The organism is Photorhabdus sp. RM322S, from assembly GCF_042879395.1.
In the GTDB taxonomy this organism is placed as follows: domain Bacteria; phylum Pseudomonadota; class Gammaproteobacteria; order Enterobacterales; family Enterobacteriaceae; genus Photorhabdus; species Photorhabdus khanii.
Genome location: NZ_JBHFKW010000003.1, coordinates 1 through 115,343 on the forward strand (window position 1 = coordinate 1; position 115,343 = coordinate 115,343).

General features: G+C 42.5%; 103 protein-coding genes, 1 pseudogene and 1 riboswitch (1 of these 105 running past the window's edge). Of the genes and pseudogenes, 57 read left to right on the plus strand and 47 right to left on the minus strand.

Annotated features, from left to right (window positions below; translation table 11 throughout):
- Window positions 1-303 (plus strand): RNA-guided endonuclease InsQ/TnpB family protein (locus ACGF63_RS02370; protein WP_387628602.1); only part of this gene is annotated, 303 nt, incomplete at its 5' end.
- A gap of 43 nt (window positions 304-346) precedes the next feature.
- Here the strand turns inward: ACGF63_RS02370 and ACGF63_RS02375 are convergent.
- Together ACGF63_RS02375 and rne are read right to left on the minus strand one after the other, a co-directional pair.
- Entirely contained in the window at window positions 347-979 is a 633-nt protein-coding gene (locus tag ACGF63_RS02375) for an NAD(P)-binding oxidoreductase (protein WP_132356009.1), read from the minus strand.
- Between the two features lie 166 nt (window positions 980-1,145).
- Window positions 1,146-4,202: a ribonuclease E gene (gene rne, locus ACGF63_RS02380; RefSeq protein ID WP_387628605.1), complete on the minus strand. Its 3,057-nt coding sequence runs from the start codon at window positions 4,200-4,202 to the stop codon at window positions 1,146-1,148.
- Between the two features lie 559 nt (window positions 4,203-4,761).
- Here rne and rluC point away from each other — a divergent pair.
- Window positions 4,762-5,721, plus strand: a complete 960-nt coding sequence (gene rluC, locus ACGF63_RS02385; protein WP_036849594.1) for a 23S rRNA pseudouridine(955/2504/2580) synthase RluC — start codon at window positions 4,762-4,764, stop codon at window positions 5,719-5,721.
- On the opposite strand, the gene ACGF63_RS02390 is transcribed toward rluC, so the two are convergent.
- Window positions 5,718-6,308, minus strand: coding sequence for a nucleoside triphosphate pyrophosphatase (locus ACGF63_RS02390; protein WP_036849226.1), 591 nt, complete (start codon window positions 6,306-6,308; stop codon window positions 5,718-5,720). The two genes, rluC and ACGF63_RS02390, sit on opposite strands and share 4 nt — an antisense overlap.
- 142 nt (window positions 6,309-6,450) lie before the next feature.
- Here ACGF63_RS02390 and yceD point away from each other — a divergent pair, with 142 nt between their 5' ends.
- The 18 genes from yceD to ACGF63_RS02480 all read left to right on the plus strand — a co-directional run bounded on the left by yceD (window position 6,451) and on the right by ACGF63_RS02480 (window position 21,924).
- Entirely contained in the window at window positions 6,451-6,975 is a 525-nt protein-coding gene (gene yceD / locus ACGF63_RS02395) for a 23S rRNA accumulation protein YceD (protein WP_036849227.1), read from the plus strand.
- 12 nt (window positions 6,976-6,987) lie between these two features.
- Complete coding sequence (gene rpmF / locus ACGF63_RS02400; RefSeq protein WP_011147057.1) at window positions 6,988-7,158, plus strand: 50S ribosomal protein L32; 171 nt, start codon at window positions 6,988-6,990, stop codon at window positions 7,156-7,158.
- 29 nt (window positions 7,159-7,187) lie between these two features.
- On the plus strand, window positions 7,188-8,225 hold the full coding sequence (gene plsX / locus ACGF63_RS02405) for a phosphate acyltransferase PlsX (RefSeq protein ID WP_071992999.1): 1,038 nt from the start codon (window positions 7,188-7,190) through the stop codon (window positions 8,223-8,225).
- 6 nt (window positions 8,226-8,231) lie between these two features.
- Window positions 8,232-9,185, plus strand: coding sequence for a beta-ketoacyl-ACP synthase III (locus ACGF63_RS02410; RefSeq protein ID WP_036849229.1), 954 nt, complete (start codon window positions 8,232-8,234; stop codon window positions 9,183-9,185).
- Between the two features lie 18 nt (window positions 9,186-9,203).
- On the plus strand, window positions 9,204-10,136 hold the full coding sequence (gene fabD / locus ACGF63_RS02415; protein WP_036849230.1) for an ACP S-malonyltransferase: 933 nt from the start codon (window positions 9,204-9,206) through the stop codon (window positions 10,134-10,136).
- Between the two features lie 9 nt (window positions 10,137-10,145).
- The gene (fabG, locus tag ACGF63_RS02420) at window positions 10,146-10,880 is read left to right on the plus strand and encodes a 3-oxoacyl-ACP reductase FabG (protein WP_036849231.1); all 735 of its coding nucleotides are present in this window, start codon (window positions 10,146-10,148) and stop codon (window positions 10,878-10,880) included.
- 153 nt (window positions 10,881-11,033) lie between these two features.
- Window positions 11,034-11,270: an acyl carrier protein gene (acpP, locus tag ACGF63_RS02425; protein ID WP_011147052.1), complete on the plus strand. Its 237-nt coding sequence runs from the start codon at window positions 11,034-11,036 to the stop codon at window positions 11,268-11,270.
- Window positions 11,271-11,343: 73 nt separating this feature from the next.
- A complete protein-coding gene (gene fabF, locus ACGF63_RS02430) occupies window positions 11,344-12,585 on the plus strand; it encodes a beta-ketoacyl-ACP synthase II (RefSeq protein ID WP_036849232.1) in 1,242 nt (413 codons plus the stop codon).
- A 222-nt stretch (window positions 12,586-12,807) separates the two neighbouring features.
- Window positions 12,808-13,632, plus strand: a complete 825-nt coding sequence (pabC, locus tag ACGF63_RS02435) for an aminodeoxychorismate lyase (protein ID WP_036849233.1) — start codon at window positions 12,808-12,810, stop codon at window positions 13,630-13,632.
- 27 nt (window positions 13,633-13,659) lie between these two features.
- On the plus strand, window positions 13,660-14,685 hold the full coding sequence (gene mltG / locus ACGF63_RS02440) for an endolytic transglycosylase MltG (RefSeq protein ID WP_387628612.1): 1,026 nt from the start codon (window positions 13,660-13,662) through the stop codon (window positions 14,683-14,685).
- On the plus strand, window positions 14,682-15,320 hold the full coding sequence (gene tmk, locus ACGF63_RS02445; protein ID WP_036849235.1) for a dTMP kinase: 639 nt from the start codon (window positions 14,682-14,684) through the stop codon (window positions 15,318-15,320). The genes mltG and tmk overlap by 4 nt, the downstream gene beginning before the upstream one ends.
- Entirely contained in the window at window positions 15,320-16,309 is a 990-nt protein-coding gene (gene holB, locus ACGF63_RS02450) for a DNA polymerase III subunit delta' (RefSeq protein ID WP_152961757.1), read from the plus strand. The genes tmk and holB overlap by 1 nt, the downstream gene beginning before the upstream one ends.
- A 25-nt stretch (window positions 16,310-16,334) precedes the next feature.
- Window positions 16,335-17,120 (plus strand): metal-dependent hydrolase, encoded by a 786-nt coding sequence (locus ACGF63_RS02455; protein WP_152961758.1) that lies wholly within the window; start codon window positions 16,335-16,337, stop codon window positions 17,118-17,120.
- A gap of 70 nt (window positions 17,121-17,190) precedes the next feature.
- The gene (gene hinT, locus ACGF63_RS02460; RefSeq protein ID WP_152961759.1) at window positions 17,191-17,541 is read left to right on the plus strand and encodes a purine nucleoside phosphoramidase; all 351 of its coding nucleotides are present in this window, start codon (window positions 17,191-17,193) and stop codon (window positions 17,539-17,541) included.
- A 320-nt stretch (window positions 17,542-17,861) separates the two neighbouring features.
- Window positions 17,862-18,428 (plus strand): penicillin-binding protein activator LpoB, encoded by a 567-nt coding sequence (gene lpoB, locus ACGF63_RS02465; protein ID WP_036849239.1) that lies wholly within the window; start codon window positions 17,862-17,864, stop codon window positions 18,426-18,428.
- Entirely contained in the window at window positions 18,415-19,278 is an 864-nt protein-coding gene (gene thiK, locus ACGF63_RS02470) for a thiamine kinase (RefSeq protein ID WP_387628618.1), read from the plus strand. Before lpoB ends, thiK begins: the two co-directional genes overlap by 14 nt.
- 50 nt (window positions 19,279-19,328) lie before the next feature.
- Entirely contained in the window at window positions 19,329-20,375 is a 1,047-nt protein-coding gene (nagZ, locus tag ACGF63_RS02475; RefSeq protein WP_387628621.1) for a beta-N-acetylhexosaminidase, read from the plus strand.
- Between the two features lie 244 nt (window positions 20,376-20,619).
- Complete coding sequence (locus ACGF63_RS02480; RefSeq protein WP_036849243.1) at window positions 20,620-21,924, plus strand: NAD(P)/FAD-dependent oxidoreductase; 1,305 nt, start codon at window positions 20,620-20,622, stop codon at window positions 21,922-21,924.
- Between the two features lie 87 nt (window positions 21,925-22,011).
- On the opposite strand, the gene ACGF63_RS02485 is transcribed toward ACGF63_RS02480, so the two are convergent.
- The 5 genes from ACGF63_RS02485 to mfd all read right to left on the minus strand — a co-directional run bounded on the left by ACGF63_RS02485 (window position 22,012) and on the right by mfd (window position 30,270).
- On the minus strand, window positions 22,012-23,679 hold the full coding sequence (locus ACGF63_RS02485; RefSeq protein WP_036849244.1) for a S8 family peptidase: 1,668 nt from the start codon (window positions 23,677-23,679) through the stop codon (window positions 22,012-22,014).
- 211 nt (window positions 23,680-23,890) lie between these two features.
- Window positions 23,891-24,154: an N-acetyltransferase gene (locus tag ACGF63_RS02490; RefSeq protein WP_152961764.1), complete on the minus strand. Its 264-nt coding sequence runs from the start codon at window positions 24,152-24,154 to the stop codon at window positions 23,891-23,893.
- Between the two features lie 135 nt (window positions 24,155-24,289).
- Window positions 24,290-25,135: a TauD/TfdA family dioxygenase gene (locus ACGF63_RS02495; protein ID WP_081738259.1), complete on the minus strand. Its 846-nt coding sequence runs from the start codon at window positions 25,133-25,135 to the stop codon at window positions 24,290-24,292.
- Window positions 25,136-25,147: 12 nt separating this feature from the next.
- Window positions 25,148-26,125, minus strand: a complete 978-nt coding sequence (gene pvcA, locus ACGF63_RS02500; protein ID WP_036849246.1) for an L-tyrosine isonitrile synthase — start codon at window positions 26,123-26,125, stop codon at window positions 25,148-25,150.
- Between the two features lie 698 nt (window positions 26,126-26,823).
- Window positions 26,824-30,270 carry a transcription-repair coupling factor gene (mfd, locus tag ACGF63_RS02505; RefSeq protein WP_387628626.1) on the minus strand — a complete coding sequence of 1,149 codons (3,447 nt, stop codon included), beginning with the start codon at window positions 30,268-30,270 and terminating at the stop codon, window positions 26,824-26,826.
- Window positions 30,271-30,467: 197 nt separating this feature from the next.
- Between mfd and lolC the strand changes: the two genes are divergently transcribed.
- The 5 genes from lolC (at window position 30,468) to pepT (ending at window position 35,863) form a co-directional block, all read left to right on the plus strand.
- The gene (gene lolC / locus ACGF63_RS02510) at window positions 30,468-31,670 is read left to right on the plus strand and encodes a lipoprotein-releasing ABC transporter permease subunit LolC (RefSeq protein ID WP_387628629.1); all 1,203 of its coding nucleotides are present in this window, start codon (window positions 30,468-30,470) and stop codon (window positions 31,668-31,670) included.
- The gene (lolD, locus tag ACGF63_RS02515) at window positions 31,663-32,367 is read left to right on the plus strand and encodes a lipoprotein-releasing ABC transporter ATP-binding protein LolD (RefSeq protein ID WP_152961767.1); all 705 of its coding nucleotides are present in this window, start codon (window positions 31,663-31,665) and stop codon (window positions 32,365-32,367) included. The genes lolC and lolD overlap by 8 nt, the downstream gene beginning before the upstream one ends.
- On the plus strand, window positions 32,367-33,614 hold the full coding sequence (lolE, locus tag ACGF63_RS02520) for a lipoprotein-releasing ABC transporter permease subunit LolE (RefSeq protein ID WP_152961768.1): 1,248 nt from the start codon (window positions 32,367-32,369) through the stop codon (window positions 33,612-33,614). The genes lolD and lolE overlap by 1 nt, the downstream gene beginning before the upstream one ends.
- 91 nt (window positions 33,615-33,705) lie before the next feature.
- Window positions 33,706-34,548, plus strand: a complete 843-nt coding sequence (gene cobB, locus ACGF63_RS02525; protein WP_036849257.1) for a Sir2 family NAD+-dependent deacetylase — start codon at window positions 33,706-33,708, stop codon at window positions 34,546-34,548.
- A 55-nt stretch (window positions 34,549-34,603) separates the two neighbouring features.
- Window positions 34,604-35,863 (plus strand): peptidase T, encoded by a 1,260-nt coding sequence (gene pepT, locus ACGF63_RS02530; RefSeq protein WP_036849259.1) that lies wholly within the window; start codon window positions 34,604-34,606, stop codon window positions 35,861-35,863.
- A 206-nt stretch (window positions 35,864-36,069) separates the two neighbouring features.
- Here the strand turns inward: pepT and ACGF63_RS02535 are convergent, their stop codons facing one another.
- The 3 genes from ACGF63_RS02535 to phoP form a co-directional block, all read right to left on the minus strand.
- Entirely contained in the window at window positions 36,070-37,191 is a 1,122-nt protein-coding gene (locus ACGF63_RS02535) for a cupin domain-containing protein (protein WP_036849261.1), read from the minus strand.
- A 145-nt stretch (window positions 37,192-37,336) separates the two neighbouring features.
- Complete coding sequence (gene phoQ, locus ACGF63_RS02540) at window positions 37,337-38,800, minus strand: two-component system sensor histidine kinase PhoQ (protein ID WP_036849596.1); 1,464 nt, start codon at window positions 38,798-38,800, stop codon at window positions 37,337-37,339.
- Window positions 38,801-38,819: 19 nt separating this feature from the next.
- The gene (gene phoP, locus ACGF63_RS02545) at window positions 38,820-39,488 is read right to left on the minus strand and encodes a two-component system response regulator PhoP (RefSeq protein ID WP_036849263.1); all 669 of its coding nucleotides are present in this window, start codon (window positions 39,486-39,488) and stop codon (window positions 38,820-38,822) included.
- A 731-nt stretch (window positions 39,489-40,219) separates the two neighbouring features.
- On the opposite strand from phoP, the pseudogene ACGF63_RS02550 reads away from it, so the two are divergent.
- From ACGF63_RS02550 to ACGF63_RS02560, 3 genes and pseudogenes are all read left to right on the plus strand, one after another.
- Window positions 40,220-40,519 (plus strand): annotated as a pseudogene (locus tag ACGF63_RS02550) (tail assembly protein); the annotation flags it as partial.
- 193 nt (window positions 40,520-40,712) lie between these two features.
- Window positions 40,713-41,015, plus strand: coding sequence for a hypothetical protein (locus ACGF63_RS02555; RefSeq protein ID WP_036849265.1), 303 nt, complete (start codon window positions 40,713-40,715; stop codon window positions 41,013-41,015).
- Complete coding sequence (locus tag ACGF63_RS02560; protein WP_036849267.1) at window positions 41,012-41,365, plus strand: hypothetical protein; 354 nt, start codon at window positions 41,012-41,014, stop codon at window positions 41,363-41,365. Before ACGF63_RS02555 ends, ACGF63_RS02560 begins: the two co-directional genes overlap by 4 nt.
- Before the next feature lie 283 nt (window positions 41,366-41,648).
- Here the strand turns inward: ACGF63_RS02560 and purB are convergent, their stop codons facing one another.
- From purB to rluE, 5 genes are all read right to left on the minus strand, one after another.
- The gene (gene purB, locus ACGF63_RS02565) at window positions 41,649-43,019 is read right to left on the minus strand and encodes an adenylosuccinate lyase (RefSeq protein WP_036849269.1); all 1,371 of its coding nucleotides are present in this window, start codon (window positions 43,017-43,019) and stop codon (window positions 41,649-41,651) included.
- 23 nt (window positions 43,020-43,042) lie between these two features.
- Window positions 43,043-43,669 (minus strand): high frequency lysogenization protein HflD, encoded by a 627-nt coding sequence (gene hflD, locus ACGF63_RS02570; protein ID WP_162524065.1) that lies wholly within the window; start codon window positions 43,667-43,669, stop codon window positions 43,043-43,045.
- A 2-nt stretch (window positions 43,670-43,671) separates the two neighbouring features.
- Window positions 43,672-44,775, minus strand: a complete 1,104-nt coding sequence (gene mnmA, locus ACGF63_RS02575) for a tRNA 2-thiouridine(34) synthase MnmA (protein WP_152961769.1) — start codon at window positions 44,773-44,775, stop codon at window positions 43,672-43,674.
- Window positions 44,776-44,859: 84 nt separating this feature from the next.
- Window positions 44,860-45,309, minus strand: a complete 450-nt coding sequence (locus tag ACGF63_RS02580) for an NUDIX hydrolase (RefSeq protein WP_152961770.1) — start codon at window positions 45,307-45,309, stop codon at window positions 44,860-44,862.
- Window positions 45,302-45,931, minus strand: a complete 630-nt coding sequence (rluE, locus tag ACGF63_RS02585) for a 23S rRNA pseudouridine(2457) synthase RluE (RefSeq protein ID WP_387628770.1) — start codon at window positions 45,929-45,931, stop codon at window positions 45,302-45,304. Before rluE ends, ACGF63_RS02580 begins: the two co-directional genes overlap by 8 nt.
- 139 nt (window positions 45,932-46,070) lie before the next feature.
- On the opposite strand from rluE, the gene icd reads away from it, so the two are divergent.
- From icd to ACGF63_RS02605, 4 genes are all read left to right on the plus strand, one after another.
- Window positions 46,071-47,324, plus strand: coding sequence for an NADP-dependent isocitrate dehydrogenase (gene icd, locus ACGF63_RS02590; protein ID WP_387628636.1), 1,254 nt, complete (start codon window positions 46,071-46,073; stop codon window positions 47,322-47,324).
- A 320-nt stretch (window positions 47,325-47,644) separates the two neighbouring features.
- A complete protein-coding gene (locus ACGF63_RS02595; RefSeq protein ID WP_152961771.1) occupies window positions 47,645-48,046 on the plus strand; it encodes a hypothetical protein in 402 nt (133 codons plus the stop codon).
- A 2,142-nt stretch (window positions 48,047-50,188) separates the two neighbouring features.
- Window positions 50,189-51,652 (plus strand): sodium:alanine symporter family protein, encoded by a 1,464-nt coding sequence (locus tag ACGF63_RS02600; protein ID WP_152961772.1) that lies wholly within the window; start codon window positions 50,189-50,191, stop codon window positions 51,650-51,652.
- A gap of 253 nt (window positions 51,653-51,905) precedes the next feature.
- Window positions 51,906-52,733: an N-acetylmuramoyl-L-alanine amidase gene (locus ACGF63_RS02605; protein WP_036849279.1), complete on the plus strand. Its 828-nt coding sequence runs from the start codon at window positions 51,906-51,908 to the stop codon at window positions 52,731-52,733.
- A 393-nt stretch (window positions 52,734-53,126) separates the two neighbouring features.
- On the opposite strand, the gene ACGF63_RS02610 is transcribed toward ACGF63_RS02605, so the two are convergent.
- The gene (locus ACGF63_RS02610) at window positions 53,127-53,555 is read right to left on the minus strand and encodes a DUF805 domain-containing protein (RefSeq protein ID WP_036849280.1); all 429 of its coding nucleotides are present in this window, start codon (window positions 53,553-53,555) and stop codon (window positions 53,127-53,129) included.
- Between the two features lie 340 nt (window positions 53,556-53,895).
- On the opposite strand from ACGF63_RS02610, the gene ACGF63_RS02615 reads away from it, so the two are divergent.
- Complete coding sequence (locus ACGF63_RS02615) at window positions 53,896-54,396, plus strand: DUF2165 family protein (RefSeq protein WP_036849281.1); 501 nt, start codon at window positions 53,896-53,898, stop codon at window positions 54,394-54,396.
- Window positions 54,397-54,398: 2 nt separating this feature from the next.
- Complete coding sequence (yddG, locus tag ACGF63_RS02620) at window positions 54,399-55,304, plus strand: aromatic amino acid DMT transporter YddG (RefSeq protein ID WP_387628640.1); 906 nt, start codon at window positions 54,399-54,401, stop codon at window positions 55,302-55,304.
- A 50-nt stretch (window positions 55,305-55,354) separates the two neighbouring features.
- On the opposite strand, the gene yidA is transcribed toward yddG, so the two are convergent.
- A complete protein-coding gene (gene yidA, locus ACGF63_RS02625) occupies window positions 55,355-56,161 on the minus strand; it encodes a sugar-phosphatase (RefSeq protein WP_387628642.1) in 807 nt (268 codons plus the stop codon).
- 91 nt (window positions 56,162-56,252) lie between these two features.
- Window positions 56,253-56,636, minus strand: a complete 384-nt coding sequence (locus ACGF63_RS02630) for a helix-turn-helix domain-containing protein (protein WP_036849283.1) — start codon at window positions 56,634-56,636, stop codon at window positions 56,253-56,255.
- 395 nt (window positions 56,637-57,031) lie between these two features.
- Between ACGF63_RS02630 and mgrB the strand changes: the two genes are divergently transcribed.
- On the plus strand, window positions 57,032-57,106 hold the full coding sequence (gene mgrB, locus ACGF63_RS02635; RefSeq protein ID WP_331251335.1) for a PhoP/PhoQ regulator MgrB: 75 nt from the start codon (window positions 57,032-57,034) through the stop codon (window positions 57,104-57,106).
- Window positions 57,107-57,276: 170 nt separating this feature from the next.
- Window positions 57,277-58,656, plus strand: a complete 1,380-nt coding sequence (locus tag ACGF63_RS02640) for an amino acid permease (protein WP_036849286.1) — start codon at window positions 57,277-57,279, stop codon at window positions 58,654-58,656.
- A 73-nt stretch (window positions 58,657-58,729) separates the two neighbouring features.
- On the opposite strand, the gene pagP is transcribed toward ACGF63_RS02640, so the two are convergent.
- Window positions 58,730-59,353, minus strand: a complete 624-nt coding sequence (gene pagP, locus ACGF63_RS02645) for a lipid IV(A) palmitoyltransferase PagP (RefSeq protein ID WP_152961775.1) — start codon at window positions 59,351-59,353, stop codon at window positions 58,730-58,732.
- Window positions 59,354-59,941: 588 nt separating this feature from the next.
- Here pagP and cspE point away from each other — a divergent pair.
- A complete protein-coding gene (cspE, locus tag ACGF63_RS02650; RefSeq protein ID WP_011147003.1) occupies window positions 59,942-60,151 on the plus strand; it encodes a transcription antiterminator/RNA stability regulator CspE in 210 nt (69 codons plus the stop codon).
- A gap of 115 nt (window positions 60,152-60,266) precedes the next feature.
- Window positions 60,267-60,359, plus strand: a riboswitch (TPP riboswitch).
- Window positions 60,360-60,400: 41 nt separating this feature from the next.
- Entirely contained in the window at window positions 60,401-61,201 is an 801-nt protein-coding gene (gene thiD, locus ACGF63_RS02655) for a bifunctional hydroxymethylpyrimidine kinase/phosphomethylpyrimidine kinase (protein ID WP_036849289.1), read from the plus strand.
- 116 nt (window positions 61,202-61,317) lie between these two features.
- On the opposite strand, the gene fbaB is transcribed toward thiD, so the two are convergent.
- Window positions 61,318-62,367 (minus strand): class I fructose-bisphosphate aldolase, encoded by a 1,050-nt coding sequence (gene fbaB / locus ACGF63_RS02660; RefSeq protein ID WP_387628646.1) that lies wholly within the window; start codon window positions 62,365-62,367, stop codon window positions 61,318-61,320.
- A gap of 597 nt (window positions 62,368-62,964) precedes the next feature.
- Here fbaB and ACGF63_RS02665 point away from each other — a divergent pair.
- The gene (locus tag ACGF63_RS02665; protein WP_331251336.1) at window positions 62,965-63,018 is read left to right on the plus strand and encodes a DUF1240 domain-containing protein; all 54 of its coding nucleotides are present in this window, start codon (window positions 62,965-62,967) and stop codon (window positions 63,016-63,018) included.
- 1,421 nt (window positions 63,019-64,439) lie between these two features.
- Here ACGF63_RS02665 and yegQ read toward each other — a convergent pair.
- The 7 genes from yegQ to ACGF63_RS02700 all read right to left on the minus strand — a co-directional run bounded on the left by yegQ (window position 64,440) and on the right by ACGF63_RS02700 (window position 75,987).
- Window positions 64,440-65,816: a tRNA 5-hydroxyuridine modification protein YegQ gene (gene yegQ, locus ACGF63_RS02670; RefSeq protein ID WP_036849293.1), complete on the minus strand. Its 1,377-nt coding sequence runs from the start codon at window positions 65,814-65,816 to the stop codon at window positions 64,440-64,442.
- 199 nt (window positions 65,817-66,015) lie between these two features.
- A complete protein-coding gene (locus tag ACGF63_RS02675; RefSeq protein WP_036849295.1) occupies window positions 66,016-66,360 on the minus strand; it encodes a YegP family protein in 345 nt (114 codons plus the stop codon).
- A gap of 97 nt (window positions 66,361-66,457) precedes the next feature.
- A complete protein-coding gene (gene baeR / locus ACGF63_RS02680; protein ID WP_036849297.1) occupies window positions 66,458-67,162 on the minus strand; it encodes a two-component system response regulator BaeR in 705 nt (234 codons plus the stop codon).
- Window positions 67,159-68,547 carry a two-component system sensor histidine kinase BaeS gene (gene baeS, locus ACGF63_RS02685; RefSeq protein WP_387628775.1) on the minus strand — a complete coding sequence of 463 codons (1,389 nt, stop codon included), beginning with the start codon at window positions 68,545-68,547 and terminating at the stop codon, window positions 67,159-67,161. Before baeS ends, baeR begins: the two co-directional genes overlap by 4 nt.
- Entirely contained in the window at window positions 68,544-71,630 is a 3,087-nt protein-coding gene (mdtC, locus tag ACGF63_RS02690) for a multidrug efflux RND transporter permease subunit MdtC (RefSeq protein WP_387628650.1), read from the minus strand. The genes baeS and mdtC overlap by 4 nt, the downstream gene beginning before the upstream one ends.
- Window positions 71,627-74,773, minus strand: coding sequence for an MdtB/MuxB family multidrug efflux RND transporter permease subunit (locus ACGF63_RS02695; RefSeq protein ID WP_152961777.1), 3,147 nt, complete (start codon window positions 74,771-74,773; stop codon window positions 71,627-71,629). Before ACGF63_RS02695 ends, mdtC begins: the two co-directional genes overlap by 4 nt.
- On the minus strand, window positions 74,773-75,987 hold the full coding sequence (locus tag ACGF63_RS02700) for an MdtA/MuxA family multidrug efflux RND transporter periplasmic adaptor subunit (RefSeq protein ID WP_152961778.1): 1,215 nt from the start codon (window positions 75,985-75,987) through the stop codon (window positions 74,773-74,775). Before ACGF63_RS02700 ends, ACGF63_RS02695 begins: the two co-directional genes overlap by 1 nt.
- A 386-nt stretch (window positions 75,988-76,373) precedes the next feature.
- Between ACGF63_RS02700 and ACGF63_RS02705 the strand changes: the two genes are divergently transcribed.
- From ACGF63_RS02705 to ACGF63_RS02715, 3 genes are all read left to right on the plus strand, one after another.
- Window positions 76,374-77,303, plus strand: coding sequence for a nucleoside hydrolase (locus ACGF63_RS02705; protein ID WP_387628653.1), 930 nt, complete (start codon window positions 76,374-76,376; stop codon window positions 77,301-77,303).
- A gap of 26 nt (window positions 77,304-77,329) precedes the next feature.
- Entirely contained in the window at window positions 77,330-78,322 is a 993-nt protein-coding gene (gene add, locus ACGF63_RS02710) for an adenosine deaminase (RefSeq protein WP_152961780.1), read from the plus strand.
- 85 nt (window positions 78,323-78,407) lie between these two features.
- A complete protein-coding gene (locus ACGF63_RS02715; protein ID WP_387628655.1) occupies window positions 78,408-79,079 on the plus strand; it encodes a Crp/Fnr family transcriptional regulator in 672 nt (223 codons plus the stop codon).
- Window positions 79,080-79,168: 89 nt separating this feature from the next.
- On the opposite strand, the gene ACGF63_RS02720 is transcribed toward ACGF63_RS02715, so the two are convergent.
- The 4 genes from ACGF63_RS02720 to ACGF63_RS02735 are packed head-to-tail and all read right to left on the minus strand — an operon-like array spanning window position 79,169 to window position 83,873.
- The gene (locus ACGF63_RS02720) at window positions 79,169-80,701 is read right to left on the minus strand and encodes an asparagine synthetase B (RefSeq protein ID WP_152961781.1); all 1,533 of its coding nucleotides are present in this window, start codon (window positions 80,699-80,701) and stop codon (window positions 79,169-79,171) included.
- A gap of 35 nt (window positions 80,702-80,736) precedes the next feature.
- Entirely contained in the window at window positions 80,737-82,092 is a 1,356-nt protein-coding gene (gene aroA, locus ACGF63_RS02725) for a 3-phosphoshikimate 1-carboxyvinyltransferase (RefSeq protein WP_036849315.1), read from the minus strand.
- A gap of 27 nt (window positions 82,093-82,119) precedes the next feature.
- A complete protein-coding gene (locus ACGF63_RS02730; RefSeq protein WP_036849317.1) occupies window positions 82,120-83,424 on the minus strand; it encodes a 3-phosphoshikimate 1-carboxyvinyltransferase in 1,305 nt (434 codons plus the stop codon).
- A 50-nt stretch (window positions 83,425-83,474) separates the two neighbouring features.
- Window positions 83,475-83,873 carry a RidA family protein gene (locus ACGF63_RS02735; RefSeq protein ID WP_036849319.1) on the minus strand — a complete coding sequence of 133 codons (399 nt, stop codon included), beginning with the start codon at window positions 83,871-83,873 and terminating at the stop codon, window positions 83,475-83,477.
- A 426-nt stretch (window positions 83,874-84,299) separates the two neighbouring features.
- Between ACGF63_RS02735 and ACGF63_RS02740 the strand changes: the two genes are divergently transcribed.
- On the plus strand, window positions 84,300-85,523 hold the full coding sequence (locus tag ACGF63_RS02740; RefSeq protein ID WP_070974548.1) for an acetyl-CoA carboxylase biotin carboxylase subunit family protein: 1,224 nt from the start codon (window positions 84,300-84,302) through the stop codon (window positions 85,521-85,523).
- Window positions 85,524-85,538: 15 nt separating this feature from the next.
- Entirely contained in the window at window positions 85,539-86,384 is an 846-nt protein-coding gene (locus ACGF63_RS02745) for a DMT family transporter (RefSeq protein ID WP_036849323.1), read from the plus strand.
- A 136-nt stretch (window positions 86,385-86,520) separates the two neighbouring features.
- Here ACGF63_RS02745 and ppx read toward each other — a convergent pair whose 3' ends face one another.
- The 5 genes from ppx to purM form a co-directional block, all read right to left on the minus strand.
- A complete protein-coding gene (gene ppx, locus ACGF63_RS02750; RefSeq protein WP_152961783.1) occupies window positions 86,521-88,053 on the minus strand; it encodes an exopolyphosphatase in 1,533 nt (510 codons plus the stop codon).
- A 3-nt stretch (window positions 88,054-88,056) separates the two neighbouring features.
- Window positions 88,057-90,126, minus strand: coding sequence for a polyphosphate kinase 1 (ppk1, locus tag ACGF63_RS02755; protein WP_036849328.1), 2,070 nt, complete (start codon window positions 90,124-90,126; stop codon window positions 88,057-88,059).
- Between the two features lie 89 nt (window positions 90,127-90,215).
- Window positions 90,216-90,761 carry a spermidine N1-acetyltransferase gene (gene speG, locus ACGF63_RS02760; RefSeq protein ID WP_036849330.1) on the minus strand — a complete coding sequence of 182 codons (546 nt, stop codon included), beginning with the start codon at window positions 90,759-90,761 and terminating at the stop codon, window positions 90,216-90,218.
- A gap of 102 nt (window positions 90,762-90,863) precedes the next feature.
- Window positions 90,864-91,502, minus strand: coding sequence for a phosphoribosylglycinamide formyltransferase (purN, locus tag ACGF63_RS02765; RefSeq protein ID WP_036849332.1), 639 nt, complete (start codon window positions 91,500-91,502; stop codon window positions 90,864-90,866).
- Window positions 91,499-92,539, minus strand: coding sequence for a phosphoribosylformylglycinamidine cyclo-ligase (gene purM / locus ACGF63_RS02770; RefSeq protein WP_036849333.1), 1,041 nt, complete (start codon window positions 92,537-92,539; stop codon window positions 91,499-91,501). Before purM ends, purN begins: the two co-directional genes overlap by 4 nt.
- Window positions 92,540-92,765: 226 nt before the next feature.
- Between purM and upp the strand changes: the two genes are divergently transcribed.
- Together upp and uraA are read left to right on the plus strand one after the other, a co-directional pair.
- Complete coding sequence (upp, locus tag ACGF63_RS02775; protein WP_036849335.1) at window positions 92,766-93,392, plus strand: uracil phosphoribosyltransferase; 627 nt, start codon at window positions 92,766-92,768, stop codon at window positions 93,390-93,392.
- A 68-nt stretch (window positions 93,393-93,460) separates the two neighbouring features.
- The gene (uraA, locus tag ACGF63_RS02780; protein WP_036849337.1) at window positions 93,461-94,762 is read left to right on the plus strand and encodes a uracil permease; all 1,302 of its coding nucleotides are present in this window, start codon (window positions 93,461-93,463) and stop codon (window positions 94,760-94,762) included.
- Between the two features lie 182 nt (window positions 94,763-94,944).
- Here uraA and ACGF63_RS02785 read toward each other — a convergent pair whose 3' ends face one another.
- The 6 genes from ACGF63_RS02785 to ACGF63_RS02810 form a co-directional block, all read right to left on the minus strand.
- A complete protein-coding gene (locus ACGF63_RS02785; protein WP_152961785.1) occupies window positions 94,945-95,118 on the minus strand; it encodes a hypothetical protein in 174 nt (57 codons plus the stop codon).
- Entirely contained in the window at window positions 95,102-95,599 is a 498-nt protein-coding gene (locus ACGF63_RS02790; protein ID WP_131601541.1) for a hypothetical protein, read from the minus strand. The genes ACGF63_RS02785 and ACGF63_RS02790 overlap by 17 nt, the downstream gene beginning before the upstream one ends.
- A gap of 212 nt (window positions 95,600-95,811) precedes the next feature.
- Window positions 95,812-97,116, minus strand: a complete 1,305-nt coding sequence (locus ACGF63_RS02795; protein WP_036849339.1) for a 6-phospho-beta-glucosidase — start codon at window positions 97,114-97,116, stop codon at window positions 95,812-95,814.
- A complete protein-coding gene (locus tag ACGF63_RS02800) occupies window positions 97,113-97,436 on the minus strand; it encodes a PTS lactose/cellobiose transporter subunit IIA (protein WP_036849340.1) in 324 nt (107 codons plus the stop codon). The genes ACGF63_RS02795 and ACGF63_RS02800 overlap by 4 nt, the downstream gene beginning before the upstream one ends.
- Window positions 97,437-97,460: 24 nt before the next feature.
- On the minus strand, window positions 97,461-98,783 hold the full coding sequence (locus tag ACGF63_RS02805; protein ID WP_036849342.1) for a PTS sugar transporter subunit IIC: 1,323 nt from the start codon (window positions 98,781-98,783) through the stop codon (window positions 97,461-97,463).
- Window positions 98,784-98,811: 28 nt separating this feature from the next.
- Window positions 98,812-99,117: a PTS sugar transporter subunit IIB gene (locus tag ACGF63_RS02810; RefSeq protein ID WP_021325670.1), complete on the minus strand. Its 306-nt coding sequence runs from the start codon at window positions 99,115-99,117 to the stop codon at window positions 98,812-98,814.
- Between the two features lie 710 nt (window positions 99,118-99,827).
- Between ACGF63_RS02810 and hda the strand changes: the two genes are divergently transcribed.
- Window positions 99,828-100,535, plus strand: coding sequence for a DnaA inactivator Hda (gene hda / locus ACGF63_RS02815; protein WP_036849598.1), 708 nt, complete (start codon window positions 99,828-99,830; stop codon window positions 100,533-100,535).
- 37 nt (window positions 100,536-100,572) lie between these two features.
- Here hda and arsC read toward each other — a convergent pair whose 3' ends face one another.
- Together arsC and ACGF63_RS02825 are read right to left on the minus strand one after the other, a co-directional pair.
- Complete coding sequence (gene arsC, locus ACGF63_RS02820) at window positions 100,573-100,929, minus strand: arsenate reductase (glutaredoxin) (RefSeq protein WP_152961788.1); 357 nt, start codon at window positions 100,927-100,929, stop codon at window positions 100,573-100,575.
- 9 nt (window positions 100,930-100,938) lie between these two features.
- Window positions 100,939-102,402 (minus strand): M48 family metallopeptidase, encoded by a 1,464-nt coding sequence (locus tag ACGF63_RS02825; RefSeq protein WP_036849346.1) that lies wholly within the window; start codon window positions 102,400-102,402, stop codon window positions 100,939-100,941.
- Between the two features lie 136 nt (window positions 102,403-102,538).
- Here ACGF63_RS02825 and ACGF63_RS02830 point away from each other — a divergent pair, with 136 nt between their 5' ends.
- A complete protein-coding gene (locus ACGF63_RS02830; protein ID WP_036849348.1) occupies window positions 102,539-103,618 on the plus strand; it encodes an AI-2E family transporter in 1,080 nt (359 codons plus the stop codon).
- A gap of 159 nt (window positions 103,619-103,777) precedes the next feature.
- Here ACGF63_RS02830 and bcp read toward each other — a convergent pair whose 3' ends face one another.
- Window positions 103,778-104,248: a thioredoxin-dependent thiol peroxidase gene (gene bcp, locus ACGF63_RS02835; RefSeq protein WP_036849350.1), complete on the minus strand. Its 471-nt coding sequence runs from the start codon at window positions 104,246-104,248 to the stop codon at window positions 103,778-103,780.
- 26 nt (window positions 104,249-104,274) lie between these two features.
- Entirely contained in the window at window positions 104,275-104,820 is a 546-nt protein-coding gene (locus tag ACGF63_RS02840; protein WP_152961791.1) for a glycine cleavage system transcriptional repressor, read from the minus strand.
- Window positions 104,821-105,075: 255 nt separating this feature from the next.
- On the opposite strand from ACGF63_RS02840, the gene dapA reads away from it, so the two are divergent.
- From dapA to ACGF63_RS02885, 9 genes are all read left to right on the plus strand, one after another.
- Window positions 105,076-105,975, plus strand: a complete 900-nt coding sequence (gene dapA, locus ACGF63_RS02845) for a 4-hydroxy-tetrahydrodipicolinate synthase (protein WP_036849354.1) — start codon at window positions 105,076-105,078, stop codon at window positions 105,973-105,975.
- Window positions 105,976-105,991: 16 nt separating this feature from the next.
- Window positions 105,992-107,041 carry an outer membrane protein assembly factor BamC gene (gene bamC, locus ACGF63_RS02850; protein ID WP_036849356.1) on the plus strand — a complete coding sequence of 350 codons (1,050 nt, stop codon included), beginning with the start codon at window positions 105,992-105,994 and terminating at the stop codon, window positions 107,039-107,041.
- A gap of 315 nt (window positions 107,042-107,356) precedes the next feature.
- A complete protein-coding gene (locus tag ACGF63_RS02855; protein WP_051477446.1) occupies window positions 107,357-107,800 on the plus strand; it encodes a type III secretion system chaperone in 444 nt (147 codons plus the stop codon).
- Window positions 107,787-108,953 (plus strand): VopS family T3SS effector adenosine monophosphate-protein transferase, encoded by a 1,167-nt coding sequence (locus ACGF63_RS02860; RefSeq protein ID WP_036849358.1) that lies wholly within the window; start codon window positions 107,787-107,789, stop codon window positions 108,951-108,953. Before ACGF63_RS02855 ends, ACGF63_RS02860 begins: the two co-directional genes overlap by 14 nt.
- 619 nt (window positions 108,954-109,572) lie before the next feature.
- Entirely contained in the window at window positions 109,573-110,286 is a 714-nt protein-coding gene (gene purC, locus ACGF63_RS02865) for a phosphoribosylaminoimidazolesuccinocarboxamide synthase (protein ID WP_387628676.1), read from the plus strand.
- A gap of 591 nt (window positions 110,287-110,877) precedes the next feature.
- A complete protein-coding gene (locus ACGF63_RS02870) occupies window positions 110,878-112,593 on the plus strand; it encodes an ABC transporter ATP-binding protein (RefSeq protein WP_387628679.1) in 1,716 nt (571 codons plus the stop codon).
- On the plus strand, window positions 112,590-114,242 hold the full coding sequence (locus ACGF63_RS02875) for an ABC transporter ATP-binding protein (RefSeq protein ID WP_036849363.1): 1,653 nt from the start codon (window positions 112,590-112,592) through the stop codon (window positions 114,240-114,242). Before ACGF63_RS02870 ends, ACGF63_RS02875 begins: the two co-directional genes overlap by 4 nt.
- Before the next feature lie 241 nt (window positions 114,243-114,483).
- A complete protein-coding gene (locus ACGF63_RS02880) occupies window positions 114,484-114,684 on the plus strand; it encodes a hypothetical protein (RefSeq protein ID WP_036849600.1) in 201 nt (66 codons plus the stop codon).
- Window positions 114,677-115,343: the 5' portion of a nucleotidyl transferase AbiEii/AbiGii toxin family protein gene (locus ACGF63_RS02885; RefSeq protein WP_051477447.1), read on the plus strand. 53 nt of this gene lie beyond the right edge of the window; 667 of the gene's 720 nt are visible here — the first part of the coding sequence; it begins with the start codon at window positions 114,677-114,679; its stop codon lies off the right edge, out of view. The genes ACGF63_RS02880 and ACGF63_RS02885 overlap by 8 nt, the downstream gene beginning before the upstream one ends.

Consider the following 115,343-nt stretch of genomic DNA (forward strand, 5'->3'; position numbering starts at 1 on the left):
GGTTGGGCTGGATTCATCACCAAACTGGAATACAAGGCGGCAGAAACAGGTGTTCATCTGGTGAAGCTGGATCAATGGTTTGCCAGCTCGAAAACCTGCCATTGTTGCGGTCATAAGATGCCGGAAATGCCGCTCCACAAACGGCTCTGGCAATGTCCGGCATGCCACACAGAGCACGATCGGGATCTCAACGCTGCGCTGAATATTAAACAGCAAGGCATATTTGAATTACAGGCGGCGGGACTCGTCGTTTCTGCCCATGGAGGCCTGCGTAAATCCGTCGCACAGACGGCTGCGGCCTAGGAAGTGGGAAGCCTCGCCGTTTACGGCGGGGAGCAGTCACCGATTACGCAACAGGCCAATCAGGTTTAAGCTCTGGATCAACCAAGGCATAAATCTGGTGATATGAAGATTCCTCTTCTGCCATTATTGCCAGTTGATGCGCAACATCTTTGCGGCTGACGACACCATGAATTTCATTCTGATATCGTTGGCAATGGCCTGTTCCTGGTTTATCTGTTAATCCGCCTGGGCGGATAATTGTATAATTCAGAGAGCTGGTCTGAAGATAGCTTTCTGCCATTGATTTACGTCGGACAGATTGGCCAAATAGTGATTTAGCCCTGGGTGACAGGGTTTTCCAACCATCTCCACAGCCTATTGATGTGACCAGTAACATACGTGTTATTCCGATTTTCTCAATGGCATCAATGATAGTCATATTACCGAAGAGATCTGAGTCAACTCCACCAATAGTAGAAAACACCATTGCTTCTGAACCGGCATTCAATACTGCCTTTTCAACATTTATAGCATCACAGGCATCACCCTGTATCACTTTGACGCCCAAGGCACTGAGCTCAAAAGCCTGCTGAGAATTGCGGATGAGTGCAGTTATGGGACGTTTTTGTTGCAACGCGATAGTGACTAAATGGCGTCCAATCCCACTACCTGCACCAAAAATAAGCCACGGTTTCATAGGTTGTTCTCCAGATCAAATAATAATGAGTCAACAGGATGATGATTGTTTGATTTTAAACCATCATACAGATGGAATGAAGTTAATAATAAGTATTTTGGTGGGGGCAGTGGCAAAAAAAATGGCTCCCAAAAAAGAGCCATTTTGCTAATATTAAATGATATTGTTATTCAAAAGATCGCGGTTTAACCATTGGGGAAGTGGCTGCGTTAGTAGCTGAATGGCCTCCAGCGCCTCCTTTTCCTTCGAAATAAGAAGAAGGGCGTTGCCATTCGTTGATAACAATAGATTGTTCGATCATCTCTGGAGCGGGTGCTTTGGTCATTGGTGCGTATGCATGATGAACTTTGGCTATAGCAACAGGCTGTTTAACTGTTTTATCTTTACTCTCTTCAACAGTAACCACTTCTGCAATTTCCTCAGAAGTAACAACTTCTTCTGTCTCTGGTTGCTGTTCAAATTCAGGTGTAATCGGTGTTATTGCAACAACCTCAATAACTGGCAATGCTTGCGGCACTGATTCAGTGTGTTGCAGAACAACAATATCATCTTCTTCTGCAATGGCTGCTTCAGGCTTAATTTCATCTTGATAAGTTTCCGGTACCTCTGCTACCTGAGGTGATTCAGTGATGGTTGGTTCAGATTCAGCTACAACGATTACCGCAGGTGCTGTTTCTGCTGTTATTGCTACCAGTACTTCATTCTGTTGTTCGACAACAGCAATTTCCTCAGGAATTTCTGTGGAAACCGGCACCACCGGATAGCGAACCCAAACTTTGCCGGAAGCCATTTCCGGTGACGCAACAGCCAGCGATAATGGTACCGGTGATTGAGGTAGATTTCTCTCATCACGGTAACGGCGGCGGCGTTGACCACTGACACGCAGATGGCGAGGTGAGCGACGAGAGCGGCGTGGCATCACATTGTCTTGTTGCTCTTTATTTTCAGTCTGCTGTTGTGGCTGAACGGTTTCTGCTTGCATGTCAACTGGTGCAGGTAATGGTTCTTCTGTAACAACAGGTACAGGCAGTGGAGTAATCGTTGTTGTTTCTTTCACTTCATCTGTGATGCGAATTTTTTGCTCAAGCTGACGACGTTGGCGGCGTGGGATAACCGGCAGACGTTCTTCAACCTCACTTTCAACGACTTCTGGTTTCTGAGTTTCAAGTTGCTGCTGGCGTTTTTCTTCCTGACGACGGCGTTGACGTTCTGCACGTTGCTCACGACGTTGTTGCTGTTGGGTCTCACGAGCAGCGATATCTATAGTTGCAGTTGCGTTGTTATCTTGAGCACTATTCTTCTGTTGAGTATGACGATTTTTCCGTTGTTCGTCACGGTCGTGGTTATTACGTTGCTCATCACGCGGATTATTATCATCACGATCTTTGCGTGGATGCTGACGGCGCTGATTGCGTCGTTCAGAAGAGCGACGGTTATCATTACCTGGTGATTTATCGTCTTTTTTCTGTACAGGCTTCTCTTCTTCTGCGCTGAACATTTTTTTCAAAGCAGTAACGATGCGGCTTAAGAGGCCAGGTTGTTCCGTTTTAATCTGAGCAGGGTGGTTAGGCTTTTTCTCTTTTGCTTTATGTGATGGCTGTTGTGCTGTCGCATCGGTTGGTAAGACAAAAGCAGAAATAGCGGGCTGCTCAGGTCGTTTACGTTCAGGTTGGACATCTTCTTGAGGATTTGCCATTCCAGTTTCATGAAGCTGAGGAAGCAGATAACTCAGTGTAGAAACTTCTTCACCTTTACGCACGCGCAGAACAGAGAAGTGCGGCGTTTGCATTTGATCGTTAGGAACGATCACCACGCCAACATCCCCCTGACGACGCTCAATTGCACTGACTGCCTGGCGTTTTTCGTTTAACAGATATGAAGCGATTTGTACCGGAACAATGGCATGTACTTGATGCGTGTTCTCTTTCAGCGCTTCTTCTTCAATCAGACGTAAGATGGACAGTGACAGAGATTCGTTATCACGGATAGTCCCGGTGCCACTGCAACGCGGACAAACATGATGGCTGGATTCACCCAGAGATGGGCTAAGACGCTGACGGGACATTTCCAGCAGGCCAAAGCGCGAGATACGACCAATCTGAATACGGGCGCGATCCTGACGGACAGCATCACGTAAACGGTTTTCCACTTCCCGTTGATGGCGTACAGGCGTCATATCGATAAAGTCGATAACAATCAGGCCACCAAGGTCACGCAGGCGTAGCTGACGGGCAATTTCATCCGCTGCTTCAAGGTTGGTATTAAACGCTGTCTCTTCGATATCCCCTCCGCGTGTTGCACGGGAAGAGTTGATATCAATCGCGGTTAATGCTTCTGTGGTATCAATAACGACAGCCCCACCTGATGGCAGGCGAACTTCACGCTGAAACGCAGATTCAATCTGGGATTCAATCTGATAATGGCTGAACAGGGGAACTTCGCCACTATACAGTTTAATTTTGCTGGTGAAATCTGGACGGCCAAGTGCGGTGATATGCTGCCGTGCCAGATCGAGAATCTTGGGATTATCGATTAATATTTCGCCAATATCCGGGCGCAGATAGTCACGGAAAGCACGGACGATGACATTGCTTTCCTGATGGATTAAGAATGGAGCGGAACGGTTTTCCGCCGCCTTTTTGATCGCTTCCCAGTGTTTGAGGCGGAACGATAAATCCCACTGTAGCGCTTCGGCGGATTTACCGACGCCGGCAGTGCGGACAATCAGCCCCATTCCTTCCGGCACTTCTAAAGATGCCAGGGCTTCTTTCAGTTCTGTGCGGTCATCTCCTTCGATACGGCGGGAAATACCACCGGCACGGGGATTATTAGGCATCAATACCAGATAGCTGCCTGCCAGGCTGATAAACGTGGTTAATGCAGCCCCTTTATTGCCACGCTCTTCTTTATCGACTTGAACAATAACCTCCTGGCCTTCCCTGAGAACATCTTTGATATTAGGGCGACCATGAGGGTGATAGTTGCTGGGGAAGTATTCGCGGGCTATTTCTTTAATAGGAAGGAAACCATGCCGTTCAGCACCATAGTCAACAAAAGCGGCTTCCAGACTAGGTTCAATTCGGGTGATTTTACCTTTGTAGATATTTGCTTTTTTTTGCTCGTGTCCTGGACTCTCGATATCCAAATCATAAAGACGTTGCCCGTCAACCAGAGCAACACGCAACTCTTCTTGCTGAGTTGCGTTGATTAGCATTCTTTTCATTGTAACTTACTCATTATTTTTTACATTAGTTATAGAGCCACGGGCAAATATAGATGAGCTACTGATAACCGATGGTCTCGTGTCTTTTACAAATCCGCCAACCTCCCGGTTGTCGTTTGTATAGAGACGCATATTTTCGGCGAGCCTGAATTTTCACTTAAAAAACAGCACTCTTTTCTAGGAATAATCTGCAAATATGAATGACGCGGATTTGATCCAATTCCAGTAAGCTGCTACCCGTAGCCCGCTAATTATTTGATTCCCCAGTACGTCTTACGCCATTGCTGCGTTTTTGTGCAATCAAACAAAGAACAAACGTTTAACTTCGCCATTCAGAATTAAAAAACTGATGGTGGCTACGCATTATTCCATTGCTGTTGGGGTGATAGCAAGGTGACTTTATGCCTTTAAGCGGTTTTTCTGATGAAATAGGAAGAAATAGTTAATATTTAGTCTTTCTCTTAAAGTAGGAAAGGCGACAGCCGGAAAGTATGCATGATTTTTACTCATATTTAAAAATGAGTGGCGCTCTGCTTGAGTGGTAATTAAAATCACTGTCATGAAAACGAATAATCAAATTGTACAATTTGTCACTATTGATGACGATGAGGCTGGACAGCGTGTTGATAACTTTTTATTAGCACGTCTGAAAGGTGTTCCTAAAAGCATGATTTACCGGATTGTACGTAAGGGTGAAGTCCGGGTAAACAAAGGCAGGATAAAACCTGAGTATAAATTGTCTGCGGGAGATGTCGTTAGAATTCCGCCTGTCCGGGTTGCAGAACGGCAGGCGGTGCCGGTTTCAGCCAAACTGGATAAAGTGGCTGTACTGGACGACTGTGTCTTATATGAAGATGACTATATTCTGGTGATCAATAAACCTGCCGGTACCGCTGTGCATGGAGGCAGTGGCTTAAGTTTTGGCGTTATTGAAGGGTTACGGGTTTTGCGCCCGGAGGCAAAATTCCTTGAATTGGTGCATCGTCTGGATCGTGACACATCTGGAATTTTGTTAATTGCTAAAAAGCGTTCAGCTTTACGGGCCTTGCATGAGCAATTACGACTTAAACAGATGCAAAAAGATTATCTGGCTTTGGTGCGGGGGCAATGGCAATCACATTGCAAGGTTGTTCAGGCGCCACTGCTGAAAAATATCCTGCAAAGTGGTGAACGGATTGTGAAAGTGAACGGCGAAGGTAAACCTTCTGAAACCCGTTTTAAAATAGAAGAGCGTTTTGCCGATGCAACACTGGTGAAAGCCAGTCCGGTGACCGGCCGAACCCATCAAATTCGGGTGCATGCTCAATACGCTGGGCATCCGATCGCTTTTGATGATCGTTATGGCGATAAGGCTTTTGATTCTCAGCTATCAGATACCCGCCTTAATCGCCTGTTTTTGCATGCCAGTGCGTTGAAATTTACCCATCCCTCGACGGGGGAGACATTGCGACTTGAAGCACCAATGGATGAACAATTGCGCTACTGTATAAAAGTACTGCGTAAAAGTAATTGTAATTAATATATCGCCGTCAGTGGGTTTACCCCCTGGCGGATTAATAATTCGGTCAATGTAATTAATGGTAAGCCGACCAGAGTATTTGGATCTTTTCCTTCAAACCGATCAAATAAAGTGATCCCTAATCCTTCGCTTTTAAAGCTTCCGGCACAATTAAGCGGTTCTTCTGCTGTTAAATAAGCCCGGATTTCATCATCAGTCAGATCCCTGAAATAGACATTGAATAATTCACAGCGGGTATCAATTACCCCGGTTTTGCTGTTGAAGAGAGAAATGCCGGTATAAAAGGTGACGCAATGACCACTGGCTTGCCGTAATTGTTTAAATGCATTTTCAAAACTGTGTGGCTTGCCGGTAATTTCGCCATTAATAACACAAACCTGATCAGAACCAATAATCAAGTGCTGAGAATATCTTATTTGTAATGCCTGTGCTTTGGCTTGCGCCAGGCGCATAACGAGCTGTTCTGCATTTTCATTAATCTGAGGTGTTTCATCAACATCGGGAGCCACACATATAAAGGGCAAACGGAGTTTCTCCAGTAGCATACGGCGGTAAGCTGATGTGGAAGCTAAAACGATTTGTGTCATATTTTTTCCAAAATACATGGCGAAATAATTGCAGGCATTTTAAACTAAGCTCGGCTTAATAAGCGAATATTTGGCGGAAAGGTGCAGATGTGTGGCCTTTTTCTTTGACTATATCTCATTACAAAGATAATATGCGCGCCTTATGCAAAAGGTAAAATTACCCCTGACCATTGATGCGCTTCGCGCAGCTCAGAAAAGATTAGACTACACAGGTAGTTATTCACCTGAGCAAGTTTTGCGTATCGCGGAATCTGTGGTTAGCGTGGACAATGATGTAGACAGCGTTTTATCGTTTCAGATAGATAATCAACGCCTGGCAGTTGTGCGAGGGCATTCCAATGTGGATGTTACGCTTGAATGCCAGCGTTGTGGCGGTAATTTCAGCCATCACGTTCACATAACATATTGTTTCAGTCCGGTCATCAATGATGAGCAGGCTGAAGCATTACCGGAAGAGTATGAGCCAATTGGCGTTGACGAATTTGGCGAAATAGATTTGCTGGCGATGATTGAAGATGAAATAATTCTTTCTCTGCCGGTAGTCCCGGTACATGATTCTGAACACTGTGAAGTGTCCGACGCGGATATGGTGTTTGGTGAATTACCTCCAGAGGCTGAAAAACCAAACCCATTTGCCGTATTAGCCAGTTTAAAGAAAAGTACTTAAGGAGTAAGGTCAATGGCCGTACAACAGAATAAACCAACTCGTTCTAAACGTGGTATGCGTCGTTCCCATGATGCACTGACCGCACCACTATTGTCTGTAGATAAAACCTCTGGTGAAACTCACCTGCGTCACCATGTGACTGCCGATGGCTACTACCGTGGCCGCAAGGTCATCAACAAATAATCTCCGCCAGTCATTAGCAAGTTGATACCTTGACTAATCTGACTTTAGCGTTAGACGCCATGAGCGGGGACTTTGGTCCTCGCGTTACGGTGCCTGCTGCGTTGCAGGCGCTGGCGTCTAATCCTAGACTTAAATTATTGTTGGTCGGGATCCCCGATACCATTTCTCCTTTTTTTGCAAATATTGATGCTAAGTTGCTCAGTCGTTTGCAAGTGGTTCCTGCCGAACAGGTTGTGGCTAACGATGCAAAACCGTCGCAGGCAATTCGTGCCAGCCGTGGGACATCAATGCGTGTCGCACTGGATTTAGTGAAATCCGGTGTAGCACAAGCGTGCGTCAGTGCAGGGAATACTGGGGTATTGATGGGGCTGTCCAAATTGGTGCTAAGATCTATTGATGGCATCGACAGACCTGCTTTGATGCAAGTAATGCCCAATCTGAAGCAGCAGAAAACGGTAGTACTGGATTTGGGCGCCAATGTTAATTGCGATAGCCGTATGTTGGTGCAATTCGCCATTATGGGTTCAGTAATGGCAGAGGAAGTGGTCGGTGTGGCTAATCCTGCGGTAGCATTGCTTAACATTGGTACAGAAGAGAGTAAAGGGCTGGATAATATCCGCGAAGCCGCCACTATTTTAAAGAACATTCCGGCAATAAACTACATTGGTTATCTGGAAGGCGATGAATTGCTGACAGGCAAGAGTGATGTATTGGTGTGTGACGGCTTCGCAGGTAATGTGACGTTAAAAACGATGGAGGGAGCAATCAGGATTATCTTATCTTTGCTCAAATCATCGGATGGACAAAAGAAACAATTCTCCTGGTTGTTGAAAATAGTCAAGAAGTGGTTGCAAAAACGGATGACAAAACGCTTCGGTCACCTGAACCCTGACCAGTATAATGGCGCATGTCTGTTAGGATTACATGGAGTCGTAATCAAAAGCCATGGGGCGGCTAATGAGCATGCGTTTAAAGCCGCAATCGAACAGGCTGTTCAGGCCGTTGAAAGGCAGGTTCCTGACAGAATTGCTGCCCGCCTGGCAACAGCATTACCCAAGAGTGACTGAACATACATGTATACAAAAATTTTAGGTACAGGTAGTTATCTGCCTGCGCAAGTGCGCACTAACGCTGATTTAGAAAAAATGGTGGATACCTCTGACGAGTGGATTGTTACCCGCACAGGTGTCCGTGAACGCCGTATTGCTACTGATGATGAAACAGTTGCGATGATGGGTCTTTGGGCTGCGGAAAAAGCAATTGAAATGTCTGGCATTGATAAAGATCAGATTGATTTAATCATTGTGGCAACAGCTTCATCCAGTCATGCTTTCCCAAGTTCAGCGTGCCAAATTCAGCACATGTTGGGTACCAAGAATTCAGCTGCTTTTGACATTTCTGCTGCTTGTTCTGGTTTTGCTTATGCACTGAGTATTGCTGACAAGTTTATTAAAACGGGTGCGGCAAAGCATGCGTTGGTCATTGGCTCTGATTCTATTACCAGAACGCTTAATCCAGACGATCGCGGAACACTTATTCTGTTTGGTGATGGTGCGGGCGCGATGGTGGTAGGTGCTTCTGATGAGCCAGGAATTCTTTCGACTCACCTTCATGCAAATGGTAGCTATGGTGAATTGTTGGTATTGCCTTACCAGGATCGCCAGAATCGGAAAGAACCTGCGTATGCCAGTATGATCGGTAATGAAGTCTTTAAAATTGCAGTCCGTGAATTGGCTAATCTGGTTGATGAAACATTAGAGGCTAACAATCTATCGCATAGTGAGCTGGATTGGTTGGTACCTCATCAGGCTAATTTGCGTATTATCGCGGCGACAGCTAAGAAATTGCATATGACTATGGATAAAGTGGTGGTAACGCTGGATCGTCACGGTAACACTTCTGCGGCATCGGTACCTACTGCATTTGATGAGGCAGTGCGTGATGGTCGGATTAAACGTGATCAGCTAATCTTAATTGAGGCTTTTGGTGGTGGACTGACTTGGGGTTCAGCACTGATACGTTTTTAATTTGACAGGAAAATGAACATGTCTGAATTTGCAATGGTATTTCCAGGGCAGGGTTCTCAGTCCCTTGGTATGTTGGCTGATTTGGCCACAGCGTTCCCGGTTGTAGAGCAAACTTTTGCTGAAGCGTCTGATGTGCTGGGATATGATCTCTGGGTTTTGGTTCAACAGGGGCCGGAAGAAGAATTAAACAAAACGTGGCAAACCCAGCCCGCGTTATTGGCAGCCTCGGTTGCTATTTGGCGGGTCTGGCAGGAAAAAGGTGGAAAACTGCCATCACTGATGGCTGGACACAGCCTTGGTGAATATTCTGCACTGGTTTGCGCGGGTGTCATTGATTTCAAACAAGCGATTAAACTTGTTGAACTGCGTGGCAAATTGATGCAAGAAGCTGTACCTGAAGGCATTGGTGCAATGTATGCTGTTATTGGTTTAGATAATGAATCCATTGATAGAGCCTGTAAAGAAGCTGCTCAGGGGCAAATTGTTTCCCCTGTTAACTTTAACTCGCCTGGGCAGGTTGTTATTGCCGGTGAGAAAGAGGCTGTAGAACGTGCTGGTGCTGCATGTAAAGCCGCGGGCGCAAAGCGTGCGCTGCCTTTAGCTGTCAGTGTGCCGTCGCATTGCGCATTGATGAAACCAGCCGCAGATAGGCTAGCAGTTGTTTTGGAAGGAATTGAATTCAGTCATCCTCAGTTCCCGGTGGTAAATAATGTTGATGTGAAAATAGAACAATCTGCTGAAGCTATCCGTGATGCACTGGTACGACAACTGTATAATCCTGTCCGTTGGGCGGAAACAGTTGAATTTATTGCTGGACAGAGTATCGGACAGCTATTAGAAATAGGGCCAGGTAAAGTTTTGACGGGTTTAACTAAACGAATTGTCAATACCTTAAGCGCAGCAGCGGTAAATGACACAACTTCATTAGTAACCACATTGGAAAATAATTGAGGACAATACATGAGATTAGATGGAAAGATTGCATTGATAACAGGTGCCAGCCGTGGGATCGGCCGTGCAACTGCTGAACTATTAGCAGAGCGTGGAGCCCATGTTATTGGTACCGCAACTAGTGAAAAAGGCGCTGAAGCTATCAGTGCTTACCTTGGTGAAAAAGGTAAAGGTTTTGTACTGAATGTAGCTGATCCTGAATCTATTGAACAGCTGATGTCCATCATTCGTACAGAGTTTGGTGGAATTGATATTTTAGTGAATAATGCCGGTATCACTTGTGATAACTTGGTGATGCGCATTAAAGATGATGAGTGGCAGGATGTTATTGACACTAATCTTTCTTCCGTTTTCCGTATGTCAAAAGCGGCAATGCGCTTTATGATAAAAAAACGTTATGGCCGTATTATCTCTATTGGTTCTGTTGTTGGAGTAATGGGTAACCCTGGGCAAGCGAGCTATGCCGCGGCAAAAGCAGGAGTTATTGGTTTTAGTAAAACATTGGCCCGTGAAGTCGTTTCTCGGGGTATTACGGTTAACGTTGTTGCTCCAGGGCTTGTTGAAACGGATATGCTCAGGAAGTTGCCAGATGAGCAGTTGGTAAACTTTTCGAAAGACATACCCGTTAAGAGACTTGGCGATGTGAAAGAAATTGCCAGTGCTGTGGCTTTTTTAGCTTCTGATGAAGCGGCCTACATCACAGGTGAAACAATACATGTCAATGGCGGCATGTACATGAACTAAAAATGAGCGAACCAGTTGCATTTTTTGTGTTAAATAACGCAAAATAGAGCAAGATTGTGGTTCGACCAGCCGGGATTTGGTTGCATCTTTTCCTGTATTTTATAAACTACGAAAACCATCGCGAAAGCGAATTTTGATAGGAAATTTAATAGCATGAGCACTATTGAAGAACGCGTTAAAAAAATCATCGTTGAACAACTTGGTGTTAAAGAGGAGGAGGTTGTTAATTCAGCTTCTTTTGTTGATGACTTGGGCGCTGATTCTCTTGACACAGTTGAACTCGTAATGGCTCTGGAAGAAGAGTTCGATATCGAAATTCCAGATGAAGAAGCAGAAAAGATCACTACAGTTCAGGCAGCTATTGATTACGTCCAGAACCAAAGCGAATAAGTGAACACACCTAGGCGGTCACTCGACCGCCTATGTTTCTGCCCTAAATTATTTCCCTCCTTGGAGGATAAGCGTGTCTAAGCGTCGAGTAGTTGTGACCGGACTAGGCATGTTATCTCCTGTCGGTAATACAGCTGAATCTTCTTGGAAAGCTGTTTGTGCCGGACAGAGTGGTATCAGCCTGATTGACCATTTTGACACCAGTCGCCATGCAACTAGATTTGCTGGTCTGGTTAAAGATTTTAATCATGAAGATTTTAATCTTTCGCGCAAAGATGCACGAAAGATGGATGATTTCATTCAATATGGTATTGCAGCAGGTGTGCAAGCTATTGAAGATTCTGGAATCGAAGTAACAGAAGCCAATGCTAGTCGTTTTGGTGCTGCTATTGGTTCTGGTATTGGTGGTTTGGGTCTTATTGAAGAGAATCACGGTGCGTTAGTGGCTAGTGGTCCTCGTAAGATCAGCCCGTTCTTTGTTCCTTCCACGATTGTAAATATGGTGGCAGGTCATCTGAGTATCATTTACGGTTTACGTGGCCCAAGTATTTCTATCGCCACAGCATGTACATCAGGTGTGCATAATATCGGTCATGCTGCTCGTATTATTGCTTACAATGATGCGGATATTATGCTGGCAGGTGGCGCAGAAAAAGCCAGTACGCCTTTGGGGGTTGGTGGCTTTGGCGCTGCCCGTGCTTTGTCTACCCGTAATGATGATCCACAGGGCGCAAGTCGGCCGTGGGATAAAGACCGCGATGGTTTTGTTCTGGGGGATGGCGCAGGTATTCTGGTGCTGGAAGAGTATGAGCACGCGAAGAAACGCGGTGCGAAAATTTACGCGGAGATTGTTGGTTTTGGTATGAGCAGTGATGCCTACCATATGACATCACCACCAGAAGATGGTGCTGGCGCTGCGCTGGCGATGGAAAACGCCCTGAGAGATGCCGGTATTACCACCAAGCAAGTGGGATATATTAATGCTCACGGTACTTCAACACCCACCGGCGACTTAGCGGAATCCCATGCAGTTGAGTCAGTATTTGGTGAAGGCACAGATGTTTTAGTCAGTTCTACCAAATCAATGACTGGCCATTTGTTGGGCGCTGCTGGTGCAGTGGAATCTATTTTCACCATCCTGGCACTGCGTGATCAAATTGTTCCGCCAACTATCAACCTGGAAAACCAGGATGAGAGCTGCCGTCTGGATTTCGTTCCTAACGAATCCCGTAAGGTGGAAGGCCTGGAATATGCGTTGTGTAACTCTTTCGGTTTCGGTGGTACTAACGGCTCATTGATTTTCCGTAAGATATAAGCCTGATGTGAACTTAAACATGTTGCTGAGTTTCTCTACAGTATGATTTTGTGAATACTTTCAGGCGACAGAATAAAGAGCTCCAATAGTTAATAATTATTGGAGCTCTTTACATGGCAAGTTCTGCGGGCATTTTTGCACTCATGCCAGCTATATACTATGATACCGCTTCTTGATAAGTTGGTTGAAATACCTTTTCTGAGCAATTAAGAACACAGTGATATGTATTGGATTAATGGTGAGCGGTGCGACTATTTGCCAGTGAACGATCGTTCAGTTCAATTCGGGGATGGTTGTTTTACAACAGCAAAAATAGAGCAGGGGCAGGCCGCTTTGTTGTCATTGCATATCCGAAGATTACAGAAAGGTGTTGAAAGGTTATACCTTCCCCAACCCGATTGGCAACAGCTTGAAAACCATATAAAGCAGATTGCTTCCACTACTGAACAAGGTGTACTTAAAGTTATCCTTTCCCGTGGAGCCGGAGGGCGCGGTTATAGTGCACAGGGTTTCACGCAACCAAATCAGATCCTGTCTCTCAGTCCTTATCCTGAAAAATATCTGAAACAACGTCAGAAAGGCCTCTTTCTGGTTCTCAGTCCGATACCGATGGGAATAAACCCTTATCTTGCCGGAATTAAACATCTTAACCGATTGGAACAGATATTGATTAAATCATTTATCGAAAAATCTAATGCTGATGAAGCCTTGGTACTCGATACAGAGGGTTTATTGGTTGAGTGCTGTACTGCAAACATTTTCTGGCGTAAAGGAAAAGATGTGTATACTCCTGATTTGCGGGGCTGTGGTGTTGAAGGTGTGATGCGGGAAAAAATAATACAGTTATTATCAGAAAGCGATTATTACCTTTCCTGTGTAAATCGTTATCCTGAAACATTGGCTTATGCAGACGAGGTAATAGTTTGCAATTCTTTAATGCCGGTGATACCTGTTAGTGAAATTCAGGCTCATGAAAATCAGCCCGTATGGAAATATCAGTCAAGGGAGCTGTATGAATATTTGCTTCCTGAATGTTTGAAGTTGTAATTCGTTCTGTGTTTAAGTGATTAATTGATGAAACGGAAAAAGCACTTTTTTACCTTATTGGCTTTGATTGTCATGGTAGCGGCAATATTACTCTATGCCGGCTATAAGAAAGTTGAAAGATTTGCAGATCAAACATTGGCAATCAAACAAGATCGGGTATTTACATTGCCGGCAGGTATTGGCCGTCATAGTCTGGAAGCATTATTGGTTCAGGATAACCTGATTAAAGACAGTCATATTTTCCCTTGGTTATTAAGGCTGGAGCCAAAACTTGCTGAATTTAAAGCGGGAACTTACCAGTTAACACGAGAAATGACATTGAGGGAAATGTTGCAATTACTCTCCAGTGGCAAAGAGGCGCAATTTACGGTTCGTTTTGTCGAAGGCAGCCGTTTATCTGACTGGTGGAAAATACTCCAACAATCTGAGTATCTTAAACATGAACTGAATGATAAAAGTGCTCAGGAATTGGCTGAGATACTGGGTATCAAAGAGACTGATACTCTGGAAGGGAGGCTCTATCCGGATACTTATCACTATACGGCGGGGACGAGCGATGTTGCATTACTAAAACGGGCATACTGGCAGATGGAAATGACGCTTGAAGAAGAATGGCAAAAGCGCGATAAAAACCTGCCTTATAAAAGTGCTTATGAAATGTTGATTATGGCGTCGATAATTGAGAAAGAGACCGGTGTTGAGGTTGAACGGACAAAAGTGGCTTCTGTATTTATTAACCGTTTACGGTTGAATATGCGGCTACAAACTGATCCGACCGTGATCTATGGTTTAGGCGAAAAATATACCGGCACTATTTTTCGCAAAGATTTAACCACACTGACGCCATACAATACTTACATGATTAATGGCTTGCCACCTACGCCAATTGCTATGCCCGGTCTTGCTTCGATAAAAGCAGCTGCGCACCCGGCAAAAACTGAATTTCTCTATTTTGTAGCGGATGGTAAAGGCGGCCATACTTTTACGACCAATCTGGCGGCGCATAACAGAGCGGTGAATATTTACCGTCAGGGATTAAGACAGAGCAGATGAACAGCAAATTTATTGTTATTGAAGGGCTAGAGGGTGCAGGAAAAACTTCAGCGATGAAAACGGTCGTTGAAAGATTGCAGCAGCACGGTATTCAGGACTTAGTTTTTACCCGTGAACCGGGTGGAACACCACTGGCAGAAAAACTACGTGAGTTGATTAAGCAAGGTATTGAAGGTGAATCTCTGACGGATAAAGCAGAGGTGCTGATGTTATATGCAGCCAGGGTGCAATTGGTCGAAAATGTGATTAAACCTGCTCTGGCCCGTGGTGCATGGGTTGTGGGTGATCGTCATGATATCTCTTCTCAGGCGTATCAAGGAGGAGGACGTGGTATTGATAAAAACTTGATGACCTCGCTGCGTGATACCGTTCTGGGTGATTTTCGCCCTGATCTGACTATTTATCTCGATCTTCCTCCTCAGATGGGTCTACTACGCGCCCGGGAGCGTGGGGAATTAGACAGAATTGAAAAGGAATCGATGGATTTCTTTGATCGTACTCGCAGCTGTTATCTGGAATTTGCGGCACAAGATAAGCGTATTGTGACGGTTGATGCTGCTCAACCAATAGAGCAGGTACAAGCCGATATTTGCCAAGCCCTTGAGCAATGGCTGAAACAGCAGGAAAATGGCTGATGAAGTGGTATCCGTGGCTTAATCAGGCATACCGTCAGTTGGTAGAATTCCATCAGCAAGGACGAGGCCATCATGCTTTATTGCTTCATGCTAATGCCGGCACTGGGGCTGATGTATTGATATATGGGTTAAGCCGCTGGTTGATGTGTCGGAATAAACAGGGGATGAAAAGTTGTGGGGAGTGTCATAGTTGTCACCTGATGATGGCAGAAACTCATCCTGATTGGCATATTATGTCACCGGAGAAGGGTAAAACCAGTGTTGGTGTAGAAGTGGTACGTCAGATTACAGAAAAGCTTTATAGTCGTTCTCAGCAAGGCGGCGTAAAAATTGTCTGGCTGCCTTTGGTTGAATGTCTGACAGATGCTGCTGCCAATGCATTATTGAAAACTTTGGAAGAGCCGCCGGAACATACCTATTTTCTTCTGGAATGTCGTCAGCCAGCCAACCTTTTGGCAACGTTGCGCAGTCGCTGTTTTTACTATTTTCTGCCGGTACCTGAAGCAGAAACCAGCTTTTATTGGTTGCAAAAACAGTTACCTGTCATTTCTTCGGTTGATGCAATGACGGCTTTGAAACTGTCTCAGGGAGCACCTGTTGCGGCAGAACAATTGCTGCAACCGGAACGATGGCAGATTCGGAGGCAATTCTGTCAGGCTGTTGAACAAGCTTTGGATAAACGTGATGCTTTGTCACTTTTATCCCAGTTAAATCAAGATGATGCGCCGCACCGCCTTCATTGGCTTATTAGTTTGTTACTTGATGCGGTAAAGTGGCAACAGCAGGCGCAGAGTTATTGCATCAATCAGGATCAACAAACGCTGATTTATCAATTAAGTTCCGTGCATACTATGGCTGTTTTACTACAAGGCGTTGATGACTGGATGCATTGTCGTCATCAGCTACTCTCAGTCGTGGGCGTAAACAGAGAGTTGTTACTGACAGAGCAATTGCTCAATTGGGAAAAACAGTTTACTTCACAATTCTGAAATCTTTTTTGTATACGAGTTTAATATGTTGTTAGTGGATTCGCATTGTCATCTTGATTGTCTTGATTATGAAAAACTACATAAAAATGTAGATGATGTTGTCGCAAAAGCGGCGGATCGGGAGGTTAAATTTATGCTGGCAGTAGCGACTACGCTACCTGGTTTCCAGCAAATGAAAACCCTGATCGGTGAACGGGAAAATATTGTCTTTTCCTGTGGTATTCATCCGCTTAACCTGGATGAAGGCTACGATTTTGATGAGTTGGCACGTTTAGCTGCCGGGAATGAAGTTGTCGCATTGGGTGAAACCGGACTGGATTACTATTATCAGCAGGATAATGCTGAACTACAACGAACCTCGTTTCGTGAACATATTCGTATCGGACGTAAACTCAATAAGCCAGTTATTGTTCATACCCGCAGTGCCCGTGATGATACTTTGCGGGTATTGCGTGAAGAACAGGTACAAGAATGTGGTGGTGTTTTGCATTGTTTTACTGAGGATAAAGATACCGCCAGAGAATTATTGGATTTAGGCTTCTATATTTCGTTCTCCGGTATTGTGACTTTCCGTAATGCGGAGCAAATTCGTGAAGCGGCAAGATATGTACCGCTGGATCGTATTCTGATTGAAACCGATTCGCCTTATCTTGCACCGGTGCCGCATCGTGGCAAAGAAAACCAGCCGGCATACGTGCGTGATGTTGCGGAATATATGGCTGTGCTCAAAGGTGTGAGTATTGAGGAACTGGCTCAGGTTACCACGCAGAATTTTTGCGATCTATTTCATGTTGATGTATGCAAAATTTGATTTATTAACTTGAATTTGTGATTTGTAAGCGCTCATATATCTCTTGTTATTTGAATAAAAGGAAAATGTGATGGCAGAAGAAACTATTTTCAGCAAAATTATTCGTCGTGAAATACCTTCTGATATTGTTTATCAGGACGATCTGGTCACTGCGTTTCGCGATATTTCTCCACAGGCACCGATTCATATTCTGATTGTTCCCAATGTCTTGATCCCGACAGTGAACGATGTCAAGGCAGAGCATGAAGCCGCGTTGGGACGAATGATGACGGTTGCAGCGAAAATTGCTGAACAGGAAGGCATTGCCGAAGATGGATATCGCTTGATTATGAACTGTAACCGTCATGCGGGACAGGAAGTTTACCATATTCACATGCATCTGGTTGGCGGCTGCCATTTGGGGCCATTACTGTTGAAGTAAATGTGAAGTCCCAAAATTCGTTTATACCCGATAGATTTCAAGATGCATCGCGACGGCAAGGGAGCGAATCCCTGGGAGCATAGATAACTATGTGACCGGGGTGAGCGAGTGCAGCCAACAAAGAGGCAACTTGAAAGATAACGGGTATATATAGTATATAGCCAGATATTCGGGGGTATTGTTCTCAGAATGGTCCCGGATATCTTGATTTTTAATAAATGCTACTGATTTTATTACTGAGATTGAACCGATAATAGATTGCTGGTGTCACAGCAGAAATTTATCTGTTTCTTTAAACTCTGTAATTGGAATATAGGTTGATGAAAAGAATTGTTTTTGTAGCACTATCTGTCATGTTTCTGGCTGGTTGTCCATCTTTGCCTCCGCAGCAGCCTGAGCCTCCCACTCCGGTTATACCGGTGACCCCAACGGAACCGACGCCACCACCTGAAAAAGTTCCAGAGCCACCTAAAACGCGCGAAATTGACTGGGAAGGGACTGTACAACCATTAGTCGAGCAAATGGTTAAGGCGAATGGGCTGGGAAGCGGCAAGTTACTGTTAGTTGATACAGTAAAGAATAACACCAACGGTGTGTTGCAAACCATGCAAGTCACTGATGCCTTGCATCAAGCCATCAATAGCAAGAATGTTTTTGTATTAGTACCGCAAAATCAGGTACAGAACGCCCGCCAATCTTTGGGCCTGTCTGAAGAAGATAGTCTGGGGTTACGCAGCAAAGCGATTGGTTTGGCTCGTTATTTAAATGCGGATTATGTTCTCTATTCTATCGTTTCAGGGAACAGTGATAAGCGTGATATTGTCATGCAACTGATGATTGTACAGACAGGTGAGATTCTTTGGTCAGGGCACGGTGACGTTAAGTAATCAAGATGGTTTATTGCGGGCGTTATGCAGGCAATGGCCTTATACAACAGCAAACAGCTGGAAGATAAGGCCGTTAAGCGGTCTGACAAATGAAAGCTATTATGCCACCGATGGCGAATATCATATTGTCGGCCGCAGACAGTGGCAGCAAGGGAAGCAGCTTGGCGTTGACCGTCAGCGTGAAAATGCCATCTTGCGTCATCTCAGCCAGACAAAAATTGCTCCGCAAGTCATTGCAATGGATCCCCATTGGTTGTTATTGGAATGGTTGCCTGGTCATATTATTGAGCAAAATGAGTTTTCTCAGCCCGATTTTCTGCAAAAACTGGCGGCATTATTGACCACTTTGCATCATCAGTCGCTGTTCGGTTATCCGCTTCAACTACGGCATCAGTTAGCAAGCTACTGGTTGCAAATTGATAAAGCGCGTCTTACTCCTCGTTGGTTGCGGTTGCATAAACAATTTATATCGTCTTCGATGCCTTCAATACTAAAACTATCACCTGCTCATATGGATGTTCATTGCGGTAATTTGCTTAATACCCCTCAGGGGCTGAAACTCATTGACTGGGAATATGCAACTGATACCGATATCGGATTTGCGTTAGCGACACTGTTTTGCACCAATCATTGGGATGAACCGCAGCAACAGGCTTTTTTGCACTGCTATTGCAGTCAGCCATCAGGATACCGGGATCGAACGTTATTGACGCGTCAGATTAAACGTTGGCAACCTTGGGTTGACTATATGTTTTTGATGTGGTTTGAAGTGCGTTGGAAACAGAGTGGTGATCCGCAATTTTTAGCGTTAGCGCAACCGTTGCGCCTCTCTTTTGGTCTAACGTTTTAAATCTATTACGCTGCATTGATTGCAGCATATGAATGCAAGTGAGGAATATAATGGGTCCGGTAATGTTAGATGTTGTCAGTTATGAACTGGATAATGAAGAGAAGGAAATTTTGCAACATCCATTAGTGGGCGGTTTAATTCTGTTTACCCGCAATTTTCATGATGTTGAGCAATTACGTGAATTGGTACGTCAAATTCGTCAGGCATCCCGTCATCGCCTTGTGATTGCCGTTGATCAGGAAGGTGGCCGAGTTCAGCGTTTCCGTGAAGGTTTCACTTGCTTACCGGCGGCCCAATCTTTTGCTGGATTGAGTGATAATTTCAATGGCATTAAATTGGTGGAAGAAGCAGGTTGGCTGATGGCATCTGAAATGATTGCAATGGATATTGACATCAGTTTTGCGCCTGTTCTGGATTTAGGTCATCAATGTGTGGCTATTGGTGAGCGTTCATTCCATGAAAATCCTGAGCAGGCCAAGATGATGGCGGAGCAATTTATTAAAGGAATGCATTCTGCCGGTATGAAATCAACGGGTAAACATTTTCCGGGGCATGGTGCTGTCTGTGCCGATTCTCATAAAGAAACACCTCATGATGATCGTCCGCTGGACGTTATTTGCCGTCATGATATGTCTATTTTCCGTGATTTTATCCAGCGTAATTTGTTGGATGCGATTATGCCGGCTCATGTGATCTATTCTCAGGTGGATAAGCATCCTGCCAGCGGATCGTCATATTGGTTGAAATCAGTGCTGCGTCAGCAATTGGGCTTTAATGGCGTGATATTTTCGGATGACCTCTCGATGGAGGGGGCGGCGATTATGGGCAGTTATGCTGAACGCGGGCAGGCTGCGCTGAATGCAGGTTGTGACATGATCCTGGTGTGTAATCACCGTGATGGGGCGGTCAGTGTGCTTGATAACTTGCCTCAGACCAAAGCAGAGAAAATATCAGAATTGTATCATCAGGGCGGTCAATTCAGTTTGAATGAGCTAAAGGGTTCAAAACGCTGGCAGCTGGCTAATGAAGCATTAACGGTTTTACATGAGACATGGCAGTGTTGTGGAAAAGTTCCCAACTTGTCTGAGAAGAAATAGGGGAATACGGGTGAGTTACATACTCCCCATTTATCGAATCTGGTGTGCGCTATTACCTATCCGGTTTTCTGATGTTTATTTATTCAAAAGAATTTGATGTTGTTCAATTTTGGTATGACCAACTAACCAGCCGTGATATTCTGGTACTATCACATCAGTTATTTATTTCAAACTAAATGTTATCTAAGGATATTGTTTTCATATCCTTAGATAACATTTGATTTACATTTTTAGTGGAGTAGTCATGTCAACACCAAAGAAGAGAATTGTGATCATTGGTGGAGGTGCTGGTGGTTTGGAACTGGCAACCAGTCTGGGGCATAAGCTGGGGCGTAAAAAGAAAGCAGAAATTGTGCTGGTGGATCGTAACCAAAGTCATTTATGGAAGCCGTTATTACATGAAGTCGCGACAGGATCACTCGACGATGGGGTTGATGCGTTGAGTTATCTGGCTCACGCCCGTAATCACTATTTCAGTTTTCAATTAGGCACGTTGACCGATATTCATCGTGACACCAAAAAGATTTCTTTGGCTGAGATCCGGGATGAATATAACGAGGTGTTGGTTCCTGAACGTGAACTGAGTTATGACATTCTGGTTATGGCCTTGGGCAGTAAATCTAATGATTTTAATACGCAGGGTGTGAAAGAGCACTGCATCTTCCTGGATAACCCACAACAGGCACACCGTTTCCATAATGAGATGTTGAATCTGTTTCTTAAATATTCTGCAAACAGTGGTCAGCAAGATAAGGTTAATATCGCTATTGTTGGTGGTGGAGCGACAGGTGTTGAGTTATCAGCTGAATTACATAATGCGGTAAAACAGCTTAACAGCTATGGCTTTGAGGGACTGAGTTCAGAAGCGCTGAATGTGACGTTGGTAGAAGCGGGTGAGCGTATTTTACCTGCATTGCCAGCACGCATTTCCGCTGCGGCGCATCAGGAGCTGACAAAGCTTGGCGTTCATGTATTGACCAAAACTATGGTAACCAGTGCTGATGAACATGGGTTGAATACCAAAGAGGGTGAGTTGATTAAAGCGGATCTCATGGTATGGGCGGCGGGTATCAAAGCACCTGATTTTATGAAATATATTGCTGGCCTTGAAACTAACCGGGTTAATCAACTGGTGGTGAAGCCAACGCTGCAAACGACATTTGATGACCATGTTTTCGCCATTGGTGATTGTGCATCATGTCCGAAGAAAGAAGGGGGTTTTGTTCCTCCAAGGGCACAGGCGGCTCACCAAATGGCTAGCCGTTGCCATAGCAATATTATGGCGTTGTTGAATGACAAACCGTTAAAAGAATATATCTACAAAGATCATGGATCTCTGGTTTCATTATCTAAATTCAGTACGGTTGGTAGTCTGATGGGTAATTTAATGCGCGGTTCAATGATGATAGAAGGGCGTGTGGCTCGTGCTGTCTATATTTCATTATATCGAATGCATCAGGTAGCTTTGCATGGTTATATTAAAACTGGCCTGATGATGTTGGTCGGTGGAATTAACCGTGTGATCCGTCCACGGTTAAAATTGCATTAATGACTTAACCGATATAAGGCCACCCGTGAAATAATGGGGTGGCCTTGATAAGGCATCACTTCTTTAGTTTGAAATAATTTATCTTAATTAAGAAAGTAGACGATCAATTAATTTGAAAGCACTCGCAACATTTGGACGTGATCCAACCCCCTGTAGTTCTCCTGTTGAAAAACCACTATTTCTAACCAGTGTCGCTATTTGAGAGCAATTAAAATATTTATGATATTTTAATTTGGCATAGGATTGAATGAGTGCTAACGCCCCGGAGACTAAAGGTGTTGCACTGGATGTCCCATTATAACTACGGGTATAGTTCCTATTATTTCCTGGCAGGTGCTGCAAGTTTGAATATCCAGTGGTTGCGACATTCTCACCCCAGGAATTTAAACTGGTATAGAGATTATGATTGGAAAAACCTAACCTGTATCCATTAATTGATGTACAGGCGCCAATCATAATACCGCCATGATCGCCATAATTAGGGAAGGTGAAATCATAGGCTAAATTAATACCGCCATTACCGGCAGAAAAGATAATAATTGCACCTGCGTCAGCACAGCTTTTTATTTTCTGCCAATTAGATGCGATATAGGTAAAAGGGTAATATCTATTATTGGCGACAATTTGAATATTTAAACTAATAATATCTCCTGGCGAAAAACTATATATTATTCTGTCAAAATCATCAATGTCGTAAAAACGGAAATGACATTCGTGAGCTATACCTGTCACACCCAATTCATTATTCTTTGCTGCAATACATCCGGTGGATGCTGTACCATGGTTACAGTCTTGTGTTTCAGGGCGACTGTTGACCACAGTAATATTACCAACCAAATCTTCATGGTTTCGGTAAACACCAAAATCAAGATGGTGCACAGTGATGCCCCGACCTTTATAACCAGTAGCCCAGGCATTTCTGATATTCATCCCATTGTGTTCATCTAAATACCCTTGCAGATATGAAAAATCAGGCGTAACGATATGAGAATCAAATTCGGCAATCACCTCTTCTGTTTTGGATGAAATCAAAGGAGGCGGAGGCTGATATTTTAAAACAGGAGTGAGAGAGCAAAATTCGATATAATCCAGTTTTTCCAATTCATCGGCTAACTTGACTAAATCAGAATGATTAATATTCGCTTCTATTTTGTAAAGATAAATTAATTTATTGAATTCTTGGGTTTTCCAGGTTTTTTTATCGAAATCGTCTTTATTAAAAACAGGTTTTATCTCCATTTTATGTTTAGATGCATTAAAAACAGGTAATGAGTCATTTTTTTCAGATTCTAATCTTTTTAATCCATCTGGGGAAAACATGATTTCAAGATTATACTTCAAATTATCATTTGGGATATGATTATTTCCTTTTAAAGAAATAACATTATCTTCAGACGGTATTTGTTTAAGTAATGGATAGCTAATATTGTTGCTTTCATTTTTAATGATTTTATCTATTTCTCTATCTATATCAAACAGAAAATCTGATTCTTTTATTTCTATATTTTCTGGTGGAAGTTTTTTAGTTACCTTTCCATTCTCAATGATAGTGGTTTCTATTGTGTAATTTGCAGGTTTAAGTGAGGTAAAACAGGCTAATTGATTGTCGTCACTATAGTATTCATATATATCTTGTGTATCTGGATCTATTAGCTTGTATTTTACTTCTATGTTGTCACTCATTTCACCATAACATTTAAGATATAGATTACCGTCAAATTTTGCAGATTTAAAGTACTCAAGGGATATAGACATTGTCATTCTCCTCTTTGGTTAATTGCCTCCTTAGTATAACTATAAGTGGGTATTTCATATTATTATTATTTCTTAGTCCACTATTCTGTTAGAGAGTGGCTGTATTATCTGTATTGATTGTTACTGAATGTGATTTTAAGTTGAATATATAGTTCTGTTTGTTTTGAAGTTATCTCTCATTGGAATGAACGGAGGGTTTTTATTAATAAAATCAGGTATGAATATATTCCATGAATAGTGCAGGGTTATTCGTGTTTTTATCTATTGCTTCTCCTTTTTCTACGAAACCACAGCTAAGATAGAAACCGATAGCATTCTTATTTTGACAATAAACCTCTAATTCCAGTTTATTTCGTAGATTTTTGGCATAGTTGATCAGCTGCTTACCGATACCTCTTCCTTGCGCTGGTGGTGAAACAATGAATTTATGGGCAATCAATGATGCTGATAGCCAGATATCCAGAATAGTATCCATATCCTGCGCGTTAAAAGGGCGGATTATGATTGACTCCCAACATTTATATCTGTTTTAGTTGTTAGCTACATTGTAGTGGCAGAGTGACCAGCATACTACAACGGGAGTCAAGATAATGGATTCTTTTAGCCCTTTTTATGCGATTAATGCTTGATTGTTAAAGACCGGATCAGACTGAATATGGATCCTCTGCAAATGTCGTTCTGATTTAGACGTGAATCCTTCACGCCCATGTAGCAGAGAGAAATTATCCACAATCACTAAATCACTTTTTTGCCATGCATGAGCATATAAATGGCGCTTATCGTATAGCGTATTGATAAAATCTTGTTGAAATTCTGCTACCTGATCAGGATTGATATTATGATACTCAATAGCATGTTTATTCAGAAATTTCTCACCATCTACTGCGGGTTCATTATATCTGATAACAAATCCATTTCCATCGGGATGTTTTTCCAATAAAGGCGAATGGACTTCGCCACCATAATGAGTGACTTTATTAATACGATAAGTAACAGATATATTTTTCCATTGTTCTAATTGCTGCTGAGTTGCATTAGCAACCACAAGGTGGGTATTGACGAAGGTTGTTCTACCTCCTTGGTCACCATCTGGCGCGTGTGCGCAATGGAACATAATAAATTCGGGAATGGTCGGTTTATACATGCCATCCCAATGAAGCGGCATATAACTGTTATCAAATACGTGATCGGTCGCATCCTGATGTTCACGGACATCTAAAACAGCACCGAACGGCCACATCATTATTTCTCCCCAATCACGGGCATAATCTTCATATTTTTCGTGATCAGATAAGTCAGATTTGAAGCCACGTAATATCAGTAAGTGATGTTTTTTGGTCAGTTTTTTTAATTCTTCCACTGATAACGTATTAATATGCTGGCCGGAATATTGCGGTGTAATCTTCAGGCCAAAAGGTGTCATCTCTTCTGTCTGAAATTTATTTAAATTTGTCATAGTCATTTTCCTTTAAATTACATAATGGCTGGGTTTTCCATGAATATTTACTAATTTTCCGCCCATCATTTGAACTTCTTTATGTTTCATTAATATGAACTGCCCATTTACATTGGCTGCGACACCATGCCAAGGGGTTAACCAATCATCCCTGGTTGGCATCATATGAATACCGAGTTTAATACTGTCTGCTGGTTGAGGATGAATAGACAGACGTATGGCTTCTGGGAAATGCGTATCTAATAAACTTCCCCATGCCCAACTCCGCTGAATAACACCAATAGCTCTTTGTTTGGCATCTTTTTGCAGGGCATTGTTTGAGCCGGTATAGCCGGGTAATAAGCTGTCTTCATATAAAAAGCGGGTAACCGCGCGATACAATTGCAATCCATCACTGTTTTGTAACAGTTGGTTTTTAATGGATTCCTCAGTTCGGGCGTAATGTTTTACTAACATATGCCTCTGTAAATCGAAATCATCACTGTGCTCGCAGAGGTTCTTATCGTCATTGAGATTAAATGTACTTAAGTTTATAGCCCCCATCTCATTGATTAATTGTTTAATATCTTCATGATATTGACTGATAACCTCATCACTGACACGAATGAGATCGCCGAAAACATGCCCATCGGAACAGATAATAATACGGGCGCCAAGAGGATAATAAAGCTGTATTCGCTGGCACAGAGAATTAAGAAAACTCAAAGATAAGCGTTCTGCCATGTCGGGAGCAGTGCCAAGCACTTTATTTTTATTTGGTGATTTTGTTGGGAATGCCGGCAAAATAAATTCGATAGGTTTTTTATTCCTGATGAAATATGCAATTCTGGGTAATTGTACGCTTTTAACAAGCGCTTCTTCTTGCGCTAAATCTCTTTCTGAGTCGGTAAGACGTCTGCGGTATTGTAACAACTCATGTAGAATCTGCATGGAAATATTGCTAGAAGAAACATTATCAGAAGTAACGTTATTGTAAGTAATGCTTTGCATAATGACTATTTCTCTTTCTTGTCATAAATATCTATTCTCTTAAAAACAGATAAATACGAGTTTAACTAATTGGTATAGACGAAGTGTAAAATAGTGCAATTAAAATATAATATAATATTTAGGAATAAATAATAATTTATTTTCTAACAAACAATATGTTTGAATGTAATTTTTATAATCACTCAATATATTTGATTGATTGTTTCAATAAAGCACAGTTTTCCTGGGTTATTAGAATCTCATATTACTGGTACGATCACTTTAATTAGATACCACTTAAGGTTAGGTGAGGTTAGCTAAATGAGGTTGTTGCACCATTTTATATCAGCAATTTTTCTGAAACTTATCGCAAATAAGACGAGTAAGGCATATCTTTATTTTATCTAATATATTGTTTCTGGTTATGAAATGTGTAAATTACATAAGTAATGGTTATGATTATAACAAGAGAAATAGGATTTAAGTTAAAAAAGTAAACTATATATAAGGTTGATAATATAAGCTGCTATTATGAATATAACTCTATTTGGCTATTATTTTCTGAAAACTGAATTTTCCTCTAATTCAATCAGGCAATAGTCCGGATTCCATATGAATATGGCGGTATTATGATTATTTCAGAATAAATATTAATGAGTAAATCACAGTACTTCCCCACGGACTGATAATTAATCACAGGGGAAGTGTAAAAAAACAGCTTAGAAGCTCACTTGATGGTGTTCAAAAGTACTCAGTAATTGCTGAATAAACTCCAGACGCGCCATCCTCTCGTTCAGGTCAGTAATGAATTTCAATTTAGCGGGGCCATCCAACCGGTAAATCTCAGGCTGTCTCTGTAACAGGCTGATCAGATAAGTGGGATCAACTTTATTTTTTTCACTAAATTCGATGAAACCGCCTTTTTCATGGGCTTCTATGCGCTTAATCCCTAATTTCTGAGCGGATAAGCGAATGGCCGCTGATTGTAATAAATGGCGCCCAGGATCAGGTAATGTGCCGAACCGGTCTACTAATTCAACCTTTAATTCTGCCAATTCTGATTCGTCTCTGGCGCTGGCAATGCGTTTATAGAAAGATAAACGCATATTGACATCAGGAATATAACTATCAGGCAGTAAAACAGGCAGACGCAATTCAACGTCTGTCTGGTTATTCACTAAGTCTTCAAGTGAAGGTTCACGACCTGCTTTTAATGCATTGACTGCACTTTCCAGTAGCTCCATATAGAGTGTGAAGCCAATAGTTGTCATCTGACCACTTTGTTCTTCACCGAGAAGTTCACCGGCTCCGCGGATCTCAAGGTCATGAGTCGCCAGTGCAAAACCAGCGCCTAAATCTTCAAGGGAGGCGATTGCTTCCAGACGTTTGTGCGCATCGGTTGTCATTGCCTTCGGATGTGGCGTCAGAAGATAAGCATAAGCCTGATGATGAGAGCGTCCGACACGTCCTCGTAGCTGATGCAATTGAGCCAGGCCGAAATGGTCAGCACGTTCAATAATGATAGTATTGGCACTGGGAATATCAATGCCTGTTTCAATAATGGTGGTGCAAATCAGGACATTAAACCGCTGATGATGGAAATCGGTCATCACCCGTTCCAAATCCCGTTCACGCATTTGCCCATGACCAACGGCAATCCGTGCTTCTGGCACTAACTCTTCGAGGCGCAGTTTCGCTTTCTCAATATTTTCAACATCATTATAGAGGTAGTAGACTTGACCACCGCGCAAAATTTCACGTAGCATTGCCTCCCGAACAACCAGGCTGTCATATTCGCGCACGAATGTTTTGACCGCCAGGCGACGGGCGGGCGGTGTCGAAATGATCGAGAGATCCCGCATACTACTCATTGCCATATTGAGCGTTCGTGGGATAGGGGTTGCGGTGAGCGTCAGAATATCCACATCGGCGCGCATAGCTTTGATTTGCTCTTTGTGGCGAACACCAAACCGGTGTTCCTCATCGACAATTAATAAACCAAGGTCTTTCCAGCGCAGGCCACTTTGCAGCAATTTATGAGTACCAATAATAATATCGACTTTACCTTCAGCCGCCATTTCAACGACCTGCTGCTGTTCTTTCACGCTGCGGAAACGGGAGATCATTTCAATTCGTACCGGCCAATTAGCAAAGCGGTCACGGAAATTATCAAAATGTTGTTGAGCCAGAAGGGTTGTCGGAACCAATACCGCCACTTGCTTGTCATTATGGACTGCCAGAAATGCAGAGCGCATTGCCACTTCGGTTTTACCGAATCCCACATCGCCGCAAACCAGGCGATCCATCGCTACGGGTTGACACATATCATTGAGGACAGCGTTAATAGCTTGCTCTTGGTCTGGCGTAGTTTCAAATGGAAAGCTTTGACAGAACAGTTGGTATTGTTCCCAATCATGTTTGAAAGCAAATCCTTGTTTCACGGTGCGGTGAGCATAAATATCAAGCAGCTCCGCAGCCACATCGCGTATTTTTTCAGCTGCTTTCTGGCGGGCTTTGCTCCATGCCTCTCCGCCCAATTTATGTAATGGCGCATTTTCATCTGCACCACCTGCGTAGCGGCTAATCAGATGCAGGGAAGACACCGGAACATAGAGTTTGTCGTTACCGGCATAACTCAGGATCAGATATTCAGCCTTGATCCCCCCTGCTTCCAGAGTGGTTAACCCCTGGTAACGGCCAACGCCATGTTCCAGATGGACCACTGGCTGACTGGGGTGTAATTCTGCAAGGTTACGGATCAGGGTATCTGTATTGATTGTGCGGCGGGTATCCTGACGGCGGCGAACAACACGCTCACCGAGCATGTCACTTTCACAGATCAGAGCAAGCGCATTCTTTGCATCAATAAAACCATGTTCAGCCGCACCAATCATTAAAAAGTGGCCTGATTGTTGTGCTTCATGTAATTTGCTGATTTTAATTGGTTTAATCTTTATTCGTGACAACAATTCTTGCAACGTTTCTTTTCGGCCTTCACTCTCAACGGAGAAAATAACGCGGCCAGTGAACTGTTCAAGGAAACGGCGAAGCTTATCCAGCGGTGCCTTATGTTGTGCAACCACGGCGAGATCCGGCAGTCGCTGATAATCAAGATTGATGTGGCTGGCTTTTTTACTGAGCTCTTCTGTTTTGAGTTGAATGCGGGGCCAGTTTTTGAGTTCTGAGAATAGCTTATCAGCCGGAAGCCAAAGTTCTTCCGGTGGTAAGAGAGGACGCATGGGGTCAACTTTACGGCTCTCAAAACGTTGTTGAGCATCTTGCCAGAAACGTTCTGCGGAGGGGTTTATCTCTTGATTGATAATCAAGGTGTTGTCTGGCAGATAATCAAATAGCAAAGGTAAGGGCTGGTTGAAAAACAGGGGTTGCCAGTATTCTATCCCTGCCGGTAATGTCCCTTTACTGACCTGCTGATAAATATGCTCACCGTCACGACGGACTTCAAAACGTTCCCGCCACTGGCTACGAAACAGTTCAATCGTCTCTTTATCCGTTGGGAATTCATGAGCAGGCAGTAAGTTGATTTGCTTGACTTCGGTCAGCGTGCGTTGGCTGTCAACATCGAAAATTCGCAGACTATCAATTTCATCATCGAAAAAATCAATACGATAAGGGTGCTCGCTCCCCATTGGAAAAAGATCAAGCAGTGCGCCACGGGTAGCAAATTCGCCATGTTCAAGAACTTGTTCAACACTGCGATAGCCCGCTTGTTCCAATTCAGTACGCAGTTTATCCCGCGAAAGCCTCTGACCTTTGCACATAACCAGCGCATGCCCGTGCAGAAACTCATGCGGGCAAACCCGTTGCATTAAGGTATTTATCGGCAGGATTAAAACACCTTTGGTCATTGTTGGCAGACGGTAGAGTGTGGACAGGCGATTGGAAATAATTTCCTGATGAGGAGAAAAACTGTCATACGGCAATGTTTCCCAGTCAGAAAGGAGATCAATAGGACAATCGGTAAACTGATGGATTTCATCATGCAGACGTAGAGCGTTTTGCATATCCTTGGTTATCAGTACCACAGGGCCTTGATGGCGTTCGACAATTTCAGCACACTCTACAGCATAAGCGGCACCAGTAAGTTGGCCTAACTGGCGGCTATTACCGCGGCGTTCAGGAAGTTCATAACGGTATTTTGAGGACATAAGCGTTAATGTGTTCTCTATGATTCAGTCCATTCCCAACAGATTTTCGACGCATAATGGTCTTAAAGTAAATACGCTGGCAGGTTGAGAGAAAATAAAAAAAACCACAGATCCGGGCGTTGGTGGTTCCATAAAGTATAGCTACCCTTTATTATCCCCGAACACTTTGCTTTGGCAACAGGGGAGTAACAGATTTCATGTTTCAATCTGTCTCATTATTTATAGGTTTGCGGTATATGCGTGGCCGTGCGGCTGACAGATTTGGCCGGTTTGTTTCATGGCTGTCGGCAATTGGTATTACTCTCGGTGTTGCTGCATTAATTACAGTACTGTCCGTGATGAATGGTTTTGAGCGTTCACTGGAAACCAGTATTCTTGGTTTTATGCCACAGGCTGTTGTGACGTCGGTGAAGGGTTCTCTGGATCCGGAAAAACATCCGGCCAGCGAGCTTGCGGATTTGAAACAAGTTAGCAGGATTACACCTTTGGTGATGGGAGATGTCGTATTACAAAGCCCCCGCAATGTCGGTGTAGGCGTGATGTTGGGTATCACTTCTGATGAATATGAGCCGCTGACGGAATATCTGATCAACACTTATCGTCAGCAACTTGAACCCGGCAGCTATAATGCGATTTTGGGCGAAAAACTGGCCAGGGAGCTTGGGATAAAGCGTGGTGATCGGGTCCGCTTCATGGTGCCGGGGGCCAGCCAATTGACACCGATGGGGCGTATTCCCAGTCAGCGCCTGTTTACCATTGTGGGTACTTTTGCTTCTAACAGTGAAGTAGACGGCACACAGGTTCTGGTTAATCAGCAAGATGCGGCTCGTCTGATGCGTTATCCGCAGGGTAACATCACCGGCTGGCGTCTCTATCTCACAGAACCCTTGGCTGTAGATAGTTTGAGTTTACAAACCTTGCCCGAAGGGTTGTTGTGGAAAGATTGGCGTGAACGTAAAGGTGAATTTTTCCAGGCTGTCAGGATGGAAAAAAACATGATGGGTTTATTGCTGAGTTTGATTATTGCTGTAGCTGCATTCAATATCATTACTTCGCTTGGCTTGCTGGTGATGGAAAAGCAGGGTGAAGTGGCGATTTTGCAAACACAGGGATTGGTACGCCGTCAGATTATGACCGTTTTTATGATCCAGGGAGCAGGTGCCGGGATCATCGGTACATTACTGGGAACCGGGCTTGGTGTTCTGCTTTCCAGCCAGCTTAATAACTTAATGCCATTGGTTGGCCTGTTAACCGCAGGTGTTGAATTGCCTGTTGCGATTGAGCCATTACAGGTAGCCACAATTGCAATTTCAGCGATGGTTATCGCCTTGTTATCTACGTTATATCCTTCCTGGCGTGCTGCTGCCATTCAACCTGCTGAGGCTTTGCGTTATGAATAATCAACCATTACTGCTGTGTAATAATTTGTGTAAAAAATATCAGGAAGGGCAAGTACTGACCGAAGTGCTGAAAAATGTCACTTTTGCTATCAAACCGGGTGAAATGATGGCGATTGTGGGGAGTTCCGGCTCAGGTAAGAGTACGCTGCTGCATTTGCTTGGTGGATTGGATACACCGACCTCCGGTGAAGTCCTTTTTAAAGGGCACTCTTTGAATAAAATGTCTGCCAAAGCCAGAGCAGCACTGCGCAACCATGAATTGGGTTTTATTTATCAGTTTCACCATTTGTTGCCTGATTTTAACGCAATAGAGAATGTGGCGATGCCACTGCTGATTGGCGGAAAGAACCGCAGTCAGGCACAAAAGAAAGCATTGGAAATGTTGGCGGCTGTTGGTCTGGAGAAACGGGCCCATCACCGCCCGTCAGAATTATCAGGGGGTGAGCGCCAGCGAGTGGCGATTGCCAGGGCCTTGGTTAATGAGCCGTCTTTAGTTTTGGCTGATGAACCTACCGGTAACCTTGATTTACGTAATGCAGATAGCGTTTTTGAATTATTGGGCGAACTTAACAGACAGCAAGGCACAGCATTTCTGGTTGTCACCCATGATTTGACACTGGCTGGCAGATTGAATCGTCAGGTGGAGATGCGGGATGGTTATTTACAGGATAAATTGACCCTGGCGGGGGCATTGTAATGGCGAATTTGCCTCTCTCTTTAGTCACGGCTCTGCGATTTAGCCGGGGGCGTCGTCGGGGTGGAATGGTATCCCTGATTTCAGTGATTTCTACGCTGGGGATTATGCTTGGTGTCGCTGTTTTAATTATTGGTCTGAGTGCCATGAATGGTTTTGAACGGGAATTGAGAAACCGGATCCTTTCTGTCGTTCCTCATGGTGAAATCTATGCGGTCAATCAGCCTTTTGAGCAGTGGCGGCCAGCATTGGAACGGGTAAAAAACACAATCGGCGTAGTGGCTGCTTCACCTTATATTACTTTTACCGGATTAATGGAAAAAGGTGCCAGCTTACATGCTGTTCAGGTGAAAGGTGTTGATTTAGTCACTGAGGCTCAGGTCAGTTCATTACCACAGTTTGTACAAGGTAATGCATGGCAAAACTTTCAGGCAGGTCATCAACAGGTCATTCTTGGGCAGGGGGTTGCTAATGCTTTGAAGGTTAAGCAGGGCGATTGGCTGACTGTCATGATCCCGAACAGTGATCCAGAAATGAAACTATTGCAGCCAAAGCGGATCCGTTTACAGGTTAGTGGAATTTTTCAGCTAAGTGGCTTACTTGATCATAGCCTGGCTTTGATTCCTTTGGCTGATGCACAGCAATATTTGGATTATGACCAGGGGATCACCGGCATTGCTATCAAGGTTGATGATGTGTTTGCCGCTGATCAACGGGTAAGAGCTGCCGGTGAAGCATCACAAGAATATGTCTATATCAGTAGTTGGATAAGAAATTACGGTTATATGTATCAGGATATTCAGATGGTACGCGGCATTATGTATCTGGCGATGATTCTGGTGATTGGCGTGGCATGTTTTAATATCGTTTCTACGCTGGTTATGGCGGTAAAAGATAAAAGCAGGGATATCGCTATCTTGCGAACCCTCGGCGCGAAAGATGGGCAAATCAGAGCGGTTTTTCTCTGGTATGGATTACTGGCGGGTATGGCAGGCAGTATTGCCGGCGCGGTAGTCGGCGTGTTGGCATCACTGAATCTGACGGCCTTGATTCATGGTCTGGAAAAACTGATCGGCCATCAATTTCTTTCTGGCGATGTTTATTTCATTGATTTCCTGCCATCTGAGTTACATAGCATGGATGTGCTGTATGTTCTGGCGACGGCTTTGATTCTGAGTTTACTGGCAAGTTGGTATCCGGCCAGACGGGCAAGCAAACTTGATCCGGCGCGGATTTTAAGTGGGAAATAATAAACCTGCTATTGGCATGAGCTAAACAAAGGCGCTATGGTATAAAAAACAGAAACCTAAGCAATATTGAGAAATCTTATAAGGAAATCATATGCGTGTTCGTCGTCGGCTTGGTCGGTTTCGTAAGGTTAAGCGTTTGCGGCATCAGAGGTTTCGTAGCCGAATTTTTTATAGGGATAATCGATTGGCTCTGAATATGAAAAAACCCTATGTAGTAGTATTGACCGGTGCGGGTATTTCAGCTGAATCGGGTATTCGGACTTTTCGTTCCTCTGATGGATTGTGGGAAGAGCACCGGGTGGAAGATGTTGCTACACCTGAAGGTTTTCAGAAAGATCCAGAATTAGTACAGGCATTTTATAACGCCCGGCGTCATCAACTTCAGCAGCCAGAAATAAATCCGAATGCGGCGCATTATGCTTTGGCGGCACTGGAAAATGAGCTTGGCGATCATTTTCTGCTGATTACCCAGAATATCGATAATCTTCATGAAAGGGCGGGCAGCTATCGTACTGTGCATATGCATGGTGAGTTACTCAAAGTCCGTTGCTGTCAGTCTGGGCAAGTGTTTGAGTGGACAGGTCCTCTGACAACTGATGAACGTTGCCATTGTTGTCAGTTTCCATCACCGTTGCGTCCGCATATTGTTTGGTTTGGTGAAATGCCTTTTGCTATGGAGCAAATCTACTCTGCACTGGCTCAGGCGGATATTTTTATTGCTATCGGTACCTCCGGGCATGTTTATCCTGCGGCTGGATTTGTGCATGAAGCTAAACTGGCAGGGGCACACACAGTAGAGCTGAATCTGGAGCCGAGTCAGGTAGAGAGTCTGTTTGATGAAAAGCATTATGGACCAGCCAGTAAGATAGTGGATGAGTATGTCCGAAGATTAATTAATAAGATAAAAGAATTTAAAGCTGACTTGACGCAATAATTATTCTGTTTCTCTTCCTCATAATGGGCTGTCAGGTTCCTGGGGGAAGAGAATAATGGACAGACTACTAGAGCGTTTTTTAAAATATATATCTTTTGATACTCAATCAAAGCCGTCAGTGAAAACCATTCCCAGCAGTGATGGTCAGCTTGAACTGGCCAAAGCGCTGAAACAAGAGCTGACCGAGCTGGGTTTCTCCAATGTGATACAGAATGATTATGGCTGTGTTATGGCAACATTACCTGCCAATACACCGTGGCCTGTACCGGCTATCGGTTTTATTGCTCATCTTGATACTTCGCCAGATTTTCCTGGAAAAAATGTCAGCCCACAAATGCTGGAAGATTACCGGGGTGGTGAGATTGCCCTGGGGGCGGGTGATGAAGTGCTATCGCCAGTCATGTTTCCTGTATTGCATAGCATGTTGGGGAAAACATTGATTACCACAGATGGCAGAACGCTGCTTGGTGCTGATGATAAAGCGGGTATTGCAGAAATCATTACTGCAATGGTTCGCCTGAAAAACAGCAATATTTTACATGGTGATATTCGGATAGCGTTTACGCCTGATGAGGAGACCGGCAAGGGCGCTCGCTATTTTGACATTAATTCATTTGATGCTGAATGGGCGTATACCGTAGATGGTGGTGGTGTGGGTGAACTGGCGTTTGAAAACTTCAATGCGGCGGTGGTAACAGTCAAGATTGTTGGCAACAACGTTCATCCTGGTAATGCTAAAGATGTCATGATCAATGCTTTATCGCTGGCAATCCGTATTCATCAGGAATTGCCATCGAAAGAAACACCGGAACATACCGACGGATACGAAGGTTTCTACCATCTGAAACGTATTAAAGGTACGGTGGAGCGCGCCGAAATGCACTATATTATTCGTGATTTTGATCGGAATAACTTCGAAGAACGTAAAAAGAAGATGATCAAAATTGCGGAAAAAGCCGGTGAGGGATTGCACCCTGATTGTTATATCGAGCTGACTATCGATGACAACTATTACAATATGCATGATGAAGTTATCAAATACCCACATGTTATTGAGATTGCCAAACAGGCGATGTTGGATTGTGACATCGACCCCATTATTAAACCCATTCGTGGTGGTACTGATGGGGCACAATTGTCATTCCGTGGTTTGCCTTGCCCGAATATATTCATGGGAGGGTATAATCATCATGGCAAGCATGAATTTGTTTCATTGGAGGGAATGGAACAGGCTGTGAGTGTGGTCATGCGTATTGCTGAGTTGACTGCACTGTTGTCTGAAAAAGTTGAGAAAAATCCAAGAGCTTTACACTAATCCTGGCGCCACAGGCTTTTGCATTTACTTCATCCATTATTTAAAATTTTCTCAGGCGGGTATAACGATAATTAAAGCAATCACGATTAATACAACTTTTCGATAACTGCCTTTTAATCGGAAGATCTGATTAAAAGGCAGTGAGTTAATAACCGGGTGAGAAGTGACACAAAATTATTTAAAGGCACACCTTTTATGATGATGTATTAATCATTAAAGTACCAGTAGCCACTGTTTACCAATGCAGTGAGCAGGCTGATAAAACGCACATCATCTATCGCTTCACCCAGCATTTCTGCATTAATCTCATAATAGTGGCAAAGAACATCAGCGGCTTTAATATGAGGTGTCTCTATTAATTCACCGTTAACAAAGCACTGATCACCAATTCTTATAACGCGCAGTCCGTTAAGGCGGTGGAGATTTTCACCTTGTTTCATTAATTCATAAATTTCATCACTTTCATAGGGCGGCTCTGGTGGGGCAATATCAAGCTCATGTCGGGACTGAGAGATGAATTCACCAAACCATTGTTGGAAAGTTTCAGGTTGTGCCAATAACTCGTTCATCATTGCGTGCAGCGCAGATAATTCATGTTGCTGGACCAGTGCCGGGTTTTCGCGGGAAGTCAGATCAGGATCGCTATAGCGATAACTGCCTAAATCATTAGCCAGCACATAATCGGCAAAACTACTGAACAATTCGCGGGAATTGGGGGCGCGGAAACCAACTGAATAATTCAGTGAGTCTTCAGTCGCATAACCTTCATGCGGAAACCCAGGTGGAATATAGAGAATATCACCGGGTTCCATCTCTTCATCAATAATGGCGTTAAATGGATCGACCTGTAATAGATCGGGATGAGGGCAGCGCTGTTTCATGGGGATCTTTTCCCCAACGCACCAACGGCGGCGACCCATTCCTTGAATGATAAACACATCATATTGGTCGAGATGCGGGCCAACACCCCCACCGGGAACAGAGAAGGAAACCATGAGATCATCCATTCGCCAGTCAGATAACACGCGGAATGGTTGCATTAATGCAGCGGAAGGATGATGCCAGTGATTAACCGCTTGTACCAACAGTGACCAATCCTGTTCACCTAAATGATCGTAACTTTCGAATGGACCATGAGAGACATCCCAACGGCCATTTTTCTGGCTGACCAGACGGCAGTCAACTTCATTCTCCATAGCCAGACCTGCCAGCTCATCGGGAGTAAGTGGATCAATGAATTGACGGAAGCCTTGTTTAATCAGTAAAGGGCGTTTTTGCCAGTGATTTTGCAAAAACGCCTGCCAGTCCAGATTCAACTGATAGTCCATAGTGACATCCTGAGTGTGAAGTGAGTTTCAGGATATTATAACGAATTAGTTGAATCGAGTATCAGACTGCACAGGCATATTTAGCAAAAATAGCCGTAAACCTTCGTCCAACGCGGGCGGAGATATAAGAGTGGAGAGCAGTCGCTTAATCGTCATCATCAATTTGCTGACACCGGAATATGACGCAAATTCTGGCACCGCCAAGCGGGCTGTCACTGATACTGATATCGCCGGTATATTGTTCAATAATTTCAGAAGCAATTGACAACCCAAGCCCCTGACCAGGCCGTAAAGTATCGACACGCTGGCCCCGTTGGAAAATCATTTCCCGTTTGTCAATTGGAACGCCTGGGCCGTCGTCATCGACAATAATCATCACCGAATCGTGATCAACATTGACTGAGATTTCGACAAATTTAAGGCAATATTTACAGGCATTTTCCAGCACATTGCCCATGACTTCCATAAAATCATTTTTTTCACCAAGCCAGGTGATCTCCGGCGAGACATCTAACGTAAGGCTGACCCCTTTACGTTGATAGACTTTTGTTAAAGCGCTGCACAGGCTATCCAATAAAGCAGGAACAGAAGAAACTTTCCGCATAATAGTACTGTGTTCGCTGCGCATACTGGCCCGATGCAGGTAATAGCCTATTTGCTGAGAAATACGGCTGATTTGCTCAAGCATGATGGGTTCGGCCTGTTGAATAGTCATTTGCTTACTGTTACGTAAAGAACGGAGGGTTGATTGTAAAACAGCCAGTGGGGTTTTCAGGCTGTGTGTCAGATCAGCCAGCGTTGTCCGGTATTTTGTATAGCGGTTGCGTTCATTATTGAGCAACACATTAAGGTTACGCACTAATCCCCGCAGCTCGGTCGGTGGGTTTTCATCCAGTTTTTCCCGTTCACCTTTTTCCAGCGAGCTGACTTGATGAATCAGCGACTTAATTGGCCGCAAACTCCAGTGTGCCGCCAGCCAGATTAAGGGGATGACCAGAATCAGATTGGCAATCAATACATAGCCGAACCATTCCCACACCATAACCGTTTTTTGTAAATCCTGGGGAATAGTATCGATGACGACAATGGTTAATGCCGGCAGATGATCTGTCGCACTGTATTTGTTAACAGAAACGGAGTGGGTCAGCTCATTGTCTTCATTTTCGTCGAGCTCGTTAAGTTTACCTAATTGTCCTTGCATATTGGCCGAGTCTTTTAACAAATCCCGGCTGTTTTTCAGGTCAGTATCCAGATCATACAAACCATCTTCCTTCAACCATTCACTTGGAATCGAGTTCTCTATTTTCGGGAGATGACGTTGACGCCAGAGGATAGTCCCTTTGTTGTTATAAATCAGCACCAGTGATGGGTTATTCAGGGTGAAATTGGGAGGGGCTGAAATATCCAGTTTATTGTTATTCCACTGGGCAAGACTGAAAAACAGGTTACTCTGACTGCGTAGCAATGTATAAGCGGTTTTATCAAAACTGACCAGATAACCGACAATGGCAACAATACCGTAAGACATTGTCAGCGCCAGAATAACGGCAGCAGTCGCCATTAAAAACCGGGTACGGAGTGAGAAAGGTTTCTTTTTGTGTTTCAGCACTGTTTTACCCATCAAAGTTTTATACATCAAAGCGATAGCCTTGACCACGGACAGTCACGATAGCTTCATAAGGCCATATATCTTGTATTTTCTTTCTTAACCGACCGATTAAGACATCAATGGAATGGCCTTCGCGTAGTTCAGCATCGGGATATAACTGGCGCATTAATGCATCTTTAGTAACCACTTTGTCACTATTACACATCAGTATTTCAATAATCCGGTATTCAAACGCGGTTAGTTTGACATTTTCACCATGTACCGTTAATTCTTTGCGTGACAGATCAATTCGAAAGGGGGGAAATTCAATAACCTGAGAAACTAACCCATTATTACGGCGCAGGAGTGCCTGCATCCGGGCAATAATTTCTTCAAGATGAAATGGCTTGGTGACATAATCATCCGCCCCTGCATCAAGAACGGTGACTTTTTCCTGCCAGCTTTCACGGGCTGTCAGAACAAGAATGGGGAGTTTTTCATCTTTTTGGCGCCAGCGACGGATCAGACTCAAACCATCTTCTCCGGGCAAACCAAGATCAACAATAGCAATATCGGGTTCGCTTTCTGCCAGATAGTAATCGGCTTCTTTGGCATTTGCCGCAGCATCAACCAGATGGCCTGTGTCACGAAGCTGTACTGTCAAATGATGACGCAGCAGCATGTTGTCTTCAACGATCAATATCCGCATGGAATATTCCTTCTAAAACGCCAACTGGCAGTATTGTAATAATCAATTTACTCAAACTGTTATATAGACAAAATTGCCGGTAAAAAATGCAATGCAATGGGCCTGGCTGAATATGTTAGATATATGGATCTGTAACAGCAAGCCATCAAGTAGAAATATAGAATATAACTTCAATGTGTGTTTGGAATTGGTTTATAAAAGGATAGAAAAAAATGGATATTTTATTCGTCTCAGGTTGTTGACCAATCCATTTAAAAACATCCTAAAATACATAAGCAGAATGCCACACATCTGCTGAGTTGGGGGATGTAATACCATTAAGAAACTGAAAGTACTTTTATTGATATAAAAAAGAGTATTTCCATCCTTATCGCCACTTCCTAGCATTTAATACGTTGCATTCCCCATTATCAGGATTAAATAACCCGATCTTGATCGCATTTCGTACTATCCATTCAGGTGGATAATTAATCACAAATTAGAATAGTTTGATTATGTCACTATCAAATTATCAATATTTTCTATGGAAAGATTACCGTTTTATCACCAAAGCCAGATTAACTTAAGAAAAGAGACAGTACGATGGATAAGCGCAACACCCCGGTGGTCAGGGCCACGAGTTATCTTTTTAATTTATCTTACCGCCGTTTATCCCCTTCATCCGGCTATCACCGCCGGCATAACGCCGGATAATCACCACACACAGGTACAAAATCAGGGTAATGTTCCGGTTAGGTGTTGCTTTAATTACCACAGCAGTTATTGCATCCCGGGGGATAGCGGCAGCATTTACGGCGGGTGGGTTGTGGGGAATGACTGAAATGGTAGGTGCATCAATGGCCCTCGGCGGTGTTGTCCAAATGCTCTCACCACAACAGCCTGGCTTGCGAATGCGTGAGTCACTGGACAATAAACCTTCTTACGCGTTTGGCGGCCCGATTAACACGACAGCGCAAGGTAACCCTGTTCCTGTGTTATATGGAACCCATGAGATAGGCGGAACAATCATTTCAGCCGGGATATATACCGAATCAACAGTAGTCAGCTCGGCTAGGGATGGCTTAAATCTGAAATATTTTAATCATTATCTGTATATACAAATTTCATATTAAAGTAATACATATCACCTATTTAATTGTGCAAAACACATTGATATTTTGTGAGTTGTTTAGATCTGTTTCGTGGTATATTCTGTATATACAGATTAACCATGAGTTAAAGCACATGAAGCTCTTGATATCATCGAACATCAGATTGAAATTAGCAGGCAAAAACCCGCCTGTTAATGAAGAAGATATACTCCAATGTTTTTCTAATCGGGTTGGGCGTTTTCTTGAAGATACAAGGGAAGATAACAGAACCGATCCACCCACTAAATGGTTTATATCCGAAACTGATTACGGTGTTAAGTTAAAAATAGTCTTTATCTATTACCCTGAAAAAGGGATTGCAATAAGGACAGCTTATGCACCCAACGAAGATGAATTGAGAATTTACAGAAAATACGGCCTAGGAACAGAGAAATGAGCAATCAAACTGAGAAGCGAGCAAATGACCTGATAGCTTCCACTGACGAAGCGTGGGAAAACGGTGAGCTTGGTTGTAGTGAGGCTCACATTAAAGTATCTGATGATATAACAGAAGATCTGATTAACGATGCGCTGGAGTTACAGCCTATTTCAATCAGATTAAATAGATCTCTGATAGAAGACTTAAAAATGATAGCCGATCTTAATGGCTTAGGCTATCAGCCATTAATCAGACAAGTTTTAAATCGGTTTGCCAATAGTGAGAAAAAACGGATACTTGTCGAAGCCCACAGTAAAGTAATGAAAAGTGAAAAAAGAAAATCCAATAAGCATCATAAGGCTGCTTAACTACATAGTATACAAATGCTTAGCTTAAGCCTCTTCGGAGGCTTTTCTTTTACTTAAAATCCACTAGCCGCTTAATTGCGGTTTTTTATGGGTAAAATGATGTTTTCTCTCCCAATGTCAGTTGAGCATTGAATTTTTTACCCGTCTTTACAGGCAGTTAAAACAGGTTAATAAGGAACAATAGTCAGTATTATTATTCATGATAAAAGCAAAAACCTCGTTATTTTCAACGAGGTTTGTCAGCGGTCTGAGACGGATATTTTATCTGTCTGTGGAATATCAATTACTTTAATTCATCAACCAGCGTGATTGCGCGGCCAATGTAATTTGCCGGCGTCATTGCTTTCAGGCGTGTTTTCTCTTCTTCAGGTAAATCCAGCCCATCAATAAAGGTTTTCATCCCTTCAGCATTAACGCGTTTACCACGAGTGAGCTCTTTCAGCTTTTCATAAGGCTTTTCGATACCGTAGCGACGCATGACGGTTTGGATAGGTTCAGCAAGGACTTCCCAATTTTTATCCAGTTCATCCAGCAGATTCTGTTCATTGACTTCCAGCTTATTTAAGCCTTTCATTGTAGATTGATAAGCAATCAGAGCATATCCCAGACCAACGCCAAGGTTACGTAATACGGTTGAGTCAGTCAGATCACGCTGCCAACGGGAAACCGGTAACTTGCTTGCCAGATGACCCAGTACGGCATTTGCCAACCCCAGATTACCTTCAGCGTTTTCAAAATCAATTGGATTGACTTTATGCGGCATCGTGGAAGAGCCAATTTCACCGGCAACCGTTTTCTGTTTGAAATGGTTGAGTGCGATATAACCCCAAATGTCACGGTTGAAATCGAGCAGAATCGTGTTGAAACGGGCGATGGTATCGAACAATTCCGCAATATAATCATGAGGTTCGATTTGAGTCGTGTAGGGATTCCATTTGATGCCCAGTGAAGTCACAAACGTTTCACTGAATTGGTGCCAGTCAACCTGCGGGTAAGCAGCTATATGGGCATTATAGTTACCCACTGCGCCATTGATTTTGCCTAATATTTCGCTTTGCTCCAATTGGCGATACTGGCGTTCCATCCGGTGAGCAACGTTGGCAAACTCTTTACCCACAGTGGAAGGCGTGGCAGGTTGACCGTGAGTGCGGGATAACAGCGGCAAGTCCCGATATTCAGCCGCCATTTTTTTAATGGTATCAATCACCTGGCGCCATTGTGGCAAAATCACTTCTTCACGGGCTGTTTTCAGCATCAGCGCATAAGACAGATTGTTAATATCTTCAGAAGTACAGGAAAAGTGAATAAACTCGGCAACTTTATGCAGCGCCGGAACATCTGCCACTTTCTCTTTCAGAAAATATTCCACCGCTTTGACATCGTGGTTAGTCGTGCGTTCGATCGTTTTGATACGCATTGCATCCTGTTCATTGAAATTTGCGATAATTTCATTCAGGTAAGCGTTTGCGTCTGCATCAAAAGCCGGAACTTCTTTAATTTCAGCACATTCTGCCAGTTTTTGCAGCCAACGTACTTCAACCTGCGTGCGGAATTTCAATAAGCCAAACTCACTAAAAATGGCACGTAATGCACTGACTTTATCGCCGTAGCGGCCATCAATCGGAGAAACAGCAGTTAGTGAGGATAATTCCATTGGTAGCAACTCCCTGATTTTATTTAACAATGAGCAAGAATATCTTTCGCCTGTTGGAGCAGGCGTTGACGAGAAAACATTAATTGCCAGCGACTACCGCCAACTTGCTGCCATAAGACAGCACAACGGACCCCTGCCAGTAGAATAGCCCGGACTTTCGCTTGTACAAGTGGATTGCGCAGAACATCAGGGGAACCTGTCACCTGGATCCTTGGACCTAATGGGCTGACAACATCAACATAAATACCGGCCAATGCATTGAACATGCCTTCTGACATGGGTTCAAAATAAGTCTGTTGGCGTTCTAACTGGCTAATGCGGTTGCCCAGTGCATCGGAAGCGTCCTGATTTTTACTCAGGCGGCGCTCCAGTACCATCAGGCTTAACATATAGCGGGTAAGGTCGGCAGAAACACGACTGTTAGAGCCATTGAACATCCCTAGCATGGCATCCAGACCAATTCGCAGATTGTGTTCATGATTGCCGAACACATCTAAAACAGATGCCGGGTTGGTGTTCAGAATGCTATTAACCATAGTTGCAACAGCATCGGTATCACACTGGTTTTCGTGAGCAAGTTGCTGTACCAGACGACTTGACTGGCAAATTCCCGCCAGAGCCAGTGTAATGTTGTAATAATTCTTTGCCACAATTACTCCTGCAAACGTTGTTCAATCACGCCACCGCCAAGACAAACTTCCCCTTGATAAAAGACGGCTGACTGGCCGGGGGTGACTGCGGCGACAGGGTTAGCAAAACGTACTTCTATTTTGTCTTCGTTTATTGGTGTGACAGTGCAAGGAATATCCTGCTGGCGATAACGTGTTTTAACCACGCAGCGGATTTCTTCAGTCAGTGGCTGTTTGTCGACCCAATGAAGTTGTTGAGCAATAAGGCCGGCAGACATCATACGGGGGTGTTCGTGTCCCTGAGCCACGATCAGAATGTTATTTTGAACATCTTTGTCTATGACATACCACGGCTCTTCACTGCCTTCTTTAGTTCCGCCGATCCCCAGGCCTTTACGTTGACCCAGCGTGTGGTACATCAGCCCCTGATGCTCGCCAAGGGTTTCTCCATCCACAGTCATAATCTGGCCCGGTTTGGCGGGCAAATAATGGCCAAGGAAATCACGGAATTTGCGCTCACCGATAAAACAGATGCCCGTTGAATCTTTTTTCTTTGCCGTCACCAAACCGATTTTTTCAGCGATACGACGAACTTCTGGTTTTTCCAATTCACCGACAGGAAATAAGCTTTGCGCGATTTGCTGGTGGCTCAGGGTATATAAAAAGTAGCTTTGGTCTTTATTGTTATCGAGCCCCCGCAATAATTGGCTCTTACCGTTAATATCCTTGCGGCGGACATAATGACCTGTAGCGATGTAATCCGCACCTAAATCTTCAGCGGCAAATTCCAGAAATGCTTTAAATTTAATTTCTTTGTTGCATAGAATATCTGGGTTAGGGGTTCTGCCCGCTTTATATTCAGAAAGGAAATGCTCGAAAACATTATCCCAATATTCGGCAGCAAAATTGACGGTATGAAGTTCAATACCCAGTTTATCGCAAACGGATTGAGCATCGGCCAGATCAGTCGCGGCTGAACAGTACTCTTTATCATCGTCCTCTTCCCAATTCTTCATGAACAAGCCAGCCACTTGATAACCTTGCTGTTGCAGCAGGTAGGCGGAAACGGAGGAATCTACACCGCCGGACATGCCGACAATGACTTTTTTCTGGCTGTTATCTGACATGGGAATCTCACTGGAGAAAAAAACAAGCGCCGTACTTTAACACGTTGTAAACGGGGGTGCATTAAACTCATTACTGTTTTGCCATTAATTAACCGCAGAGACATAGTTATCCAGCAGGGTGAGAGGATGTTTTTCGTTTTGCAGATAACAGCGGATACTTTCTGCGACGAGTGGCGAACGCAGACGATCACTCTTTAATATTTGTTCTGCGGTAACCCAGTGGCAGCAGTCAATATCACTGTCTTGTGGATGAGGTGCTGTTTGCTGTTCCATTTCAACCAGAAACAGAAAGCGAATAAATGGTGTGCTGTCCGGTGCAACCCACTGATAAATTTTCAGCAGCGCTTGTGGTTTAGCCCGGATACCGGTTTCTTCCCATAATTCACGCTCTGCTGCCTGTAATAACGTTTCATCCGCTTCAAGATGACCCGCAGGTTGATTCCATAATGCTTTGCCATTAATTGTCTCTTCAACCACCAGGAATTTATTCTGGGCATGGACAACACAGGCAACGGTAACGTGGGGGTTAAACAAAATCGATCTCCTTCCATTCGCCGGGTTTCATCTCGTCTAATTGCCAGTTTCCCATACTAAAACGAATCAGCCGAAGGGTAGGGAAACCAATATGTGCTGTCATTCTGCGCACTTGGCGGTTTCGGCCTTCATAAAGTGTTATTTTTAACCAGCTCACCGGAATGCTTTTACGTTCACGAATCGGTGGATGACGATGCCAGAGCCATGTTGGTTCATGAATTAACTCGGCACCTGCGGGCAGGGTAGGCCCATCTTTTAAAACAATACCGTCACGCAGCTGATCGAGCGAGGCTTCATCTGGAACTCCTTCAACCTGAACATAATAAACCTTGGCGGTTTTTTTATCCGGTTGAGTCAGATGTGCCTGAAGTTTACCGTCATTAGTCAAAATCAACAGTCCTTCACTGTCACGATCCAAACGTCCGGCGGCATACACATCAGGGAAGGGGATAAAATCTTTCAGCGTTGTTCTGCCCATTTCATCGGTGAACTGGGGCAAAACATCGTAAGGTTTGTTAAATACTAACACCCGGCGAGGTCCTGTTAGTTTTTTGGCAGAATGTGATGTTTTTCTTTGGCTGAATTGGTTAACTTTGCGTTTTTTAATAGAGAAATTTGTCATCATAGATCACTAAGCGAAATGGGGTGGGTATTATACATGAGTCTGCTATCGATTGGCGTTTGCAGAATATTCAAGTAGTATTGACACGTCCCTTACAAAAAATTAACAAGGTATTACGCTTACTTGAAAGGAGAGGTTAATGGAAAGCAAAGTAGTTATTCCGGCGGAAGGTAAAAAAATAACAGTCGACGCTAAAGGTAAACTGGTTGTTCCGAATAACCCGGTCATCCCTTATATCGAAGGGGATGGGATTGGTGTCGATGTTACCCCTGCAATGTTGAAAGTGGTCGATGCAGCGGTTCAGAAAGCCTATCAGGGTGAGCGTAAAATTTCCTGGATGGAAATCTACACCGGTGAAAAATCTACTCATGTATACGGTAAAGATGTTTGGTTGCCAGATGAAACTCTGGATCTGATCCGTGAATACCGCGTTGCCATCAAAGGCCCTCTGACGACGCCGGTTGGTGGTGGTATCCGTTCTCTGAACGTGGCATTGCGTCAGCAATTGGATCTGTATGTTTGCCTTCGCCCTGTTCGTTACTACCAGGGAACGCCAAGCCCGGTTAAACACCCTGAACTGACCGATATGGTCATCTTCCGTGAAAACGCAGAAGATATTTACGCCGGTATCGAATGGAAAGCGGGCTCTGCGGAAGCGGATAAAGTGATCAAATTCCTGCAAGACGAAATGGGCGTGAATAAAATCCGTTTCCCACAGCAGTGTGGTATCGGTGTGAAACCCTGTTCTGAAGAAGGCACTAAACGCCTGGTTCGTGCTGCTATCGAATACGCGATTGATAATGACCGTGAATCAGTCACTCTGGTTCACAAAGGCAACATTATGAAGTTCACCGAAGGTGCTTTCAAAGACTGGGGTTACCAGCTTGCGCGTGAAGAGTTCGGCGGTGAACTGCTGGATGGCGGTCCTTGGGTGAAAATTAAGAGCCCGAAAAACGGTAAAGAGATCATTGTCAAAGATGTGATTGCTGATGCGTTCCTGCAACAGATTCTGCTGCGTCCTGCTGAATATGATGTTATCGCCTGTATGAATCTGAATGGCGACTATATTTCTGATGCACTGGCTGCTCAGGTTGGTGGTATCGGTATCGCTCCGGGAGCAAACATCGGTGATGAATGCGCTCTGTTTGAAGCAACTCATGGTACAGCACCTAAATATGCGGGTCAGGATAAGGTGAACCCTGGTTCAGTTATTCTTTCCGCTGAGATGATGTTGCGCCATATGGGGTGGACAGAAGCTGCTGATCTCATCATTAAAGGCACGGAAGGCGCGATTGCTGCGAAGACCGTGACTTACGATTTCGAGCGCTTGATGGAAGATGCCAAGCTGTTGAAATGTAGCGAGTTTGGTGACGCTATTATCCAGCATATGTAATCCGTTATCTTCTGAAAACTTCACGGTAGCTGATATTTCCGTGGAGTTTTCTCATTTCTTGAAACTTTTGCTATAGAACTCTTATAAAATAGCCATAAAAACGTATTTATTGATATTGCTATGATTTATCAATTTTCCCTTGCCATCATGTAGTTACCTATCATTTTTACACGTTTATGTCTTAATGATTATATTGGAAAGATTCAAGTACCCAAGTGCGATATTTTGTTGTTTTTATTGAATGCAAAATTTTGCAAGTCACATATGCCAGAGTGTATACTGAGGTCAATATTTGTTCTGTCTGATATTGAGGGGGAAAGATGAGTGACTCAGATGATAAAAAAATAGAGTTCAGCACGAGTGATGTGTTAAATGCTCTCTTGCATCGAGGGCAGAATATGCAACATCTTGCAACTCAGGAAAGTGTTGATAATCTGCGCCGTGAGAATGAGGCTAGCTTCACGTCACTTAAATTTGATATTAATCAGCGGTTTGAAGCTATGGATAAAGCCTTTAACCAACGATTTGAAGCTATGGATAAAGCCTTTAACCAACGATTTGAAACTATGGATAAAACATTTAACCAACGATTCGAGTCTGTGGATGTACGTCTTAGCAAACTTGAAGGTAAATTTGATCGTCTTCAATGGTCTATTGTTGCTGCGACGCTGGCGTTTCTTTTTAAAGAATATATTTTTAAGGCGGTTGCTCTTATCCAGTAACGTGCAAAATTTTGCACGTTACAGTTGTTTTTTTTGGACTTTACTATTTTCTCTTCTGCTACGGTGCCTTACCCGTTTATATCGGAATGGTACTGTAGCCGCATCTGTAACACGTCATATGGGCTGGATAGAAGCTGATGACTATATCCTGTAATAAGTAGAGTATGACCTTCCTTAGCTGGTTAGTGAGCTGTCAAGGGTGATTTTAGTGGGGAATGCGACGCTATAGAGTATCATTTTTATTTCAGTTTGGTCTGATGACCGATCAGTGAATATAGAAGTTAAAACTGGATAGTTAATTTAATGGCTTGTAAAAATCTTTATGGTAGATGTGACTAAGTAAAAGCCGCTAACGGGAGTTTGTTCTCCCGCTGTTTTTATAACTGTAAATATAGTACTTACTGTATAATATTTTAATCGTTATGATTTAGTTATTATTTTTCTTATTAAGAATTTTTTCATATTCCTCCCAAACGACAGATAATGGTGAGCTTAAGCAACAAATGGATATAGAACCCCCTGATGGAGGGTGGTATTCATATTTAGATCTCCCACGATAGACTCTTATAGGTAAATTGTTATCAGTAGGATTCTTCCTTTTTCTTCTTAACGTCATTCATAACCTCAACGTATATTGTTTAAATTATGTATTGAGAATAAAAGTGAGATATTTTTGCAATATTAACTTCATAGACATGTTTTTTTTGTAAAAGATAACAAATGAAAATATTAGCAGTAGATAATAAAAGATCCAGTTTTATGTTGCATATAAGAGAAGTTTTTTCATATTTTTTACGAAATTAATTCCGTTATGTAATAATATTTTATTGAAATTAACATTAAATGTTAAATAAATGTTAATAAAAAATTGGTTGTGACTATGCATGGTTGTTAAGTCTGTTGTTTTTGTAGATTAATGGGACTGTAATTAATCGTGAAAATATTAGTTTTGGAGAATATTGATGCTTAAAAGTAAAAGAGTTGTTAAAACAAATATTGAGCAGGATTTTAGCGAAAAATGTTGTAAACCCTCTAAATTGGAAAACTTGTTTGATAGCATGGAAAACAATCGCTTAGGCTATATTTTTCTGGTTATATTAATGAATTGCTGAGTTGGGCTTTTTGTCGGAGATTTAGCCAACTATTTGGCAGATGATCGAATTTGTATTTATGCACTGGAAAGCTGCCAGATAATCGTTATTTATTTCCCGCAGGCGACCAGAGAATGGTCTGATTATTTTATAAGAAAAAATCTTGCTATATCAGGGCTATTGTAATTTCACTTTAATTTATTTGCGGGAATATTGGACAATAAATTTACAGAAAATACAGTAATAACAGAGATTGGACATATATATTCAAGTAGTCAAAAAACAAGCGATAATGTATTAATCGTGACCATATAACGAAGTGCAGAGTATTTGTTAAAATCTTCTAATGTTAATTATAACTTAACACAAATAATCAAAAGAAAAATATCATTTATTCTTTTGATTTGGTAAGCCTATAGTTGCAGGGCAGTTATAGGTTTACCTTTTTATAAGTTTTTTGCATGTTGGTTATTCATTGAGATGATATTCCCGGTATTAGCATTCGATATTGGTGTTGCATTGTGATTTGATAAGAGGTGATAAGTTATCTTTTTGATTTTTAATGTTTTATATGATGGTCGTCACTATGCGAAATTTTTTTAAATTAATTGCGATTTTTTTCTTAAAGCTGATAATCTGCTCACAAAATTAACCACAATATCTTATTTTTGAATCTTTTTTCTTGATATTAATTGCTTGTTGATTTAATTAACAAGCGATTCACAGACGGGAGGTGATAGATAATGGTGTGTATGAAGTTACTGGTGGGCAATAGTTGATTGAATGACATAAATCTATTAACTCTCGGCCAAGAGAACAGTACATCAAACATTCATTTAATCTGATGGATAATGTAAAAATGTCAGTAAACATTACACATTAATTTCAAACTTGTGTTACATTCATAGCGTTTTTCTGACCAGTATCTCTGTGTTTTTTTTAAACGGCATTGTGTTAGTTGTTAATTATAAAGGCATATTAAGCGCAATGAATTCTGCCGGATACGATTTTATGGTCAGACTGGGTTTGCTAATTTAAGGGGAAAAATATTTTGACGGAACTGATTAACTTTTTTAACAACATCCTTTGGGGCTCCGTACTGATTTATCTTCTTCTTGGGGCCGGTGTTTACTTCACTATATGTACAGGTTTTATACAGATACGCCACTTTGGGCATATGTTTTCAGTACTGAAAAACAGCAAAAAATCTGACAGTTCAGGTATTTCGTCATTCCAGGCGTTGTGTACCAGTTTAGCTGCACGGGTAGGTACGGGCAATCTTACCGGTGTGGCAATCGCCTTAACGGCGGGTGGGCCTGGTGCCATTTTTTGGATGTGGGTTGTTGCCCTGATTGGGATGGCGACCTCTTTTATTGAGAGCACACTTGCCCAGCTGTACAAGACAAAAGACGATAAGGGGAATTACCGCGGTGGCCCGGCCTATTACATGGAAAAAGGGCTTGGGGTACGTTGGATGGGCATTATGTTCTCCATATTCCTTATTATTGCTTTTGGTCTGGTATTTAATGCTGTCCAGGCAAATTCAATTGTTCAGGCTGCTGCTTTCGCGTTTAATTTTAATCCGTTATATGTTGGTATTGGCCTGGTGATCCTTAGCGGGGTCATTATTTTTGGCGGCTTGCGTTCTATTGCCAGAGTTGCGGAGCTGGTTGTCCCTTTTATGGCGGCAGCTTATCTGATCCTGGCATTTTGGGTCGTCGGGCATAATTTTGAACGAATGCCGGAAGTGTTTGCATTGATCTTCAAAAGTGCATTCGGTTTGCAGGAAGCAGTTGCAGGAACCGTTGGTTACGGTGTTGCGCAGGCAATGACGCAAGGCGTCCAGCGAGGATTGTTTTCAAATGAAGCAGGGATGGGTTCAGCCCCTAATGCAGCCGCATCCGCATCTCCATATCCTCCTCATCCGGCATCTCAGGGGTATGTGCAAATGCTGGGTGTCTTTATGGATACTCTCGTTATCTGTAGCGCTACTGCTGTTATCATCCTTTCATCGGGTGTGCTTGATGGTGATATTTCAGGAATAAGTGGAATAGAGCTGACTCAGCGGGCATTATCCTCAGCTGTCGGTGATTGGGGATCTGAGTTTATCGCGTTAGCTATCTTCTTTTTCGCCTTCACATCAATCATTGCGAATTATGCTTACGCTGAAAGCAATATCGTATTTCTTGAACGTAATCATACTGCGGGTTTGATGATACTCCGTCTGGCGGCACTAGGTATGGTGATGTTTGGTGCGTTGGCTGAATTGCCTTTAGTGTGGAAAATGGCTGATTTATCTATGGCATTGATGGCAATTACCAATCTAACCGCTATTTTGTTACTTTCCCGCGTCGCATTTAAACTTGCAAGAGATTATAACCAGCAGAGACGTGTCGGTAAGTTACCGACATTTGATATCAATCAATATCCTGAGATTCAGCAAAAGGTTGAAGTTGGTATTTGGGAGGAAACAGCAAGTCTCGCTCAGTCGAATCAAGCGACCGACCACAAGTGAGATACCAGGACAGAAGGTATAGTTAATATTATTTAATGAGATAGAAGCTGATTACCTTTTAGGTCTTGCTTGTTACTTTTGCCTTATTCCTATTTAAATTATGGGAATAAGGCACTTTCTCTTGTGTTTTATATCAAGAATAAAACCGATAATTTTATAAAAAGATCATATAAAATATAAAATTTATTTTGTATTCATTTGATTTCTTTGTGTTATTATATTGTTTTCAATTAATAGGTGGGACAGGGAGATTATGAAGAAGATCATATTGGTTGGCTTATTTATGCTATTGGCCGGGTGTTCCAGCCAGCGTCATCTGGAAGATCGGGGCACTTATAAAGTTGATAGCTCTTTTCCTTCGAAAAGTCAGAATGACAGAGTAAGGTTTTTGGTGTTCCATTATACTGCTGTCAATGATGAGGATTCTTTACGTATATTGACTCAGGACGGTGTCAGCGCCCATTACTTGATCCCATCATTACCGAATTATGTGAGCCGGAAGCCGGTCATTCTGGAATTGGTTCCTGAAGGTAAGAGAGCATGGCATGCTGGTGTCAGTGGATGGAATGGTCGAAAAGATTTAAATGACACATCGATTGGTATTGAAATTGTCAATAAAGGATTTACGGAAAGGTTACTTGAGAAAGAGTGGTATCCGTTTAATGAGCAGCAGATCGATCTGTTAACGCGTTTAGCGAAAGATATTATTCAGCGTTATGGCATTGAGCCTGTAAATGTTATTGGTCACAGCGATATCGCGCCGCTGAGAAAATATGATCCAGGTAAACTTTTCCCGTGGAAGAATTTAGCTGAACAAGGTATCGGTGCATGGCCTGATGATGCAACAGTTGAAAAATATATGGCCGGCAGAAAATGGAATGACATGGCTTCTGTTGCGTTAATACAGAAAACATTAGCTAAATATGGCTATACCATTCCACAAACCGGTGTACTTGATGAAGATACCCTTAAAACAATCAGTGCATTCCAGATGCATTTCAGACCAGATGATATCAGTGGTAATCCTGATGCGCAAACTGAGTCAATAGCTCTGGCTTTGGTTGAGAAATATAAAGGGTAGTTTGTCTCATTCAGTAAAATCGTGCCATAAAAGTTGCTTTATCAGGGTGACTTTTATGGTATAGCTTTTCGATAATTAGCACGATAAAACTTTCATAGTTCGCTCTTCGGATCCCTCTTCACGTTGTTTTAATCTGTAATCGCAGACTATTTCGGCAATGATTAATCAAGAATTTCCTATTTCATTTCCACTGTCTTGATTCCAGATCTCTTTCATCATTATTTTAACAAAGTAGTCGTCAGACTGGATTGTAAAAATCCGGTCATGGTTGAATAATAAAATAATCAGTAATAATACAATGTATATAAATAATCGTCGTTTTATTTTATAATGACGATTACTATCTTAAGTAATCGTCAGATGAAATAACGTTTTTGAGATATAAAGTCAATATTACCTTTTATTATCGCTTTTTCTTGCCGGGAGAGTAAATGCAAGAATGATCCCTACCAGGCTGATAAACGGTGAATAGTTCATTATTTTGTCAGAAAGATAGTTTGGTAACACACTGCATAGATAGATAAAAATAGATATTGGCCAACCATACAATCCCACCCCATTAAATCTGAAAGCGGTTTTCATGATTAAATAATAAATAGTGGCGAAGGAGCACATTGCCCATACGCCAATAGAGATCATGTACAGCCACACGGATAATCCATATTGCATATAAGCGGCATAATTGTTTTCTGCCAGATAACCAGAGAGAAAAATCAGCATTCCCAGGATAACTGCCGCTGTAATAAAGCTAATAATATAATCTTTCCTACTCAGTTTTTGTCTGAAATAGTTTTTTATTGAGCTAACTAGAGAATCATCCATAAATAACAGTCAGGTAAATAAGAGTAGAATAGATAATAACTGATTTAATGATGGTATGAACAGAAAAACATAAGTCAGATATTAGATGAAAATATTTTAAAAGTCATTCTGCGATTTAATTTGTGGGAATAAGGTGATGATTGTTAAATTATATGATATACCCGTTATCTTTCAAGTTGCCTCTTTGTTGGCTGCACTCGCTCACCCCGGTCACATAGTTCGCTATGCTCCCGGGGATTCGCTCCCTTGCCGTCTCGATGCATCTTGAAATCTATAGGGTATAGTTTGTGTTCTTTATGATCTCTCTGGTGTTTTAGTCATTCTTTGGAGAACCCGACAAGTGATTATTCGTTTATCTAAGGTTTTGATGGTCTGTGCAATAGCGCTGTTTGCTACATTGGTCGCTTTTGGCAATATCACAGACTATGGTACTAATTTCGTATTTGTACAGCATGTATTGATGATGGATACCATTTTCCCTGATGCAACCATTACCTATCGCGCAATTCATTCACCGGTGTTACATCACATTGGTTATATCGTCATTATTTCTTTAGAAACGTTAACCGCAGTGTTATGTTGGATTGGCGGTATCCGTTTACTGGCGAATTTAAAATCTAATGCTGCTGTCTTCAATAAAAAGAAAGCTATCGCGATAGCTGGCCTAACCTTGGGTTTCCTGACCTGGCAGGTGGCATTTATGTCAATTGGTGGTGAATGGTTTGGGATGTGGATGTCTAAACAATGGAACGGAGTGTCCAGTGCTTTCCGTTTCTTTGTTACTATCATTCTGGTATTGATTTATTTGATTCAGCGAGACAGAGAACTCGACCAAGAATAAATATGAGGATAGATGTGAAAACAAGGATCGAACAACACAAAGCGACAATATACGGAGTACTGGCGATTGTATTGTGGAGTACAATCGTTGGGTTGATAAGAAGTGTTAGTGAAAGTTTTGGGCCTGTAGGTGGCGCGGCGCTTATTTATACCGTTGGCGCAATTTTTCTGGTTTTGCTAATAGGTTTCCCAAAAATCAGCACTTTTCCCAGAGTCTATTTGTGGCTTGGGAGTTTGCTATTTGTCGGTTATGAAATCTGTTTATCACTCTCATTAGGTTTTGCCAATAATCGTGCTCAGGCAATTGAATTGGGTATGGTTAACTATTTATGGCCAGGTTTTACTGTCTTATTCGCGGTCATTATTAATAAGCAGAAAGTGAACGGGTGGCTCTATCCTGGTTTGTTATTATCTATTTTGGGGATTGGTTGGGTGATGAGTGGTGATAATGGCTGGTCATTCAGGCAGATGGTGGAGAATATCCAGAGTAATCCATTAAGTTATGGGCTGGCTTTTGCTGGCGCAATTATCTGGGCGGTGTATTGTAACATTACAAAAATCATGGCGGAGGGTAAAAATGGTATGACGCTGTTTTTTATTCTGACTGCTTTTGCATTATGGATTCAATACTTCTTCACATCTCCCCCTGAAATGGTAATAACTCTTCGTAGTGTCAGTATATTATTGTTTGCCGGAACTGCTATTGGTGTGGCGAATGCGGCTTGGACAGTCGCAATCATCAGAGGACATGTTGCATTATTGGCTACGTTATCTTATTTCACGCCGATTATCTCTACCGCTTTTTCATCCTTGCTGCTGAGTACTGCGCTCTCTTTTTCATTTTGGCAAGGTGTGCTAATGGTCACAGTTGGATCAATTGTCTGTTGGTTAGCGACCAGAGCCAAATAATACCTGTGAAGCCAAGATATCAGGGTGGGGTTAATAGAGAATAAATCGCTTTACAAGAATTTGTTTATCGCTATTGCCACCCCATCTTGTTCATTTGTTGTAGTAATAAACTGAGCGATATCTTTGACACCTTGTTCGGCATTACCCATTGCGACACCAACAGCGGCGAATTCGATCATAGTCAGATCATTATTATGGTCACCAATACACATAATTTTATCTCTGGTGATACCGAGATAATCAGCAACGGCTTTGACAGCAGTACCTTTATTCACTTCTTTGCTGAGAATTTCCAGAAAATAGGGGCTGCTTTGAATCAGTGTATAGTGCTTATAAGCTTCGGCAGGAATGAAGTTGATGGCATCACTGAGAATATTAGGCTGGTCGATCATCATTAATTTAGTAAAGTGCATTCCACGGTCCATTTCATTGACAGGACAATAAATTAGTGGAGTGTCGGTAAGAAAAGCTTCTCTAACGGTATATGGGCTGATATCACGATTAGCGGTATATATTTTATTGAATTCCAAAGCGTGAAGATGAACGCCAATTTCACGGGATAGTGATTCAAAAAACAGATAGTCTTCAAAATCCAGTAAATTTTCCAGCAAATGTTCACCACCATACGCTTGATGGACAACACTACCATTATTGCTGATACAGTAACTGTTGGTTTCGTCCAGCGCTAATTCCTGTAAATATCGCTGGATACCGGTAAAAGGCCGACCAGAAGCCAAAACAATATGAACGCCTTGCTTTCTGGCCCGATGGATAGCTTGTTTGACTGAGGGAGTGATCTGATGATTCTCGTTCAGTAAAGTGCCATCAAGATCAATGGCGATCAATTTTATTGACATATCTCTCTCCTGAAAATCTGGTAACCCGATTGTGGTATGGCTGCGTTTGTTGGGTAATTAGCCGTTTAAAAGGCACTTTCTGGTTGCCGTGTCATGAACAGTTAGTGGCGAAATGCAGAGGTCGTTTAACCTCCAGCTCAATATCTGGATTCTGCCGGAAATCATAGGGCGTTATGCCATACTCTTTGCGGAACATATAAGTGAAATGAGATTGTGAGCCAAAGCCGAAATCCAAAGCGATGTCAAAAATAGGCAAAGTGCTGTTTCTTAAAAGATGAACAGCGCCGGTCAGACGTCGCTGGCGGATATATTTGCCAAGAGAAATTCCGGTAACTTCCTTGAATATTTTCTGCATGTGCCAAAGCGAATAGCCAGAGTAAGCAGCCAGTTCTTCCAGATGGATTACCCGGCCAAGGTGATTCTCAATCCATTTACTGAGAGCATATACAAGTGCTGAGTGATTATCCTGTGGCATTAACAATTTTGTTCTGGTTGAAAGTGAAAGGGAGTATACACAACTTTTTCTATTTTTTCTAAAGATGGTGAAGCGTTGACATAGCGATTCAAATTATAACTGAATGTGATAATTGATTTTTTTGTTCTGGTGAATAGAATCCACATAATTAGTATTTGTTTAAATTCGTTCTGGTACATTGCTGTCATAAAACTGTGAGCCAGTACGGTTTTTTTCACAACGGAAAGCATGAGATGAATATTTTTCCTGTTGCACTATTGTAAAATATCGTTTTCCAACTTTATTCTTAACATATTGCGTACTGACCGAACTTGAAGGAAACAGAATTGGACATAAAAAAAACCATTGCAATCTTAGTATTACTTGGAATATGTCTGTTCTTGTATCTGTTAGCTTTGGATAGCTACTGTGATCAGGGTGAAAAGTTTGATTCAGGTATTTGTTTTGTGACCCGGTATCTGCCTTTCTGATTAGTTGCTGATACTCATCAGCCATTTTCCCATCATGTATCTGTGCTAACATATGCCTTCAATATCCACCCTTTAAAGCTAGTGTTTTGTTTGCTTTAAATAAAGCAGATAAATGGGAAGCGGTTGTTTTCCCACTAATAATAAAATAAAAGTTGCAGCAAGAGGAAAAGATGGCAGAACAATCGCAGGGATCAACACTTAAACGCGGTCTAAAAAACCGACATATTCAGCTTATTGCTTTGGGGGGGGCCGTCGGGACAGGGTTATTTCTCGGTATTGCGCAAACCATAAAAATGGCAGGTCCCTCCGTAATTTTAGGCTACGCTATCGCAGGCTTTATTGCATTTCTGATTATGCGTCAGTTAGGGGAGATGGTGGTTGAAGAGCCTGTAGCGGGGTCGTTTAGTCATTTTGCTTATAAATATTGGGGGGAGTTTCCCGGTTTTTTATCAGGCTGGAATTACTGGATGATGTTTACTCTGGTCGGAATGGCAGAGTTGACGGCTGTAGGGATATATATTCATTACTGGTGGCCTGATATTCCTACCTGGGTTTCTGCTACGGTATTTTTTGTCCTAATTAATACGGTAAATTTAATTAATGTCCGGTCATATGGTGAGACAGAATTCTGGTTCGCTATCATTAAAGTGACAGCAATTATCTGCATGATTGTTTTTGGCGCATACCTGTTAGTCAGCGGTAATGGCGGCCCGCAAGCCAGTATTGCTAATCTTTGGCAGTATGGCGGTTTTATGCCGAATGGGATCTCCAGCCTTATTATGGCAATGGCTGTGATTATGTTCTCTTTTGGTGGGTTGGAGCTGGTTGGCATTACTGCTGCGGAAGCGGAAAATCCCCGTATCAGTATTCCTAAGGCAACTAATCAGGTGGTATACCGGATATTGATTTTCTATATTGGTTCTCTGACTGTGTTGCTGTCGCTTTATCCGTGGGGCAATGTTATTGAAGGTGAAAGCCCATTTGTCATGATTTTTCATAACCTGGATAGTTTCTGGGTGGCTAATGTTCTGAATGTTGTTGTTCTGACTGCCGCATTGTCCGTTTATAACAGCGGTGTATATTGTAATAGCCGGATGCTGTACGGTTTAGCAAAGCAAGGCAATGCACCTAGAATGCTGAAAAAAGTTAATGAGAGTGGGGTTCCTACCAAAGCAATCGTAATGTCTGCATTGGCGACGTCAATTGGTGTTTTGATTAACTATGTCATGCCGGGCAAAGCATTTGAATTATTGATGGCGCTGGTGGTGACAACACTGGTTATTAACTGGGTCATGATCTGTATGGCGCATTTAAAATTCCGGGCAAAGAAAGTTAAAGAGGGGGTAGAGCCTTCATTTAAAGCATTCTGGTACCCGTTTAGTAATTATTTGTGTCTGGTTTTCCTGGTCTTTATACTGGTCATTATTTTGATGATGGACAGTATCCGTATTTCAGTCATTTTGATGCCATTCTGGATTGGTATTTTATGGCTCGGGTTTCTCATATCCCATTCCCGCAAGAATAAAATGGAAACCATAAACCAGGGATAACACATATACCTTATGGATTTCACGATGAGGATACCAGGCTGATGTCACCCACAACCTGGTATTTTTTATCTGGCTACCACTGCCAGCGTAACCAGGCGAAGAGTACGTTACCGTTATTATATGTGCCGGGAATGTATGTCCCCTGGAACGATAACCGATTATATTCTATGGAGAATAGTGGCAGTGGGAGTGGAATAGGGACATAGTAATACTCATGACGGGCTGTGACACTTAACGTGAAGCCAATACCTATTCGGAAGCCATCTAAATCGCCGGGTATCCACATTTTCTGAAAACCATAACCCACGATGGGTTCTAGACGGTTATGAGAATCCATAAAAGCCATGGCATAGAGAGAATGCCAGTCATTGTCTTCGTCGTAACGGTATTTACCATAACCGAAACCCCAGGGACGCTCATTATATTGGTTAATTTTTTCTTCATCGTAGGTATGTCTGTTATGCCAGGTAATTACCGGCAGATAAAGTTCATTGCTGGGGGTATCCCAAATGAGAGCGACATTATTGTTGAATTTTCCCCATAAAGTGTCTGAACTGTTGCCATAACTGGTCTGTTGATGGGATTGCGTGGTTGTTAATGATTGATTGGTGGTATTTGCCGTTGTTGCAAACACTGTCCCAGATGAGACGAGAAACGTTACTGATAGGGCACAGGCTGCGGTTAAATCAAACTTCATTATTTATTGCTCCAATTCCCCGGCGACATAAATTGGCAAGATCCTTTGCATCACGCAAAATATGACAAACATCTAAATTCAGGAATTCTACTCTTGCTATTTTCAATAAAACTTAAACGAGAAATTAATATTAAGATGTTACATGTATTAAATGAGTATATTTAATACTGCTATTTGGACTGACGCATATTGGGAAATGTGTTGACTCTTTCTTTCACTCAAAGAGGGGTGATTCGCGCCTGTAGACATACCCTAGATATAAAGACTCTAATAATAAGACAGGCAAAATAAATTAAGATTATTTATGTGGTTTGAGGTTTTGTTGAGTGGATAAACTGTAAGCTAATTAGGATAACCTTGGATTTTCAAATTTTTGCGGTTATGTTAAACAATAATTGTTGTTAAGAATTTTAAATATGTGCGTTAGCTCCATAGCTGATAAAAAATGGCTTGCCATCATATTAAGAATATGTGATAAATCGTTCGGGTAAACGAGGTACGGTTCTGTTAATAGCAGCAACTCACTCTGGTTTTTATGTTGCGCCGAACGGCGAATTAGAATTAAGTGATCCAAAGGAAATTCTTAAAATGGCAAAAATCACTGGTACTGTAAAGTGGTTCAACGAATCTAAAGGTTTTGGTTTTATTACTCCAGCTGATGGCAGCAAAGATGTATTTGTACATTTTAGTGCTATTCAGAGCGAAGGTTTTAAAACTTTGGCAGAAGGTCAAAAAGTTGAGTTTGAAATTCAGGACGGCCAGAAAGGTCCTTCTGCGGCAAACGTCACAGCAGCATAACTTCTTTTTGTCAATCATTTTGAATTGACGAAGTAAATTTGTTGTCTTAATTGGTTTTTTATTGGCAACAATGACATACCGATATCACCCTGTTGGTTATCTAATAGGGTGTTTTTGTTTTGACTCGGGGTGCTCTTCATTGAGCTGAGATGAACCCGTAATACCTGATCTGGATAATGCCAGCGTAGGGAAGTCAAGGTGTCTTTTTCCTGATACCTGCTTTTCTTTTGCTGGTGGGAAGGAGTACCTATGGTAAGAATCAATTCACTGACAATTGCCGGGACTGATCCTAGCGGTGGTGCCGGTATTCAAGCTGATCTAAAAACTTTCTCTGCGCTTGGTGCTTATGGCACAACAGTAATGACAGCTCTTGTCGCACAAAATACGCATGGCGTGCAATCTGTTTATGACATAGATCCCGCTTTCGTTGCTGCACAGCTGGAATCTGTGCTGTCAGATATCAGAATCGATAGCGCCAAGATAGGTATGTTATCTAATGCGGCCAATGTTGCAGTAGTTGCAGACGCAATAAGCCGTTATTCAGTACCTTATGTTGTATTGGATACGGTGATGATTGCGAAAAGCGGTGATCCGCTGCTGGTGCCGGAAGCGGTTTCTGCGGTTGTTGAACGACTATTACCGAAGATTTCGTTAATGACGCCGAATTTGCCGGAAGCTGCGACCATATTGAGATGCTCTGTAGCAGAAACCGAAGCAGACATGCAAAAACAAGGACGTGAATTATTATCACTGGGATGCGAAGCGGTTTTACTTAAAGGCGGACATCTTACCGACTGTGAAAGCCCTGATTGGTTATTTACGGAGAATGGAGAATGGCGTTTTACTGCTCCCAGAATCAAGACTCGTCATACTCATGGTACAGGGTGTACGCTTTCCGCTGCATTAGCGGCTTTGCGTCCACGTTATCTGGATTGGCAGGCAACGCTTCCTGTTGCCAAATCATACCTCCAGGCGGCATTAGAACAGGCGGATTCTCTGGACGTTGGAACCGGAATTGGGCCTGTACATCATTTTCATCAGTGGTGGTGAGGGGCGTGATTCGGTGATAATGAGTCATGAAGGGTAAGATGCCTGTGCTATGAGGGCAACATGGCTCAGAATGTGTCATGTCTTCACGATTTTATTCATCATCACCGATAGCCTTGTTAAGCGATAGTCACTTGTTGATCCAGATAGACATCTTGAACCGCGTTAATCAGTTCAACACCTTCTTTCATGGATTTTTTGAAAGCCTTACGACCGAGGATCAACCCCATACCACCTGCACGTTTATTAATGACGGCGGTACGAACTGAATCACTCAAATCATTATCACCGGATGCGCCGCCTGAGTTAATCAAGCCGGCACGACCCATGTAGCAATTAGCTATCTGATAACGGACCAGATCGATTGGGTGATCAGTGGTCAAATTGGAGTAAACACGTTTATCTGTATGACCAAAACCAATTGCAGTATAGCCGCCATTATTTTCAGCCATTTTCTGTTTAACGATATCGGCACCGATAGTGGCGGCTAAATGGTTAGCCTGACCGGTTAAATCAGCGCTGGCGTGATAATCCACTCCCTCTTTTTTGAAGGCGGAATTACGCAGGTAGGCCCATAATACCGTGACCATGCCCAATGCATGTGCTCGTTCAAAAGCCGCTGAAACTTCCTCGATTTGACGACGTGATTCAGCAGCACCAAAGTAAATAGTTGCACCAACGGCTACCGCGCCCATTTCAAATGCCTGTTCAACGCTGGCATATAAAGTTTGATCATATTGGGCAGGATAACTCAATGTTTCATTGTGGTTCAGTTTAACCAGAAACGGGATCTTATGAGCATAGCGACGGGAAACCGAGGATAACACGCCATAAGTAGAGGCGACACAGTTACAGCCTGCTTCAATAGCCAGTTCAACGATATTCTTCGGATCAAAATAGAGTGGGTTCGCGGCAAAAGAAGCGGCAGCAGAATGTTCTACACCTTGATCCACCGGCAAAATAGACAAATAGCCAGTACCGGCAAGGCGACCATGATTTAGCAATGTTTGCATGGAGCGCAGAACCATATTTGGCCGGTTATTGTCGATCATGACGCGGTCAACGAAATCGGAGCCTGGCAGATAAAGATTTTCACTCGGAATGGTGCTACAACGATGCTGCAATAAACTGTCTGCATCTTTGCCTAACAACTTAGCGATATCAGTCATGTCTTACTCCAGTTCACAAAAGAGACTATTGATTGTCATTTATCCGTTTTGAAATAACAAGTTGTATTAGGAGGGAAGTGGTAGTGGATCGCTTCAGGTAGGCTTTCAAAGTGAAGTTTATTGCCTGAAAAGGAACCCTTAACGTAAAAGCTATATTACCGTGCTTTCAAGTGATTTACGTATTCAAGGGAATGGTTTTGTTTATAGGAGAAGTTTTGGAAAATGGAATTTAAAATATTTCTGCTCTACTGATGTGATTTTCATACTTAAATATCTATTCTAATCTCGTCAGGTTAAATCGGATTTTGATTTTTGATGTTGGTGATTTATTTTCTGTCCCTCAGTTTTAAGTATTATAAAAGCCCGCACCTTTAAGGTGGAGGGAATTATAGGGCTGTGCGAACGATATGAAGATTTCAGATGGTCGTATTCTTTCACTTAAATTGTAAATGCCATCCGTTAAATACTAATGTGATGATTTTTGATTTTAAGAACATTAACGGTGGTTTCACGATGATACACAAAAAATACAATCCCTCTTGGGAAGGTTATATGGACTATAGACTGAAAGGTGGTAACTATTTGATATATTAAATAATATTCTGGATGTCTCCGAATGTCTATGTAAGAGATATTAAACTATGTGATTAATATTATTGTATTGTGCATTTGCACAAATAAGTTCATTGGTTACATGAAATGCGTACAAAAACACAATATATCCTGATGTTATTTTAATGAGATTTATAGGGTTATATACCTTTCATCTTTCAAGTTGCTGCTTTGTTGGCTGCTTTCACTCACCCCAGTCACAGAGTTATCTATGCTCCTGGGGATTCGTTCACTTGCCGCCGCGCTGCAACTCGAAATCTATTAGGTATATATTAATATTTTTAAGTTTTTATTTTGGCAGTTTATTTGTTCTAATCATATATAATAAATAAGGCTTTGGGTCATCACAGTTCTAAAATATATATAATCCTGTAAGCGATAATCAATGTGGTTATTTATCCTATCGTAAAAATGATTATAATGTAAAATAATTATTGTGTTAAATTTTTAGTTTCAGCCTGTATTTATCGATCAATTAACTGATTGATAAACATATAAATATAATTTAATTCTTTCACAGATAGAAAATTCCTCATGGTTTTTTATTTCAGATGGTGATACTTAACTTTTTTCTCTTTATAAAAAACATTTTTCCTGTTACGTTTCTTTTTTGGTAAATAGTGTTATATCAAATGGTTAGATTGTTGATGGAAGATGTTGCGTTTGGTAGATAAGGCAGAATGATTATTGTTGTTCCCCACTGGACTGTCTTTTCCTGAATGTTATTGCCAGATGATATTTTCACTCTGGATCCAGTGCAGAAATGTGTTTCTATCGTCCTTTGATTTGCTAGCCGGCACTTGTTGTGAGGTTAAGATGAATATCAATTTCATTCTTGTAAGGTACGGGATGTGCTGCATTGTTGTTCACCGGCCTGTGGTCGATGATTGTTATTTTACCCTTGTTAATATTATGGCTATATGAAACAGAAGCTGCTCAGTGTTGATAACCAGAATAGTCAGGTAAATGTTGAACTAATAGTTTTAACAATAAGTAAATTGCAATTATCTATTTTCATAATTTTCACCTGATTAATTCTATCGAATTGTATAATATTTAGTCTAAACATGATGGATTTCTTGAATTATTGAACAGTGAAAAATTTTAATTACATTTCTTTAGATAGTGTGATATTTCAATAAGTAGAAATATTTTCTTATTAATGCATAGAGTACAAGAAACATATTAATATAAAGGTTTATTAATTTAATAGTTAAGTTTATCTATTTAATTAATCATGTAAATAAATCCTGTAACTTGTTGATTTTATTTATCGGACAGAAAAAGAAAAGGCCAGCTCAAGGGAGATTGAGCCGGCCAAGGAGGTGGTTCCTAGTCTTACTGTAGAACTTTTTTAATTTTTTATTTTTCACCAACAATACTACGGTAAATAAAATAGTATTGATGTGATCTGTTTCTAAAAAAAGAAATATATCATCACCAAGATGGTATATTGGTGATTATTTGTCTGAGTTTCGGTTAGTTTGAGCATATTGAGAACTAATACCATTTAGATTGCGTATTAATAAGGCGTAATTAATATCAATTTGTTTAGGGATTGGTAAATAGACAATATACCCATCTCCAGGAGCAACTTCCATTGGTTGGCCTTTTTTATCCTGCATTGCTTCCAGTGTAAACTGGATATTGCCTGATGGTGTCATTAATTCGAGGCTGTTTCCAACCATGAATTTATTCTTAACTGCAACTTCAGCCAATCCGTTGACCCGTTTCCCCGTAAACTCACCGACAAATTGTTGGGTGTCGGATATTGAATGACCGTATTCATAACTCTGATAGGCATCGTGGGTATGGCGGCGCAAAAAACCTTCGGTATATCCACGGTGAGCAAGTCCTTCCAGCGTTGTCAGCAGGGTTGGATCGAAAGGTTTTCCTGCGACAGCATCATCAATGGCTCTGCGATAAACTTGTGCTGTGCGGGCACAGTAATAGAAAGATTTTGTCCGTCCTTCGATTTTCAACGAATGAACACCCATTTTAGTTAATCGCTCAACATGCTCAATCGCGCGTAAGTCTTTGGAGTTCATGATATAAGTGCCATGTTCATCTTCAAAAGCCGACATATATTCGCCTGGTCGTTTCGCTTCTTCGAACATAAATACTTTATCTGTTGGTGCACCTTCTCCCAATGTCGGCTCGATATTTTTTGCCGGTATAGGTTCATGCATATGCACAATGTTACCGATATCATCCTCTTTGCCTTCTTGAACATGATATTCCCAGCGACAGGCATTAGTGCATGTTCCTTGATTTGGATCACGTTTATTAATATAACCGGATAACAGGCAGCGACCGGAATAGGCCATGCACAGTGCACCATGTACGAAAATTTCCAGCTCCATATCGGGAACATGCTGGCGAATCTCGTTAATTTCATCCAGAGAAAGTTCACGGGAGAGAATGACTCTGGTCAGGCCCATTTGTTGCCAGAATTTGACTGTCGCCCAGTTAACCGCGTTAGCTTGAACGGAAAGATGAATTTCCATTTCGGGAAAAGCTTCACGAACCAGCATAATCAGTCCGGGATCGGACATAATTAGCGCATCAGGTCCCATTTCAACGACAGGTTTCAGATCACGGATAAAGGTTTTCAGTTTGGCATTGTGCGGCGCAATATTCACCACAACATAAAAACGTTTGCCAAGCTCATGCGCTTCTTTGATACCTAGCGCCAGATTTTCGTGATTGAATTCATTATTGCGAACACGCAGGCTGTAACGTGGTTGACCGGCATAAACTGCGTCTGCGCCATAGGCAAAAGCATAACGCATATTTTTCAGCGAACCGGCAGGGGAAAGTAATTCTGGAGTAAACATGGTTAAAAAGTTCTCGGTCTGAGTTCAGCGCAATTTTCACTACAAAAAGTGAGGGTAAGGCGGAGGATTCTAACGCTTAATTTGTTGAGGATACAAATTTATTAGATTGAAGTGCTCAGTTCTGTTGGTCGATGAAGTTGCACCTTATCCGTTGAATATTAATTTCAACTGATAAGGTGCAGTTTATGATGAAAAAATATCACTCTGACTTTGTCAGATCCCGGACATTTTCGCTTGAACCATTCTTAATGGCAGACTGAATGCCCTTTTTAGCAATGGTTTCATTATCGAAAGATTCGCTGATGCCGATGACTTGGTAGTTTCTGGCTTTCAGCACGAAATAATGCTTGCCAGATTTGTGTTCCCTGATTTCGAAGTTTTTTTCTGCCGGTGAGTTTGCCTGGACAGAACGAATCCCTTTATTCGCCGCTGCCTTTGTGGTGTACATTTCACTGGTGAGGATAACGTCACCGTTCGATGCTTTTAAATTGAAGTAATACTGCTTGTTTTTTGTTCTTCTCAGATCATAATAAGCTACAGCCATAAGAAATTCCTCCAATCAAAGGTAAGTATTTTTAATATAGCTGAATTTCTGACCGGCGAAAGGTTGAGAGAAATTTAATTCGGTTAAAGTGTGACAGTTATAACAAACGGCATATATCCGCTTCCCACCGGTAACCCAGTCCATAAATAGAGCGAATGAACGTTTTACTGTTGTCCAATTGGTCCAATTTGCGACGCAGATTTTTAATATGGCTATCAATAGTACGGTCTGTCACGATCCGGTGATCGTCATACAAATTATCCAATAATTGATCGCGGGAAAACACTTGCCCTGGACGACTGGCCATCGTTTTTAATAACCGGAATTCAACCGGTGTCAAATCCAGTATTTTATCGCAGTAACGTGCCTGGAAGCAGGCTTCGTCAATGTGTAGATCACTTTGTCTGACAATATCCTGCGGCCGGTAACAGCGGCGAAGAATGGTTTTAACTCGCGCGACAATTTCACGCGGGCTGTAAGGTTTACAAATGTAATCATCCGCTCCGATTTCCAGCCCCAATAAACGGTCAATTTCTTCCGTTTTGGCGGTAACCATAATAATCGGCACGTCAGAGAAGCGGCGGATTTCCCGGCAGACAGATATGCCATCACAACCTGGCAGCATCAGATCCAGCAATATAATATCTGGATTATGTTGCTGTACATGGGGAACAACTTGATCACCACGCAGTAACCATTGAGTTTCGTAATCAGCCGCGCGCAGGTAATCAACCAGCAACTGGCCGAGTTTTGGCTCATCTTCAACAATCAGAACAGTATAATGGTCAGATTCTGTACTCATATCGTTTCACTGTCAGGGGATTCAGTTAGCGGCAATTCTACGATAATTCTTAAGCCACCTAAAGGTGAGGGTTCAGCACAGATCGTACCGTTATGTGCTTCAACGATGTTATAGCAAATAGCCAGCCCAAGCCCTGATCCACCACTGGCGCGGTTTCGTGAGGATTCGCTGCGGTAGAATCGTTCAAAAGCCCGTTGGCATTGCTCGGGTAACAGGCCAGGCTCGCTATCCTGCCAGTTCAATATAAAGCGATTATTAGCAGAATACCCCTCAATAGTCAGTTTTCCATTATCAGTGGTATAGCGAAGGCTGTTTTCCAGCAAATTATGAAAAAGCTGGGTCAATCTGCCTGGATCAGCAAACATCATGATAGTTTCAGGCAGTTTAACATCCATCTGAATTTGCTTATCAAGGAAGCGTCCACGATAAGACGCGATAGCCGCCTGAATTAACTCACTGATATTGATAAATTCTTTCCGGTATGCCAGCGCTCCGCGATCTGATAACGAGAGCTGGTGCAGATCATCAACCAGTTTGGTCAATGTGGTGATCTCTGCCAGTAACGAATTCAGTGTTTCGGGTGTTGGTTGGCGAACGCCATCCTGCAAAGCTTCCAGTTCACCGCGCAATATGGAAAGGGGGGTGCGCAATTCATGGGAAATATCTGCCATATAATCGCGGCGCATCTGCTCATTTTTTTCCAGTGTACTGGCGAGCTGGTTAAAATTGTGGGCAAGCTGACCGATTTCATCTTTACTTGATGGTGTTACCCGAACACTGAAATCGCCCGACGCCAGTTTATGTGTCCCTTCGACCAGACGCTTAACGGGTTTTAACATGCCGCGGGATAACAATAGTGTGGCGATGCTGGCCAGCAGAGTAGACAAACTGGCAATTATCCAGCTTGTCAGTTGTTGCTGGCGATCAAAACTGATATCTGCTTGACGGGTAATTTTGTCTGATGAGCTGACAATGACCCAGCCAACGACCTGATGATTAGAGGTGATCGGTTTGCGATAAGTATCTTCCGGAATTTTACCTTCATGACCGGCCAGCAGTTTCATATCCTTGTCCACGACCCAGAATTGAGTTCGCCAGCCACGAGGCGGTGGACCTTGGCGGCTTTCACTGGTTTGTTCAATGGAACGAATGATTTGAAAAATGATCCGGTCATTTTTCTTTAAGAATTTCCAGCTATCATATTGTTGATATTGTTCAGCCAGTGCTTCAGCCAGCATAGATGTACGTAACTGGATATTTTGTTTTATGTAACCCATAAAACCATGTTGAAAGCTGCTTCTTACGCCCCAGTGCATGGTGATAAGTACCAGCATGCAAGTGGCGAAGATAGCCATAAACAGCTTACCGCTGATCCCTGGTTTCATCGTTGCCCCGCAATCTGTTTGGTGGCATGCCGTTGTTGCCATTTCTCCCTCAGCCGATCAAAACAGAGATAGACAACCGGTGTGGTATATAGCGTCAAAAGCTGGCTCATGACCAAGCCACCAACGATGGTGATTCCCAATGGTTGGCGCAATTCCGCTCCATCACCACTGCTCAAAACCAGTGGCAGGGCACCAAACAAGGCGGCCAGTGTAGTCATCAGAATTGGGCGGAAACGTAACAGGCTGGCCTGGAATATCGCGTCACGGGCGCAGAGATTACCGTTACACTGAGTTTCAATGGCAAAATCCACCATAATAATGGCATTTTTTTTCACGATACCAATCAACAACATGATGCCTATTAAAGCGATCAGGCTGAATGGTGTGTCAAACAGTTCCAGCGCCAGCAGGGCACCAATCCCGGCAGAAGGCAGAGTAGAAAGAATGGTCAGTGGATGGATATAACTTTCATATAATATCCCCAGTACCAGATAAACAGTCATAATGGCAGCCAGGATCAAGAATAATTGTGATTTCAGGGTTTCCTGAAAAATCTGGGCGGTGCCGGCGAAAGTGCCGCGAACCGTTGAGGGCACACTCAGTTCGGTCATGGTTCTTTCAATCGCATTAATAGCGTCGGAGAGGGTATAACCTGTCGGTACATTGAAAGAAATAGTAGACGCAGCAGAAAGCCCCTGATGATTTACACTTAACGGCGCGTTAGCCGGTTGCCAGTGGGAGAAATAGGAGAGTGGAACCGCGTTTCCTTGATTATTTATCACAAACATTTTTTCCAGTGCGCTGACATCCTGCGTATATTCCGGGGCAACTTCCATCACAACTTTGTACTGATTTAGTGGCTGATAAATAGTGGATATTTGTCGCTGACCAAAAGCATTATTCAGCAGGCTATTTGCTTCACTGACATTAATTCCCAGTCGTGACATGGTGTCACGATCATAGATTATTGCCATTTCAGCCCCTTTATCTTCTTTATCGGAATTAACATCGGTCAGTTGGGGCAGTTGCCCTAATGCTTTACGAATAATGGGTTCCCATTTGCGGAGATCATTGAGGTCATCTGCCAGCAAGGTAAATTGGTAGCTGGCATTAGACTGACGACCGCCAGCCCTGATATCTTGTACTGGAATCAGAAACAGGTTTGCCCCCGGTTCATTGGCAAGTTTAATTCTCAGGTGTGAAATAACCTGTTCGGTACTGTCTGAGCGCTCTTTCAATGGTTTCAGAGAGATAAACATAAAGCCATAATTGACCCGTTCACCACCAGTGAAACCGGTAACGCTGTCTACCGCGGGATCGGCATCAATTACCTGCATAAAATTTTTCATTTTTTCACTCATAGACTGGAAAGAGATACTTTGATCTGCCCGGACAAACCCAAACAACCGGCCGGTGTCCTGTTCTGGGAAGAAAGTTTTTGGGATATTGATATAGAGCCAAATATTCAGGGCAATAATGCCAGACAGGATTAACAATACCCAACGGCTATGATTAAGAGTCCACATTAGAGAGCGCCCATAGCCTTGTTGAATTTTCAACAGAACTTTACCGAATCCACGGATTCTTTTCTGTGCTTTGGGTGGTTGGGATTTCAGTAAATGGGCGCACATCATCGGCGTCAGTGTCAAAGAAACCAGCAATGAGATGCCGATTGATGTGGTTAAGGTGATGGCAAATTCACGGAATAGCCGACCGACCAGTCCATCCATTAGCAGAAGTGGGATAAAAACGGCGACCAGCGAAATACTCATAGCAATAACAGTAAAGCCCACTTCCCGGACACCACGCAGTGCGGCTTGCATTGGTTTGATACCGGCTTCAAGGTGGCGGGAAATATTTTCCAGTACCACAATCGCATCATCCACCACAAATCCCGTCGCAATCGTCAGAGCCATCAGGGAAAGGTTGTTCAGACTGAAACCGCACAGATACATGGCGGTAAATGTTCCAATGAGTGAAACGGGTACCGCCATTGCCGGGATCAACGTTGCCCGGCCAGAACGTAAAAACAGAAATACCACCAGAATCACCAGCCCGATAGCAATCACCAGCGCCCGTTCTACCTCAACCAATGAAGCGCGAATCGTCGGTGTGCGATCTTGAGCTACTTTAAGCTGAATAGAGGCAGGAATGGATTCACGCAATGCCGGTAATTGTTCACGGATCCGGTTTACTGTGGCGATAATATTTGCACCGGCTTCACGGCGAATGATCAGCAAAATAGCCGGTTTACCATCAGACATGCCGGCTGCTCTGACATTCTGAACAGAATCTTTTACATTCGCGACATCCTGCAATCGCACCGGTGAGCCGTTATTATAATGAACGATTATCGGGCGATAGCTTTTGGCTGTTTTTAACTCATCATTGGTTTGAACTTGCCAGCGTTGTTGCTCGGAATCCACATAGCCCTGTGGACGACGAACATTGGCATTGCTGATCGCTTTGCGCACCGTATCCAGAGAAACACCCTGATGAAATAGAGCACTGGGATCCAATTCAATTCTTACTGCGGGTAATGAACTGCCGCCAACAGAGACTTCACTGACGCCTTCAACTTGTGCAATTTTCTGAGCCAGTTGAGTAGACGCAAAATCATAAAGCTGCCCCTGATTATAGGTATCAGAAGTCAGTGTCAGGATCATAATCGGTGCGTCGGACAGGTTTGCTTTGTAATAACGCGGTCTGCTGGGCATACCAGAAGGCAACATACTTTGGGCAGCATTCAGAGCTGCCTGTACATCCCGTGCCGCGCTGTTAATATCACGACTCAGGTCAAATTCAAGTGTGATATTGGTATTGCCAAGGGAGCTACTGGATGTCATTTCATTGACACCGGCAATTCGGCCTAAGGCACGCTCCAGCGGAGTCGCGACAGATGAGGCCATTGTCTCCGGTGAGGCACCCGGTAATGAGGCATGGACGGAGATCACCGGAAAATCCACTTGCGGTAAGGGAGAAACCGGCAACAGGGTAAACCCCAATAGTCCGCACAGGGTTATGGCTAAACTTAATAGCGTGGTGGCAACCGGGCGCTGGATAAATAAAGCAAAGAATTTCACCGCGGCTCCTGATGATCAATGGATGAAATATCCGGTACTGAGAACGTGCGGTTGCGGCGATAGTGCGCCAGCCGGTCAAACAGTAAATAGATCACCGGGGTGGTAAACAGCGTCAGGATCTGGCTCATAATCAGTCCACCCACCATACAGACACCCAGAGGACGACGTAATTCGGCACCTGCACCGATGCTGAACATCAAGGGTAGCGCGCCAAGCAATGCTGCCATTGTGGTCATCAGTATCGGACGAAAACGCAATAAACATGCCTGATAAATTGCTTCGTAAGGGGATAATCCTTGTTCGCGCTCTGCCGCCAGTGCAAAATCGATCATCATGATGGCATTTTTCTTCACAATACCTATCAGCAAGATAATGCCGATGATCGCAATAACATCCAGTTCGTGACCTGCCATGATCAGTGCCAGCAGTGCACCCACTCCTGCGGTTGGCAAAGTGGAGAGAATTGTCACCGGATGGATAAAGCTTTCGTACAGGATCCCCAACACGATATACATGGCGATGACGGCAGCTGCGATCAGCCACAAGGTATTACCCAGCGCGCTTTCAAATGCCAACGTTGCTCCCTGGAACTGGGTGGTCATGTCTTTGGGCATTTTGATTAATTGCGTGGCATCACGAACCGCATTGACTGCCTGTTCAAGAGAAGCGTTTTCGGCAACGTTGAAAGAAAATGTTGCTGCGGGGAATTGCGCCAGATGGTTAATTGCCAATGGGCCAAATCTTTGTTCAACAGTAGCGATAGCCCTGAGGGGGACGGTATTGCCGTCAGTTCCGTTGAGACGGATGTTATCAAATGCTGCCAGACCTGGAGTTGATGTCACATCATGTTCCAGTACAACCCGGTATTGATTAGCCTGAGTATAAATTGTTGAGATTAGCCGCTGGCCGAACGCGTTGTAGAGTGCGTTATCTACGGCTGCCATTGAGATGCCTAATCGGCTGGCGGTGTCTCTGTCCACTTTGACATAGGCGATCAGCCCTTGGTCTTGCCAGTCACTGCTGACATCAACCAATTCTGATCTCTGTTTCAGTCCAGCCAGTAATTTGGGCACCCAAATACCCAGTTCATTCAGGGACGTCGCCTGTAATGTAAATTGATATTGGGTACGTGTAACCTGAGTGTCAATCGTCAGATCCTGCATGGGTTGCAGATAGAGTTTTACGTCGGGTATAGACGCAATTTTTTCCTGCAAGCGTGGAATAATTTCGGCGATTCTGTCATCACGCTGATTGAGTGGTTTTAGTGTGATTTGCAACCGGCCATTATTCAGTGTTGGGTTGCTACCATCAATGCCGACAAATGTAGTGATATTTTCCACTGCCGGGTCTTGCAACAATAAAGATGAAACCTGCTGTTGTTTATCCACCATTGCCGCAAAGGAGATGGATTGCGGCGCTTCCAGTGTTCCCTGAATCAGCCCGTTATCTTGCAATGGAAAAAATCCTTTTGGAATAACGAGATAAAGCAGGGTAGTCAGTGCAAGGGTGCTCAAGGCGACGCTAAGTGTGATCCACGGATGGTCCAGCGCTTTTTTCAGCCATACGGCATAACCGGCAATTGTCCGTTCAAAAAAGCGTTCACTGGCCTGCTCAAAACGATTGTGTTTTACCTTTGATTCTGGTTTGAGCATTCTGGCGCACATCATAGGTGTCAATGTCAGTGAGACAACAGCTGAAATCAGAATTGCCACGGCCAGAGTAATAGCAAACTCACGGAAAAGGCGGCCGACGATATCGCCCATAAAAAGCAGCGGGATCAGCACTGCGATTAAAGAGAAAGTCAGGGAGATAATGGTAAAACCGATTTCACCTGCGCCTTTCAATGCGGCTGCCATCGGTTTCTCCCCTTGTTCTATATAGCGGGAGATATTCTCGATGACCACAATGGCATCATCCACCACAAAACCGGTGGCAATAGTGAGCGCCATTAGTGTCAGGTTATTAACGGAGAAACCGCAGAAATACATCACTGCGAACGTACCGATCAGTGAAAGAGGAACAGCAATACTTGGGATAAGTGTGGCGATACCGTTGCGTAAAAACAGGTAAATCACCATAACAACCAGTGCAATCGCCAGTAATAGCTCAAACTGAACATCTTTCACTGAGGCACGAATCGTTGTGGTGCGGTCGGTCAAAATTTTCATATCGACAGATTTCGGTAAACTGCTGCTGAGTTCCGGCAACATTTGACGAATATTATCCGTGGTTTTAATCACATTAACACCCGGCTGGCGCTGGATATTAATCACAATTGCCTGTTTGTTATTTGCCCATGCGCCCAGTTTCGTATTTTCGGCCTCTTGCTCAATGGTTGCTATGTCTTGTAACCGCACCGGCGCACCTTTTTTATAGGCAACGATCAGTTTGCGGTAATCATTTACTGACTTCATTTGATCATTGGCCGAAAGCGTGACAGAACGGGTCGGGCCGTCAAGACTGCCTTTAGCGGAGTTAACGTTGGCATTGTTGATAGCGGTACGGATAGTTTCGCTATCCAATCCCTGTGCGGCGACAGCCTGAGCATTCAACTTCACTCTGACCGCCGGGCGCTGACCGCCGGCTAGTGTCACTAATCCAACACCATTTACCTGTGAAATTTTCTGTGCGATACGGGTTTCGACCATATCCTGAATTTGCGTCATCGGCATCGCCTCAGAGGTGACGGCCAGCGTTAGGATAGGGGGATCTGCGGGATTGACCTTGTTGTAAATGGGAGGATAGGGCAGGTCATTTGGCAATAAGTTACTGGCGGCGTTAATGGCCGCTTGTACTTCTTGCTCGGCAACATCTAATGGCAAAGTCAGCTGAAATTGTAATGTGATAACGGAAGCTCCGCCGGAACTTTGGGATGCCATCTGTTTAAGGCCGGACATCTGTCCAAGCTGGCGTTCCAGTGGTGCGGTGACTGCGGAGGTCATCACATCAGGGCTTGCGCCGGGGTAGAGTGTGACAACTTGAATTGTGGGATAGTCTACTTCCGGCAGCGCAGACACCGGTAACATGCGATAACCGATAATTCCTGCCAGCAGGATTGCCACCATGAACAGTGTGGTGGCAACGGGTCGCAGGATAAACAAGCGTGATGGCCCGCCGCCTGGAATTTGGGAGTTTACCTGCATCAGGAATTCTCCGTTTTGCCGTGTTTTTGCGGCTGAATCTTATTTGCCATCGGTGTGACAATATCCACCTTAGCGCCATCTGTCAGGCGATCGATACCATCAGTCACCACTTTATCACCCGCCGTCAGGCCGGTATTGATAACAACCCGCTGTGTATCCTGCAATTTGACTGAGACCAGATGTTTGCTGACTTTATTATCTTTACCCAATATCCAGACAAAATTCCCTTCATTACCCATTTGCAGAGCCGCATTTGGGATCACCACTGCGTTTTCCAGCGTATCAACTTTAATACGGATATTAACGAACTGATTCGGGAACAGAATGTCACTTTGATTGGCAAAACGGGCTTTCAGCTTAATGGTGCCGGTAGTCGCATCGATTTGATTATCAATACTCAGTAATTTTCCTTCGGCAAGTTGTTGCTGGTTGTTGCGATCCCATGCGCTGACAATGACATCATGATTCGCTTTCTGAGCTTGCAAAACGGCATTGATATCGTTTTCGGGTAATGAAAACAGCACATCAGCCGGATCTGTTTGTGTGATAACAACAATAGGCGAATTATTGCCACTGGCGATAAAATTCCCTACATCGATCTGTTTCAGACCCACCCGACCGGAGATGGGCGCAGTAATACGACTGTAAGTGAGTTGGAGTTTTGCACTGTCAATTGCGGCTTGATCAACTTTCAGATTGGCTTCATGTTGGCGGACAAGTGCACGCTGATTATCCATTTCTTGTTGGGAAATCAGTTTAGTGTTTGCCAGTTTCTGGTAGCGGTTTAGATCCTGACGGGCATTCGCCAGTATTGCCTCGTCTTTGGCAAGTTGGCCTTTGGCTTGTGCTAACTGAACCTGAAAAGGACGAGGATCAATTTCTGCTAATAAATCACCTTGTTTAATCTGTTGACCTTCCTGAAAGTGCAGAGCCATAAGTTGACCTTCAACCCGGCTGGTCACGATAGCGGTATTGGCGGCCTGAATGGTGCCGAGTCCAGTCAGAAAGCGGGGTACGGTCTGCTCTTTTACGGTGGCAATTTGAACAGGAGGCAACGGAGGGTGCCTTAAACCAGAGGATTGATCCGATGCGCCTGATTGTTGAAGGGCCGAAGGCGTTTTAAATTGGTGCCAGATAAATATAGCGGCAGCGATGGCAACAGCGGCCAGTACTGCACGGAAAAGGAGGATACGGCGTTTATTATTTTTATTCATCTCTTCGACATGCTCTCAAATGCAAGATGTTGCTTAATTATGTCCGACTGTAATAGCGGTTTAATCGTATTCTATTAGTTTAGCCAGTGAGGATAGGCTAAAAAATGGAGGAAATGTGGAAAATATGTCAAGAAAGCGCTTTTTAAGTCAAATTAAGGTTTTTTTTGTCAGTTTCTTCGAGACTGCTCCAAGAATTATGTAAATGACCGCAGCTTGTTACTTTCATTTTTTTGCAGTTATTGGATGACATATTTTAATTTTTCATAAAATTCATGATGATTATAAAACAGAGGGAAAATGGAATAATACCAGAAAAAGGTCATATGACTTTTTTTTCAGGGAACTTATAACCTAATGTAAGGAGCATGATATAAGAGAGGTATGTGATGAGACACTTTATTATCGATACAGATACGGCTTCCGATGATGTGGTTGCATTGCTAATGGCGCTTCGTGAGCCATCAGTCTTTATTGAAGCTATCACTATTGTTGCAGGTAATTGTGTTATTGATCAGTGCAGAAAAAATGCATTAATTAGTATCGAAAAATCGGGGACATATATTCCTCCGGTATATGAGGGAATGAGTAAACCGTTATTTAGAGAACGCTATACTTCACATCATATTCATGAAAAAGATGGCATGGGTGATATGAATTTACCGGAATCATCATTAGTATCAGAGGATAAACATGCAGTAGATGCAATTATTGATATTGTAAGAAAATTTCCTGGTGAGATAGAGATAATTACTTTGGGACCACTGACAAATTTAGCGATGGCGGTGTTAAAAGAACCTGATTTATATAAGTTGGTCAAAATCGTTTATATCATGGGTGGTGCTGGATTGAAACCAGGTAATATTACCCCCTTAGCCGAATTCAATATTTATGCAGATGCTGAGGCAGCACATATTGTGTTGAACTCTGGATTACCTCTTGTTTTTTGTGGATGGGAGTTAGGTATGGAAGACGATTTTATTAATGAATTCGATATGGATAAATTAAGTTCTATAAGTGATCTTGGTCAATTTGCTGTGAGATGTAATAGGACATTGATGGAATTCAATGAAGGAAGGTGTGATAAGAAAGGGTTTGATTTGCCTGACCCCATAACAATGGCGGTTGCTTTATATCCGAATGAAATGATAGTCGATAAATTAGCGGTGTATGGCTATGTTGAGTATCAGAGTGAACGTTCATATGGGCATTTAGTGATTGATTCAACTCATCTTCTCAATAAACCTCATAATATGACGGTCATTACGAAAATTAAAGGCAATGTATTTAAGCATAAATTGTTTACACTGTTATCGTGAATTCTAATGCTATAGGAGGATAAAAAATGAGTTTTAATCCTGATTTACTGAAGAAAGTCGAATTACATACGCACCTTGATGCGGGGTTGAGTTATCATTTCATCAAAAAACAGGTTCCGGATATTACCCAAAAATTATTTCGTGAAAAGTATATCGCGCCTGATAAATGTCATAATCTAGGCGATTTCTTAAGTAGAATAGGCCCTTCATTAGATCTGTTGCAAAAAAAGAATGTGATAGCTGATGCTGTAGAAGATCTTTTTAGACAATTAAAAAACGATAATATAGTCTATGCTGAAATTAGATTCGCCCCTTTACTTCACCTTCGCCTGGGATTAAGTGATTGCGATATTGTTGAAACTGTTCTGGTGGCAATGGAAAATTCGTCGATTAAATATGGCATAGAGGCAGGTTTAATATTATGTACCTTGCGGCATTTTTCAGAAGATCAAAGTTTGAGAACAGCTTATCTTGTAAATAAATATTCTCATTATGGTGTCGTTGCTCTTGATCTTGCTGCTGATGAGGCAAGATATCCGCTTAATGCTCATTTGAAAGCATTCAGACTGGTATTGGAAAATGGCGGAAATGTTATTGCGCACGCAGGAGAAGCAAAGGGAGCTGAAAGTGTGCGTGAGACTATGAATAAATTAAATATTTCTCGTATAGGTCATGGAGTAAGAAGCATTGAAAATCAAGGTGTTATTGATTCTCTTATAGAAAGAAATATACATTTAGAAATATGTCCGACATGTAATATTGTTTGCGATATTTATGATACTTATGAAAACCACCCGGTTAATATTTTAAAGCAGATGGGGGTAAATATTGGTATTAATACAGACACCAGAACAGTGGCAAATATAACTTTATGTGAAGAATATTTAAAGATTAATAGATGTTTTAATTGGCAGGATAGTGATTTTATTGAAACGAATTTGAATGCATTACACGCCTCATTTTGTAGTAAAGAACTGAAGAATAAATTGGAAAAAGAAATAGTGATATTGCAATGGTAAAAAATTGGCAGAGAGTCAATGGAAATTTCTTAAATGTCATAATATACTTGGTCATGGCGTGATTTAAGAAAAGGGTAGGTTCAATATGTGCCGGGATAAAGAAAGAAAATTAACGTATTATGTGGATAAATATCATCTTGATAAGATTATTTCACCAGAGCTTATGGAGAAATCAGATGTGGTAGAAATAAAGAAAAATGTTTATCTTACACATCAATTATCAAAATTTACTCATCTCTATATTTTGGTTGAGGGTAAATTGAAAGTTGAATATTATAATATTAATGGGAAATTCTTTGTTTTTGCATTAGCCACTCCACTTTTTCTTATTGGCGATTTAGAGCTTTTTCATTCCCAGGGAGATAGCATAATGAATACTATCTCTGCTCAGGAGCCGTCAGTACTCCTATCAATGCCCTTAGAAAGGGTAAAAATATTTGGTTTAACGGATCCTCGATTTCTTGAATTTGTTTGTAAGCAACTCAGTAATAAGCTTTTTGAATCTTCTTTATTGCAGTCTGGCGCATTCTTGACTGTTGAAGATAAATTAAAGAGATTTCTTTATTATAACGCGAAAAAAAAGGGTTCGATATTTGTATTAGAAAAAAGAGAGAATTTAGCTGCTATTCTCGGGGTTTCAGTTAGACAATTAAATCGGGCGATTAAAAGCTTGAATGAGAAAGAGATAATTATGTCAAAGAATAAACAGGTTAAAATTATTGATTGTAGACTTTTTGGTAATAATATTGAATTTTAAACAATGAAAATTAAAATCCATATATTCTATCTCAAAATAGCTGCATTGTTAGCAGGATGAACAATGCAGCTATAAATGAAGTGATAATATTACGATATGAAATTAAAGTAACCAGATTCTGAGAAATCTTTGCCGGATTCTTTGAAACGTTGCTTCGGTAATGGATAACCAAAAGAGAGATATTTTTCAGCAAAATACAGTGAGCTTTGATTGGTTAATCCAATAGAATTAAGATTTTTAACAATGTTATTTGGCAGATCGCATTTAATATCTTTAACATAATCAATGATAGTATTTTTTACACCGCTACCATCCGGCATTCTTATTTTTGGCCGGTCAATAATATATTCAGGTATTTTTCCTCTGAATGCTTCCCGTAGAATATGTTTTTCTACTCCGTTACTCAGTTTGTAAGAAAAATCCAGGCTTAAAACATAAGGAACCAGTTCTGAGTCCATAAATGGCACTCTTGCTTCAACGGTATTTCTCATGCTTGCCCGATCAACTCTTTGTAAATCAGTCCTGTGAAGATTATTTAATCGATAGAGAGAGAGATTATGGGGTTCTGTATGCGTTTTAAATAAATCATAGCCGGCAAAAATTTCATCGCTACCTTCTCCACATAAAGCGATTTTAAAACCAAGGCGATTAGCAATATAGTAACCAAAATGAGCAATAGTCGAGTCAATAGCATCAATTTGTTCGAAGAATTCACCGTAATAAACTGAATCTTGGATATTATTTATTAATTCTTCCTGGGTAAAAGTATATATAATATGTTTTATATTATTTTCAGAACAATATCTTTGGGCGATCTCAATGTCCTTTGAGCCGGGTAAACCAAATGAGATTGCCGTAACATCGTGGTGATATTTTTTGGCGAGATAAAGCACGATGGTACTGTCTATACCTCCGCTAAACATAATTGATACGGGCAGATCTGTATCAACTCTCTTTTTGACAGCATTATCTAAAAGTGAGTAGATTTTTTCTTTTGCCTGTTCGAAATTATCGCTGCTTGCTAAGATAGTTGAGTTATAGTGAATATATTTCTCACTGGTAAAGCCATCGAAAATTGAACCGGGTTCAATGGGTTTAATTTCTGAGCTAAACCCGATCAATGATTTTATTTCTGACGCCACATACCAATTACCTTCTTTATGAGTGTAATATAGCGGCTTTATACCAACATGATCTCTGCCTAGTAAGAATTTATTATTCTTATTGTCAAATAGAATAAAACTAAACATTCCGTCCAATTTTTTAATAAATGATTTTCCATAGCAAATATAAGCAATCAGGGCGACTTCAGCATCTCCACCATTTTTAAATTGATAACCTTGTTCAATTAATTCATTCCGAAGAGACTTATAATTATAAATCTGACCATTCAGAACAAGATGAAGATCATGTTCTTGATTTGAAATAGGTTGATATGCTGAGTCGCGTTCGACAATAGCAAGCCTGTTTGTGGCGATTGAAAAGTTATTTCTGACAATTTTCTCATTAAAACGAGATAAATCACCCCGATGAGATATTTTTGACATTATAGTCTGTAGCTTATTCTCAATATCATCGATAAGCTTGTTTTCTGTATTAAAAACACCACCAATTCCACACATAGTGAATTCCTTTGGTTAAGAGTTATCAATGATATTTAAATGTCTTCTGGTATAGGGCTGGAATATTTTAGTTCATTTACATTGGCACCTAATGTGGAGATCTCGGAGAAATATTCAGGATAGGTTTGACCAACATGATATGGTTCACGAATAATGAGCGGTGCATCACAATGCAAACCTACTGTCGTGAGAGCCATGATTAATCCATGATCGTAATGACCATCAACGATAACGCCGCCTTTATATCCATATGGATTGCCATAAATAATTAATTGATCCAGTTTCTCTTCTGATCTGACACCTATTTTGTCTAATTCCCGTCGAAAATCAGAAATTCTGTCTGATTCTTTATAACGGATATGTTCAATGTTATAAAAAACGCTCTTACCCTCGGCAAACGCCGCTAATGCGGCGAGGGCAGGTACGGCATCGGGTGCCAGTGAACCATCGAAATCCTGCGCTTTTATTGCTCCTCCGGAGCGAATATTGAGACAATCTTCCCGGATAAAGTTGATTTTAGCTCCACCGTTAATTAAATAGTTCACAACGGCCCCATTACCTAATTCCTCCTCAAAGAAACCGTTCAGGGTGACGTCAGAATTAAGTGAGGCACAAAGTGCAAGGATTGCCGCAGTACTGGCTGGATCGGCACCGACATTAAATTCTGATGCGATAAATCGACTATTTCCTGTGGTAAAGAAATGGCGGAATTCGTCATCATATTCAATATTAATACCGGCCTTACGCAGGTTATTAATTGTAGTATGCACCATTGATGGTGCGGTTATTGTATCGGTCACTTTTATATGGAGATCCTGTTCACTAATGGCACCTAAATAAAGTAATCCACTCAGGAATTGAGAACTTTTTCGGCATGAAACTTCAGTGTAACTACCGATGTTTCTGTTTGATTTAATACTTATCGGCAAATGTGAATCGGGTCCAACGGCGGTGCATTGAATGTTGAGTAATTTTAGTGCATTAACCATTTCTGATTGTGAGCGGGTGCCAAGAGAATAGCTGTAATCTGTAATAAATTCGACATCAGGCAGATAACCGGATACTCCCATTAATAGCCGTAATACCACGCCGGAATTACCTGGATTGAATATGATTTTTTTATTAATTTTTTTAACGTTTATGCCTGTTACGATGGTCCTTGAAATCTCATTATTAAATGATGCGCCTAAACGGGAACAATTTAATTTCATCGCTGTTGTGTTGTTCCCTGATGCCATGTTATTTATTTTACTTGTTCCTTCCGTCAATGATGCTATTAGGATGGCACGGGTTGAGGAACTTTTGGATGCCGGTAAAGTTATTGAGCCGTTTAATGACTTGGTGTTATTTATTTCAATAAATGGCGGATGATTATTTCCATAGTATTTCATATTTTTATCTCGTTTTTACATTGTTAGCTAACTTATTCTGGCACCAAGAGAACTTAAAGATTGGATAAATCCAGGAAAGCCATCATCTAATTTATTAATATTATTAACCGTTGTTCGCTCTCTTGCCCCTAGTGATGCAATAATATTGGACGCGCAAATCCGATGATCATAATAGCTGAATACCTCAACGCCTCCATTGAGTGGCCCGTTGCTGTGGATCCTTATTTTGTTGAAAGCACCAGTGTCATTAAAAATTAAATAACTTTTTCCTCCCATCATTCGTATATTTTCATTAATAATGAATGCTCGTTGACATTTATGGTTATTTATCGCATTAAGCCCGGAAAATGTGATATCTCCCTTGCCATTAATCGCTGCGGCGATAATATTAGTGGCAACAGAGGGAAGTTCATTTAAGTAAATTTCACCTGTAATCGCGTTACGCTCTCTTGCTAAATTAATATTGAGTTCATTCTTCGTTGAGTTATATTCTAAATTTATACCAAATCTTTTATATATGTTAAATAATACGCTTTCGTTAATGGTATTTCCCTGAGAGTAACGTTTTATAGTTACTTTGCTTGGCCGATTAATACTTAATATTGACGAAGTAATGTAGCTTAGTGATGTGAAATCAGTAGGAATGTTAATGATAATATCCCTTGCTTGATATGCAGTTGAAATAAATGCATTACCTATGCGGGTGATTTTACTCCCCAGCAATGCCATCATTTTAATTGTTATATCAATATATCCATTATTGGTTTCACTGTCGTTGTTAATAATGATACTTTTCCCTTTAATAAATGGCGAGACAAGAAGAGAGAATGAGAGAAACTGGGTACTTTTATTGAAGTTCAATGGGGATTGTGAGGGATATATCCTTCTGGAAACAACAACGATATTCTCTTGTTGCTTTTCTGCAAATACATTCAGATATGAAAAAAATGCTTCGTCATACAGACTTTCTCTGTTAAACAGGGAGTCATTGCATTTTATATAAACTTCTTTTTCTGTTAGTGAGGCTAAGGCGACACTTATTCTGAATAGCATGCCAGAACCATTAGCATGAATAATTCCATGACAATGATATATTGGATGTGCCCCTTTCAATGTGATGTGATTTTGACTTCTATCCAGAATTTGCAGACCAAATTGTTGTAACGCGGTAAGTAAATCTTCTGTCTCGGTACACCATGATAAATTATTTATTGTTGTTTTCTCTTCATTTAACAGTGCTAATAGTAGAGCCCTTTGGATATGAGGCTTAGATGAGGGTATGGTTATTTCCCCATTAAGAGTGGAACCAGGGAGCACGTTAATTTTATTCATGCCAAGCCTCCAGGTAGATCAATTTCCATTGATATTGTTATTTTATTCAACTATTTGCTGTCGATAGCAATAGTGGTAATTTCAACATAATGTTCTGGCTTTACCATCGATTTAACCGCAATCGTTGTATTAACAGGACGTATATCGCCAAATTTCTCGTTAAATGCCCGGCAATAATCATCAAAATGTTCGAAATCAGTTAAATGCGTTACCGTACTGACAACATCGGTTAGTTCTGTGCCAAGCTCTTTTAAATATTTTTCAATTTTTTCTATAATAAATAGCGTTTGTTCGTAAGCATTTTCCCCTATAACATTGCCATCGCCGTCTGAGGCGACACATCCTGCAATAAAGATTTGATTACCAACCCTTTTCCCTCTTGAGTATCCCATTTTGTTTTCCCATGGAGATGGGCTGAATACTGTTTTTTTAAATTCATGAGACGACATAAATACTCCTATAGATAAAAAATATCCGGGAACAATAAATTAATTTAAACAATTTATTCCATTAACTAAAAAATATCCGTAAATTGATGTTGCATTAATAAAAGTATATAAATGATGATATGTCAAAGTAAATTAAACATTAAAATAGAATAGTTTTTGATTTTTTTATTTAAAAAAGTAATAAATGTTTTTTCTGACGGTGAAGTTATTTTTTTGTAAAAAAAATTTATTGAAATTTAATCAGTTACGTATTAAAGACTTTAAGTTGATGGTTTTTATATTTGAAAGTTACCCTTGTTGAGACTATACATGATAATTAGTTTTTTTAATTCTAGTATAAAATTTTATTATTAATAAATATAGGTTGTTTTCGGAGTGAAAAAGATAAGTATATATTAATAAAAAGCAACTAATGGTGGGGTAGATATGGGCGTTTTTATTTTTCTTGAAGTAAGACCGACTGAATGCTTGGCAATTGATTATATTAGATATTTAGGATTTTCTCCGGTTTTGTTGACTTCAATGGCATCAATGAATAAAGGATTATATGATGATTTAAAAAAGGAATTATTCGATAATATTTACTATATAGATACCAGAAGTAGCACAGATATTATTAATTTAATTAAAGATAACCACATTCCTGTTGCCGCGATCCTTGGCTGCTATGATGATATGATGATCCCGGCGTCCGAAGTGGCGTTAGAATTCGGTTTACCTCATCCCGATCTAAAGGGTTTGAGGAATGCATTCAGTAAGAAAAATGTCAGGGATATTCTTGTACAATATGGTTATTATCAACCTGCCTACGAGGTTTTTTCTTATAATAATATTCCAGAAAATCCTAAAGTTCCTTTTCCATTTGTTATTAAGCCACTCCGTGATGCGGGAGCTTATGGGGTTTCACTTTGCAAATCTAAAGATGATTATCGCAATGTGATTTCAGACATTTCGTCTAGCGGCACGATGTCAATGCTCGGTAAAGTTAATGAGGAATTCTTGATAGAAGAGTTCCTTCAAGGCAATTTTTATGGGGCTGAATTGATCTATAATCATGATAAATGGCATTTAATTGGCATCAATAGAATTTTTGTTTCTCCTGATGATGGCTTGTGTATGATAGGTTTATCTCATCCTGCTGATGATCTGTCTGAAGTTGAATTTGCTATTGCCTGTGAGCTTGTGAAAGGGTGGGTAACCGCTCTGGGGTTACGGGGTGGTGCAATAAATGTTGAATTTATTTATACATCTCATGGGCCTGCATTAGTTGAAATAAACTTGCGTATAGCGGGTGCCAGAGCGGCTCAACAGATTTTCATGTCCACCGGGGTGAATATGGTCAAATATTTGGTTGATTTCGTTTGTGGTATAGAAAGCACTATATCACCAGAATTAGTAATGACCTATCCATTCGTCGCTGATGCCTTTATTTTCCATCGTGGCGAAGCTATTGTGAATGATATTAGCGTAGACTCTGATTCCCCTTATTTTATTTCCGCCGGGTTTAAAAAGACACCTTTCAGTATTTCGTCGAAAAATAAAAACTTTGGTTCTATTGTCGGTTATGCCCTGGCTCATGGTGATAGCTGTACAGAAGCTATGGAAAATGCAATGCGCATTGCTAATAGTGTGCAATTAAAAACAAATTAATAAGAGATCATAATTATGGCTATTTTGATGGGATTGATTTCGGCATTGTGTTGGGGAAGTACTGATTTTTTAGCCGGGCAAGCGGCAAGAAAAATCGGTGTGGCTAAATCATTATTCTATAGTCAGTTATTTGGTTTTTCTGTTTTATCTTTATTGCTGTTTTTTTATTTTAAGATGTCGTTTGTCAATGCTAGTTTTTTTCAATTGATCATTTGTATTATTGCTTCTGTTTGCAATTTAATGGCAATGGTATTTCTACTTAAAGCGTTATCGATTGGTAAAGCTTCTATTGTTGCACCGATTGTTTCGCTTTATGGAGCAGTGACGACTATTTTGTCATTGATAAGTGGGAAACCGATCACCGCTTTGGTTTTATTTAGTCTATTTATGTGTGTTGTGGGTGCATGTTTAACCAGTGTGCCGAAATCTAAAGATGGACAGCGAGAATCGTCGGGTTCAATTCTCTTTGCATTTTTATCTTCGCTGATGTTTGGTTTAGGTTTCTGGTTGCAAGGGGAATTTGCTGTGAGAGATCTTGGTGTTATCAATGCGTTATGGGTTTACTATTTAACCGCTGTAGTGCTTTTATTTCTCACATTGCTGAAAAATGGGGATTTATCTTTACCGCCAGTTTCAATTATAGCGTTGGTTTTTTTAATTAGTTTCTTTAGCCTGATAGGGTTTTCCTCATTGGCTTACGGTTCTGCAACTGGGCAAGTTGCGATTGTTACTGTTCTGAGTTCATTAGCAAGTGGAGTCACCGCTTTGTTAGGTTTTTTTATTCGTGGAGAACGATTGAGCCGTATTCAGTGGATGGGCATTATTATTATAATCGCAGGGGTCATTCTGTTGAAGTTGTAGTCGTTATAATGGATTGTTTCCCCGAAAAATTCGGGGAAACAGTGAGAAAATTAGACTGATTGACGAGAGTTGTGGCGCCAGATTGATTATTTTGCTGATGATGATCTAATGCCGCTATGGACGAATAAATAAATCGCTATGTTGATTCCTCTGCTATTTCTAATTGCCAACCTGTAACGTTATGCCAGTATTCCTGCTCTTTTTCCAGATCAAGTTGCATCAGGGTGTTTGCTGATAAGTAATTGTAAGGCAGATAGAGTGCCCAATGACCATCATCAGTAATCAGTCTGAGTGATTCAGGGGTGGTTGTGGATTGACGTTGATTATTGAGTAAAGTCGCCAGCCGCAGGATTTGAATTAATGGCAGATATTGTTTTTTCTTAAATAGATTGAATCTTGGCAAATCATCCAGTTTTATTGTTTTGCGGTGACAGCGAACCAATGTTGCCAGCAGTAATTGTTGTTCCTGATTAAAGCCGGGCAAGTTGGTATTTTGCAGAATATAAGCAGAGTGTCGCTGTAATCCGCTTAAGTTAATACTCAGCCCAACTTCGTGCAGCATTGCCGCCCAGTGTAAAATCGCTTCGAGTTGGGGCTGCACCAGCTTTAGGTTCTGGATGGCCCACTGTTGGTAAAGCAATTCAGTGGTATCGAGCACACGCTTTGCCTGTTCTCTGTCGATATTATAGTGTTCAGCCAGGCTTTTTGCCGTTCTCCGGCGGATGTCCTGGTGGCGGAAGCGACCTTCCATTTCATATAAAACACCTTCACGTAGAGCGCCATCTGATAGCTGTAGCTCTTTTATATGCAGGGCATCGAATACACCGCATAAGATAGCCAGGCCGGGAACAAAAACGTGTTTACGATCATCGGATAATGCAGGTAAGTCGAGGGTTGTAAATTTTTTGAATTTAAGCACCTCTTTGACCAACATTTCCAGCCGTTCAGGTGTGATTAATCCATCCTTTTCTCCCATTGCGACCAGTACTTCATAAACGGCTTTAATTGTCCCGGATGCGCCGAGCGCGGAGTTCCAGCCTTTTATGCGGTATTGCCATGAGAGGTTCTCTAGTTTTTGAGCGGCTTCAAGCCGTGCTCTGCGGAATTTCTCCGCACTGATTTCACCGTCGGAAAAGAATTGGTGAGAAAAACTGATGCATCCCATCCGGCGGCTTTCTATTAATAAGGGTTCAAAATTTTCGCCGATCACCAGTTCAGTAGAGCCACCGCCAATATCAATCACCAGCTTACGATCTTGTTCTGGCTGAGTGTGTTCGACTCCCATGTAGATCAGGCGGGCTTCTTCGTGGCCGGAAATAATTTCAATCGGATAGGGGATGACCTCTTGTGCCCGCCTGATGAATTCTTTGGCATTGCTGGCTTCACGTAAGCTGTGAGTGCCGACCAGACAGACGTTATCTGCCGGAAAACCTTGTAGCCGTTCAGCAAACAGCGCAAGGCAAGCCAGGCCGCGCTCCATGGCTTCTTCGCTTAATTCGTTTTTTTGATTCAGGCCGTAAGCAAGGTAGACATGTTGTTTTAATCGGCCAAGGATCTGCAATGCGCCGTTAACGATTCGTGCAATGATCATATGGAAACTGTTTGAACCCAGATCGATAGCGGCAATTTCCATTGGTCGGGGCGTAGATTTATCGTGTGTTAGCGGCATGGATTAGGCTCTTGGTCCAGGTTGTTCGAGGGATTTTATATAGTCATAAATCGCCAATTGTGCACGGATTTTCCGTTTATTGCCCCGTGGCACATAACTGTTGCTCAGTTCTTTATCGACGTAACGGGCTTTTACCGTATCGTTGAATTGTAGTTCGAGAATATCCAGTACACGTTGTTTCAGTTGTGGATCAAGCAGGCAGACAGCAACTTCAATCCGGTAGTCGATATTACGGGTCATCCAGTCGGCAGAGGAGAGAAAGACTTTTTCATCGCCGTTATTGGTAAAGGCATAAACCCGATCATGTTCGAGGTAACGGTCAACGATACTGGTGATTTGAATATTTTCGCTGAATCCTGGCTGATTGGGCACCAGTGAACACATACCACGTATTAGCAGGCGTACTTTTACACCCGCTTCTGAGGCGTCGTACAGGCGGTCCACCAGCTCTTTATCAACAAGGTTATTGATTTTTAATGTAATGCCTGCGGGTTTATCTGCTTTGGCGTTTGCTATTTCCTGAGAAATAAGCTGGTTGAGCATCGCGCGGGAATTTTGTGGCGAAACCATCAGGTTTTCAAAGTTGACCGGGCGATAGGGGTTTTCAATAAAGTTGAATACCCGACGGACTTCGTTGGTAATTTTCGGATTGGCTGTCAGCAGGGAATAGTCGGTATAGAGACGCGCTGTTTTTTCATTAAAGTTACCTGTACCAATATGGGCATAGCGAACAATTTCTTCGCCTTCCAGACGGGAAATAAAAAACAGTTTTGCGTGGATCTTTAGCCCCGGTGCCGAGAAAATAACATGTACACCTGCTTCGGTCAGCCGTTTGGCCCAATGAATATTGGCTTCTTCATCAAATCGTGCCTGCAATTCAACAACCACGGTAATTTTTTTACCGTTATGGGCAGCGTGAATCATTGATTCAATAATGCGGGAGTCTTTTGCTACCCGATAAATATTGATCTTGATGGAAAGCACGCTTGGGTCAAAAGAAGCCTGGCGCAGTAATTCCAGCACGTGTTCAAAGGTGTGATAGGGATAATAGAGCAGAACATCCTGTTCACGAATAGCATCAAAACCATTGCGAAAATTATCAAACCAAGTGTGCCGTAATCTCGGTAAGGGTCTGTTTAGCAGGTTTTTCTTTCCCTCATTGGGAAATTTAATGAAATCTTTAAAGTTGTGATAGCGTCCGCCAGCGATCACCGAGTCGTCATTTGACAGGCCAAGCTTGCTACGCAGTAATTCTACCATTTCATCCGGCATTTCTCTTTGATAAACGAGTCTTACCGGTTCCGCAGTCAGCCGTTGTTTCAGGGTGGATGACATCAATTCGAGCAGGCTTGATTCCATCTCTGTTGCTAAATCATATTCAGAATCACGGGTCATTTTCATTGAATAGGCATTGAGTGAATCATAGTCAAAGAAGCCTTTGAAAATTTCATCAAGACAGTAGCGCAGAATATTATCCAGCAGGATCATTGACTTGCGGCGGCGTGGCATTTCAGGCGGCAAATTAACAAAACGTGGTACCTTATCTGACGGAATTTCCAGTAATGCATATTGGATATTCTGGCCGTGGACAATTTCAACTGCCAGATAAGTGTAGTCATCTTTCAGAAATTCAACCAGATTCGTTTCCGGGTTAATCAGGATTGGTGTGATATGGGGTCGCAGATGTTGACGAAAATATTGGCGTAACCAGATTTGCTGATTCGGTGAAATTTGCCGTTCATTGATCAGGAAAATCTGATTGCGGGCCATTTCCAGCAGTAATTCATTATAGAGTACATCAAATTCATGATCGGTTTTAGCGACTTTGGATTGGATCTTTTTCAGTACATGCCGGGAGCTGGTGGCGGATCCGCGCTCTTCATTAATCAGTATCCGCCGTTTCACATCAGCAAAACGAACTTTGTAGAATTCGTCCAGATTATTGGAGTAAATACCTAGGAACCGCATCCGTTCTATCAATGGGTTGCTCTTATCCGCCGCTTCCTGAAGCACACGTTCGTTGAAGGATAACCAACTAAGTTCTTTCTCGGTATAGAGCCTGTCTTGGGACATTGTTACTCCAGGTGTTGAGGTGAATGTGTTGAATTTTTGAGTATTATTAGTCGTGGACTGTTGTTATAACCTCGTCTGTCATGGTGGGTTCAGGCCTTTTTATCTGCCTTGGACGCGAAATATTGATGTTGGAAAACACACATGCGAATTGCTGTGCGGTAACAGCCATTAATAAAGAATTCATCTATTAATTCGCCCTCAGTGTAGAAACCCAGCTTATTATAGATATGAATGGCTTTAATGTTCTCCTTATCAACAATCAGGTAGAGTTTATACAGATTGAGCACAGAAAATGCGTATTCCATCGCCAGTTTTGCCGCTTTGGTTGCATGCCCCTGGCCCTGATATGCCGGATCAATAATGATCTGAAATTCTGCCCGGCGATGGATGTAGTCGATTTCGACTAATTCAACCAGCCCAACTTTGGCGTCAGAACTGGCGATAATAAACCGGCGCTCGTTCTGATCGTGAATATGTTTGTCGTAGAGATCGCTCAGTTCAACGAAAGCTTCATAAGGCTCTTCGAACCAGTAACGCATGACGCTGGCGTTGTTATCTAATTGATGGATAAAAGGCAGATCTTCCCGCTCAAGGGGGCGTAACCTGACAGGTGGAGAATGAGAACCACCAGACATTTGATACCTCGGTGTTTTTAATAAGTAAGAGAGTATTATTAATAATAGTTCGCAGTGCTGGGTATATTACCACAGCACTGTAATTAGGGGTGAATAAATAGATTATTCTGTGGCATAGCCTTGTGGAGGAAGAATATTCCCATCCAGATGTGCTTTGCCATTAACCATGCTCAGGCGTCCTTCGACAAACCAGTTGATAACTAATGGGTAGATATCGTGCTCCTGAGTTTGAACCCGTTTAATAACCTCATTTTCCTGATCATTTGCAAAAATAGGCACTTTGGCTTGCAGGATAATCGGGCCGCCATCCAGCTCTTCTGTCACAAAATGAACCGAAGTGCCGTGTTCTGTATCGCCATTTTCCATTGCTTTGCGGTGAGTATGCAGACCGGGATATTTTGGCAATAGAGAAGGGTGAATATTCAGCAGGCGACCAAGATAGTGCTGAACAAAATCCGGCGTCAGGATACGCATGTAACCTGCGAGAACGACCAAATCGGGTTGATACTGATCGATGGCGTGTTTCAGTGCTTGATCATAAGTTTGACGATCCGCATAGTTTTTCGGGCTAACAACATGGGCGGGAATTTCCGCCTGTTTAGCCCGTAGCAGACCGTAAGCATCGGCGGTATTACTGAATACCGCACAAATTTGCCCACTGATTTTGTTCTGCTGGCAGGCGTCAATCACCGCCTGGAGATTGCTGCCGTTACCGGAGATCAAGACAACGATGTTTTTCATTGAATAACAACCTGTTGTTCGTTCTCTTTCAATGTAGCAATGGCGCCGATTTGCCAGGCTTTTTCACCGGCGGTATTGAGTAATTCAAGCGCTTGTTCAACGGCTGTTTGTGGTAATGCAATGACCATCCCGACACCACAGTTGAATGTACGGTACATTTCATGACGGCTGACATTGCCGGTTTGTTGTAGCCAGTTAAATATTGCCGGCCATTGCCAACTGGATTCATTAATTTGTGCCTGGGTATTTTCAGGCAGGACACGTGGAATATTTTCCCAGAAACCGCCACCGGTCAGATGAGCAATCGCGTGAACATCAAGGTGTTCAATCAGGGATAAAAGGGATTTCACATAAATTTTTGTCGGGGCGAGCAGGTGATCTGCCAGTGATTTGCCTTCCAGCTTGGTTGTTTCTGGATCTGTGTTGCTGACAGCCAGAATTTTGCGTATTAGAGAATAGCCGTTTGAATGAGGGCCACTGGCGGCGAGAGCAATCAGGGCATCACCCGCCTGAACTTTACTGCCATCAATGATTTCTGATTTCTCTACGACACCAACACAGAAACCGGCAACATCATAATCTTCACCGTGATACATCCCCGGCATTTCCGCAGTTTCACCGCCAACCAGAGCACAGCCGGATAATTTACAACCTTCCGCGATACCGGTGATAACGCTAGCGGCGGTATCAACATCCAGTTTTCCGGTTGCATAATAATCAAGGAAGAACAGGGGTTCTGCGCCCTGGACAACCAAGTCGTTGACACACATTGCAACTAAATCAATGCCGATAGTGTCATGGCGTTTGAGATCCATCGCCAGACGCAATTTGGTACCCACACCGTCGGTACCGGAAACCAGAATAGGTTCGCGGTATTTTTGCGGTAATGCACATAAAGCGCCAAATCCACCTAAACCGCCCATGACTTCTGGACGACGAGTCTGTTTTACAACACCTTTGATACGGTCTACCAAGGCATTACCAGCATCGATATCTACACCGGCATCTTTATAGCTGAGAGAGGTTTTGTTGGTCACTGAGAGGCCCTCAAGGCGATTGCATTTGATAAATTAAGATAGAATGCTGACAATTCTAGCAGCCTAAGCAAACGTTTGCGAGACTCTTATGCAGGATCTCAGTTATCGGAGAGAAGGCGGGTGTTTGATTAAAATCAACAGATTGGTAGTGGTGTTATGGTTAAAAGGCGGTATAATCTCGCGATTTTTTGTCTGCCGGCGACTTGACATACAGTAGGAGAAGTCCATGAAGATCGTTGAGGTGAACCACCCACTTGTTAAACATAAACTCGGCCTGATGCGAGCGAATGATATCAGCACCAAACGCTTTCGTGAACTGGCCGCAGAAGTCGGAAGTCTTCTGACTTATGAAGCAACCGCTGATTTAGAAACCGAAAAGGTCACGATTGATGGCTGGTGTGGCCCGGTAGCTGTTGAGCAGATTAAAGGTAAGAAAATAACCGTTGTGCCTATTCTGCGTGCGGGATTGGGTATGATGGATGGCGTATTGGAGAATGTGCCAAGTGCTCGGATCAGTGTCGTAGGTGTGTATCGCGATGAAGAAACGCTAGAACCTGTCCCTTATTTCCAGAAACTGGCTTCTAATATTGATGAACGTCTGGCGCTGGTGGTTGATCCCATGCTGGCGACCGGCGGTTCCATGATTGCAACTATCGATTTATTGAAAAAAGCAGGTTGCCAGTCGATTAAAGTTCTGGTTTTGGTTGCGGCGCCTGAAGGTATTGCTGCGCTGGAAAAAGCCCATCCCGATGTAGAACTGTATACCGCGTCTATTGATGAGAGACTCAATGAGCAGGGATACATTGTGCCTGGCCTGGGGGATGCGGGCGATAAAATATTTGGTACAAAATAATAAGTTAGCCGACTTTTGAGTCGGCTTTTTTTTGGTTCGTGATGCGATAATATGAAGAGGATAAACGAATGACCCGTCGCACTATTGGGGTAGATGAACGGCCTCCACTTTTACAGACCATTCCACTGAGCTTCCAACATCTTTTTGCTATGTTTGGTGCAACGGTATTGGTGCCGATTTTGTTTAAAGTCAACCCGGCGACGATTCTGCTATTTAATGGTATCGGTACATTGTTATATCTGGTTATCTGTAAGGGAAAAATTCCGGCGTATTTGGGATCGAGTTTCGCATTTATTTCGCCGGTTTTATTGTTGTTGCCGCTGGGGTATGAATTAGCGTTGGGCGGTTTTATCCTGTGTGGTGTGCTGTTCTGTCTGGTTTCATTGATTGTCAAAGTGGCGGGACGAGGCTGGATTAATGTGCTGTTTCCACCTGCGGCAATGGGGGCAATTGTTGCGGTTATCGGGCTGGAGCTTGCAGGTGTTGCGGCTGATATGGCCGGTTTGCGTCCGGCAGAAGGCGCTGATGTTAATCCAACGGCGCTGACAATTTCGCTGGTCACACTGGCGGTTACTGTTCTTGGTTCCGTAATGTTCCGTGGATTTCTGGCTATCATTCCGATTTTGATTGGGGTGTTGGTGGGTTACGCACTGGCATTCCTGATGGGGGAGGTTGACTTGACACCTGTGCGTGAAGCACCGTGGTTTGCATTGCCAACTTTTTACTCACCCCGTTTTGAATGGTTCGCCATAATGACGATCCTGCCTGCGGCACTGGTTGTTATAGCGGAACATGTTGGTCATTTAGTTGTTACGGCAAATATTGTGAAGAGGGATTTGTTGAAAGAACCCGGTTTGCATCGTTCTATGTTCGCGAATGGTTTTTCAACTGTGATTTCCGGTTTCTTTGGTTCAACCCCTAACACGACTTACGGCGAAAATATTGGTGTGATGGCAGTTACCAAAGTATACAGCACTTGGGTTATTGGTGGCGCTGCGGTATTGGCGATTCTGCTCTCTTGTGTCGGTAAACTGGCGGCAGCGATTCAGGCCGTGCCTGTTCCGGTCATGGGCGGTGTTTCTCTGTTGCTTTATGGTGTTATCGGAGCATCAGGTATTCGGGTGCTGATTGATTCCAAAGTAGATTACAATAAAGCACAAAATCTAATTCTGACCTCCGTTATTCTTATTATTGGTGTCAGTGGCGCGAAAATAAATATTGGCGTTACTGAACTGAAAGGTATGGCGCTGGCAACGATTGTGGGTATTGGTATGAGTCTGATTTTCTGCTTGATGAGTATTATTCGTCCTGAAAAACAATATATTGAGTCTTCAATTGAATCTGTTAAGCGTGATAAGTCATTGAAGTAATAAGTTCGATTTATTTCCCCGCTTTGAATGGTTTTAATCAGGGAGGGCGGGGATGGGTAGAATAATTTATTTTATCCGTGGAGGAGATTAGGGAAGCAGATGTTCACCACCAATTGGACGTAAACTTACTGGCGGCATATTTGTTATGGAGAAAAAAGGAGCGACAAGCTCCCTTCAAATGTTTATCGGACTACGTACCAGTTCTGCTTTTCACTGAGATACCGGACAGTACCCTCTTGTTCGGATTTCTTTAGGGCGTTGTAAGCAGCTCTCATACGTTCAGCCTTTTTAGCTACCGCTTTTTCGAGTTCAAGCTTTTCTTTTTCTTCAGCTTGTTTGTTATGTATGTATGACATAACCCCTCCCGCTTGGATCTAATTTATCTGTCATGGTAAAACCGTTTTGTGTCACAAATCGATTAATATGTCGTTTATAGACCCGGTTCAGTCGCTCATCTGCGGCTAGCAAAATGTATCCACTAGGACTAACCGCATTATAGTGCTCATTAATCAACCTTTCAACTTCGGACATAATTCCTATCATCTGATGATGGTTATTTGTAGGGTACCTCTCAAATAGCGTGTTATTATCTAAATTGTTTTTTGCATCAAATGAAACTTCAAAGCAACTGCCCCGGTCGAGTCTGTAATTTTCAGGCAGAACGACAGAAGAATCCCCCTTTGAGATAATTTCCATTATAATCAAGGTGTATTCCACGCTAGACACCTCAAAGTCTGAGATATGTGCTTCGCCATATCCGAGGTTTTCTATTTTAAAAGGCATAGGTTTTCCCAAAGTTTCAACATGTTGAAACTTTATATTTTCAGTATTCTTCAATCAATTGATTTCATAGCAGTATTATAATGCAGACTTTCCTGTTCAAACTTAGCAGGAGAAATAAATGCGTGTTACGCCGCAAAAAAAGAGGTCACAGGGTCAGTTACGATTAAAGGATATCAGTATTAGTCTTTGAGTGACTAATAACTGATATCTCTTTAATTTTATGCTCGTTCTGGTTTCAGGTTATTCAACCAGGTGCAGATTATTCATTAAAATTGCGGCAGGTAATCACGATTTATCGCCAATACGTCATCCAAAAGCGGTGAAGCAATATCGACATCGGCAACCAATGGGTTGGTGATCAATGCCCGCAGTGCAGCGTTGCGATCGCCATGAACCGCTGCTTCAATCGTTAAACGCTCGAAGGTTTTTATCTGTTGGGTCAGAGAGTACATACTGTCAGGCAGGCGGCCAAATGTCAGCGGGTGGGCACCCTCTGCATTAATGATACAGTTGGTTTCAATGACGGCATCGTCCGGCAGGCCACGAATAGCACCGTGGTTAGGGGTATTAACCACCAGCTGGCTGCCAAGATTGTTGTGAATAGCGCACATCAGATCCAGTGCAACTTCAGAATAGAATGAACCGCCGCGGAAACTGAGCTGTTCTGGTTTGTGAGCAAGGTCTGGATCGGCATACAGTTCAAACAGCTCCTGCTCTACTTTCATGACTTGTTCTGCCCGTGTGCCTTGTTTGGCAGCGGCTTCGCGCTCTTCCTGCAACATGCTGCGGGTCTGATAGAAGTAACGGTGATAAGGGCAGGGGATTGCGCCTAATGCTCTGAGTAATGGCGGGGGCCAGGGGGATTCTTTAATGTTATTCATGGTTAATGCTACACCGTTGCATAACATATCAAGTACCCGATGCGTTTCATCCCGCCCTGAAACCAGTACCTGGTGTACCCAAACCATATGATTAAGCCCTGCAAAACGTAATTGCACATCTTGATGAGGATGTTGCAGCATATTGGCAATCATATGGTGCATGGTGACCGGGACATTACACAGGCCGATTATTTTTGCCTTGCTGTAACGGGAAACCGCTTCGGTGACGATCCCTGCCGGGTTAGTGAAGTTAACAATCCATGCATCTGGCGCAAGTTGTTCAACTTTACGGGCGATATCCAGCAAAACGGGGATGGTACGTAACGCCTTGGCAAATCCTCCTACGCCCGTTGTTTCCTGACCGATTAAACCGTATTTCAGCCCCAGACGTTCATCCATAGCACGCGCTGGAAGCTGGCCGACACGCAATTGAGTCAAAATAAAACTGGCGCCGCGGATTGCATTATCTGGTGTGAAATGTACGCTGACGATAACGTGTTCCAGGCCATGACGGGCCAACATCCGACGGGTAAGTGCAGCGATAATTTCTACTTTCTGTTTTCCACCATCAATGTCAACTAATGCTAATTCAGAGAGTGGAATGCTTTTGTTGCGCTGAATGAGTCCTTCTACTAACTCAGGTGTGTAGCTGCTACCGCCGCCGATAACGGCTATTTTTATCTGTTTCATATTTTTTCCTCCTGTGATGGCATCCGGCGGTAGAGTTCAATCATATCGCCGGCAAGATCCTGAATAACCATCGCGTTCATTAAATGATCCTGTGCATGTATAGTGATCAGATTGACAGGCAATTTACCGCCGCCTTCATCCAACCCGATTAGAGTAGTTTGAATGGCATGCGCCTCCTTGATTGCCTGTTGGGATTCCGCCATCAGTGTGTGTGAAGTTTGAAAGTCACCGTTTCTGGCATGTTGTAATGCCATCAGCGCATGGCTGCGTGCGCTCCCGGCATGAACCAGCAGTTCGACAATAGTTTGTTCCAAATCCATGTGTAAATCCTCCGAAGATTATGGCTAAGATTGAGTTTCTACGCTGGTGGATATCGTCTCTTCTTGCTGTTTATTTTCTTCATTGATTAATTGCTTTTCATAAACTTTGAAGAAGGGATACCAGATGAATAGATCGATTATCATCAGCACGATAACTAGCACCGCCGCACGGTAATCCCAGGCGGCGGAAAGCATTGCACCGAATGGGGCCGGTGTGGTCCAGGGAGAGATAACGACCATTTTATGCACCAGATCAAGATGCAGGGTACTGTAAGACAAGACTACATTGACCAATGGCACAACCAATAGTGGAATTAATAGGGTTGGGTTCATAACAATCGGTGAGCCAAATAACAGAGGCTCGTTAATGTTGAACATAGCCGGAACTGCGCTCAGTTTTCCGATAGTACGCAAGTGTATAGAGCGGCTGCGTAGGTAAAGAATAGCCAGAGCCAGGGTGGAACCGGAGCCGCCAAGACAGGCATAAAATGACCAGTATGGATCAGTGAGAATTTGGGTTGCCGCAGCTCCTTGAGCTATTAAGGCCGCATTGGTGGCAATATTTGCCATAAATATGGGGCTTAATAGGACAGTAATAATGTTGGCACCGTGAATACCGGCAAACCACAGTAGATTGGCAATCAGCACTGCCAACATAATGGCTGGCAGTGTGTCACCGACGGAAATGAGGGGTTGAAAAATCTGCATGACGGCGGCAGGGATGAGCAGATTGAATTCACTCTGTAAGAGCAAACTGATCGGGTAAACCGTCAACAGGATACCGGTGACCGGATACAAAAGTTCAAAAGAACGGGCGATCGCCGGTGGTACTTGTGCCGGCATACGGATGGTGATGTTATATTTTTTTAATAAACGCGTCAGTTCAACTGACCAGATAGCGCAAATCAATGAGGTGAATACGCCTGCTCCTCCGAGAAAATCGAGTGCTATTTTGTTTTCGATTTGTGGTGCTGCCGCTAATAAAAACGCCATTAGTGACAGTAAAGCAGAAGTTAACCCATCCAGACCGTAGGATTTAGCCAGGCTGTAGGCCGTGCCGACCGAAACAAATATGCTCATTAATCCCATGGTCATAAAGTAAGGCATGGTGATGGTGTCCCAGTGAGTTTTCGCAAAGGACAACCAAGCCTGACCGAATGAGGATGAAGTTTGTGCATCAAATGGTGGGTTTGCCGCAATTAACATGATACTGCCGATAAGCAAAAATGGCATGGCTGAGATAAAGCCGTCACGTATCGCACTAATATGTCGCTGGTTACCGATTCGTCCTGCAAGCGGGACAATATGGCTTTCTACGACGCGTATGAACGTAGTATAGAGGCTCATAGGGCACTCCGTATGATGATGAAGTTGATTATTCCAACAGGCTTAATGCCTTATCGAGAACTTTGTCACCACGAAGAGCGCCGTAATCCATCATGTCAATAATGTCTATCGGCTTGCCGAGTGGTTTGGCGATAGCGGAAAAATGAGCCAGCTGATGTCTTACTTGCGGGCCAAGTAAGACAACGTCGGCATCGGTTATCAGATGTTTTAATTCGATGGTAGAGGCGGCCTTGATCTCAATGTCTAACGCTCGTTTTGTCACTTCTGCCTGCATACGTTGTACCAGCATGCTGGTGGACATGCCGGCAGAGCAACACAATAGGATTTTTTTCATTACTCAGCTTCCTGTTTATTATGTCAGTTGATCATGGGGTAGGTGGTAAATGAGAGCACACCCACTTCTTATTAAGATTAGCACTTATGTTAAATTTGTTGCGATTTTGTGGCATGTTAATCAGAATAGTGTGAGGAATAGCGATAGAATGTGATCTTTGTTTGTATTGAACATAGCGTGAAAATGTCAGGTTGTACGGGGCGTTGCAGAGGGATTTCTTATTTCATGAAAATAGTGGGTTGCTCGTTTTTACGTCAACCGAACGTTGATTATTTATCATTTTGCTAATACACTGCGTAGCAGATATGGTTAATGCCGAAGCTTACATCATGGGATGATTTCTATATAACTTGGGCTGATTATTGTTGGGGCCATGACAAGGATTACCACTATCATCGCCTTTTTGTTATCAGTAAAGAACTATTACATTGATCCTTCTTAAAACTGACAAATCTCAACATCTGACGACTTTCTCTTAAATAGCATAAAATTAAAAAGTTAGATCTTTCCTGTTTTCGCATTTAGAATATTTCACCGGTGCTTGCCGGTTGTTCTGTATTATGAAGAAATATTGTGCATTTAAGGGGAGACTGAAATGGGTTTAACTTATTGAATCCAAAAAATAGTTTTTTTATTATTTATCTATACAGTTCATTTACAACTATTTTCTGTGATAAACTTGTTTGCGCTTGTTACCTGCTCTGTTTGAGGTGCTTCTGAACACACCATCGCAGCTTTCATTACCTTTATATCTTCCCGATGACGAAACTTTTGCCAGTTTCTTTCCGGGGGAAAATGCTACCCTGTTAGCTGCAATCAAATTGGCCATTAATCAGCCGCATGGCAGCTATATTTATTTTTGGTCCCGTGATAGTGGGGGGCGAAGTCATTTGTTGCATGCCGCATGTGCTGAATTGTCCCTGAAAGATGAAGCTGTGGGCTATGTTCCGCTGGATAAACGTGCCTATTTTATTCCTGAGGTGCTTGATGGCATGGAACACTTATCACTGGTTTGTATCGATAATATCGAATGTATTGCTGGTGATGAAGAGTGGGAAATGGCGATGTTTAATCTTTATAATCGCATTCTGGAAATCGGTCGCACTTGTTTGCTTATCAGTGGCGATCGTCCACCTCGTCAGATTGATCTTAGGTTACCTGATTTGGCTTCCCGTCTGGACTGGGGGCAAATTTATAAATTACAACCACTTTCCGATGATGAGAAATTACAGGCTTTGCAACTGCGTGCAAAATTACGTGGGTTTGAGTTGCCGGAAGATGTGGGGCGCTTCTTACTGAAAAGATTAGACAGAGAAATGCGGACGCTGTTTATGACCTTGAATCAGTTAGATCATGCTTCGATAGTTGCCCAGCGCAAGCTGACGATTCCATTTGTGAAGGATATTCTGCATCTTTGACGATGATGGTGATTTCACCATCATCATATCTACCCGATTAGCCAAGAATTTCTTTTACTTGTTCTGGTGGGCGCCCAAGCCTGGCTTTATCACCACAAACGACAATAGGGCGCTCAATCAGTTTAGGATTGGCAACCATCACTTTCAGTAGATCGTGTTGAGTGAGTTTTTCATCGGCCAGATTCAACTCTTTGTATAGATCTTCTTTAGTTCGCATCAACTGGCGCACATCATGAAAACCAAGCTGTTTTAACAGAACAGATAATTGCTCTATCGTGGGAGGGACCTCCAGATAGAGAATAATCTGCGGCTTAATGCCTTGCTCTTCAATAAGAGCCAAAGTTTCACGGCTTTTGGAGCAGCGGGGGTTATGATAAATGATCACCTGTTGCATGAAAGTTCCTTAACGTTGGTATTGATTGTAACGCTGTTGTAGCTGGCGTAACTGATCGATACGGGCATCATAACGTTCTTGATCGTAACTGCCTAATTTTACCAGTGCGCTGGCACTGCTGAGGTATTTAATGGCATTGTCAAACTGACCATGAAGTGCCATTTCTTCAGCATACGCTGATAATTCTTCATGGCGTTTGCCTTGTTGGGCGGCGGCTTCCCTCATCAGGTGCCAACCGTTTGGATCATCAGGATTATTGAACGTATAACGGTAGAGCAGCTTTGCAGCCTGCGGGTATTGCTTTGCGCGAATGAGCGCATTTGCCAGATTAATCTGTAAGACCAAATTGTCTTTTTGTTTCTGTAAGGCGTTTTGTAATCGGGTGATAGCCTGAGCCGTTCGGTTCTGTTCAATATCAATATCGGTCATCGTGTCAATAAACCAGAGGTTATCTGGTTGTTTTGCTAATAATGGTTCCAGAATAGCCCGTGCCTCAGCGTATTTTTTATCCTGAGAAAATAAGATTGCTTGTCCATAAGCGGCGGCGAGTTGCTCTTTAGCTGTGCCTTTACGGTAATTTTCTAAAATTTGCTCCAGATAGCCGCGCTGCTCCGTAGTGTACATTCCCATAATACGGACTCTGGCAAACAGAAAATCTTGAGATTGTGGAACACGCTTGGCGGGATATTGGTTAGCACGGTTACGGGCATCAGCAAGGCGGCTGTCGGGTAATGGGTGAGTCAGCAACATCTCTGGTGGTTTGGAACTGTAACGGGTCTGATCTGCCAGGATCTGCATAAAATCCGGCATGCCTTGAGGATCAAAACCCGCTTTGCGTAGCGTCTGCATGCCAATGCGGTCAGCTTCCTGCTCATTGGATTGAGTAAAGCTGATCATACCTTGTTGTATCCCGGCAAGCGTTCCGCTGAGTGCCGCCATTCCTGCTTGTGGGTTAGCCATTATCAACAGGATAGAACCCAGAGCACTTGCCCAGGCCAGTGGTGCTGTACGCTGCTGATCTTCCATCATTCGTGCCAGATGGCGCTGAGTGACGTGGGAAATTTCGTGGGCTATAACGGATGCCAGCTCGCTTTCATTACGGCTATAACGAAAAAGTGCGGCATGGAGTACGACGTTACCGCCAAAGAAAGCGTAAGCGTTGATATTCGGGTTATTGATCAGATAAAAATGAAAAGGTGTTTTAACTGAATCTGCATTAGCCACCAACCTTTGTCCAAGGGTATTGATATATTGCGTCAATAATGGGTCATAAATCAGTGGAACGTTGTCACGCATCTGGCGGACGTAAAAATCGCCCATTGCCAGTTCCTGATTGATGCTTAGGGTTGAACCTGCCGTGGTACCTATATCCGGCAATGAATCTTCAATAGAGGCGCTGAGAACAGGGGGGCTTACTAGCAATAATGTACTGATTAATATTGCTGCCAGGGATTGATTAGACATTATTTTCATAAAACAAAAATGATCTCATTTGGCCATCGTTTTAGATAATGCGTGTATGATGAGCAAGGGTACCTTAAAATTAACCAATTAGTACAATTTTTAAGAAAAATAGAAATATGAATATTGCTATCAAGGAGCCTGGTCAATGCTGGAGATGATTATACAGTGGTATCGCCGTCGGTTTACTGATCCGCAAGTGATTGCGTTGTTTGTCATCCTCTTGGCAGGGTTTTGCATTATTTATTTTTTACATGGCATTTTAACGCCATTACTGGTGGCGATTGTTCTCGCTTATTTATTGGAATGGCCAACGGCCCAACTTGAGAAGTTGGGATGTTCGCGGACAGTGGCTGTTTGTATTGTACTGATTATTTTTTCCGGGATCAGCTTGCTGGTTATTCTGATTGTGGCACCAACGGCATGGCAGCAGGGAATTAATCTGTTGTCAGATATGCCTAATATGCTTAACCGGTTTAATGAATATGCCCAAACATTACCGACTCGTTATCCGGCTTTGGTTGATGCCGGTATCATTGATATGATGGCGGAAAATCTGCGCAGTAAGATTTCAACTGCCGGAGAATCCGTGGTGAAGTTTTCGGTAGCTTCATTGATTGGTTTGCTGACATTGGCTATCTACCTGATTCTTGTGCCATTAATGGCCTTTTTTCTGCTAAAAGATAAAAACCAGATGCTGCAAGCGTTACAACGGGTTTTGCCACGTAACCGTATTTTGGCCGGGCAGGTATGGCGCGAGATGAATCAGCAAATCACTAACTATATCCGTGGTAAAGTTACGGAGATGGTGATTGTTGGTATCTGTACCTACGCTGTATTCGTATTTCTTAGGTTAGATTATTCATTACTGCTTTCTGTTCTGGTTGGGCTGTCAGTATTAATTCCTTATGTAGGGGCAGTGATTGTCACTATTCCTGTTGTACTGGTTGCTTTATTTCAATGGGGTGTCGGGACAGATTTCTGGACCTTGATTATTGCTTATCTGGTTATTCAGGGGCTGGATGGCAATTTACTGGTGCCGATTTTGTTCTCTGAGGCAGTAAACTTGCATCCGTTGGTGATTATTCTTTCTGTGATTACTTTTGGTGGTTTATGGGGATTTTGGGGCGTATTCTTTGCTATTCCGCTGGCGACGCTGATTAAAGCCGTTATTCATGCATGGCCGGAAGAGATAGTTATAACAGAAGACGATGAAATAAAAGAATAAATCTGTTTTTAATATGAAAATGGCCTTTGTATTTATTTCTAGGTTAATGCCGGTTGCTTGTTATTAGAGTAAGTACAGGATAGGAATTTCTTTCCCGTACTTACTCCAGGTATCTTGAGTTGCTGAATGAAATACGATTAATTTTTTAGCGGTTTTTTATTAAGGATGCTGCTTCAGATAATCCACCACTATCTGATGGTGATCACTGGTCTTAAATTTATCAAAAACGTGCTCAATATTACCTTTGGTATCAATCAGGAAACTGATACGGTGAATACCATCATAGGTTTTCCCCATAAACTGTTTCTCGCCCCAAACACCAAATTGCTCAGCAATTTGATGATCCTCATCGGACAACAATGTGAAGTTCAGCATTTCTTTCTCCACAAAGCGTGACAGTTTACTTGGGTTATCGGTACTGATACCCAATACCTCAACACCTGATCCCTTTAATGTATCCATTTCATCGCGCAGACCACAGGCTTGTACAGTACAACCAGGAGTCATTGCTTTAGGGTAAAAATAAACTAAAACACGCTGACCTTCGAAATCAGACAAGTTGATTGTTTCTCCATCTTGGTCAGGAAGGCTGAATTGAGGGGCCTTATCACCGGCTTTCAATGGGCTCATCACGTATTCTCCGTTTAATCTTTCTGCTAAAGTGGTTCAAGAATACTAATACTGCCTTGTGCATTTAGATCTGTACATAGCTTATTAAACGCCTGCTTAATAATTATGCCGTCATCATCTAATAGACTATGAGCGGTGATCTGGATTTGTAGCCGGGCAGGGATATCATCTTCTGGTGGCTGTGTTTTTGATACCAGTTCAGCAATATTAAAATACTGCGTGGTAAACAGATTGGTAAACTGTTCAACAATACCCGGTGAATCATCAACATCAACCTTGACGGAAACTGTGGAAGGAAATGCTGTATGATCATCACATCTTGTACGTTTCATGACGAGAAGAAGATCCAGTTCGGCTCCTTTCTGCGGCAGTGAAGATTCAATCATGGTGATAGCGTTCCAGCTACCGGAAAGTAGCATAATGAAGGTGAATTCCTCACCAAACATCGCTAAACGGCTGTCTTCAATGTTACAACCACATTCACTCACAAGACGAGTGATCGTATTGACGATACCAGGACGGTCAGCGCCTAAAGCGGTTATAACGAGAAAATGTTGTTCTGATTGTGGCAAAGTCACTTTTCCTTCTCTGCTGTGGTTTATTTAAGGTAAACACAAAAAGGGTATACTGCCAAGGTCAATCGTATCAAAGTTGCTCTATTGTTCTCATTCCCTGCCTTTGAATTTCAATAAATTACTCCGGTTATTACTTCTTTTTAACAGAGGTTATCCGGTATTAACAAAATTCATTGAAATCCTGTTTAAATAGTTTCCTTCTGTATGACTAGAAAGTACCATTGAACTCTTGTTTGTATAGGGGGGTATGTAATGTCTAGCGGGAGCTTTGAATTTACAGGCAGTATTGTTGCGCTGGTAACACCAATGGACGCGAATGGTCGCGTTGATAAGACTAGTTTGAAAAAATTAATTGATTACCATGTTGCCAGTGGTACATCAGCGATTGTCTCGGTAGGAACAACCGGAGAGTCTGCCACATTGAGTCACGATGAGCACGGTGATGTTGTTTTGACCACGGTGGAACTGGCTGACGGACGTATTCCGGTCATCGCCGGAACAGGTGCAAATGCGACTGCTGAGGCAATATCTCTGACGAAACGTTTTGAAAACAGTGGTGTTGTTGGTTGCCTGACGGTAACGCCTTATTATAATAAGCCATCGCAGGAAGGTTTATATCAGCATTTTAAAACGATCGCTGAAAATACTGATTTGCCACAAATTCTGTATAATGTGCCCTCCCGTACAGGATGTGATTTGCTGCCGCCAACTGTAGCTCGTTTGGCGAAGATTAAAAATATTGTCGCAATTAAAGAAGCGACAGGGAACTTAAGTCGTGTCAGCCAAATCCAAGAGTTAGTTAATGATGATAGCTTTATCTTGTTGAGTGGTGATGATGCAAGTGGGTTGGATTTTATTCAGCTTGGTGGTAAAGGGGTAATTTCTGTTACTGCAAATATTGCGGCTGCTGAGGTGGCTAAATTTTGTAAGTTGGCACTGAGTGGCCAGTTTGCGGAAGCGCGTAAACTGAATAACCGCCTGATGGATTTACACCATCAACTATTTGTTGAACCCAACCCCATTCCAGTCAAATGGGTATGTTACAAATTGGGGCTGATTGCTGATGACACGTTGCGTCTGCCGATGACGCCATTGACAGATGCAGGAAAAGTCTCAGTCGAAAAAGCCTTGAAAATGGCCGGATTACTGTAAAATTTAGGGAATTTTAATGGCAATATTGTTGCAAAAATCAAAGGTGATGAAGGCTGCTGGTATGTCACTGGTAGTGTTATTGGCAGCGTGTTCTGGTGACCAAAGTTATAAGCGCCAGGTCAATGATGATGACACGTATCTTGAAACACCTCCTCTGAAAGCGCTGAATGTTCCTGCGGGTATGATATTGCCATTACAGAATGGTGAATATGATATTCCACCAACAGCATCTAAAGGATTGGTTGGGAAAGAGCTTGATATTCGGCCACCATCGCAGGCATTGGCCCTGTTGAGTGGCTCCCGTGCTGAAAATAGTGTGAAGAGCAGCAAATTGCTGCTTGAAAACACGTCTGAAAATAGCAATCTGTGGTCGCAGATTAATCATGTTCTGCTGAAAAAAGGTTACAACGTTAGCCAGCGTGATGATGCTGGTCAGACATTGACAACCGACTGGATTGAATGGCCGCGTGCAGATGAAAACGTTCCGTATCAGATTCGCTATCGTATCAGTGTTGCACGCCAGAGTTATCAGATTGAATTATCCGTTGCCAATGAAGGTCTGAGACAAGGCGATCAACCCATAATTGATCCTATCGAAGTCCAACGTTATAACGCACTGATGCTCAATGAATTGATCGAAGGTGTGAACCAGCAGCGTGAACGGATTAGTGATAATACGGCAGCACGCAATTTGGGGCCGTTAGATGTACAGAGTGGTGGTGATACTTCTGGGTTACCTCAGATGATTGTTCGTGCGCCATATAATATCGTCTGGGATAGGTTACCGGCAGCGCTGGAAAAAGTGGGTATGAAAGTGGGTAGCCGCAGCCGTTCGACGGGTTCTATCGCTGTAACGTATAAAGGTCTTAGTGCATCGGGCTGGAAATCAATGGGGGTTAATGAACCTTCTATCAGCGAAGGTGATTACAAATTACAGGTGGGTGATTTGAATAACCGCAGTAGCTTGCAGTTTATTAGTGATAAAGGTAAGCCGTTGACTCAGTCACAAAATGATGAACTGGTTGCAGTATTGAAAGCCGCTTTCAGCCAGACGACAGGATCGTAGATGTAAAGGATGTAAATAAAGGGGCAAAATGCATTGCCCCTGAGATTGTTGACAAGGTGCTGATTTTTTAGTCAGTGCTTTGATCTCATAAAAGTCTGCACAAAAAATAAGCCTGTTTTCATGCGAAGAAGCGTTCTTCCACCGCAATTCTCCCTGAAGGGTGTCCTTTGAAGTTAAACATCATCTGATCTGTAAAACTGACTCGACGAGCAATATGGGTTGTTTATATACAAAAGACAGACTAGATCTGACAGTCATCCTATTTCTGAAAGCTTAAAATCCTGTTATCAAAATAATTGGGTTTCCTTCTCCACTATGAACGATCATCTAACTGATATATTACTGACTGAGCTGGCAGCAAAGCTGGGTATGAGTAAACTCTCCTTTGATAAAGAGGGGAATTGTTTCTTATTGGTCGATAACGCTATACCTATTATCTTGCGTCGCCAGGAGGAACATTTAGCTATTATTGGTCAGATAAATATGGAACTTCCAGACTCAGCGGATGTTGATACTCTGCGTTATTTACTCAATACAGCCCTTAATCCATTAAATAGTCAGATGCCGGGTATTGGCTGGTATCAGGAACTTGGGGTTGTTGCGTATAGAATATTAACCATACAACACCTAACGGCCAATAAGTTGGAAGATAAATTGTCTGAATTTATTACTTGGATAAATGAATTTCCAACATCACTATCACAGAAAAATACCCTACAACCATCTTATGACAGGAGAATGATTTATGGTCGAGTTTAAGAATCTTGCTGTATTACAGAATGCCCCATTGCAAATACAAGAACAGGTTCGTAATGAAGGTAAACTGCAAATTGCTGGCCGTGAATATCATATTAATGCAGATCTGCAACAGGTTTTGCGTACGCACCCAAAAAGTGATCACTTTGCCCGTTTCTTGGAAGGAATAAGTAAATTTTTCTTAAGTGGCAGTGGTGCTTCCGTAGCTAAAGAGGCGACTAAAACCCTCTTTTCTACAGAGGGGGCGCAACAACAGCGTCTCCAGAGTACAGACTCGGTCAGCCATGCCCGTATGTTGTTTAAGGATGGTAGTTTACAGACATCGGAACAAGTGCTGGAGAGATTAAAAACAGCAGATACCCATAAAATGACGGAAGCAATGTTGGCTGAACATTCTCTTTTGCTACAGCGTGCTATGTCAGAGTCACTACTGAATACAGAAACGGGTAAAAAATTACAGGAGCTAATGGGACACCAGGCAACAGCTCAACTGACCAGTAAACTGGTTGCCCCTGAGCAGTCTTTTGTCAGCTTTGAACAATTACGTAAGCAACCTTCGGCTTCTGGCGCTGTCGCTAGTCTGGAGCCAATTTTGATGATGGAAGAAAAGAATTTGCTGGCAGCTCAGCAGCATCAAGAGGCAATAAAAGGCCAAGATCTTAACCAAGGTATTTACGCGGAAACCCTTTCTGAAGATTTTTATAACCCAGGCAAGTTAACTGATGATGTTGACAAGGCGGCCGCTTGGATTCTCAAGGCATCCACTTCAGGTGGTAATGAATGGAGTAACTTCACGGCGCTACTGAAGGAATACACCCATAACGGAAAGGATTTAACGGATAGCCAAAATCTTAAGGAGCTTCATCATAGGTTGGTTCCAAACATAGAGCGTGATTATCGTGGTCCAGCAATCAGCGGGGGGAGCCTTCCTTCCAGTATAGGTGGTGCGGCGTTGCTGGCACGTCATCTGGAAACTTTGGATAAGGAAGATCCTCAGATTGGGAAACAACTCTTTGCGGCTGTCGTTGGTTTTCACGGTTTCACTGATGGCAATGGCCGGATGGGGCGCCTCCTCTATGCGCTGACAGAATTAAGAGCGGGTCAATTCACTCCTCTTTCTGTCACTACAGAAAACGCTTTGCATGGCATCCACTAAAAGTGCAGGCTAAAGTGCTGGCTTTTTAGTCAGCACTTTGAACTAACAAAATCAGTTCAAAAAATGAACTCACTTCCATGTTAAGAGACTTCCTCCACCATAATTTCTCCCTGCAAGTCTGTCCTTTGAAGAACTGGTGTCTAAACATATTTAGGGTTTGCAAGACCCATAGATAATACTTATCTTTCAGACACAGTATTTGTTGTAATGGTTGATGCACAAGGTAATGGTTATGAGAGAATTTTTGGATTCACAAAAAGCAGAATTTTATTTGTAGGTAATAATTCTGGTTATTTTAATTGGATGATAAATGATATTAGGTATAGAAGAATTCACCTCTATTTATTAATTTGAATAAATGATGGGGAGTTCTTTATTTTCGACGGGGACTACTTTTTTTGAGGAGCGTCGCCAATGGTTTAAGGAATGGCTCTTCGAAGGTAATCAACTCAGATTGAGATTGATGAGGAAGAGGTTTTTAGCCTAAAAATCAGTTCGTTTTATAGACTAACCCGATAACTATAGAAAAAATCGACCTTTTGAACAGGATTTTGTTAGCAATCTGCTTTATTATTTATCTCTGACGTTTATTCAGTAGTGATATTTTGGAGTATATAAGATGCAGAAAAAAGCTGAGTTGTATCGTGGAAAGGCAAAAACGGTGTACACCACTGATGATCCTGATTTACTGGTGTTGGAGTTCCGTAATGATACATCTGCATTGGATGGCGAACGCATTGAACAGTTTGACCGTAAGGGGATGGTGAATAATAAATTTAACCATTTCATCATGAGCAAACTGGAAGAAGCGGGTATCCCGACACAAATGGAATGTCTGTTATCAGACACCGAAGTATTGGTTAAAAATCTGGATATGGTGCCGGTTGAATGTGTTATTCGCAATCGGGCTGCGGGTTCATTGGTCAGACGCCTTGGTGTTGAGGAAGGTGTGGTATTGAACCCTCCTCTGTTCGATCTATTTCTGAAAAATGATGCCATGCATGATCCAATGGTGAATGAGTCTTATTGTGAAACGTTTGACTGGGTTAGCAAAGAACATCTGGCTGAGATGGAAAGATTAAGCTACAAGGCTAATGAAGTATTGAGCAAATTGTTTGATGATGCCGGTTTGATTTTGGTTGATTTCAAACTGGAATTTGGTTTGTTTAAAGGGCAGGTGGTTCTGGGAGATGAGTTCTCTCCTGATGGCAGCCGTTTGTGGGATAAAGAGACTTTAGACAAAATGGATAAAGATCGTTTCCGCCAAAGTCTTGGTGGCCTGATTGAAGCGTATGAAGAGGTAGCGCACCGTATCGGTGTTATTTTGGATTAATTACGCAAACGATTACCTGGGCCGAAAGGCCCTTTTACTGGCATAAATTCATTTTGGTTATAATTCTTTTATTTGTTTTTTGTGACCAAATATTATCCGATTATATGAGTAATGAATATGGATAATTCAATATAGAGTAGGCTACCGCTTTATTAGTCATAACTTGCTGAAATTATGGGCAATTCAAGGTGCGTTAATATTGAATAGGAATTCATTTATATAATCGCTATATATTTGTGGAAATCATTATAATTCGTTGGGATTATTATCAGTTTTTCCTCTATTTATGATTCATGGCTTGGAGCCAGTTATTTATTATTCACATTGGTGATATATCTTTCAATTAGGATATTAAATAACCTCACAAAGGTATTGACATTATAGAATGAGATATAAATTTTGTTTTCTTGTGATAGTGTTTATAAAGACTTCAATCAGATAGTGATAAATGCGGATATTTTGCGATAATTGCATTTTGCTAATTGTGAACAAGATCTTGCTGCTGTAATCGATCTGTTATTAATAATCCCGATGTTGTGAATAACATCCCTAATTTTACTGAGGTGCCATAACCAAAAGATGGAAAAAATCATGTCAAAGAAGTTAACTGTATGGCGGATACTGCTACATAGCGCCGTACCATTTAAGGGAACGGTTGTATGTGCTTTTCTGGCTTTAGCCGTGACATTATCCTGTGATCTGAGTGGTCCTTATATTATCAGGAATTACGTTGATAAGGCGACATCAGGTACGACTGTTGATCAACTTATCATGCTGGCAATCATTTATATTTTTATCGCGTCGATTGGTGTGATCGGTAGTTTGGTGACCAGTTACATGAGCACCAAGGCAGGTTGGGGTATTGCCGATACCATTAGATACAAGCTCTTTCATCATGTGATGACAGTTTTACCTGTATTGGAAATAGAACGAAGATCGCAGGGAGAGTTGCTGGAAAATATCGAAGGTAATGCTGACATTATCGGAAAAACGATTTCTAAAGCGGGTTTCAAAGCCATTGCTAATTTAGCGATGACACTGGGTACATTGATCATTATATTCAGCGTCATGCCCCAGGCAGGTATTGCTATGGCTATTGTCGTAGTACTGGTGGCGTATGTATTAATTCAATTAACTCGACTTTCTGTTCGTCGCTGGCTAATTGCGCGCAATGAAAAAGCTCGAATATTTGGTTTTATCGGTGATTCATTACATGCTATGGATGATTTACAGCCATTGTCACAGGCACATTGGCCTGCCACTGCATTTCGTAAGATGCTGTCGGTATTGCTCAAATTTGAACGCAGTGCTTATATTGGCGGCAGAGCGTTCTGGCCCATTACTCAGCTCTTCTTTGCTCTTTGTTTCGGTATAGGTTTTGGTTTTGGGCTTCAATTACTTGGTGAGAACAGTTTAAGCATTGGTACATTAACCATGATTTATCTCTACGTTGATAAACTTCGCGAGCCGGTGGAGGATATGTCGTCAGAGATAGAGCTGATACAGAAATTATTTGCTGCTTTATCGTTGGCGACAAAAACATTAAATGAAGGTACGTCAGGTAAATCATCAGATAATTTATTGCCTGATGGTCCTCTTTCTATCCATTTTGATCATGTTGATTTTAGTTATAACGGGGAAGAAGCACAGGTTTTGCACGGTGTTAATTTTTACGTTGCTCCGGGAAGCAAAATTGGCATTATCGGCAGAACAGGTGCGGGAAAAAGTACCATTCTTAATTTGATGTGTGGATTTGCGCGACCCGACTCAGGAAGAGTGACCATTGGAAATATTGATGTCTCAACAATTAAACCGGAAGAGTTTGCAAAAAAGGTTTCCGTGCTTAGTCAGCGTTCTCATCTGTTTTCTGCAACGCTGCGAGAAAATTTAACGCTATTCAGTGATGAAATATCTGATAAGCAAATTTGGGAGGTTCTCCAGGAATTAGATGCGCTTGAATGGGCCAGAGCATTACCTGACGGCCTTGATACGCAGGTTGGCACTAATGGTCGGATGTTGTCGGAAGGTGAAATTCAGATGATAGCGGGTGCCAGAGTGATGTTGCAGCATTGTTCTCTGGTGATTATTGATGAGGGAACATCTCAACTTGATCCCCGGACTGAAGAGAGTTGGCTGAAATTACTTGAAAAATTAAGCTGCAATCGCACCGTAGTGATGGTCGCACACCGTCTTCACACGCTTTCCGCCGTTGATGAAATCATCATTGTTGATGATGGACGGATTCAGCAGCGAATTCCAGAAGCTGAAATCGCAACATTAACGAGCAATCATGGACTCATTGTATGACTATATCCAGTGTATCAACTAAACCCAAAATGTTACCGGCCTTGATTGACCTCATGAAAAGGTTTGCACCTCTCTATTTCATCACCATGGTTGTGTGGACACTTATGCACGGTTTTCCGCTATTGGTTGGTTACTTGATCAGCCAGTTACTGGATAGAGCGATGAATGAACCGACTAACCCTGTGGTCTGGTGGTTGCTTGCCTCTGCGATTGCAACCATGGTCTTGCGATCATTGATCCTCTTTTTGGGATTAAGCCTGGACTTTACGCTGATCTTTAAAGTCAGTGCTTACCTGAAAGAACGCGTTTTGTGGGGCGTGAGCCATTGTTCCCACAATCAGAGACACACTTTTTCGCAGGGTGATCTTTTGAACCGCATTCGTGATGACAGTGATGAAGTTGCGGAATTTTTGAGCTGGACCTCTGATTTTCTCTACCGTGCCTTACTTTTAATTATCGCATTAGTTGTGCTTATCAACACCGACACAATAACCACGCTTGCTCTTATGCCGATGATTGCGGGCCTTTGGATTGGGGCGATACTTAAACGCAAAGTAGGTAATTTACAAGCGAGTAAACGTCAATCCCAGGGAGATATTGCCGGCAAGATTACTGATGTTTTAACGGGTATACGCGATTTGCGTCTTGGCAATAAAATTGAGGGGCAGATTGAGAGATTGTCGCAGAAATTTATCAGTCGCAGGGCTATTCAAGCCAGACATCAGGTATTTACTGACCTGCTTTCTGGCTTGTTCAAAAATATTGTGATACTTGGAACGTCAGCTGTTTTATTGATAGTCAGTAAACGAATCGTTGATGGCAGTTTTACCGTAGGTAACCTGGCATTATTTTTGACCTACATAGGCTGGATAAGTGAACAGATATTTTTCTTCGGCCGGGCTGTTGCCTATTACAAAAATGCGGATGTGTGTTATGGGCGAATCAAACAGCTTTTGCTAGATAAAAAAGAGACCAAAGAAGATGAGCAAGATGAAAAAGGTGAGGCGTTGCATAAGCTGAGTGTTAATCATCTTGTCTGTTCAAATACTCAGCTCCCGGTTTCGTTTGAGGCAACTGCTAATCAGATGATTGGCATTGTTGGTGATATTGGATCGGGTAAAACGACCTTTGTGCGCTACTTGATTGGCCTGGAAAAATCCAGCTCCGGCAGTGTGCTGTGGAATAACAGAGAAGTGTTGGGGAATAAAAACTGGTGGCGGAATCCACGTATCGGCTATGCCAGAAAGAAAGCGGGTTTTTTTGGTGGAACGGTAAGACAAAACTTAGTATTGGGTGATACGGATATTAACGATGATGTCATGGTGCGGGCTTTGGAGGCGGTAGGGTTGACTCCTGGATCATATGAATTGCCGGAAGGGCTTAATACTGTCATTAATTCTGGCAATGCCGGGCAATTGTCTGGTGGTCAGCGTCAGCGTTTGGCACTGGCCCGGATGCTATGCCGTCCTGCTGACGTTTATATCGTTGATAACTGTGATTCGTCATTAGATGCAGATACGGCCCGTCGTTTGTGGTCTACCTTACCTGAGCGCTGGCCCGGTTTGTGGATTGTTGTTTCACATAATGCCGATCTCCTCGCTAAAGCTGACCATATTGTGACTGTTCAACGGCAGAGGGAATTAGCATAATCCACTTGACATCCACTCCTATTTAAGTTGATGAGTGGGTGTCAATAATGAAATGGTATATATTTTTTCCATATCTGGTGAGAGGGGATTATGAGTAAGTAAGCTATTTCTACTATAAAACTTGAATCAGATCTGAGAGATCACTTCGTGGCGGCTACTGCGGTGAATATGTGAGCATTTGCAATATGGTTGAGTTGGAAGTTTACTCTGCTATATTGTAAATATGAAAAGAGAGGTTGTTATGGTAAAAATCGCTGATTATCCACAAATGAAAAATTGTGCCTGGTATCTGGCTGAGGATACTGAGCTAACTGATCGTGATGCGCTTGCATTTTACGAACGCAATTGGAAATATGTCGAAGAAGATAAGCTTGAACCTCAAGAGCGTCAGCTGATTGAACGACTCATCCATGAACAGGGGCATGGTTTTTTGAATGTCTAATTTTCGTCTTGAGCATCATAACCGTATTGCGAAAGTATTAAGTTCTTTATCACATGGATTTCTTAATGACGCAGATTGCTATTTTGCAGGCGGTACTGCAATAGTTATGATGCTTTCTGAATATAGGGAATCGGTCGATATTGATTTTTTGTGTTCTTCACGTGAAGGTTACAGTAAGCTTCGTTCAGCCCTTTATGGGACAGACTTTTCCCCACTTTTTACATCACCTGTGCCCACCATTGGAGAGATTAAAAAAGATCAATATGGTGTTAGAGGACGCATCAATGTTGATGGTGTTCCTATTAGACTTGAATTTGTTAGTGAATCCCGCCTGGATCTTTCGTTTGGCACCCGTATTCTCGGTGTGCCAACGCTGGGTAAAGTAGATTTATTGGCAGCTAAACTCTTGGCTAACGCTGATCGTGGTCTTGATAAAGCTTCGCAGAGTAAAGATCTCATCGATCTGAGCATGATGCAGTCCGAATGGGGATGCATCCCCGTTGAAGCTTGGAATAAAGCGCGCTCTGCATATGGTATTACAGTGGATAAAGCTTACGATTCTGCCATTCACATGCTGAATAATAATCAAGCTTATTTTGATAAATGCATGAAGGATTTGGTTATTTCTGCTGAAAATCAGGAGAAGATAGTTAATACCT

Coding starts and splice junctions, on each gene's coding strand:
- acpP (WP_011147052.1), top strand. CDS start 11,034: ATGAGCACTATTGAAGAACGCGTTAAAAAAATCATCGTTGAACAACTT.
- ACGF63_RS02490 (WP_152961764.1), bottom strand. CDS start 24,154: ATGGATACTATTCTGGATATCTGGCTATCAGCATCATTGATTGCCCAT.
- ppx (WP_152961783.1), bottom strand. CDS start 88,053: ATGCCGCTAACACACGATAAATCTACGCCCCGACCAATGGAAATTGCC.
- yddG (WP_387628640.1), top strand. CDS start 54,399: ATGAGGATAGATGTGAAAACAAGGATCGAACAACACAAAGCGACAATA.
- ACGF63_RS02535 (WP_036849261.1), bottom strand. CDS start 37,191: ATGGACTATCAGTTGAATCTGGACTGGCAGGCGTTTTTGCAAAATCAC.
- pvcA (WP_036849246.1), bottom strand. CDS start 26,125: ATGCAAAGCATTACTTACAATAACGTTACTTCTGATAATGTTTCTTCT.
- purN (WP_036849332.1), bottom strand. CDS start 91,502: ATGAAAAACATCGTTGTCTTGATCTCCGGTAACGGCAGCAATCTCCAG.
- ACGF63_RS02855 (WP_051477446.1), top strand. CDS start 107,357: ATGAACGATCATCTAACTGATATATTACTGACTGAGCTGGCAGCAAAG.
- ACGF63_RS02810 (WP_021325670.1), bottom strand. CDS start 99,117: ATGAAAAAAATCCTATTGTGTTGCTCTGCCGGCATGTCCACCAGCATG.
- speG (WP_036849330.1), bottom strand. CDS start 90,761: ATGTCTGGTGGTTCTCATTCTCCACCTGTCAGGTTACGCCCCCTTGAG.
- ACGF63_RS02800 (WP_036849340.1), bottom strand. CDS start 97,436: ATGGATTTGGAACAAACTATTGTCGAACTGCTGGTTCATGCCGGGAGC.
- ACGF63_RS02745 (WP_036849323.1), top strand. CDS start 85,539: ATGGCTATTTTGATGGGATTGATTTCGGCATTGTGTTGGGGAAGTACT.
- icd (WP_387628636.1), top strand. CDS start 46,071: ATGGAAAGCAAAGTAGTTATTCCGGCGGAAGGTAAAAAAATAACAGTC.
- ACGF63_RS02825 (WP_036849346.1), bottom strand. CDS start 102,402: ATGAAAATAATGTCTAATCAATCCCTGGCAGCAATATTAATCAGTACA.
- yidA (WP_387628642.1), bottom strand. CDS start 56,161: ATGTCAATAAAATTGATCGCCATTGATCTTGATGGCACTTTACTGAAC.
- arsC (WP_152961788.1), bottom strand. CDS start 100,929: ATGCAACAGGTGATCATTTATCATAACCCCCGCTGCTCCAAAAGCCGT.
- ACGF63_RS02610 (WP_036849280.1), bottom strand. CDS start 53,555: ATGGATGATTCTCTAGTTAGCTCAATAAAAAACTATTTCAGACAAAAA.
- pabC (WP_036849233.1), top strand. CDS start 12,808: ATGTATTGGATTAATGGTGAGCGGTGCGACTATTTGCCAGTGAACGAT.
- upp (WP_036849335.1), top strand. CDS start 92,766: ATGAAGATCGTTGAGGTGAACCACCCACTTGTTAAACATAAACTCGGC.
- ACGF63_RS02485 (WP_036849244.1), bottom strand. CDS start 23,679: ATGTCTATATCCCTTGAGTACTTTAAATCTGCAAAATTTGACGGTAAT.
- phoP (WP_036849263.1), bottom strand. CDS start 39,488: ATGCGGATATTGATCGTTGAAGACAACATGCTGCTGCGTCATCATTTG.
- ACGF63_RS02740 (WP_070974548.1), top strand. CDS start 84,300: ATGGGCGTTTTTATTTTTCTTGAAGTAAGACCGACTGAATGCTTGGCA.
- ACGF63_RS02630 (WP_036849283.1), bottom strand. CDS start 56,636: ATGCCACAGGATAATCACTCAGCACTTGTATATGCTCTCAGTAAATGG.
- ACGF63_RS02640 (WP_036849286.1), top strand. CDS start 57,277: ATGGCAGAACAATCGCAGGGATCAACACTTAAACGCGGTCTAAAAAAC.
- ACGF63_RS02860 (WP_036849358.1), top strand. CDS start 107,787: ATGGTCGAGTTTAAGAATCTTGCTGTATTACAGAATGCCCCATTGCAA.
- ACGF63_RS02555 (WP_036849265.1), top strand. CDS start 40,713: ATGAAGCTCTTGATATCATCGAACATCAGATTGAAATTAGCAGGCAAA.
- ACGF63_RS02480 (WP_036849243.1), top strand. CDS start 20,620: ATGTCAACACCAAAGAAGAGAATTGTGATCATTGGTGGAGGTGCTGGT.
- uraA (WP_036849337.1), top strand. CDS start 93,461: ATGACCCGTCGCACTATTGGGGTAGATGAACGGCCTCCACTTTTACAG.
- fbaB (WP_387628646.1), bottom strand. CDS start 62,367: ATGACTGATATCGCTAAGTTGTTAGGCAAAGATGCAGACAGTTTATTG.
- ACGF63_RS02495 (WP_081738259.1), bottom strand. CDS start 25,135: ATGACAAATTTAAATAAATTTCAGACAGAAGAGATGACACCTTTTGGC.
- ACGF63_RS02880 (WP_036849600.1), top strand. CDS start 114,484: ATGGTAAAAATCGCTGATTATCCACAAATGAAAAATTGTGCCTGGTAT.
- fabG (WP_036849231.1), top strand. CDS start 10,146: ATGAGATTAGATGGAAAGATTGCATTGATAACAGGTGCCAGCCGTGGG.
- mfd (WP_387628626.1), bottom strand. CDS start 30,270: ATGTCCTCAAAATACCGTTATGAACTTCCTGAACGCCGCGGTAATAGC.
- ACGF63_RS02455 (WP_152961758.1), top strand. CDS start 16,335: ATGTTGTTAGTGGATTCGCATTGTCATCTTGATTGTCTTGATTATGAA.
- mnmA (WP_152961769.1), bottom strand. CDS start 44,775: ATGTCAGATAACAGCCAGAAAAAAGTCATTGTCGGCATGTCCGGCGGT.
- lolC (WP_387628629.1), top strand. CDS start 30,468: ATGTTTCAATCTGTCTCATTATTTATAGGTTTGCGGTATATGCGTGGC.
- rluC (WP_036849594.1), top strand. CDS start 4,762: ATGAAAACGAATAATCAAATTGTACAATTTGTCACTATTGATGACGAT.
- lpoB (WP_036849239.1), top strand. CDS start 17,862: ATGAAAAGAATTGTTTTTGTAGCACTATCTGTCATGTTTCTGGCTGGT.
- bcp (WP_036849350.1), bottom strand. CDS start 104,248: ATGAGCCCATTGAAAGCCGGTGATAAGGCCCCTCAATTCAGCCTTCCT.
- ACGF63_RS02730 (WP_036849317.1), bottom strand. CDS start 83,424: ATGAATAAAATTAACGTGCTCCCTGGTTCCACTCTTAATGGGGAAATA.
- yegQ (WP_036849293.1), bottom strand. CDS start 65,816: ATGTTTACTCCAGAATTACTTTCCCCTGCCGGTTCGCTGAAAAATATG.
- ACGF63_RS02605 (WP_036849279.1), top strand. CDS start 51,906: ATGAAGAAGATCATATTGGTTGGCTTATTTATGCTATTGGCCGGGTGT.
- lolD (WP_152961767.1), top strand. CDS start 31,663: ATGAATAATCAACCATTACTGCTGTGTAATAATTTGTGTAAAAAATAT.
- purC (WP_387628676.1), top strand. CDS start 109,573: ATGCAGAAAAAAGCTGAGTTGTATCGTGGAAAGGCAAAAACGGTGTAC.
- yceD (WP_036849227.1), top strand. CDS start 6,451: ATGCAAAAGGTAAAATTACCCCTGACCATTGATGCGCTTCGCGCAGCT.
- ACGF63_RS02560 (WP_036849267.1), top strand. CDS start 41,012: ATGAGCAATCAAACTGAGAAGCGAGCAAATGACCTGATAGCTTCCACT.
- ACGF63_RS02830 (WP_036849348.1), top strand. CDS start 102,539: ATGCTGGAGATGATTATACAGTGGTATCGCCGTCGGTTTACTGATCCG.
- thiD (WP_036849289.1), top strand. CDS start 60,401: ATGGTAAGAATCAATTCACTGACAATTGCCGGGACTGATCCTAGCGGT.
- ACGF63_RS02715 (WP_387628655.1), top strand. CDS start 78,408: ATGTGCCGGGATAAAGAAAGAAAATTAACGTATTATGTGGATAAATAT.
- ACGF63_RS02785 (WP_152961785.1), bottom strand. CDS start 95,118: ATGTCATACATACATAACAAACAAGCTGAAGAAAAAGAAAAGCTTGAA.
- pagP (WP_152961775.1), bottom strand. CDS start 59,353: ATGAAGTTTGATTTAACCGCAGCCTGTGCCCTATCAGTAACGTTTCTC.
- ACGF63_RS02410 (WP_036849229.1), top strand. CDS start 8,232: ATGTATACAAAAATTTTAGGTACAGGTAGTTATCTGCCTGCGCAAGTG.
- ACGF63_RS02695 (WP_152961777.1), bottom strand. CDS start 74,773: ATGCAGGTAAACTCCCAAATTCCAGGCGGCGGGCCATCACGCTTGTTT.
- ACGF63_RS02795 (WP_036849339.1), bottom strand. CDS start 97,116: ATGAAACAGATAAAAATAGCCGTTATCGGCGGCGGTAGCAGCTACACA.
- ACGF63_RS02805 (WP_036849342.1), bottom strand. CDS start 98,783: ATGAGCCTCTATACTACGTTCATACGCGTCGTAGAAAGCCATATTGTC.
- tmk (WP_036849235.1), top strand. CDS start 14,682: ATGAACAGCAAATTTATTGTTATTGAAGGGCTAGAGGGTGCAGGAAAA.
- ACGF63_RS02875 (WP_036849363.1), top strand. CDS start 112,590: ATGACTATATCCAGTGTATCAACTAAACCCAAAATGTTACCGGCCTTG.
- rluE (WP_387628770.1), bottom strand. CDS start 45,931: ATGACAAATTTCTCTATTAAAAAACGCAAAGTTAACCAATTCAGCCAA.
- baeS (WP_387628775.1), bottom strand. CDS start 68,547: ATGAAACCAGGGATCAGCGGTAAGCTGTTTATGGCTATCTTCGCCACT.
- mltG (WP_387628612.1), top strand. CDS start 13,660: ATGAAACGGAAAAAGCACTTTTTTACCTTATTGGCTTTGATTGTCATG.
- rpmF (WP_011147057.1), top strand. CDS start 6,988: ATGGCCGTACAACAGAATAAACCAACTCGTTCTAAACGTGGTATGCGT.
- bamC (WP_036849356.1), top strand. CDS start 105,992: ATGGCAATATTGTTGCAAAAATCAAAGGTGATGAAGGCTGCTGGTATG.
- ACGF63_RS02375 (WP_132356009.1), bottom strand. CDS start 979: ATGAAACCGTGGCTTATTTTTGGTGCAGGTAGTGGGATTGGACGCCAT.
- baeR (WP_036849297.1), bottom strand. CDS start 67,162: ATGAGTACAGAATCTGACCATTATACTGTTCTGATTGTTGAAGATGAG.
- ACGF63_RS02700 (WP_152961778.1), bottom strand. CDS start 75,987: ATGAATAAAAATAATAAACGCCGTATCCTCCTTTTCCGTGCAGTACTG.
- add (WP_152961780.1), top strand. CDS start 77,330: ATGAGTTTTAATCCTGATTTACTGAAGAAAGTCGAATTACATACGCAC.
- ACGF63_RS02870 (WP_387628679.1), top strand. CDS start 110,878: ATGTCAAAGAAGTTAACTGTATGGCGGATACTGCTACATAGCGCCGTA.
- ACGF63_RS02390 (WP_036849226.1), bottom strand. CDS start 6,308: ATGACACAAATCGTTTTAGCTTCCACATCAGCTTACCGCCGTATGCTA.
- dapA (WP_036849354.1), top strand. CDS start 105,076: ATGTCTAGCGGGAGCTTTGAATTTACAGGCAGTATTGTTGCGCTGGTA.
- ACGF63_RS02720 (WP_152961781.1), bottom strand. CDS start 80,701: ATGTGTGGAATTGGTGGTGTTTTTAATACAGAAAACAAGCTTATCGAT.
- cobB (WP_036849257.1), top strand. CDS start 33,706: ATGCGTGTTCGTCGTCGGCTTGGTCGGTTTCGTAAGGTTAAGCGTTTG.
- ACGF63_RS02705 (WP_387628653.1), top strand. CDS start 76,374: ATGAGACACTTTATTATCGATACAGATACGGCTTCCGATGATGTGGTT.
- rne (WP_387628605.1), bottom strand. CDS start 4,202: ATGAAAAGAATGCTAATCAACGCAACTCAGCAAGAAGAGTTGCGTGTT.
- holB (WP_152961757.1), top strand. CDS start 15,320: ATGAAGTGGTATCCGTGGCTTAATCAGGCATACCGTCAGTTGGTAGAA.
- aroA (WP_036849315.1), bottom strand. CDS start 82,092: ATGAAATACTATGGAAATAATCATCCGCCATTTATTGAAATAAATAAC.
- ppk1 (WP_036849328.1), bottom strand. CDS start 90,126: ATGTCCCAAGACAGGCTCTATACCGAGAAAGAACTTAGTTGGTTATCC.
- nagZ (WP_387628621.1), top strand. CDS start 19,329: ATGGGTCCGGTAATGTTAGATGTTGTCAGTTATGAACTGGATAATGAA.
- purB (WP_036849269.1), bottom strand. CDS start 43,019: ATGGAATTATCCTCACTAACTGCTGTTTCTCCGATTGATGGCCGCTAC.
- ACGF63_RS02675 (WP_036849295.1), bottom strand. CDS start 66,360: ATGGCTGTAGCTTATTATGATCTGAGAAGAACAAAAAACAAGCAGTAT.
- lolE (WP_152961768.1), top strand. CDS start 32,367: ATGGCGAATTTGCCTCTCTCTTTAGTCACGGCTCTGCGATTTAGCCGG.
- ACGF63_RS02595 (WP_152961771.1), top strand. CDS start 47,645: ATGAGTGACTCAGATGATAAAAAAATAGAGTTCAGCACGAGTGATGTG.
- hinT (WP_152961759.1), top strand. CDS start 17,191: ATGGCAGAAGAAACTATTTTCAGCAAAATTATTCGTCGTGAAATACCT.
- pepT (WP_036849259.1), top strand. CDS start 34,604: ATGGACAGACTACTAGAGCGTTTTTTAAAATATATATCTTTTGATACT.
- ACGF63_RS02735 (WP_036849319.1), bottom strand. CDS start 83,873: ATGTCGTCTCATGAATTTAAAAAAACAGTATTCAGCCCATCTCCATGG.
- fabD (WP_036849230.1), top strand. CDS start 9,204: ATGTCTGAATTTGCAATGGTATTTCCAGGGCAGGGTTCTCAGTCCCTT.
- cspE (WP_011147003.1), top strand. CDS start 59,942: ATGGCAAAAATCACTGGTACTGTAAAGTGGTTCAACGAATCTAAAGGT.